At 71.8% G+C, this 99,976-nt stretch carries 82 protein-coding genes and 1 riboswitch; of the genes, 30 read left to right on the top strand and 52 right to left on the bottom strand.

The genetic code is table 11. The features are described 5' to 3' along the window. Nucleotides 1-293 precede the first annotated feature (293 nt). A complete protein-coding gene (locus IEZ01_RS21005) occupies nt 294-1,142 on the bottom strand; it encodes a sulfurtransferase (RefSeq protein ID WP_189203154.1) in 849 nt (282 codons plus the stop codon). Nucleotides 1,143-1,398: 256 nt separating this feature from the next. Between IEZ01_RS21005 and IEZ01_RS21000 the strand changes: the two genes are divergently transcribed. Further along, nucleotides 1,399-2,169 carry a VOC family protein gene (locus IEZ01_RS21000; RefSeq protein ID WP_019890004.1) on the top strand — a complete coding sequence of 257 codons (771 nt, stop codon included), beginning with the start codon at nt 1,399-1,401 and terminating at the stop codon, nt 2,167-2,169. Between the two features lie 32 nt (nt 2,170-2,201). Here the strand turns inward: IEZ01_RS21000 and IEZ01_RS20995 are convergent, their stop codons facing one another. The 4 genes from IEZ01_RS20995 to IEZ01_RS20980 all read right to left on the bottom strand — a co-directional run bounded on the left by IEZ01_RS20995 (nt 2,202) and on the right by IEZ01_RS20980 (nt 7,818). Beyond that, entirely contained in the window at nt 2,202-2,852 is a 651-nt protein-coding gene (locus IEZ01_RS20995; RefSeq protein ID WP_019890003.1) for a thymidine kinase, read from the bottom strand. 61 nt (nt 2,853-2,913) lie between these two features. After that, nucleotides 2,914-4,104: an alkaline phosphatase family protein gene (locus IEZ01_RS20990; RefSeq protein WP_189203152.1), complete on the bottom strand. Its 1,191-nt coding sequence runs from the start codon at nt 4,102-4,104 to the stop codon at nt 2,914-2,916. After that, on the bottom strand, nt 4,104-4,697 hold the full coding sequence (locus tag IEZ01_RS20985) for a DUF5998 family protein (RefSeq protein ID WP_019890001.1): 594 nt from the start codon (nt 4,695-4,697) through the stop codon (nt 4,104-4,106). Before IEZ01_RS20985 ends, IEZ01_RS20990 begins: the two co-directional genes overlap by 1 nt. Nucleotides 4,698-4,743: 46 nt before the next feature. Next, nucleotides 4,744-7,818 carry a bifunctional acetate--CoA ligase family protein/GNAT family N-acetyltransferase gene (locus IEZ01_RS20980; protein ID WP_019889998.1) on the bottom strand — a complete coding sequence of 1,025 codons (3,075 nt, stop codon included), beginning with the start codon at nt 7,816-7,818 and terminating at the stop codon, nt 4,744-4,746. A gap of 175 nt (nt 7,819-7,993) precedes the next feature. Between IEZ01_RS20980 and IEZ01_RS20975 the strand changes: the two genes are divergently transcribed. Next, nucleotides 7,994-8,275, top strand: coding sequence for an HPr family phosphocarrier protein (locus IEZ01_RS20975; protein WP_019889997.1), 282 nt, complete (start codon nt 7,994-7,996; stop codon nt 8,273-8,275). Nucleotides 8,276-8,455: 180 nt separating this feature from the next. Here the strand turns inward: IEZ01_RS20975 and IEZ01_RS20970 are convergent, their stop codons facing one another. From IEZ01_RS20970 to IEZ01_RS20955, 4 genes are all read right to left on the bottom strand, one after another. Continuing rightward, complete coding sequence (locus tag IEZ01_RS20970) at nt 8,456-9,130, bottom strand: GntR family transcriptional regulator (protein ID WP_019889996.1); 675 nt, start codon at nt 9,128-9,130, stop codon at nt 8,456-8,458. Nucleotides 9,131-9,328: 198 nt separating this feature from the next. Further along, a complete protein-coding gene (locus IEZ01_RS20965) occupies nt 9,329-10,096 on the bottom strand; it encodes a M23 family metallopeptidase (RefSeq protein ID WP_189203150.1) in 768 nt (255 codons plus the stop codon). Nucleotides 10,097-10,109: 13 nt separating this feature from the next. After that, nucleotides 10,110-10,267: riboswitch (cyclic di-AMP (ydaO/yuaA leader) on the bottom strand. A gap of 196 nt (nt 10,268-10,463) precedes the next feature. Beyond that, nucleotides 10,464-11,846 carry a M16 family metallopeptidase gene (locus IEZ01_RS20960; protein WP_189203190.1) on the bottom strand — a complete coding sequence of 461 codons (1,383 nt, stop codon included), beginning with the start codon at nt 11,844-11,846 and terminating at the stop codon, nt 10,464-10,466. Nucleotides 11,847-11,872: 26 nt separating this feature from the next. After that, the gene (locus IEZ01_RS20955) at nt 11,873-13,213 is read right to left on the bottom strand and encodes a M16 family metallopeptidase (protein ID WP_189203192.1); all 1,341 of its coding nucleotides are present in this window, start codon (nt 13,211-13,213) and stop codon (nt 11,873-11,875) included. Between the two features lie 187 nt (nt 13,214-13,400). Here IEZ01_RS20955 and IEZ01_RS20950 point away from each other — a divergent pair, with 187 nt between their 5' ends. Next, the gene (locus IEZ01_RS20950) at nt 13,401-15,854 is read left to right on the top strand and encodes a DNA gyrase/topoisomerase IV subunit A (RefSeq protein ID WP_189203148.1); all 2,454 of its coding nucleotides are present in this window, start codon (nt 13,401-13,403) and stop codon (nt 15,852-15,854) included. 9 nt (nt 15,855-15,863) lie between these two features. Here the strand turns inward: IEZ01_RS20950 and IEZ01_RS20945 are convergent, their stop codons facing one another. Further along, nucleotides 15,864-16,907 (bottom strand): CobW family GTP-binding protein, encoded by a 1,044-nt coding sequence (locus IEZ01_RS20945; protein WP_019889991.1) that lies wholly within the window; start codon nt 16,905-16,907, stop codon nt 15,864-15,866. A gap of 120 nt (nt 16,908-17,027) precedes the next feature. Here IEZ01_RS20945 and IEZ01_RS20940 point away from each other — a divergent pair, with 120 nt between their 5' ends. Further along, a complete protein-coding gene (locus tag IEZ01_RS20940; RefSeq protein WP_189203146.1) occupies nt 17,028-18,761 on the top strand; it encodes a sensor histidine kinase in 1,734 nt (577 codons plus the stop codon). Beyond that, complete coding sequence (locus tag IEZ01_RS20935) at nt 18,758-19,462, top strand: DUF7342 family protein (protein WP_019889989.1); 705 nt, start codon at nt 18,758-18,760, stop codon at nt 19,460-19,462. Before IEZ01_RS20940 ends, IEZ01_RS20935 begins: the two co-directional genes overlap by 4 nt. 30 nt (nt 19,463-19,492) lie before the next feature. Here IEZ01_RS20935 and IEZ01_RS20930 read toward each other — a convergent pair whose 3' ends face one another. The 3 genes from IEZ01_RS20930 to IEZ01_RS20920 form a co-directional block, all read right to left on the bottom strand. Then, nucleotides 19,493-21,157, bottom strand: coding sequence for a solute symporter family protein (locus IEZ01_RS20930; protein WP_189203144.1), 1,665 nt, complete (start codon nt 21,155-21,157; stop codon nt 19,493-19,495). After that, entirely contained in the window at nt 21,154-21,672 is a 519-nt protein-coding gene (locus IEZ01_RS20925; RefSeq protein WP_189203142.1) for a DUF485 domain-containing protein, read from the bottom strand. The genes IEZ01_RS20930 and IEZ01_RS20925 overlap by 4 nt, the downstream gene beginning before the upstream one ends. A 223-nt stretch (nt 21,673-21,895) precedes the next feature. Next, the gene (locus tag IEZ01_RS20920; RefSeq protein WP_019889986.1) at nt 21,896-24,013 is read right to left on the bottom strand and encodes a DNA gyrase/topoisomerase IV subunit B; all 2,118 of its coding nucleotides are present in this window, start codon (nt 24,011-24,013) and stop codon (nt 21,896-21,898) included. A gap of 433 nt (nt 24,014-24,446) precedes the next feature. Here IEZ01_RS20920 and IEZ01_RS20915 point away from each other — a divergent pair, with 433 nt between their 5' ends. Next, nucleotides 24,447-24,674 carry a DUF7455 domain-containing protein gene (locus IEZ01_RS20915; RefSeq protein WP_019889984.1) on the top strand — a complete coding sequence of 76 codons (228 nt, stop codon included), beginning with the start codon at nt 24,447-24,449 and terminating at the stop codon, nt 24,672-24,674. 116 nt (nt 24,675-24,790) lie between these two features. On the opposite strand, the gene IEZ01_RS20910 is transcribed toward IEZ01_RS20915, so the two are convergent. The 7 genes from IEZ01_RS20910 to IEZ01_RS20880 form a co-directional block, all read right to left on the bottom strand. Further along, nucleotides 24,791-25,615, bottom strand: a complete 825-nt coding sequence (locus IEZ01_RS20910; protein ID WP_189203140.1) for a S1 family serine peptidase — start codon at nt 25,613-25,615, stop codon at nt 24,791-24,793. A gap of 150 nt (nt 25,616-25,765) precedes the next feature. Beyond that, the gene (locus tag IEZ01_RS20905; protein WP_019889981.1) at nt 25,766-27,313 is read right to left on the bottom strand and encodes an RNA polymerase sigma factor; all 1,548 of its coding nucleotides are present in this window, start codon (nt 27,311-27,313) and stop codon (nt 25,766-25,768) included. Between the two features lie 375 nt (nt 27,314-27,688). Then, nucleotides 27,689-28,627: a FadR/GntR family transcriptional regulator gene (locus tag IEZ01_RS20900; RefSeq protein WP_280513722.1), complete on the bottom strand. Its 939-nt coding sequence runs from the start codon at nt 28,625-28,627 to the stop codon at nt 27,689-27,691. Nucleotides 28,628-28,744: 117 nt separating this feature from the next. Next, a complete protein-coding gene (locus IEZ01_RS20895) occupies nt 28,745-30,493 on the bottom strand; it encodes an ATP-binding cassette domain-containing protein (RefSeq protein WP_019889978.1) in 1,749 nt (582 codons plus the stop codon). Nucleotides 30,494-30,613: 120 nt separating this feature from the next. Beyond that, complete coding sequence (locus tag IEZ01_RS20890) at nt 30,614-31,384, bottom strand: NUDIX hydrolase (RefSeq protein WP_019889977.1); 771 nt, start codon at nt 31,382-31,384, stop codon at nt 30,614-30,616. A gap of 95 nt (nt 31,385-31,479) precedes the next feature. Further along, the gene (locus IEZ01_RS20885) at nt 31,480-33,558 is read right to left on the bottom strand and encodes a glycogen debranching N-terminal domain-containing protein (protein WP_189203138.1); all 2,079 of its coding nucleotides are present in this window, start codon (nt 33,556-33,558) and stop codon (nt 31,480-31,482) included. A 115-nt stretch (nt 33,559-33,673) separates the two neighbouring features. After that, complete coding sequence (locus IEZ01_RS20880) at nt 33,674-34,978, bottom strand: DUF4192 domain-containing protein (RefSeq protein WP_019889975.1); 1,305 nt, start codon at nt 34,976-34,978, stop codon at nt 33,674-33,676. A 112-nt stretch (nt 34,979-35,090) separates the two neighbouring features. Between IEZ01_RS20880 and IEZ01_RS20875 the strand changes: the two genes are divergently transcribed. Together IEZ01_RS20875 and IEZ01_RS20870 are read left to right on the top strand one after the other, a co-directional pair. After that, nucleotides 35,091-37,283, top strand: a complete 2,193-nt coding sequence (locus IEZ01_RS20875) for a RecQ family ATP-dependent DNA helicase (protein WP_019889973.1) — start codon at nt 35,091-35,093, stop codon at nt 37,281-37,283. A gap of 217 nt (nt 37,284-37,500) precedes the next feature. After that, nucleotides 37,501-38,130 (top strand): hypothetical protein, encoded by a 630-nt coding sequence (locus tag IEZ01_RS20870; protein WP_019889972.1) that lies wholly within the window; start codon nt 37,501-37,503, stop codon nt 38,128-38,130. Between the two features lie 122 nt (nt 38,131-38,252). Here IEZ01_RS20870 and IEZ01_RS20865 read toward each other — a convergent pair whose 3' ends face one another. From IEZ01_RS20865 to abc-f, 5 genes are all read right to left on the bottom strand, one after another. Further along, nucleotides 38,253-38,864 carry a hypothetical protein gene (locus IEZ01_RS20865; protein WP_028798067.1) on the bottom strand — a complete coding sequence of 204 codons (612 nt, stop codon included), beginning with the start codon at nt 38,862-38,864 and terminating at the stop codon, nt 38,253-38,255. 106 nt (nt 38,865-38,970) lie between these two features. Then, nucleotides 38,971-39,681 (bottom strand): ribonuclease HII, encoded by a 711-nt coding sequence (gene rnhB / locus IEZ01_RS20860; protein ID WP_028798066.1) that lies wholly within the window; start codon nt 39,679-39,681, stop codon nt 38,971-38,973. A 503-nt stretch (nt 39,682-40,184) separates the two neighbouring features. After that, nucleotides 40,185-41,096, bottom strand: a complete 912-nt coding sequence (locus IEZ01_RS20855; protein ID WP_189203136.1) for an ADP-ribosylglycohydrolase family protein — start codon at nt 41,094-41,096, stop codon at nt 40,185-40,187. A 12-nt stretch (nt 41,097-41,108) separates the two neighbouring features. After that, nucleotides 41,109-41,768, bottom strand: a complete 660-nt coding sequence (locus IEZ01_RS20850; protein ID WP_019889968.1) for a histidine phosphatase family protein — start codon at nt 41,766-41,768, stop codon at nt 41,109-41,111. 33 nt (nt 41,769-41,801) lie between these two features. Continuing rightward, entirely contained in the window at nt 41,802-43,442 is a 1,641-nt protein-coding gene (abc-f, locus tag IEZ01_RS20845; protein WP_373287649.1) for a ribosomal protection-like ABC-F family protein, read from the bottom strand. A 72-nt stretch (nt 43,443-43,514) separates the two neighbouring features. Here abc-f and IEZ01_RS20840 point away from each other — a divergent pair, with 72 nt between their 5' ends. Further along, nucleotides 43,515-44,150 (top strand): TetR/AcrR family transcriptional regulator, encoded by a 636-nt coding sequence (locus tag IEZ01_RS20840; RefSeq protein WP_189203132.1) that lies wholly within the window; start codon nt 43,515-43,517, stop codon nt 44,148-44,150. Here IEZ01_RS20840 and IEZ01_RS20835 read toward each other — a convergent pair whose 3' ends face one another. Next, nucleotides 44,151-44,756 (bottom strand): YdbC family protein, encoded by a 606-nt coding sequence (locus IEZ01_RS20835; RefSeq protein WP_028798065.1) that lies wholly within the window; start codon nt 44,754-44,756, stop codon nt 44,151-44,153. A gap of 76 nt (nt 44,757-44,832) precedes the next feature. Between IEZ01_RS20835 and IEZ01_RS20830 the strand changes: the two genes are divergently transcribed. Next, on the top strand, nt 44,833-45,423 hold the full coding sequence (locus IEZ01_RS20830; RefSeq protein ID WP_267907281.1) for a TerD family protein: 591 nt from the start codon (nt 44,833-44,835) through the stop codon (nt 45,421-45,423). Nucleotides 45,424-45,502: 79 nt separating this feature from the next. Here IEZ01_RS20830 and IEZ01_RS20825 read toward each other — a convergent pair whose 3' ends face one another. Both IEZ01_RS20825 and nrdR read right to left on the bottom strand, forming a co-directional pair. Continuing rightward, on the bottom strand, nt 45,503-48,388 hold the full coding sequence (locus IEZ01_RS20825) for a vitamin B12-dependent ribonucleotide reductase (RefSeq protein ID WP_019889962.1): 2,886 nt from the start codon (nt 48,386-48,388) through the stop codon (nt 45,503-45,505). Between the two features lie 152 nt (nt 48,389-48,540). Next, nucleotides 48,541-49,050, bottom strand: a complete 510-nt coding sequence (gene nrdR, locus IEZ01_RS20820) for a transcriptional regulator NrdR (RefSeq protein WP_019889961.1) — start codon at nt 49,048-49,050, stop codon at nt 48,541-48,543. 477 nt (nt 49,051-49,527) lie between these two features. Between nrdR and lexA the strand changes: the two genes are divergently transcribed. Continuing rightward, nucleotides 49,528-50,313, top strand: a complete 786-nt coding sequence (gene lexA / locus IEZ01_RS20815; RefSeq protein ID WP_019889960.1) for a transcriptional repressor LexA — start codon at nt 49,528-49,530, stop codon at nt 50,311-50,313. Between the two features lie 115 nt (nt 50,314-50,428). On the opposite strand, the gene IEZ01_RS20810 is transcribed toward lexA, so the two are convergent. The 5 genes from IEZ01_RS20810 to IEZ01_RS20790 all read right to left on the bottom strand — a co-directional run bounded on the left by IEZ01_RS20810 (nt 50,429) and on the right by IEZ01_RS20790 (nt 58,545). Further along, nucleotides 50,429-52,399: an ATP-dependent DNA helicase gene (locus IEZ01_RS20810; RefSeq protein ID WP_189203127.1), complete on the bottom strand. Its 1,971-nt coding sequence runs from the start codon at nt 52,397-52,399 to the stop codon at nt 50,429-50,431. A gap of 55 nt (nt 52,400-52,454) precedes the next feature. Next, nucleotides 52,455-54,263: an IucA/IucC family protein gene (locus IEZ01_RS20805; RefSeq protein WP_189203125.1), complete on the bottom strand. Its 1,809-nt coding sequence runs from the start codon at nt 54,261-54,263 to the stop codon at nt 52,455-52,457. Nucleotides 54,264-54,327: 64 nt separating this feature from the next. Further along, nucleotides 54,328-55,080: a GNAT family N-acetyltransferase gene (locus IEZ01_RS20800; protein WP_019889957.1), complete on the bottom strand. Its 753-nt coding sequence runs from the start codon at nt 55,078-55,080 to the stop codon at nt 54,328-54,330. 49 nt (nt 55,081-55,129) lie between these two features. Further along, nucleotides 55,130-57,085 carry an IucA/IucC family protein gene (locus IEZ01_RS20795; RefSeq protein ID WP_189203123.1) on the bottom strand — a complete coding sequence of 652 codons (1,956 nt, stop codon included), beginning with the start codon at nt 57,083-57,085 and terminating at the stop codon, nt 55,130-55,132. A 38-nt stretch (nt 57,086-57,123) separates the two neighbouring features. Next, on the bottom strand, nt 57,124-58,545 hold the full coding sequence (locus IEZ01_RS20790; protein ID WP_373287647.1) for a diaminobutyrate--2-oxoglutarate transaminase family protein: 1,422 nt from the start codon (nt 58,543-58,545) through the stop codon (nt 57,124-57,126). Between the two features lie 371 nt (nt 58,546-58,916). On the opposite strand from IEZ01_RS20790, the gene IEZ01_RS20785 reads away from it, so the two are divergent. Continuing rightward, a complete protein-coding gene (locus IEZ01_RS20785) occupies nt 58,917-60,092 on the top strand; it encodes a trypsin-like serine peptidase (RefSeq protein ID WP_019889954.1) in 1,176 nt (391 codons plus the stop codon). Between the two features lie 230 nt (nt 60,093-60,322). Further along, the gene (locus IEZ01_RS20780) at nt 60,323-61,492 is read left to right on the top strand and encodes a trypsin-like serine peptidase (protein WP_189203121.1); all 1,170 of its coding nucleotides are present in this window, start codon (nt 60,323-60,325) and stop codon (nt 61,490-61,492) included. A gap of 108 nt (nt 61,493-61,600) precedes the next feature. Here IEZ01_RS20780 and hflX read toward each other — a convergent pair whose 3' ends face one another. The 6 genes from hflX to miaA all read right to left on the bottom strand — a co-directional run bounded on the left by hflX (nt 61,601) and on the right by miaA (nt 69,628). Further along, complete coding sequence (gene hflX, locus IEZ01_RS20775) at nt 61,601-63,094, bottom strand: GTPase HflX (protein ID WP_019889952.1); 1,494 nt, start codon at nt 63,092-63,094, stop codon at nt 61,601-61,603. Nucleotides 63,095-63,215: 121 nt separating this feature from the next. Beyond that, nucleotides 63,216-64,727: a M1 family metallopeptidase gene (locus IEZ01_RS20770; protein WP_189203119.1), complete on the bottom strand. Its 1,512-nt coding sequence runs from the start codon at nt 64,725-64,727 to the stop codon at nt 63,216-63,218. A gap of 107 nt (nt 64,728-64,834) precedes the next feature. Next, nucleotides 64,835-66,982 (bottom strand): RelA/SpoT family protein, encoded by a 2,148-nt coding sequence (locus tag IEZ01_RS20765; protein ID WP_189203117.1) that lies wholly within the window; start codon nt 66,980-66,982, stop codon nt 64,835-64,837. Between the two features lie 140 nt (nt 66,983-67,122). Next, nucleotides 67,123-68,025, bottom strand: a complete 903-nt coding sequence (gene dapF / locus IEZ01_RS20760) for a diaminopimelate epimerase (RefSeq protein WP_019889949.1) — start codon at nt 68,023-68,025, stop codon at nt 67,123-67,125. A gap of 106 nt (nt 68,026-68,131) precedes the next feature. Then, the gene (locus IEZ01_RS20755; protein WP_028798064.1) at nt 68,132-68,584 is read right to left on the bottom strand and encodes a hypothetical protein; all 453 of its coding nucleotides are present in this window, start codon (nt 68,582-68,584) and stop codon (nt 68,132-68,134) included. A 105-nt stretch (nt 68,585-68,689) separates the two neighbouring features. After that, the gene (gene miaA, locus IEZ01_RS20750) at nt 68,690-69,628 is read right to left on the bottom strand and encodes a tRNA (adenosine(37)-N6)-dimethylallyltransferase MiaA (protein WP_189203115.1); all 939 of its coding nucleotides are present in this window, start codon (nt 69,626-69,628) and stop codon (nt 68,690-68,692) included. Nucleotides 69,629-69,811: 183 nt separating this feature from the next. Here miaA and IEZ01_RS20745 point away from each other — a divergent pair, with 183 nt between their 5' ends. Further along, nucleotides 69,812-70,075: a hypothetical protein gene (locus IEZ01_RS20745; protein ID WP_189203113.1), complete on the top strand. Its 264-nt coding sequence runs from the start codon at nt 69,812-69,814 to the stop codon at nt 70,073-70,075. 47 nt (nt 70,076-70,122) lie between these two features. Next, the gene (locus IEZ01_RS20740; protein ID WP_019889945.1) at nt 70,123-70,380 is read left to right on the top strand and encodes an antitoxin; all 258 of its coding nucleotides are present in this window, start codon (nt 70,123-70,125) and stop codon (nt 70,378-70,380) included. Nucleotides 70,381-70,493: 113 nt separating this feature from the next. Here the strand turns inward: IEZ01_RS20740 and IEZ01_RS20735 are convergent, their stop codons facing one another. The 3 genes from IEZ01_RS20735 to IEZ01_RS20725 all read right to left on the bottom strand — a co-directional run bounded on the left by IEZ01_RS20735 (nt 70,494) and on the right by IEZ01_RS20725 (nt 73,746). Then, nucleotides 70,494-71,228: a class III extradiol dioxygenase subunit B-like domain-containing protein gene (locus IEZ01_RS20735; protein ID WP_019889943.1), complete on the bottom strand. Its 735-nt coding sequence runs from the start codon at nt 71,226-71,228 to the stop codon at nt 70,494-70,496. A 316-nt stretch (nt 71,229-71,544) separates the two neighbouring features. After that, nucleotides 71,545-73,059 (bottom strand): tRNA (N6-isopentenyl adenosine(37)-C2)-methylthiotransferase MiaB, encoded by a 1,515-nt coding sequence (gene miaB, locus IEZ01_RS20730; protein ID WP_028798063.1) that lies wholly within the window; start codon nt 73,057-73,059, stop codon nt 71,545-71,547. Between the two features lie 45 nt (nt 73,060-73,104). Then, entirely contained in the window at nt 73,105-73,746 is a 642-nt protein-coding gene (locus IEZ01_RS20725; RefSeq protein ID WP_189203112.1) for a maleylpyruvate isomerase family mycothiol-dependent enzyme, read from the bottom strand. Nucleotides 73,747-73,817: 71 nt separating this feature from the next. Here IEZ01_RS20725 and IEZ01_RS20720 point away from each other — a divergent pair, with 71 nt between their 5' ends. Next, nucleotides 73,818-74,732: a LysR family transcriptional regulator gene (locus tag IEZ01_RS20720; RefSeq protein WP_019889940.1), complete on the top strand. Its 915-nt coding sequence runs from the start codon at nt 73,818-73,820 to the stop codon at nt 74,730-74,732. 297 nt (nt 74,733-75,029) lie between these two features. Further along, nucleotides 75,030-76,025 (top strand): TAXI family TRAP transporter solute-binding subunit, encoded by a 996-nt coding sequence (locus IEZ01_RS20715; protein ID WP_189203110.1) that lies wholly within the window; start codon nt 75,030-75,032, stop codon nt 76,023-76,025. A 29-nt stretch (nt 76,026-76,054) separates the two neighbouring features. On the opposite strand, the gene IEZ01_RS20710 is transcribed toward IEZ01_RS20715, so the two are convergent. Both IEZ01_RS20710 and IEZ01_RS20705 read right to left on the bottom strand, forming a co-directional pair. After that, entirely contained in the window at nt 76,055-77,452 is a 1,398-nt protein-coding gene (locus IEZ01_RS20710; protein ID WP_019889938.1) for a sensor histidine kinase, read from the bottom strand. A gap of 17 nt (nt 77,453-77,469) precedes the next feature. Continuing rightward, the gene (locus IEZ01_RS20705; RefSeq protein WP_019889935.1) at nt 77,470-78,171 is read right to left on the bottom strand and encodes a response regulator transcription factor; all 702 of its coding nucleotides are present in this window, start codon (nt 78,169-78,171) and stop codon (nt 77,470-77,472) included. 284 nt (nt 78,172-78,455) lie between these two features. Between IEZ01_RS20705 and IEZ01_RS20700 the strand changes: the two genes are divergently transcribed. The 8 genes from IEZ01_RS20700 to IEZ01_RS20670 all read left to right on the top strand — a co-directional run bounded on the left by IEZ01_RS20700 (nt 78,456) and on the right by IEZ01_RS20670 (nt 84,827). Then, complete coding sequence (locus IEZ01_RS20700; protein ID WP_028798062.1) at nt 78,456-79,238, top strand: amino acid ABC transporter ATP-binding protein; 783 nt, start codon at nt 78,456-78,458, stop codon at nt 79,236-79,238. Nucleotides 79,239-79,308: 70 nt separating this feature from the next. Then, nucleotides 79,309-80,232 carry a glutamate ABC transporter substrate-binding protein gene (locus IEZ01_RS20695; RefSeq protein WP_028798061.1) on the top strand — a complete coding sequence of 308 codons (924 nt, stop codon included), beginning with the start codon at nt 79,309-79,311 and terminating at the stop codon, nt 80,230-80,232. A gap of 100 nt (nt 80,233-80,332) precedes the next feature. After that, nucleotides 80,333-80,980: an amino acid ABC transporter permease gene (locus IEZ01_RS20690; protein WP_019889932.1), complete on the top strand. Its 648-nt coding sequence runs from the start codon at nt 80,333-80,335 to the stop codon at nt 80,978-80,980. Then, complete coding sequence (locus tag IEZ01_RS20685; protein ID WP_019889931.1) at nt 80,977-81,897, top strand: amino acid ABC transporter permease; 921 nt, start codon at nt 80,977-80,979, stop codon at nt 81,895-81,897. The genes IEZ01_RS20690 and IEZ01_RS20685 overlap by 4 nt, the downstream gene beginning before the upstream one ends. Nucleotides 81,898-82,060: 163 nt before the next feature. After that, entirely contained in the window at nt 82,061-83,677 is a 1,617-nt protein-coding gene (locus tag IEZ01_RS20680) for an FAD-dependent monooxygenase (RefSeq protein ID WP_189203108.1), read from the top strand. A 32-nt stretch (nt 83,678-83,709) separates the two neighbouring features. After that, nucleotides 83,710-83,796: a putative leader peptide gene (locus IEZ01_RS36070; RefSeq protein WP_311605579.1), complete on the top strand. Its 87-nt coding sequence runs from the start codon at nt 83,710-83,712 to the stop codon at nt 83,794-83,796. 84 nt (nt 83,797-83,880) lie between these two features. Then, nucleotides 83,881-84,411 (top strand): cupin domain-containing protein, encoded by a 531-nt coding sequence (locus tag IEZ01_RS20675; RefSeq protein ID WP_189203105.1) that lies wholly within the window; start codon nt 83,881-83,883, stop codon nt 84,409-84,411. Next, the gene (locus IEZ01_RS20670; RefSeq protein ID WP_019889928.1) at nt 84,408-84,827 is read left to right on the top strand and encodes a rhodanese-like domain-containing protein; all 420 of its coding nucleotides are present in this window, start codon (nt 84,408-84,410) and stop codon (nt 84,825-84,827) included. The genes IEZ01_RS20675 and IEZ01_RS20670 overlap by 4 nt, the downstream gene beginning before the upstream one ends. Before the next feature lie 209 nt (nt 84,828-85,036). Here the strand turns inward: IEZ01_RS20670 and recX are convergent, their stop codons facing one another. Together recX and recA are read right to left on the bottom strand one after the other, a co-directional pair. Further along, nucleotides 85,037-85,603: a recombination regulator RecX gene (gene recX / locus IEZ01_RS20665; protein ID WP_019889927.1), complete on the bottom strand. Its 567-nt coding sequence runs from the start codon at nt 85,601-85,603 to the stop codon at nt 85,037-85,039. 3 nt (nt 85,604-85,606) lie between these two features. After that, entirely contained in the window at nt 85,607-86,737 is a 1,131-nt protein-coding gene (gene recA / locus IEZ01_RS20660; protein ID WP_019889926.1) for a recombinase RecA, read from the bottom strand. 878 nt (nt 86,738-87,615) lie between these two features. On the opposite strand from recA, the gene IEZ01_RS20655 reads away from it, so the two are divergent. Beyond that, the gene (locus IEZ01_RS20655; RefSeq protein ID WP_229833105.1) at nt 87,616-88,449 is read left to right on the top strand and encodes a hypothetical protein; all 834 of its coding nucleotides are present in this window, start codon (nt 87,616-87,618) and stop codon (nt 88,447-88,449) included. 77 nt (nt 88,450-88,526) lie between these two features. On the opposite strand, the gene IEZ01_RS20650 is transcribed toward IEZ01_RS20655, so the two are convergent. Both IEZ01_RS20650 and IEZ01_RS20645 read right to left on the bottom strand, forming a co-directional pair. Then, entirely contained in the window at nt 88,527-89,663 is a 1,137-nt protein-coding gene (locus IEZ01_RS20650; protein WP_040875691.1) for an AI-2E family transporter, read from the bottom strand. A gap of 392 nt (nt 89,664-90,055) precedes the next feature. After that, on the bottom strand, nt 90,056-90,250 hold the full coding sequence (locus IEZ01_RS20645) for a DUF3046 domain-containing protein (RefSeq protein ID WP_189203103.1): 195 nt from the start codon (nt 90,248-90,250) through the stop codon (nt 90,056-90,058). 79 nt (nt 90,251-90,329) lie between these two features. On the opposite strand from IEZ01_RS20645, the gene IEZ01_RS20640 reads away from it, so the two are divergent. Further along, the gene (locus tag IEZ01_RS20640) at nt 90,330-91,235 is read left to right on the top strand and encodes a hypothetical protein (RefSeq protein WP_028798058.1); all 906 of its coding nucleotides are present in this window, start codon (nt 90,330-90,332) and stop codon (nt 91,233-91,235) included. A gap of 41 nt (nt 91,236-91,276) precedes the next feature. Here the strand turns inward: IEZ01_RS20640 and IEZ01_RS20635 are convergent, their stop codons facing one another. The 3 genes from IEZ01_RS20635 to IEZ01_RS20625 all read right to left on the bottom strand — a co-directional run bounded on the left by IEZ01_RS20635 (nt 91,277) and on the right by IEZ01_RS20625 (nt 93,264). Then, nucleotides 91,277-91,585: an AzlD domain-containing protein gene (locus IEZ01_RS20635; RefSeq protein ID WP_189203101.1), complete on the bottom strand. Its 309-nt coding sequence runs from the start codon at nt 91,583-91,585 to the stop codon at nt 91,277-91,279. Next, nucleotides 91,582-92,343, bottom strand: coding sequence for an AzlC family ABC transporter permease (locus tag IEZ01_RS20630; RefSeq protein WP_028798057.1), 762 nt, complete (start codon nt 92,341-92,343; stop codon nt 91,582-91,584). The genes IEZ01_RS20635 and IEZ01_RS20630 overlap by 4 nt, the downstream gene beginning before the upstream one ends. 99 nt (nt 92,344-92,442) lie before the next feature. Continuing rightward, nucleotides 92,443-93,264: an AraC family transcriptional regulator gene (locus tag IEZ01_RS20625; protein WP_019889917.1), complete on the bottom strand. Its 822-nt coding sequence runs from the start codon at nt 93,262-93,264 to the stop codon at nt 92,443-92,445. Nucleotides 93,265-93,354: 90 nt separating this feature from the next. Between IEZ01_RS20625 and IEZ01_RS20620 the strand changes: the two genes are divergently transcribed. From IEZ01_RS20620 to IEZ01_RS20610, 3 genes are read left to right on the top strand one after another with little or no spacing between them, the layout of a single operon-like run. Continuing rightward, nucleotides 93,355-97,974, top strand: a complete 4,620-nt coding sequence (locus IEZ01_RS20620) for an ATP-dependent helicase (protein ID WP_019889916.1) — start codon at nt 93,355-93,357, stop codon at nt 97,972-97,974. 48 nt (nt 97,975-98,022) lie between these two features. After that, complete coding sequence (locus IEZ01_RS20615) at nt 98,023-98,853, top strand: Fpg/Nei family DNA glycosylase (RefSeq protein WP_189203099.1); 831 nt, start codon at nt 98,023-98,025, stop codon at nt 98,851-98,853. A 32-nt stretch (nt 98,854-98,885) separates the two neighbouring features. Next, a complete protein-coding gene (locus IEZ01_RS20610) occupies nt 98,886-99,650 on the top strand; it encodes an SDR family NAD(P)-dependent oxidoreductase (RefSeq protein WP_019889913.1) in 765 nt (254 codons plus the stop codon). On the opposite strand, the gene IEZ01_RS35100 is transcribed toward IEZ01_RS20610, so the two are convergent. Continuing rightward, nucleotides 99,598-99,870 carry a hypothetical protein gene (locus tag IEZ01_RS35100; protein ID WP_078513425.1) on the bottom strand — a complete coding sequence of 91 codons (273 nt, stop codon included), beginning with the start codon at nt 99,868-99,870 and terminating at the stop codon, nt 99,598-99,600. The two genes, IEZ01_RS20610 and IEZ01_RS35100, sit on opposite strands and share 53 nt — an antisense overlap. Nucleotides 99,871-99,976 lie beyond the last annotated feature (106 nt).

Raw genomic sequence — 99,976 nt, 5'->3', positions numbered from 1 at the left:
GTTTCGGAGACCGTCCCGCCTTCAGGGCACGCACCCCTCTTCCGACGCTCCGGCGCCGAGAAACCGGGCGCCGCGCCTCGCGCGTCGAGCCGCGGGCCCGCGGCCCTCGAGGGTCGCGCGCCGCGCCCTCGGCGCCGCCCACCTCACGTCCCACGCGCGCCCGTACGGGGCGCCGCTCCGGCGCCCGGAGCACGCAGCCTCCCCCGCCCTCCGGCCGCCTCACGCAGCGCCGGCCGACCCCCGCCGCCGGCGGGCAGCCCGTCCCAGGCCGCCGGCCGGCGCCGCGCCGCCTCCTACTGCGGGTCCGGGCCCGTCGCCACCGGGCGGGATTCGTCCTGGGTCCATTCCGACCAGGAGCCCGCGTACAGCGCCGCCGGGATGCCTGCCACCGCCAGGGCCAGGACCTCATGCGCGCCGGAGACGCCTGAGCCGCAGTAGACGCCGACCTCGGTGTCCGGGGTGGCGCCCAGGGCGCGGAAGCGGGCGGTCAGGTCCTGTGGAGACAGGAAGCGGCCGTCGGGGGACACGTTCTCCGTCGTCGGGGCCGAGACCGCTCCGGGGATGTGGCCGCCGACGCGGTCGAGAGGCTCGACATCGCCGCGGTAGCGCTCCCCCGCGCGGGCGTCGAGCAGCAGACCCGAACGGGCCAGCGCCGCCGCCGCCTCGGCGTCGAGCAGTCCGGCGCCCGGGACGGGCTTGAAGTCGCCCTCCACGGGGCGAGGGATGTCCGTCGACAGCGGGCCGGACCAGGCCGCGAGGCCGCCGTCCAGGACGCGTACGTCCTGGTGGCCGGTCCAGCGCAGCAGCCACCAGGCCCGCGCCGCCGCCCACCCCTGGCCGCCGTCGTAGACGACGACCGGCACGTCCGCGCGTACCCCGGCCCGGCGCATCACCGCGCCAAAGGCGTCCACGTCCGGCAGCGGATGGCGGCCACCGGTGCCGGGGGCCCCGGCGAGTTCGGCGTCCAGGTCGACGAAGACCGCGCCGGGGATGTGTCCGGCCTCGTACGCCGCACGCCCGTCGAACGGCGCGGCGCCGGCCGCCTTCGCCGTGCTGAGCTGCCAGCGGATGTCGAGCAGGACCGGCGGCCGCGCCCCGGCCGACTCGCTGAGGAGTTCGTCTGCGGTGATGATGGGGTTCATGGGTGCCATCCTCGCGCAGTGAGGGACCGCGCCGGCCGAGGCGTCAACACCATCACCGACACCGTCACCGACGCAAAATCGGATGGATCTTGTCATTACGGGCAGCAACTCCGCTGGATCGCGCCAAAAGCGGCGCGGCCGGGGAGCGGTTGGCACCGGGTGGTGGAAGCATCTGCTCGGGACGCGCGCCGTGCCGAACGACGGCGCGGTCCGGTCCCCCCGCACGGCCACCACGATGGTCCGAGGAGAGTGACGAATGACCGAGGCGACTCGGCGCGCGCCCGGCACCCCCTGCTGGGTGAGCCTGATGGTGCACGGACTAGAGGCGACCCAGAACTTCTACGCGCAGCTCTTCGGGTGGGAGTTCCGCCCCGGGCCGCAGCAGCTGGGCCCGTACGTCCGCGCGCTCCTCGACGGCCGGGAGGTCGCCGGGATCGGTCAGCTGCCACCGGACCGGCATCTGCCGGTGGCCTGGACGCCGTATCTGGCCTCGGACGACGCCGACAAGACGACGGAGGCGATCCGGGCCTGCGGCGGCACGGTCGCGGTCGGCCCGCTGGACGCGGGGGAGGCCGGCCGGATGGCGATCTGCTCCGACCCGACGGGTGCGGTGTTCGGGGTGTGGCAGGCGGCCGAGCACACCGGCACGGCGGTGGCGGGCCTGCCCGGCACGCCGGTCTGGAACGAGCTGCTGACGCACGACACCTCGATGGTCTCCACCTTCTACGAGACCGTCTTCGGGCACGAGGCCGAGGCGGTCGTCTCGGCCGACTTCGACTATGTGACCCTGCACGTCAAGGGCCGCCCGGTGGCCGCCCTGCACGGCGTGGGCCAGGCCGTGCCGCACGACCGGGGCGCCCACTGGATGACGTACTTCGAGGTGACCGACCCGGACGCGACCGTCACGCTCGTCGAGGAGCTGGGCGGTCAGGTGCTGAAGCCGCCCCGGGAGGGCACCGGCGGCCGCGTCGCCACGGTGGCGGACCCGGAGGGCGCGGTGTTCACGATCGTACGGTCGCTTCCCTGAGGGCTCCGAAGACCCCCGCCGTCCGCGGCCGGTCAGGCCGGGGTGACCGGCAGGACGTCCGGGGAGAGCGCGCCCGCGTGGGCGGCGGCGCTGGTCATGCGGCGGCGGTGGTGGCGCCGGCACAGCACCTCGTAGCCGACCTCCTCCGCGGGCCGGTTGACGTCGCCGACGACGACCTGCTCGCCCTCGACGACCATCTCGCCGCCGACCGTACGGGCGTTGTGCGTGGCGCGCGCCCCGCACCAGCACATGGCCTCCACCTGGAGCGTCTCGATCCGGTCCGCCAGCTCGATCAGCCGCTGCGAGCCCGGGAAGAGCTTGGTGCGGAAGTCGGTGGTGATGCCGAAGGCGAAGACGTCGAGCCCCAGGTCGTCCACGACCCGCGCCAGCTGGTCCACCTGACGCGGGGCGAGGAACTGCGCCTCGTCCACGATCACGTAGTCGACCTTGCCGCCCTTCGACATGCGGTCGACCAGGTAGCCGTAGAGATCCATCCCCTCGGCCGCCTCGACGGCGTCGGTGACCAGGCCGAGGCGGGAGGAGAGCTTGCCCTCGCCGGCGCGGTCGTCACGGGTGAAGATCATGCCCTGCAGGCCGCGCGCGGAGCGGTTGTGCTCGATCTGAAGAGCGAGGGTGCTCTTTCCGCAGTCCATCGTTCCGGAGAAGAACACCAGCTCGGGCATGGGAAGGTGACGGCCTTTCGGGTCTGGTCGGGTGGAGTGTGCGAGTGGAGCGTTCGCGGTGTCAGGAGCGTACTTCGAGCAGCGGGACGAGCTGCTCGGCGGGCGTCATGGAGCCGTGGTTGCCGACCATCTGCGACTCGTTCGGCTCGTTGACGGAGGCGATGATGACCACGTCGTCGCAGGCCGCGGCGACCACGTCGCCGATCCGGCCGTGGACGCGCTCGTCGACCTCCGCGCCGAACCAGCCGAGGGAGATGGCCTCCTCGCGGCTCGCCACCCAGAACTGCTCGCCGAGCACCTCACGCCAGCAGGTCAGGACGTCGGCCTCGGCCCCGGGGACGGCGTAGACGTGCCGGGCCCGGCCCTCGCCGCCCAGCAGGGCGACCCCCGCGCGCAGCTCCCAGTCCTCGTCGAAGTCGATACGGGACTGCTCGTCGAAGGGGATGTCGACCATGCCGTGGTCGGCGGTGACGTAGAGCGCGGAGCGCGGCGGGAGCTGTTCGGCGAGCCGCTGGACGAGCCGGTCGACGTGCATCAGCTGGCCGCGCCAGGCGTCCGAGTCGACGCCGAAGCGGTGTCCCGCGCCGTCGAGTTCGCTGTAGTACGTGTAGACCAGCGAGCGGTCGGCGGCGGCGAGCTGCTCGGCGGAGGCGTCCATCCGCTCCTCGCCCGCGAGCCTGCCGTGAAACGTTCCGCCACTCAGCGCGATCTTGGTGAGCGGGGTGTCCCGGAAGGCCGGGGAGGAGACCTGCGCGGTGTGCACACCCGCGTCGTGGGCCAGCTGGAAGACGGTCGGGTACGGCTGCCAGACCTTCGGGGACGTCCAGGGCCGCCAGCGGAGCTGGTTCATGAGCTCCCCGGTGTCGGGGTTGCGCACGGTGTAGCCGGGCAGGCCGTGGGCGCCGGGATGGCGGCCGGTGCCGACGGAGGCCAGCGAGGTCGCGGTGGTGGCCGGGAAGCCGGCGGTGATGGGCCGGCCGGTGCCGCCGCGCGAGCTCCCGAGGAGGGAGGTGAGGTACGGCGCCTCGTCGGGGTGCGCCTTGATCTGGTCCCAGCCGAGACCGTCGATCAGGAAGACGCAGTTGCGGTCGGCGGCGGTCAGCTCGGCGATCCGTGAGCCGCCGAGAGTGACGCCCTGGCCGGCGACGAGCGTCGGCAGCAGACCGGCGAGGGATCCGCCGGCGTACTCCGGGACGGGTGCCGTGCGGATGTCGAGGGGCTCGGGGTCCTGCCAGGCAGCGGGCTGCGCCATCAGCGGCCGGCTGCCGTCGCCGCGGTGGCCTCGGAGAGCGCCTGCGCGAAGGCGAGCGTCTGGCGCACGGTGTCGGGGCCGTCACCGGCCTCGCTGACCCGCAGGCTGAGGTCGTCGGCGGTGGAGTTGCCGGTGTAGCCGTGGTCGGCGTCGCAGTTCGGGTCGCCGCAGGCGGCGGGCTCCAGGTCGATACGGGAGACGGCGCCCCAGCCGATGGTGAGGACGACCTCGCGGGGAAGGGTGCCGGGGGTGTACGACTCCGGGTTGGCGACGACCCGGCTGACCACGACGGAGGAGATCCGGTCGAGCTTGACCGACTCGGTGGAGGTCGTGGCGTACGGCGTCGGGGAGGAGGTGTCCGCGTTCTGCTCGTCGGTGTGGCTGACGACGAAGCGGTTGGCCGTCAGGACGAGGACCGTGACGTGGCGGCGGACCTCGTTGGCGTCGAAGGTGGTCTCCTGGTGCACCAGGTACGAGGCGATCGGCTCGCCGCCGACGGCGGCCTCCACCGCCTCGGCCACGAGGGCCGGGTAATAGCCGCTGCGCTCGATCGCCGCGCGCAGCCCCTGGGTCGTCGTACCGGTCTTCGCCATGGACTCCATCCTACGGGGCTGCGGGGCCTCGGCTGCCCTCGCTGCGTCAGTAGCTGGGCAGCGTCCTCGGTCCGAGGTCGGTACGGGCGGGGGGCGGGGCGAGCCGTACGGTCGCGCCGAGCACGGACAGCCCCTGGGGCGCGACGACCACCGGTTCGAGGCCGATGGCGACGATCTCCGGGTGGTCGTCGACCAGCCGGGAGACGCGCAGCAGCAGCTCTTCGAGGGCGGCGGTGTCGACGGGCGCGGAGCCGCGCCAGCCGAAGAGGAGCGGGGCGGTCCGCAGGGAGCGGATCTGTTCGGCGACGTCCCGGTCGGTGGCCGGGACGAGCCGGTGGGCGGTGTCCCCGAGCAGCTCGGAGGGGGCGCCGGCGAGCCCGAAGGAGAGGACGGAGCCGACGGCCGGGTCGATGGCGGCGCGTACGACGGTGTCGACGCCGCGCGGGACCATGGCCTGGACGACGGGCTGGAGCTCCTCGGCCTTGCCGAGGGTGTCGGTCAGCTCGGCGTATGCGGTGCGCAGTTGCTCCTCGGTGGCGAGGTCGAGCCGTACGCCGCCGAGGTCGGGCCGGTGCCGCAGGTGCGGCGCGGTCGTCTTGAGCGCGACGGGGAAGCCGAGCCGGGCCGCGGCGGTGACGGCGGTGTCCGGGGTGGGCGCGGGGAGGGTGGGCAGCACGTGGATGCCGTAGCGCCGCAGCAGCTCGTGGGCGGCCTCGGCGGTGAGGGTGACGCCCCGCTCGTCCGGCGCGCTGCCGAGCGCCCGCTGGATCTGGCCGGCGGCCCCGGCCTCGTCGATCCCCTCGTACTCCGGCACCCGCCCGGGCTCGGCGACCTGCCGCCGCCACTGCCCGTACCGCACGGCCTCGGCAAGCGCCCGCACGGCCCGCTCGGCGGCGGGGTAGGCGGGGATCCGGCTGTCCCGGGGCGGGGTGGGGGGCGTGGAGTCCGGGCCGGGTGGAGGGGAGGCCGGTCCGGGGCCGGGCGACGGCGAAACCGTACCCAGGGGCGGCGAGACCGCCTCCGCGTCCGGCGACGCTGAGCCTTCGGCCGGAGCGGCGGCGAGTGTTCCGGGCGTCACCGGGGTCGTATGGCCGGTGGACGGGGTGCCGCCCGGCGGTCCGGGCTCGCGCCGGACGGTGTCTGCGGAACCGGCTGACGGCTGGGTGTCGGCGGGAGCGGTGGCCGGTGAGCCGGGCGCGGCCGGGGTTCCGGTCGGTGCGGGAATCGGGGGCGAGGCTGCCGCGCCCGGTGCCGTGCTGGTCGCCGCCGCCAGGGCCTCCGCCAGTTCGCCCATCTCCACGTGGACCACCAGCACCGGCTTGGCCGGGGACGTCGCGGCGGCGGCGCGGAGCGCCGTGGCGAGGACCTCGCCGTCGCCGGACTCGGTGACGCCGTTGTCTCCGACCCATGGGATCGCCGTGACGACCACCGCGTCGCAGGCCTCGTCCGCCAGCGCCTGGGCGAGCGCCGCGCGGAAGTCGTCGGGGGTCGCCGCGGTCGTGAGGTCGCGGGGGCGCAGCGGGCGCAGGCCCTCGGTGAGGCAGGCGTCGTACGTCAGCAGGCCGAGGGACTCGGAGTTGCCGAGGATGGCGACGCGCGGGCCGGCCGGCAGGGGCTGGCCCGCGAGGAGGAGGCCCGCGTCGACGAGTTCGGTGACCGTGTCGACGCGGATGACGCCCGCCTGCCGCAGCAGCGCCGCGACGGTGGTGTGCGGGATGCGGGTGGTCGGTACGGCGTGCCCGGGCGGTTCGCTGCCGCTGTGCCGGGCGCCCTTGACGACGACGACCGGCTTCACCGCGGCCGTCCGCCGCGCCAGCCGGGTGAACTTCCGCGGGTTGCCGATGGATTCGAGGTAGAGCAGGACGACATCGGTGTCCGGGTCGTCGTACCAGTGCTGGAGCAGATCGTTGCCCGAGACGTCGGCGCGGTTGCCGGAGGAGATGAACGTGGACAGTCCCGCGCCGCGCCGGTGGAGTCCGGCGAGCAGGGCGATGCCGATCGCGCCCGACTGGGTGAAGAGCCCGATCCGGCCCGGGGCCGGACTCTCGGGCGCGAGCGACGCGTTGAGGCGGACACCGGGCGCGGTGTTGATGATCCCGAAGGCGTTGGGGCCGATGATCCGCATGCCGTACGAGCGGGCCTGCCGGACGAGTTCGCGCTGCCGTTCGCGGCCTTCGGCGCCGCTTTCGGCGTAGCCGGCGGAGAGGACGACCAGGCCCCGGACGCCGTGTTCCCCGCAGTCGGCGACGGCCTGCGGGACCCGTTCGGCTGGTACGGCGACGACGGCCAGGTCGACCGGGTCACCGATGTCGGCGACCGAGCGGAAGGCGGGGACGCCGTCGAGTTCGGTGCCGCCGGCGGGCAGCGCCGCGTTCACCGCGTATGTCCGGCCGGTGTACCCGGCGGCGAGGAGGTTGCGCAGGACCGTGCGGCCGACCCCGCCGGGCGCGCGGCCGGCGCCGATGACCGCGACCGAGCCCGGGTTGAGGAGCCGCTGGACGGAGCGGGCCTCGGCGCGCTGTTCGCGGGCGCGCTGCACGGCGAGCGAGCGGTCGGTGGGCTCCAGGTCGAGGTGGAGGCGTACGGCGCCGTCCTCGAAGCTGCGTTTCTGGGTGTAGCCGGCGTCCGTGAACACCTTGATCATCTTCTGGTTGGCGGGCAGCACCTCGGCCGCGAACCGCCGGATGTCCCGCTCGCGCGCCACCGCCGCGATGTGTTCGAGGAGGGCCGAGGCCACTCCCCTGCCCTGGTGCGCGTCCTGGACGAGGAAGGCGACCTCGGCCTCGTCGGCGGGGGCGCCGGCGGGCATGCCGCGCTCGTCGATCCGGTCGTAGCGGACGGTCGCGATGAACTCGCCGCCGACCGTTGCGGCGAGGCCCACCCGGTCCACGAAGTCATGGTGGGTGAAGCGGTGCACGTCCTTGGCGGAGAGCCGGGGGTAGGGCGCGAAGAAGCGGTAGTACTTCGACTCGTCGGAGACCTGCTCGTAGAAGCTGACCAGCCGTTCCGCGTCGTCGGCGGTGATCGGCCGGATCCGCGCGGTGCCGCCGTCGCGCAGCACCACATCGGCTTCCCAGTGGTCGGGGTAGGCGTGCTCCGGCTGGTCCGACGGGGTCTGCATGGGCCCAGCGTACGGTGGAGGAACCGGTCGGGACACCGGTCGCGGAGCCTTCCTGGGCCGTGCAGGGTAGGGAGCACCGCGCCGAGTTCCGGTCCGTTCCGGCGGTCGGCGGGAGCACCCCGCAGCACATGAGAGACTGGTCTAGACAACCCGCTGAGACTCGAAGGGCAACACCATGGCTGAGCGCCGCGTCAACGTCGGCTGGGCCGAGGGCCTGCACGCCCGCCCCGCCTCCATCTTCGTCCGTGCCGCCACGGCCTCCGGCGTCCCCGTGACGATCGCCAAGGCCGACGGCAACCCGGTCAACGCCGCCTCGATGCTCGCGGTGCTCGGCCTGGGCGCACAGGGCGGCGAGGAGATCCTGCTCGCGTCGGACGCCGAGGGCGCGGAGGTCGCGCTGGACCGTCTGGCGAAGCTGGTCGCCGAGGGCCTGGACGAGCTCCCCGAGACCGTCTGACCCTTCGAGTAGCGCAGAGTCGTACGGGCACCCGTACGGCATGAATTCAGGTCGAGCCGCACCGCCGATTCAATTCGGCAGTGCGGCTCGATGCTTTTTCCGGACGCTTTTCACACCCGAGCCCGAGCGCCGGAAATCAGCTCCCCCCACCTTTGCATTTCTTTGTATACGGCCCCGCTGTTAACTCCGGGCGCTCGCGATGTTTACTACGTGTTGCGAGGTCCTCACACGGGCCAGGCGCGGGCGGTGCAGCGGCAGCGACCGCTCGGCGTGCGCCGCGGTGAGCGACCGGGCCCGCTCCGCGTCGCCGCGGGCCACCGCGTCCACGATCGCCCCGTGCTCCGCCCACGCCTCGACCGGCTCGGCCGGGAGATCGACCGCGTACATCCAGGCGATCTTGTGCCGCAGCTGGGTGAGCAGCGCGGTCAGCCCGGGGCTGCCGGAGGCCTGCGCGAGCGTCTCGTGGAACCAGCTGCCCAGCGAGCGCAGGTCCTCGCCCTGGCCGCGCCGGGCCCGCTCCTGCCCGAGTCTGACCAGGCCCCGCAGCACCTTGAGATGAGCCTCCGTGCGGCGCTGGGCGGCGCGGGCGGCGCCCATGGGCTCCAGCAGCAGACGCATCTCCAGCAGGTCGGCGGCCTCCTGTTCGGTGGGCTCGGCGACACAGGCGCCGACGTGCCGGCGGCTGACGACGAACCCCTCGGACTCCAGGGTGCGCAGCGCCTCGCGGACCGGGACGCGGGAGACTCCGTAGCGGCGCGCGAGCTGCTCCTCGGTCAGCCGGCTTCCGCGCTCGTGGACACCGGAGACGATGTCGTCACGGATCGCCGTGCATACCGAATGCGCGGGAATGCGCATGTTCAACCTCCGCTTTGATCCGCGCGAAACCCATCCCATTGACGTCTGTTCGGTGACTCTATTGCAGCGGACCGGAATTTCCGATGCCCGGCCGGAATTCATGGATATCTTTTGGCCGGAACGGGCAGAGCAGACGGCACGAAAGGCCCCGGCTCGACGGCGAGCCGGGGCCTTCGGGACGCAAGAGGGCGTCGGGCGTCAGACGTTGACGCCCTTGGAGCGCAGATACGCGACGGGGTCGATGTCGGAGCCGTACTCCGCACTGGTGCGGGCCTCGAAGTGGAGGTGCGGGCCGGTGGAGTTGCCGCTCGAGCCGGAGAGGCCGAGCTGCTCGCCAGGCATCACGGACTGGCCGACCGAGACGCTGACCGAGGAGAGGTGGCCGTACTGGGTGTACGTGCCGTCGTTCATCTTGAGCACGACGTTGTTGCCGTACGCACCGCCCCAGCCGGCCTCGACGACGGTGCCGGCGCCGACGGCGACGACGGTGGAGCCGGAGGCGGCGCGGAAGTCGACGCCGGAGTGGCTGCCCGAGGACCAGAAGGAGCCGCCGGTCTTGTAGCCGGTGGTGACGAAGGAGCCGACGACCGGGAGGCGGTAGGAGTTCAGGCGCTTGCGCTCGGCCTCGCGGGCGGCCCGCTCCTTGGCCTCGCGGATCTCCTTGGCGCGGGCCTCGGCCTTGCGCTTCGCCTCGGCCTCGGCCTTCGCCTTGGCGGCGGCCTCGAAGGCCTCCTGCTCCTGGGCGGCGGCCTGGGCGTCGATGCGGTCGGCCAGCGAGTCGGCGGCGACGGCCTGGGTGAGGCCGGCGTCCCCGACGGGACGGTCCGTGTCGGCGGCGAGCGCCGGGGAAGCGAGAGATCCGATGACGCCGGTGGTGGCGAGCGCCGCGACGGAGGCGGCCTGCGCGCTCTTACGGGTCAGACGGCTCGGGGCACGGTGCTTCCCGGTGGCACGGGTGAACGCCATGAAGTGGCTGGTCCTTTCCTTCCTTCTCGCCTACCGGGTTAGCTGACGGGTTCGGAGCAGGAAGGTCTCCTACGGTCCCCCTCTGGCGAGGCGGTCCGATTCACCCCAGGGACTGACTGGGTCCCCGGCTCCCCAGGCTCGCGCCTGACGGGGACTCGGCGATGGCTGTCCGATGCCGCGGGTGCGGCACGTGCAACTGGCGGACAGCGCCCACGACGCTAAGCGGACCGTCTTTCAATCACCAAACGGTCACGCCCTTTTGTAGTGCACGCCACAGGGCAGACAGGCAGCGTCGCCAACAAAGCGGACAAAGAGGAGGACCCCGACGTACCGTGACGTCGGGGTCCTCCTCGAAGGACAAACCCAATCAGCCTGTGACCACGGTCACTTCACCGATGCCGAGCGCCCGCACCGGCTCGGCGATCTGCGAGGCGTCACCGACGAGGACCGTCACCAGACGGTCCACCGGGAAGGCGTTGACGACGGCCGCCGTGGCCTCCACCGTCCCGGTCTCCGCCAGCCGCGCGTACAACTGCGCCTGGTAGTCGTCCGGCAGGTGCTGCTCGACCTGGTCGGCCAGCGTGGCCGCGACCGAGGCGGCCGTCTCGTACTTGAGCGGGGCCACGCCCACGAGGTTCTGCACGGCCACGTCACGCTCGGCGTCGGTGAGCCCGCCGGCCGCCAGGGTGCGCAGCACCTTCCACAGATCCTCCAGCGCGGGGCCGGTGTTGGGGGTGTCGACCGAGCCGCTGATGGCGAGCATCGCCGCGCCCGTCACCCCGCCCGCGGTGGCCGGGTCCGCCGAGCGGAGCACCTGGCCGAAGGCCCGTACACCGTAGGTGTACCCCTTCTCCTCACGCAGGACCCGGTCCAGACGGGACGTCAGCGTGCCGCCGAGGCAGTACGTCCCGAGGACTTGGGCCGCCCAGACGCGGTCGTGCCGGTCGGCGCCGATCCGGCCGATCAGCAGCTGGGTCTGGACCGCTCCGGGACGGTCCACGACGATCACACGGCCGGTGTCGTCGGCAGTGATCGGCGGCATGGGGCGCGGCTCGGCGGTGTTGCCGGTCCAGGCGCCGAGCGTGTCGGCGAGGACCGCGTCCACGTCGGTGTCCGAGAGGTCGCCGACGATGACCGCGGTCGCCGTGGCGGGGCGGACATGGGCCTCGTAGAAGGCCCGTACGGCCGCCGCGTCGATGGCGGCGACGGTCTCCTCGGTGCCCTGGCGCGGCCGGGACATGCGCGAGGCGGCCGGGAAGAGCTCCTTGGAGAGCTCCTTGGCCGCCCGGCGGGCCGGGTTGGCCGTCTCGTGCGGGATCTCGTCCAAGCGGTTGCGGACCAGCCGCTCGACCTCGGTGTCGAGGAAGGCGGGCGCGCGCAGCGCCTCGGCGAGCAGGCCGAGCGCCTTCGGCAGCCGGGAGACCGGGACTTCGAGGGAGACCCGGACACCGGGGTGGTCGGCGTGCGCGTCGAGTGTGGCGCCGCAGCGCTCCAGCTCGGCGGCGAACTCCTCGGCGGTGTGCTTGTCGGTGCCCTCCGACAGCGCGCGCGCCATGATCGTGGCGACACCGTCCAGGCCCTTGGGCTCGGCGTCCAGGGGTGCGTCGAGCACGATCTCGACGGCCACCACCTGCTGGCCGGGGCGGTGGCAGCGCAGCACGGTCAGGCCGTTGTCGAGGCGGCCGCGCTCGGGAGCCGGGAAGGCCCAGGGCGTGGCCGTGCCCGGCCGGGGCTGCGGGTGGAGCGTCATGTTGGTCAACGACGCGGCAGTGTCGCTCACTGGTCCGCCCCCTCTTCCTGGTCGTTCTCGTTCTGCTCGGCGGTGACGGGTTCGTAGACCAGCACGGCCCTGTTGTCGGGGCGCAGCCGGGCCTTGGCGACCGCCCGCACCTCCTCCGCGGTGACCTCGAGGACCCGCTGGACGGCGGTCAGGGCCAGCTGCGGGTCGCCGAACAGGACCGCGAACCGGCACAGTTCGTCGGCGCGGCCCGCGACCGTACCGAGCCGGTCCAGCCACTCTCGCTCCAGCTGTGCCTGGGCGCGCTCCATCTCCTCGGCGGTGGGCCCCTCGGCGGCGAACCGGGCGAGCTCCTCGTCGACCGCGGCCTCGATCTCCGGGACCTCGACACCGCCGGATGTCTTCACGTCCAGCCAGCCCAGGGAGGGCGCCCCGGCCAGCCGCAGCAGCCCGAAGCCGGCCGCGACGGCCGTGCGGTCGCGGCGTACGAGACGGTTGTGCAGCCGGGAGGACTCGCCGCCGCCGAGGACGGTGAGCGCCAGGTCGGCGGCGTCGCACTCGCGCGTGCCGTCGTGCGGCAGGCGGTAGGCGGCCATCAGGGCGCGGGCCGGGACCTCCTCCTCGACGACCTCGCGCAGCTGCTCGCCGATGGTCTCGGGCAGGGAGCCGTCGCGCGGCGGCTGCTTGCCGTCGTGGGCGGGGATCGAGCCGAAGTACTTCTCGATCCAGGCGAGGGTCTGCTGCGGGTCGATGTCTCCGACGACGGAGAGGACCGCGTTGTTCGGCGCGTAGTACGTACGGAAGAAGTTCCGGGCGTCCTCGAGCGTGGCCGCGTCCAGGTCGGCCATGGAACCGATGGGGGTGTGGTGGTACGGGTGGCCCTCGGGGTACGCCAGGGCGGTCAGCTTCTCGAAGGCGGTGCCGTAGGGCACGTTGTCGTAACGCTGGCGGCGCTCGTTCTTGACCACGTCGCGCTGGTTCTCCATGGACTCGTCGTCCAGGGCGGCCAGCAGCGACCCCATGCGGTCGGCCTCCAGCCAGAGCGCCAGCTCCAGCTGGTGGGCGGGCATCGTCTCGAAGTAGTTGGTGCGCTCGAAGCTCGTCGTGCCGTTGAGCGAGCCGCCTGCGCCCTGCACCAGCTCGAAGTGGCCGTTGCCCTTCACCTGGGCCGAGCCCTGGAACATCAGGTGCTCGAAGAGGTGGGCGAGGCCCGTGCGGCCCTCGACCTCGTGGCGGGAGCCGACGTCGTACCAGAGGCAGACCGCGGCGACCGGGGTCAGGTGGTCCTCGGAGAGCACCACGCGCAGGCCGTTGGCCAGCCGGTGCTCGGTTGCTGTCAGGCCGCCGGAGCCGGCCTGGGCTGTGGCCGTGTGACCCATGGGCATGTACGTCCCTTCGATCGCGATCTGGAAAAGTGCTGCCACTGTATGCAAGCGCACCGACACCTGGCGAAGTTCCCAGGGCTTCCCGCAGTCCCTCGTCCGGGTCGCGGTCGGCGATGTCAGTGCGACGGTCCACAATGGTCCGCGTCAGATCAACCTTGTTGGTGAAGGAGCCGCAGCCGCGATGGCCCGCCGCAGCACGAAGACCGCGCCGCCCGACGACTTCGAGGAGAGGATCCTCGACATCGACGTCGTCGACGAAATGCAGGGCTCCTTCCTCGAGTACGCGTACTCGGTGATCTACTCCCGGGCCCTGCCGGACGCGCGCGACGGCATGAAGCCGGTGCACCGGCGGATCGTCTACCAGATGAACGAGATGGGGCTGCGCCCGGAGCGCGGCTTCGTGAAGTGTGCCCGTGTCGTCGGCGAGGTCATGGGCAAGCTGCACCCCCACGGCGACGCGTCGATCTACGACGCGCTGGTGCGCATGGCACAGCCGTTCTCCATGCGGCTGCCGCTGGTCGACGGCCACGGCAACTTCGGCTCGCTCGGCAACGACGACCCGCCGGCCGCCATGCGATACACCGAGTGCCGGATGGCCGACGCGACGTCCCTGATGACGGAGTCGATCGACGAGGACACGGTCGACTTCGCGCCGAACTACGACGGGCAGGAGCAGGAGCCCGCGGTCCTGCCCGCCGCGTATCCGAACCTGCTGGTCAACGGCGCGTCCGGAATCGCGGTCGGCATGGCGACCAACATGCCGCCGCACAATCTGGGCGAGGTGATCGCGGCCGCCCGGCATCTGATCCGCCACCCGGGCGCCGACCTCGAGACCCTGATGCGGTACGTGCCCGGCCCCGACCTGCCGACCGGCGGCCGGATCGTCGGACTCTCCGGGATCAAGGACGCGTACGAGAACGGCCGTGGCACGTTCAAGATCCGCGCCACCGCGACCGTGGAGACCGTGACGGCCCGCCGCAAGGGCATCGTCGTCACCGAACTGCCCTTCACCGTCGGCCCCGAGAAGGTCATCGCCAAGATCAAGGACCTGGTCTCGGCGAAGAAGCTCCAGGGCATCGCCGACGTGAAGGACCTCACGGACCGCGCGCACGGCCTGCGCCTGGTGATCGAGGTCAAGAACGGCTTCGTGCCGGAGGCCGTCCTGGAGCAGCTCTACAAGCTGACGCCGATGGAGGAGTCCTTCGGTATCAACAACGTGGCGCTGGTGGACGGGCAGCCCCTGACCCTGGGCCTCAAGGAGCTCCTGGAGGTCTATCTCGACCACCGCTTCGAGGTGGTCCGGCGGCGCAGCGAGTTCCGCCGCGGCAAGAAGCGCGACCGGCTGCACCTGGTCGACGGCCTGCTCATCGCCCTGCTCGACATCGACGAGGTCATCCGGCTGATCCGGTCCAGCGACAATTCGGCGCAGGCCCGCGAGCGGCTGATGGAGCGCTTCTCGCTGAGCGAGACGCAGACGGTGTACATCCTGGACACGCCGCTGCGCCGGCTCACCAAGTTCGACCGGATCGAGCTGGAGAGCGAGCGCGACCGGCTCAACGGCGAGATCGACGAGCTGACCGGGATCCTGGAGTCGGACGCCGAGCTGCGCAAGCTGGTCTCGGCCGAACTGGCCGCGGTGGCGAAGAAGTTCGGCACCGACCGGCGTACGGTCCTGCTGGAGTCGGCGGGCGCGCCGGTCGCGGCGGCCTCCCTGGAGGTCGCGGACGACCCGTGCCGTGTGCTGCTCTCCTCGACCGGTCTGCTGGCCCGTACGGCGACGGCGGAGCTGCCGGCCGCCGACGACGGCAAGCGCGCGAAGCACGACGTGATCGTCTCGGCGGTGCCGGCGACCCAGCGCGGTGACGTGGGCGCGGTGACCTCCACCGGGCGGCTGCTGCGGCTGTCGGTGATCGATCTGCCGCAGCTGCCCGACACCCACGCGGCGCCGAACCTCTCGGGCGGGGCGCCGCTCGCGGAGTTCCTGACGCTGGAGAAGGACGAGACGGTCGTCTGCCTCACGACGCTGGACGAGTCGTCGCCGGGCCTGGCGATCGGCACGCTCCAGGGCGTGGTCAAGCGGGTGGTGCCGGACTATCCGCCGAACAAGGACGAGCTGGAGGTCATCGCCCTCAAGGAGGGCGACCGGATCGTCGGCGCGACCGAGCTGCGCACGGGCGAGGAGGACCTGGTCTTCATCACCTCCGACGCCCAGCTGCTGCGCTTCCAGGCCTCGCAGGTGCGTCCGCAGGGACGCGCCGCGGGCGGTATGGCGGGCATCAAGCTGTCGGCGGGCGCCGAGGTGATTTCGTTCACGGCCGTGGATCCGGCGGCGGACGCGGTGGTGTTCACGGTCGCGGGGTCCACGGGGACGCTGGACGCCTCGGCGGGTACGTCGGCGAAGCTGACCCCGTTCGACCAGTACCCCCGCAAGGGGCGGGCCACCGGCGGCGTACGCTGCCAGCGGTTCCTCAAGGGCGAGGACGTCCTCGTCCTGGCCTGGGCGGGGGCCGCGCCGGCCCGGGCCGCGCAGCGCGGCGGCGCCCCGGCGCAGCTGCCGGAGACCGACCCCCGCCGGGACGGCTCGGGCACGCCGCTGCCGGGCCCGGTCTCGGTCCTGGCGGGCCCGGCCTCGTAGCACCCGCCGCTACTGCGGCTCCTGCTCCGTCTGCGGCACGTACCGCAGGACGCCCCACATGCTGTGCTCGTCGGGGGCGTCCTGCGGGCCGCCGACGCGGCAGGCGGCGAGCTGCTCCCGCAGGGCTCGGCCGTCGACGGCGGAGCCGATGAGCACGAGCTGGGTGCGGCGCTCCTCGCCGGCCGGCCACGGGGCGGGGTAGAAGCGCAGGAAGCGGCCGACGGCGTGGACCGTGTAGCGGTTGTCCGGGTCGGCCGCGCCGAAGTCGACGAAGCCCTTGATGCGGTAGAGCCCCTCGGGGCGGGCGTCGAGGAAGTCCATCAGGCGCCGTGGGTGCAGGGGCACGTCGGCGTCGAGGGAGACGGTCTCGTAGGCCGCGTGGGGGTGGGCGTGGTGCTCGTCCTCCTCGGCGCGGAGGTCGTCGAAGGAGAGCTGGCCCTCGATCTCGCCGTCGGGCACCACCCGGTCGAAGAGGACCTCGGGGTCGACCCGGCCATGGGCGGCCCGGAGCACCACGGCGCGGTCGGTCAGCCCGGCGACGATGTCGTGGACGGCGGTGAGCTCCTCCTGCGCGACGCGGTCGGTTTTGTTCAGGACGACCAGGTCGGCGATCTTCAGATGCCGGTCGGTCTCGGGGTGCCGCTCACGGGTGGCGTGGAACTCGGCGGCGTCCACGACCTGCACCAGTCCGCCGTACACGATCCGCTCGTTCTCGCTGGCCAGGACCATGCGGACGAGTTCCTGGGGTTCGGCGAGCCCGCTCGCCTCGATCACGATGACGTCGAGGCTGGCGGCGGGACGGGTGAGCTTCTCCAGGTACTCGTCAAGTTCGCTCGCGTCGACCGCGCAGCACAGGCAGCCGTTGCCGAGCGAGACGGTCGAGCCGACCTGTCCGGCGACGGACATGGCGTCGATGCCGATCGAACCGAAGTCGTTGACCATGACACCGATACGGGTGCCGCGGGCGCTGCGCAGCAGATGGTTGAGCAGTGTGGTCTTGCCGGACCCCAGAAATCCCGCGAGGACGACGACGGGAATCTGCTGCGTGCTCAAAGCGGGGCCTCTCTCGGTCCGTGGTGCCTGCGGCCTGTCGGCGTCCCAGGATAGGGGCGGCCTGGGCGGTCGCCGGGCGGTGATTTCGAACCGGGGGCGGCGCCACGTACCGTCGTACGCATGCGTTCCGCACCGCCGTCCACAGCGCGCGTGCCCGGGCGGCGCCGACGGTTCGGCTGGCCGCAGCGGGTCTTCTCGCAGGTCCTGCTGATGCAGCTGGCCATCGTCACCGGTGTCACCGTGCTGGCCACGGGCCTGTTCCTGGCTCCGCTCAGCGCCCAGCTCGACGACCAGGCGATGCGCCGGGCGCTCGCCATCGCGGAGACGACCGCCTCCCCGGAGGTCGCCGCCGAACTCCAGGGCTCGCCGCCGTCCGCGGACGGGCCGGTGCAGGCCGAGGCGGAGCGGATCCGCACGGCGACCGGCGCCGAGTATGTGGTGATCATGGACCGGTACGGCGTGCGCTGGTCGCACACGGACGCCGCGCAGATCGGCCGGGTCGTGTCGACCGATCCGAGTGAGGCGCTCGCGGGCCAGGACGTCATGGAGATCGACAGCGGCACGCTGGGGCGTTCGGCCCGCGGCAAGGTGCCCTTGCGGGACGGCGACGGGCAGATCATCGGGGCGGTGTCGGTCGGTATCGAGTACGACAGCGTGCGCGACCGGCTCATGGGCGCGATCCCCGGGCTGCTCGCGTACGCCGGCGGCGCCCTGGCGGTCGGTGCGCTCGCCGCCTATCTGATCTCCCGCCGTCTCCAGCGGCAGACGCATGACCTGGCCTTCTCCGACATCTCCGCGCTGCTCGCGGAGCGTGAGGCGATGCTGCACGGCATCCGCGAGGGCGTGGTCGCGCTCGACCGCGCGGGGCGGATCCGACTGATGAACGACGAGGCGCAGCGGCTGCTCGGGCTCGGCCCGGAGGCCAACGGCCGCCCCCTTGAGGAGGCCCTCGGTCCGGGCCGGACGACCGAGGTCCTGGCCGGCCGGGTCACCGGTGAGGATCTGGTGGCCGTACGCGGCCAGCGGGTGCTGATCGCCAACCGGATGCCGACGGACGACGGCGGCGCGGTGGCGACCCTGCGCGACCGGACCGAGCTGGAGCAGCTCGGGCGTGAGCTGGACTCCACCCGGGGTCTGATCGACGCCCTCCGCGCCCAGGACCACGAGCACGCCAACCGGATGCATACGCTGCTCGGTCTGCTGGAGCTGGAGATGCACCAGGAGGCCGTGGAATTCGTGACCGAGGTGGTCGGTGTGCACCGTGCGACGGCTGAGCAGGTGACCGAGAAGGTGCACGACCCGCTGCTGGCCGCGCTGCTGGTCGGCAAGGCGACGGTGGCGGCGGAGCGGGGCGTCTCGCTGCGGATCGCTCCCGGCAGTCTGCTGCCCGACCGGCTGGTCGACCCGCGTGAGCTGGTGACCGTGGTGGGCAATCTCGTGGACAACGCGGTCGACGCGGCGGCCGGTTCGACGGACGCGCGCGTCGAGGTGGGGCTGCGGGCCGAGGGGCGTACGGCGCTGCTGCGGGTGGCGGACAGCGGGCCGGGGGTGCCGCCCGCCGACCGTGAGGCGATCTTCACCGAGGGCTGGTCGACGAAGGAGGTGCCCGCCCACGGCAAGCGCGGCCTGGGCCTTGCGCTGGTGCGGCGGCTGGCCGAGCGGCAGGGCGGGAGCGTACGGGTCGACGAGGCCGCGGACGGCGGAGCGGAGTTCACGGTCGTCCTGCCGGAGGCACTGACCGGGATCCCGGAGGCCGGGGCGGGGACCGACGAGCCGGTGACGCCGGGCGCGGTGGCGCAGCCGGGCGGGGACCCGGTGGGCGAGCGGGCGGCCGACGGGCGGGTGGTCTCATGAACGACCGGCCGATCGGCGTGCTGGTGGTCGACGACGACGTACGGGTCGCGGCGATCAACGCGGCCTACGTCGCCAAGGTGGCCGGGTTCCGGGTCGTCGCCCAGGCCCACTCGGCCGCCGAGGCGCTCGCCCGGATCGAGGAGCTCCCGGTCGACCTGGTCCTCCTGGACCACTACCTGCCGGACGAGAACGGCCTGGCGGTCGTACGTGAGTTGCGCCGCCTGGGCCACCAGACCGATGTGATCATGGTGACGGCGGCGCGGGACGTGGCCACCGTCCAGGCGGCGATGCGCCACGGGGCGCTGCAGTACCTGGTGAAACCCTTCTCCTTCGCCGGTCTGCGCACCAAGCTGGAGGCGTACGCGCTGCTGCGCCGCACCCTGGAGGGCGGCGGGGAGGCGGAACAGGCCCAGGTGGACCGGATCTTCGGCGCCCTGTCGGCGGGCTCCTCCGAACCGGACCTGCCCAAGGGCCACTCCCCCACCACCGCGGAGCTCGTACGGCAGGTGCTGCTCGCCGCGGACGGGCCGCTCTCCGCCCAGGAGATCGCCGAGCGGGCGGGGGTGAGCCGGCAGACCGCCCAGCGTTATCTGAAGCTCCTGGAGCGGGCGGGACGGGTGCGTCTGTCGCTGAAGTACGGCGAGACGGGCCGCCCCGAGCACCGGTACGCCTGGGCCACGAGCGGCGAGCCCTCTCGCTAGACCCGTCCCACCAGAGCCTCCCGTCGCCCCTCAGACCGCTCCCGCGCCGGTCAGCGCCCGGACCTCCGTCTCGGCGTGCCGCGCCTCGTCCGGCGCCTCCGGGGAGGTGACCGTGCCGAGCCAGCCGGCCAGGAAGCCCAGCGGGATGGAGACGAGCCCCGGGTTCTGCAGCGGGAAGAGCTGGAAGTCCACGCCCGGGAAGAGCGCCTCGGGGCTGCCCGAGACGACCGGCGAGAGCACCACAAGCACCATGGCCGGGACCAGCCCGCCGTACACCGACCACACCGCTCCGCGGGTGGTGAAGTTCCGCCAAAACAGCGAGTAGAGCAGTACCGGAAGGTTGGCGGACGCGGCGACGGCGAAGGCGAGGCCCACCAGGAAGGCCACGTTGAGATCGCGGGCGAGCAGTCCGAGCCCGATCGCGGCCGCGCCGATTCCGACCGCGGCGATCCTGGCCACCGCGACCTCGCTGTACCGCTTCGGCCCCGTCTTCCGCCCCTGCCGCCTCCGTCCGCGCCACCGCGTACGCCCGGACCCGTCCGCGCTCCCGCTCCCGCGGCGGCCGCTGAAGGAGGCGTACAGATCGTGGGCGACGGAGGCCGACGAGGCCAGCGTGATCCCCGCGACGACGGCCAGGATCGTCGCGAAGGCGATCGCCGCGACGATCGCGAAGAGCACCGCGCCGCCGGTGGAGCCGGCGCCTCCGCCGAGGTCCAGGGCGAGCAGCGGTACGGCCGTGTTGCCGGCCGCGTTGGAGGCGCGGACGGCGTCGGTACCGACCACCGCGGCCGCGCCGAAGCCGAGCACGATCGTCATCAGGTAGAAGCCGCCGATGAGACCGATGGCCCAGACGACCGAGCGGCGGGCGGCCCGCGCGGTCGGCACGGTGTAGAAGCGCGACAGGATGTGCGGCAGGCCGGCCGTACCGAGGACGAGGGCCAGGCCGAGGCTGATGAAGTCGAGCCGCGCGGTCCAGTCGCCGCCGTAGCGCAGACCGGGGGCGAGGAACTCCAGGCCGTGGCCGCTGCGTTCGGCCGCGGTGGTGAGCAGCTGGTTGATGTCGCCGTGGAAGCGCAGCAGGACGAGGACGGTGAGCGCGACGGTGCCGGCCATGAGCAGCACGGCCTTGATGATCTGGATCCAGGTGGTGGCTCGCATCCCTCCCAACGACACATAGACGACCATCAGCGCACCGACGCCGATGACGGTCCACGAGCGCGCGGCCTCGCTCGTACCGCCGAGCAGCAGCGCGACCAGGCTGCCGGCTCCCACCATCTGCGCCACCAGATAGAGAACGGAGACGGTGACCGAGGAAGTTCCCGCAGCGATCCGGACGGGCCGCTCGGCCATCCGGGCCGCGACGACGTCGGCCAGGGTGAACCGGCCGCAGTTGCGGACGAGTTCGGCGACGAGGAAGAGGACGACCAGCCAGGCCACCAGGAAGCCGACGGAGTAGAGCAGTCCGTCGTAGCCGAAGAGGGCGATGAGCCCGGAGATGCCGAGGAAGGATGCGGCGGACATGTAGTCGCCGGCGATCGCGAAACCGTTCTCCATGGGCGAGAAGAGGCGGCCGCCGGCGTAGAACTCCTCGGCGGAGCCCTGGCGTCTGCGGCTGACCCATGTGGTGATGGCGAGTGTGACCGCGACGAACGCGCTGAACAGCAGTAGGGCGAGGGTCTGGTGGTCGCCCGTCAACGCCCGCTCCCCCGCGCCGCTTCCCGGCTGAGTCCTTGGGTGCGTTCCCGGGTGCGTTCCTGGTCGAACACGCTCCAGCGCAGCTCGAGCGCGGCACGGTCCCTGCGGAGCCGGGCGTGGCGTGCGTAGGCCCAGGTCAGCAGGAAGGTGGTGAGGAACTGCCCGAGCCCGGCCAGCATCGCCACATTGACCGCCCCGGCGACGGGGCGGGCCATCAGCCCCGGCGCGACCGTGGCCGCGACGACATAGGCCAGGTACCAGAGGAGGAAGACGAGGGTGGCCGGGACGACGAACATCCGGTAGCGGGCGCGGACTTCCTGGAAGGCGGCGCTGCGGTGCACCTCCAGATAGATGTCCCGGGTGCCACGTGCGGCCGGTGAGGGCTCGGGCGGTGGTACGAGGGCGTACGCGGCCGCGCCCGTACCGTCCAGCTCTCCCCATCCGGAGGCAAGTGCGTCGTACCACGGGTCCTCGATCCGGAGCCCCGCAGCGTCGCGTCCTTCCTGCTTCTCCACCGGTCAACTCCCCTTGCTCGGCGAACCGTTTCAGCCGCGTGCCAAGCATGGACAGAGCGGGAAGATCCCGGACTCTTCTCTTCTCGCTCTTCACCCCATCAGGTGATGGGGCACGGGGTGGCGGGACGAGCCCGTGCCGATAGGCATACCGGACGGCCCAGGGGTGGAGCCTGGGGCTCCACCCCTGGGCGGACGGGCGGCGGTGACGGCGTCGGCGCGGCGCTCAGGCGTCGATGCGGGAGCGGTCCAGGGTCGCGGCCGAGCTGGTGATGAACTCCTTGCGCGGCGCCACGTCGTTGCCCATCAGCAGATCGAAGATCTGCTCGGCGGACTCCAGGTCGCCGATGTTGATCCGCCGCAGCGTGCGATGGCGCGGGTCCATCGTGGTCTCGGCGAGCTGGTCGGCGTCCATCTCTCCGAGGCCCTTGTAGCGCTGGATGGAGTCCTTGTAGCGGATCCCCTTGCGCTGGTACTCCAGGAGCGTCTGGCGTAGCTCGTTGTCGGAGTACGTGTACACGTACTTGTCCTGGCCCTTCTTGGGCTGGATGAGCTCGATGCGGTGCAGCGGCGGCACGGCGGCGAAGACCCGCCCCGCCTCCACCATCGGCCTCATGTAGCGCTGGAAGAGCGTGAGCAGCAGGCAGCGGATGTGCGCGCCGTCGACATCGGCGTCCACGAGGAGCACGATCTTGCCGTACCGGGCGGCGTCGAGGTCGAACGTGCGGCCCGAACCGGCTCCTATGACCTGGATGATCGCGCCGCACTCGGCGTTCTTGAGCATGTCCGAGACGGACGACTTCTGAACGTTGAGGATCTTGCCGCGGATCGGGAGCAGCGCCTGGAACTCGCTGTTGCGGGCGAGCTTGGCGGTGCCGAGCGCGGAGTCACCCTCGACGATGAAGAGCTCACTGCGCTCCACGTCGTCACTGCGGCAGTCGGCGAGCTTGGCCGGCAGGGAGGACGACTCCAGCGCTGTCTTCCTGCGCTGGGCCTCCTTGTGCTGGCGGGCGGCGATGCGGGTCCGGGCCGCGGCGACGGCCTTCTCCAGCACGGCGCGGGCCTGCGCCTTGGCGTCACGCTTGGTGGAGGTGAGGAACGCCTTGAGCTCCTTGGCGACCACGTTGGCGACGATGCGGTTGGCCGCGGAGGTGCCGAGGACCTCCTTCGTCTGGCCCTCGAACTGCGGCTCGGCGAGCCGTACGGTCACGACGGCGGTCAGGCCCTCCAGGGCGTCGTCCTTGACGATGTCGTCCTCGGCGACGCGCAGCATCTTGGCCGAGCGCAGGACCTCGTTCATCGTCTTGGTGACGGAGCGCTCGAAGCCGGTCACATGCGTGCCGCCCTTGGGGGTGGCGATGATGTTCACGAAGGACTTGACCGCGGTGTCGTACCCCGTGCCCCAGCGCAGGGCGATGTCGACGCCGAGCTCGCGGGTGACCTCGGTGGGCGTCATGTGGCCGCGCTCGTCGAGGACCGGGACGGTCTCCTTGAACGTTCCCTGACCGGTCAGCCGCAGGACGTCGCAGACGGCCTTGTCCTGGGCGAGGTAGTCGCAGAACTCGCTGATGCCGCCGTCGAAGCGGAAGGTCTCCTCGGTCACCCCCTCGCTCTCCACGCCGCGCTCGTCGCGGACGACGATGGTCAGGCCGGGGACGAGGAAGGCGGTCTGACGGGCGCGCTGGTAGAGCGTCTCCAGGGAGAGCTTGGCGTCCTTGAGGAAGATCTGCCGGTCGGCCCAGTACCGCACGCGCGTGCCCGTGCGGGTCTTGGGCACGCGCTTGCCCTTGAGCAGGCCGTTCGCCGGGTCGAAGGGGCTGTCGGGACCCTGCTCGGTGAAGATGCCGGGCACACCGCGGCGGAAGCTGATCGAGTGGGTGGCGCTGCTGCGGTCGACCTCGACGTCGAGCCGCGCGGACAGCGCGTTCACCACGGAGGCGCCGACACCGTGCAGACCGCCGGAAGCGGCGTAGGAGCCACCGCCGAACTTTCCGCCCGCGTGCAACTTGGTCATGACGACCTCGACACCCGACAGGCCGGTCTTGGGCTCGACGTCGACGGGGATGCCGCGGCCGTTGTCCCGGACCTCCACCGAGCCGTCGTCGTGCAGGATCACCTCGATGTGGTCGCAGTATCCACCGAGCGCCTCGTCGACCGAGTTGTCGATGATTTCCCAGAGGCAGTGCATGAGGCCACGGCTGTCGGTGGACCCGATGTACATTCCGGGACGCTTGCGAACCGCCTCGAGCCCCTCGAGGACGAGCAGGTGCCGCGCGGTGTAGTTGGAACCGTCACGGTCTGCGGTCAGCAGCGCACTGGACGGCACGGACGTTTCGGCGGTCACGCGGTTCGCTCCTCGCTGAATTTGAAATCTGGCCCGATGGGTAAAGGCCCCGGCGTCGGTCGCCGGTCAGAGGGTACCGAGGCCTGGTAGAGCGGTTGTCACGCCACCCTCGTGATTTCTCATGCTAGACCAGCGTCGCATGAGTGTTCGATCCCTCGATGGGGTGACGTGAACATCACGTTCCCTTCGACGCATGAACCATTTAGGCTCCGGGCACGTCCTCATGAACAACCGGCAACCCGCCGGGGAGGGCGCAACCGAGACAAGCAACGCGAAACCGTAAAGCGAAGCAATACGGCTCATTCGCCGCCAACCGGCAGCAGACAGCCACCTCGGGAAGAAGTTTCGAGGAAAAGCCACGAGCGGGAACGTTTTCGGCCTGGTTGGATGTTGACCCTGGTACGACAGCTCGTCGAGCTAGAGAAGAGGCGACGTGACTACTGTTCTGACCCCCGCGAGCCCGCTGACGGCCGCTGACCGCTGCGACCGCTGCGGCGCCCAGGCGTATCTGCGCGTCGTCCTGACAAGCGGCGGTGAACTGCTCTTCTGCGCCCACCACGGACGCAAGTTCGAGCCGGAACTCAAGAAGATCGCCGCGGAAATACAGGATGAGACGGACCGGCTCACCGTGCCGGTCACCACAGTCGAAGAGGAACGCTGACACCTCGCATCCACGACGAGCCATGGGCTGGTCCAGGACCGGCCGACGGGCGGTCGCCTCTGCCGATCAGAGGCGACCGCCCGTTCTCGTAGCTCCGCATCCGTCCGCACCGCGCGTCATCGGGTGCCGACGGGGAGCAGCACTCCGGAGATCCTGGTGTACACACCCGGGCTCTCAGCCTGCCCGCAGCCACTGCCCCAGGACACCAGTCCGATGAGCTTGCCGCGGGCCACCAGTGGCCCCCCGCTGTCCCCCTGACAGGCATCCCTGCCTCCCCTTGGGTCGCCCGCACACAGCATCGTGGCCGCCTCGTACGTACCGTCCGCGCCGCCTGGGTACGCCCGCTCGCACGCGGCGTCCGCGAGCACACCGACCGTGGCCGCCCGCAGCGATGTCGCGTAGGTGCCGATGCCCGTGGTGTCGCCCCAGCCGTAGACCGAGGCGCTCGTGCCGGCCGTGTAGGCCCGGTCGCCCTTCGGCGCGATCTTGATCACATGGTCGGCCGGCAGCCGCGTCGCCAGCGTGAGGACGGCCAGGTCGCCCCTGTTGGTCGCCGGGTCGTACGAGGGGTTGGTCCAGGCCGACGTCACCCGGATCTCCTGCCCGCCCATACCGACCAGCGCCGAGCGCCCGGCGATGACCCGGAGGTCGCCGAGCTCGCCCGGTGGCGTACCGAGCACGTCCCGGCCCAGGCAGTGCGCGGCGGTGAGCACCTTGTCCGGCGCGACGACCACCCCGCCGCAGAACTGGCCCGCCCGCATACCCCCGAACCGGTCACGGCTGGAGAGGGCCACCACCCACGGCGAGTCGTCGATCAGAACCGGCTGCCCACCGATGATCACGCTGTCGGTGGACGCCCGCGCACCTGAGGCCAGAGGCCAGGCCGCCACCGAGAGCATGCCCAGGAGCCCGGCCACAATTCCGGCGATGGGACGACGCATGGAGCCTCCTGACTCTCCGATGTACTCGGTTCACCCAGCGTCGACCAGATGGCGGCATCCCGCACCCCCACACGCGCGTGCACACACCGGAGCCCGGCTCCCCACCTGGGGGAACCGGGCTCCGGTGTCGATACGGCGATCGGGTCTCGATCAGTCGAGGTAGTCGCGCAGCACCTGCGAACGCGAGGGGTGACGCAGCTTCGACATCGTCTTCGACTCGATCTGGCGGATCCGCTCACGCGTGACGCCGTAGACCTTGCCGATCTCGTCCAGGGTCTTCGGCTGGCCGTCGGTGAGACCGAAGCGCATGGAGACGACGCCGGCCTCACGCTCGGAGAGCGTGTCGAGCACGGAGTGCAGCTGCTCCTGGAGGAGCGTGAAGCTCACCGCGTCGGCCGGGACGACCGCCTCGGAGTCCTCGATGAGGTCACCGAACTCGCTGTCGCCGTCCTCGCCCAGCGGGGTGTGCAGCGAGATGGGCTCACGGCCGTACTTCTGGACCTCGATGACCTTCTCGGGGGTCATGTCGAGCTCCTTGGCCAGCTCCTCCGGGGTGGGCTCGCGGCCCAGGTCCTGGAGCATCTGGCGCTGGACGCGCGCGAGCTTGTTGATGACCTCGACCATGTGCACCGGGATACGGATGGTGCGGGCCTGGTCGGCCATGGCGCGGGTGATCGCCTGACGGATCCACCAGGTGGCGTACGTGGAGAACTTGTAGCCCTTGGTGTAGTCGAACTTTTCGACCGCGCGGATCAGACCGAGGTTGCCCTCCTGGATCAGGTCCAGGAAGAGCATGCCGCGGCCGGTGTAGCGCTTGGCCAGCGAGACCACGAGGCGGAGGTTGGCCTCCAGCAGGTGGTTCTTGGCCCGGCGGCCGTCCTCGGCGATGATCTCGAGCTCGCGCTTGAGCTTCGGCGCCAGCTTGTCGGAGTTCGCCAGCTTGTCCTCGGCGAACAGACCGGCCTCGATGCGCTTGGCGAGCTCGACCTCCTGCTCGGCGTTGAGCAGGGGGACCTTGCCGATCTGCTTCAGGTAGTCCTTGACCGGGTCGGCCGTGGCACCGGCGACGGCGACCTGCTGCGCCGGCGCGTCGTCCTCGTCCTCGTCGGAAAGGACGAAGCCCTTGTTCTCGCCCTCGGCCTCTTCGTCGTCCTTGCCGGGCTGGACGTCGTCGATCAGCTCTTCGCCCTCGAGAACTTCGTCGGCGTCCTTCTTGGCGGCGGTCTTCTTGGCCGTCGTCTTCTTCGCGGCGGCCTTCTTGGCCGTCGTCTTCTTGGCCGCGACCTTCTTGGCAGCCGCCTTGGGGGCAGTGGCTCCGGTCTCGTCGACCGGAATGTCCGCGCTCTCGGCCGCCGGAGCCGCCGTCGAGGCCGCGACACTCTTCGTCACGGTCGTCTTGGCGGTGACGGTCTTGGTGGCGGTGCGCTTGGCCGGGCTCTTCGCAGCGACGCTCTTGCGGGCGCGCTTCGGCGACTCCGCTGCACTGACCATCAGCGTCACACCCTCTTCCTCGAGGATCTGGTTGAGGCTGCGCAGAACATTCTTCCACTGGGTTGGCGGAATCTGGTCAGCCTCGAAGGCCCGACGCACGTCATCGCCGGCGATCTGCCCATCAGCCTTTCCCCGCTCGATGAGCGCCATCACAGACTCGGACTCGGCGATCTCCGGCGGGAGCGTACGGGATGTGCTGGCCGACACGAACAACCTCTCGGAACGATGGAAACGGCTTCCGGCCCCGCCCATGATCGGGCCGGAGCCGACGACCGCCGGCTGGGAATGTGCCGACGGCGCGGGCTGAACCTCAGAGCTGCACAGCGCCTCCTACGGCGGCTGTATTCCCTCCTCGGCTGTCACCTCTTAGGTCATCGCACTGTTTCGAGGAGTGTTACGCCCAATCCGCGTGGCCCGAGTCACACCCCATATACGACGAACCTGCCAGACCAGGATCAAATGGAGCTATCGGTGCCGCCCGACCCGGATGGGACGCCCTTCCCGGCACCTCCTCGGGCGCCCTTCCGGGTCCGGCGGCACGCGCCGTGCTCGACTCCGTACACCTGGCCGCGGCCCGGGGTGTCAGTTGCCGCGCGGGGCGGGCACGACCCGCTCCACCTCGGGGTGGACGGTCAGCAGCTGGCGCATGGCCGTCTCGGCGGCGAGCGCGTCCCCCGCCGCGAGGGCGTCGACGATACGGGCGTGCTGGACGAGGCACGCCTCTCCGGGACGGTCGCAGCTGGTCGCGGGGGCTCCGGAGACCTGGAGCGCAGCGGCGACGATGCCCGAGAGGTGCTCCAGCATGCGGTTGCCGGCGAGCTGGATGAGGAGGGAGTGGAACTCGGTGTCGGCCCGGGAGAAGGTGATGCCGTCCCCCTGGGAGAGGGCGTGGCCCATGATCTCGACCATGTCGCCGAGGCGCTGCTGGATGTCGTCCCGGCCGTGACCGACGGCGAGCCGGGCGGCCAGCGGCTCGATCATCCAGCGGAGCTCGTTGAGCTCGCGGCGCTGGTCGTCGCGCTGCGGCCCGAAGGCGCGCCATTCGATGATGTCGGGGTCGAGCAGGTTCCAGTCGCTGACGGGGCGGACCCGGGTGCCGACGTTGGGTCGCGCGCTGACCAGGCCCTTGGCCTCCAGGACGCGCAGGGACTCACGGACGACGGTGCGGGAGACCTCGAAGCGCTGACCGATCTCCTCGGGGACGAGTGGCCGGTCGGCGCCGAGATCGCCGGAAACGATCATCTGACCCAGCTGCTGGACGAGTTGGCCGTGCAGCCCTCGGCCGCGACTGCCCGCCGCCCTGCGGCCGACCCGGCCCAACTCCGTTTCGGTCGGCTCCCAGGACGGCGGGCCGACGCGGTCGGCGCCGGGGGCCTCCCCGTAGGAGTAGCGGTCGAGGTCGCCCGCGCCGGCGAGGCCGGACTCGGAGGGGCGAGCGGTCATCATGGAATGCGCAAGGGTACTCACGCATCCTTTGTCGGCGCGCCTCTCGCGGCCCTTGAGGTCTTTGGTGAAAAGCACACGAAAGGGTGATCGGCACCCCCTACACAATTGACGCTTTATCGGAAGGAACCGGGCATTCTGCGGGGAGTTGCGAACGAGACCCGTCCGATATGGGGCTTCCCGCCCCCGATCTGCTCACCAACGGGCCCTGCGGCGCAGGCCGGTGAGCACATAGGCGCCGAGCAGGGCGGCCAGCGAGAGGGACAGCGCCGCCCCGACCGGCTGGGCGATCACCCGCAGCCCACCCATGAGCCAGCGGTCGACCGCCTGCGGCCAGTCGAGCCAGACGAGTTCTCGCAGCCGTCCGGGGAGCCCCGCGACGGAGCGCAGGGACGTTCCTTCGAGCGCCTTGCGCAGCAGCGGTACGACGACCACCGGTACGGCGAGGACGGCGGCCACGCCCGCGGCGGCCACCCTGAAGACCCCGGCGGCCAGCAGTCCCGCCCAGGCGCAGCCGACAGTGAGCCCGAGCCAACTGGCACAGAGCGCGGGCCAGTTCCGTGGTACGGGGATCAGGTCGCCGCCGTAGACCATGCGCAGGGCCTCCAGGTCGACGACCACCACGGCCACCGCGATGAGCAGGGCGCAGGCGCCCGTCACCGCGAGCTTGGCGAGGAGGAGCCCCAGGCGGCGCGGGACGGCGCCACGGCCCGAGAAGAGGGTCGGGTAGCGGTACTCGTCCCCGAACGAGAAGGCGCCGAGCAGGCCGGCACCGAGGGCGGCGGGTGGCAGCGGCGAAAATCCTGGCCAGCCGGCGAGGGCCGCGGGCAGCGGATTACGGCCGTCGCGCGCGAGGAGCACGGCGAGCAGCGCGGAGCAGACCAGGACGGCCGCGACGACCAGCGGGGTGGTGGGAACGCCGGTGAGCCTGCGGATTTCGTACCGGAGCGGCTGCAGAGGGGTGCGCGGGGGGCGCGGTGCGGGCAGGAGGTCGTCCGGGGCGGCTTGGGAGGCTGCGGGAGCCGGCGGTCCCTCTGTGCTCTGCGTGCCGCTTGGAGTCTCCGGGGTCTGTGTTGCGTCGATGGTCTCGTCGGCGAGTTGGTGGAGGAGGACGCCGTGCCGGAAGGCGGCCTCACCGATCTCGGCACGGTCGCCCCCGTAGACCGAGAGCCGGTTGCCGCCCTCCGCGACGACCTCGACCGAGCGGCGGGCGGCGCGGGCCTCGCGGGTGAGGACGGCGGCGAGCCGGGCCGCGTGCGGGGTACGGACGGCGACGCGGGGGCGCAGCCGGGTGCGGGCGAATTCGGTCGCGTCCTGGTCGGCGACGAGGCGGCCGGCGTCGAGGACGACGACGCGATCGGCGATGCGGGCGGCTTCCTTGGGGTCTGCGGTGGTGCAGAGGACGGTGCCGCCGCGTTCGGCATGGGTGAGGAGGAGTTCACGGACCAGGGCGGCGTCCGGTGCGGCCAGTCCGGCGGTGGGCTCGTCCAGCAGGAGGGTGTGGGGGTCGGCCAACAGGGCGGCGGCAAGGCCCAGTCGGCGCTCCATTCCGCGTGAGAGGGTGCCGAGCCGCTGGCCTTCTAGGCCGGTCAGGTCCACGGCCTGGAGCAGGTCGTCGGCCCGTGCGGCGGGCACTCCGGTCGCGGCGCAGAGCAGCCGCAACTGGCCGCGCAGCGTACGGGAGGGGTGGCCCGGTACGTCCCCGAGCAGCACGCCGACCTCACGGGCGGGGTGGGCGATCCGGTGGAGGGGACGGCCGCGGAAGTAGGTAATGCCGCGGCCGGGCTCCAGCTGGAGCATCAGCCGCAGGGCGGTGGTCTTGCCCGCGCCCGGGGGGCCGAGCAGTGCCGTGACGTGGCCGGGGCGGGCTTCGAAGGTGAGGTCGTCCACCGCGGGCGGGCGGTCTCGACGGGGGGCGCTGGTGAGTCCGACGACCTGGAGCATCGCTTCTCCCGCGGTGGTTGAGACCGCTCTGCGGCGGGGCGCGTACCGCAGCAAGATAACGCGACATTTCAGACTTTTGACGCAAGGTTGGCTTCGGCGGGGCCGTCGCGCGAGAGCCGGTCAGACCTCCGGACGCAGCATCGGAGGGTTCAGGAGCGTCGCCGTTCCGGCACGGAAGAGCTGAGCCGGACGGCCCCCCTGACGGGTGGTCGTGCCCCCGGCCGGTACGAGGAAGCCCGGCGTACCGGTCACCTTGCGGTGGAAGTTGCGCGGATCGAGGGCGACGCCCCAGACGGCTTCGTACACCCGCCGCAGCTCGCCGACGGTGAACTCGGGCGGGCAGAACGCGGTGGCGAGGGAGGAGTACTCGATCTTCGATCGGGCCCGTTCCACACCGTCGGCGAGGATCTGCGCGTGGTCGAAGGCGAGCGGCGCCGGCTGCTCGTCGTCGCGGGCGAAGCCGCCTTCCTGGTCGAGCAGGGCCTCGACCGGCGCCCACCGGGCTCCCTTGGCGTCCCCGCCCGCGCGGGGCGCGGGAAGGTCGGGGGCGAGGACGAGGTGGGCGACACTGACCACCCGCATACGGGGGTCGCGCTTGGGGTCGCCGTAGGTCGCCAGCTGTTCCAGGTGCGCGCCGTTGCCCGGCAGCGGAACCCCCGCGACCGGATCGTGCGCGGACAGCCCGGTCTCCTCGGCCAGCTCCCGGGCGGCCGCCGCACTCAAGTCCTCGTCGGCGCGGACGAAGCCTCCAGGCAGCGCCCATCGCCCTTGGAACGGCGGCTCTCCCCGGCGTACGACCAATGCGCACAGCGCATGGCGACGCACGGTGAGCACGACCAGATCGACGGTGACGGCGAAAGGCGGGAAAGCCGACGGGTCGTAGGGAGACATGCCCGTGATCATAGTCGTCTGCCTGACGATAAACACGTCTCTCGCGGTCACCGGCTGCTCCTTCTTCCGGCCGGGCGCCAGTGGTTCGTACCCGCTCACACGCCCAGCTGGAGGCCGTCGGCAGCCTCCTCGACCATGCCGAGCCCGAGCCGGCTGACCCGTACCGCGAAGGGCTCGCCCGCGACGCGCAGTCCTGACAGCTGTACGGCGCCGAGAGGGGCGCTGCTGAACGGGTGCAGGGCGACCGTGCGGCCGGGCGCGTCGGGCCGCACCCCGGCCACGGCGACGAGGAGCTGGACCCCGGCGGCGGCGCCGACGGCCGCCGGACGGCAGGCCGCCGGATGCGGCACGGGCGCGCTGCCGGCGGTGCGCTGCTCCCCCGCGTACATCTCGGGCAGCCGGTGCCCGAACGACTCGGCTGCGTCGAGCACGCCTCGCAGGACGGAGACCGCCTCCTTCTCGTATCCGGCGGCGGCCAGGCCGGTGACGGCGACCGCGCTCTCGTGGACGCGGACCGCGCCCGCGCGGTGGCCGAAAGGGTTGTGACCGGGCTCCTTGGCGCCGAGGCTGCGCAGTCCCCAGCCGGAGTCCAGCGGGGGGGTGCCGAGCAGCCTGGCCAGCTGCTCGGTCTGCGACTTGTCGAGGAGCCCGGGTGCCGTCCGGCCGCCGCCGAGCAGTCCGGTGTCGAGAAGATGCGCGGCGCCGCCGCCCAGCTGAGGTACCGGGCGGCCGTCGGGTGCGCGGGCGGCGGCGGGCCGCCCGCCGGAACGGTCGTCGAGCCAGAACGCCTCGCGGAAACGGTGGCGCAGAGCCGCCGCCCACTCCCGCCAGCCGTCGGCTCCGGGGCGTCCACAGGCCTCCAGCAGGTCGGCGCCAAGGACAGCGGCACGATGGGCATGCGCCTGGGTCTCGGCCCGTGCCGGGCCGGCTGGGGCGGGGTCCGGCAGGAGGCCGTCGTCCCCGGCCGCGCTCCGGAGCCAGTCGAGGCAGCGTTCGGCCGCGGGAAGCAGCTCAGCCACGTCCTGCTCGGGCAGGCCCCAGCGCCGCGCCTCGGCCAGGACCACGGGGAAGGCGAGCGTGGCTTCGATACCTGTGCAGCGGGGCGGCAGGTGGGGCCCGGCGTCCCGTAGAGGGCCGGGGATGCGTCCCGAGTCGGGCCCGGTACCGGCGAGTTGGATGCGGGCGAGGGTACGGAGCGTCGACGCCGCGAGCCGGGTTCCGAGCGGCAGGGCCATCCGCGCGGCCCACAGGGATTCGGCGGTGGCGGGACCGCAGCGCCAGGGGACCCCGGCGGCCGGGTAGACGTCAGCCGGGTGTGCGGGGTCGCGGAGCAGGAGGGCACGCAGATCGTCGACGGAGGCGCGCAGGAGGGGGCCGATCCGGGGGTCGTCCCCTTCGGCGGCGGCTTCGGCGATCGGGTGGGCGCCGGCCTGTCCGGCCGGACGGGCGGGGCGGTCCGTGCGGACCCGCAGCTCGATGGTGCGGCTCCCTCCGGGAGCGAGGTCGATCTCCCAGCGCAGCAGTCCGGCCGCCGCGAGGGCGTCGGTGGGCGGCGGGTCGGCGGCGACGATCGCGTACCGCCCGCCCGGCCCGGACCAGCGCATCCCGGCGTCGTGGACGCTGGGGGGCAGTTCGGGTCCGGGGCGGCCGGAGGCCACTGCGGCGAGATCGGCCAGATCAGTGCCGAGGGAGAGCTCGACCGGCAGCCGCAGCGGCCGCCCCGCGGAACTGCGCAGGGTGATCCGCTCGGTGCCTTCGGCGTCCCGCGTGCGCTCGACGGCGACGGCCGGGTCGGGGCCGGTGTCGCCGGGGATGCGAGCCACGGCCACGAACCGGGCCCGGTCGGCTCCGGCCATTCCCCCTTGCAGGGCGAGGGGTTCACGCCCGGCGATGCGCAACTGACAGCGGGCGAGCAGCCGGCGCCCCGACCGGTACACGCCGTGCAGTCCCTGGCCGGTGAGCTGGCCGTCGCGGGCGCTGACGGTGAGGCCGGGCAGTGCGACACAGACGAGGGCGTCGTGCACGGAGGGCAGCTCGCCCGGTCGGAGGGCACCGGGCGGCGGCGCCACGTGGGTGCCGCCCGGGGTGGCCGGGGGGACCGGGGAGGAGGCTGGGCCCGGGACACCGAGGGGCGTGGGGCTGCCGGTACCGGACGGGGGAACGGTGGGGGCCATGGGTCGTGTGCTGTGCCTTCTGTGCGCTCCGGACAGCCGCTGAAGGTACGGCGGCACGGGTCGTACGACTCCGCCACCCAGCTGAACGCCGACACGCGTGACCTGGTCACGGCCGTCATCGGCCACTCCTGGATCCGCGCTGTCCCCTGCGCCGGGGCGCGCCGCCGCGGCACTGGGCCGGGGGCGTCCCGGGCCGGGTTGTGGCGCGGGTGTGCGGCTTCCTCGTGGCCGGTGGGCGCGGCGCGCGAGGCCGGGTCGGCCGGGTGGCGCTCGGGTGACTCTTGGCGGCGGTGCGTGCCCTGCGCTCGCCGCGCAGGCAGCTGCGCAGCGCCTCCGGATCCAGCCCTTCGTTGCAGGCCTGGTGCAGCAGCCTGGCGAAGAGGTAGTCCGGGTCGGCCTCCAACGCCAGGGAGAGGGCGACGCGGGCGCTGGGCTCGTCGCCGGTCGACCAGGCCACCCAGCCCGCGAGGGTGAGCGGCGCGGCGGCGTGCTCGGCGTAGGGGCCGACGCAGCGGCGCGAGAGCGCCCGCCACAGCCGCAGCGCCCGCTCCGCTTCGGGCCCTTCCATCCACTCGGCGGCCCGGTCGCGGGTGTCCCGGTCCTGGAGGCCGAGGACGACCGTCGCGGCCTCGTCGTTGCGGATCAGTCCGTCGTCGGTGGCGTCCGACTCGCTCCTGCTGGTGCCGGGCGCCACCGCGGCCAGCCGCTTCATCAGCCGTCGCGCCGTCCTCAGGGTCTGCGCGCGGACCTCCTCGCGGGCGTTGCCTGTCAGGATCCCGGGTACGACGGTGGCGGCCGCCCGGTCCAGCGCCTGCCGCTGCTCCTCGGCCCGCGGCCCCGTCCAGGGCTTCAGCCGCGCCTCCAGGTCGCGCAGTGAGCCGCGCACCTGAATGCCGGCGTACGCGGCGGCGGCCGCCATCACCGACGTGCCCTGGAGAGCGAGCGGGGAGCCGTCGGGCGGGCAGCAGCGCACATCGGGGCAGCAGTAGGACCAGTACCGCCCGCCGGAGATGCAGAGGGCTTCGTACACGGGCACGTCGAGGGCTCCGCAGGCGGTGCGCAGGCGTTGAGCGAGGGGGCGCAGCCGTTCCATCACCTGGCGTCCCGTCTCGCCGTCGGCGGGGTCCTGGCAGAGGAATGCGACGATGCCGTCGGGGCGGGCGCCGCGCTTCTCGCTGCCTTCGATCAGACACTCGGCGACCTGCTGCGCGACGGGTGACCACTCCCGTGGCGAGCGTGGAATGCCGAGCCTCAGCCGTCCGCCGAAGCGGCCGCGGTCGCCGTGGAGCGCGACGAGGACGATCGAGTCGGTGGGTTGGAAGCCGAGGACGTAGGGGAGCGCGTCGGCCAGCTCGGCGGGGCCGCGCAGGGTGATCTGCTGGTCGTCGGACGGTCCGGTGGATGCGTGGTGCTTGTTCATGGTCGAGACGGTCCCGCAGCGACCGCCAACTCCGCGACCCCTGTGGATAACGTTGTCCACAGGCTTGGCGGCTCGTTCGCGCAATGTCAGACCTATCGGGTTGCATGGAGGCATGACCCACGCTCCGCACCCAGACACCGTCGAAGACCGCGCCGCTCTTCGCGCCGCCGCCGACGCCGTACTCGCCCGCCTCGTCTCGGACGCCGGCGGGACGGCGCGGCTGCGCGAGGACCAGTGGCGTGCGATCGAGGCGCTCGTCGCCGACAAGCGAAGAGCGCTGGTCGTGCAGCGGACCGGCTGGGGCAAGTCCGCGGTGTACTTCGTGGCGACCTCGCTGCTGCGTGAGCGCGGCAGCGGTCCGACCGTGATCGTGTCGCCGCTGCTGGCGCTGATGCGCAACCAGGTGGAGGCCGCGGCACGGGCCGGTATCCGGGCGCGCACGATCAACTCGTCCAACACGGAGGAGTGGGAGACCGTGCAGGCCGAGGTGGCCGCCGGGGAGGTGGACGTGCTGCTGGTGAGTCCCGAGCGGCTCAACAACCCGGACTTCCGCGACCAGGTGCTGCCGGCGCTGGCCGCGGCGACGGGCCTGCTGGTGGTGGACGAGGCGCACTGCATCTCGGACTGGGGCCATGACTTCCGCCCCGACTACCGCCGGCTGCGGACCATGCTCGCCGACCTGCCGGCCGGTGTCCCGGTCCTCGCCACCACCGCGACGGCCAACGCCCGGGTGACGGCGGACGTCGCCGAGCAGCTGGGGACGGGCGCGGGCACGGACGCCCTCGTCCTGCGCGGCCCGCTGGACCGGGAGAGCCTGAGCCTCGGAGTCCTTCGGCTGCCCGACGCCGCGCATCGGCTGGCCTGGCTGGCCGACCACCTCGAGGAACTGCCGGGCTCGGGCATCATCTACACCCTCACCGTCGCGGCGGCCGAGGAGGTCACGGCATATCTGCGGCACTGCGGGCACACGGTCACCTCGTACACGGGCCGGACGGAGAACGCCGACCGGCAGCAGGCGGAGGACGATCTGCTGGCCAACCGCGTCAAGGCACTGGTCGCGACCTCGGCCCTGGGTATGGGGTTCGACAAGCCGGACCTCGGGTTCGTCGTCCATCTCGGCTCGCCGTCCTCCCCCATCGCCTACTACCAGCAGGTGGGCCGCGCGGGGCGTGGCGTGGAGCATGCCGAGGTGCTGCTGCTGCCGGGCAAGGAGGACGAGGCGATCTGGCAGTACTTCGCGTCGGTGGCCTTCCCGCCCGAGGAGCAGGTGCGCCGGACGCTCGACGTGCTGGCGCAGGCGGAGCGGCCGCTCTCGCTGCCCGCGCTGGAGCCGCTGGTCGAGCTGCGGCGCACACGGCTGGAGACGATGCTCAAAGTCCTCGACGTGGATGGCGCGGTGCACCGGGTGAAGGGCGGCTGGACGAGCACGGGCCGGCCGTGGGTGTACGACGCGGAGCGGTACGCCTGGGTGGCCCGGCAGCGCGCGGCCGAGCAGCAGGCGATGCGTGAGTACGCGTCGGCGACGGGCTGTCGGATGGAGTTCCTGCGTCGTCAGCTGGACGACGAGGAGGCAGCACCGTGCGGGCGCTGCGACAACTGCTCGGCGCCGAGGTTCGACGCCAAGGTGTCCGACGCGGCGCTGGACGCCGCCAAGGGCGAGCTCGGGCGGCCCGGTGTGGAGGTGGAGCCGCGCAAGATGTGGCCGACGGGGCTGACCGCCGTCGGCGTGGACCTCAAGGGCCGGATCCCCGCCGGGGAGCAGTCGTTCACCGGCCGGGCGCTGGGGCGGCTGTCCGACATCGGCTGGGGGAACCGACTGCGTCCCATGCTCGCGCCCCAGGCTGCGGACGGTCCGGTTCCGGACGACGTGGTGCAGGCCGTGGTGAGCGTTCTCGCCGACTGGGCGAAGGGGCCCGGGGGTTGGGCTTCGGGGGCGGCGGATGCGCCGGGTCGGCCGGTTGGCGTGGTCACGGTCGCCTCGAACAGCAGGCCGCGGCTGGTCGACTCGCTCGGCCGAAGGATCGCCGAGATCGGCCGCATGCCGCTCCTGGGTGCCGTCGAGTACACGCCTGAGGCCGCGGACCTGCGGATCTCGCGTACCAACAGCGCGCAAAGGGTGCTGGGGCTGCACCGTGCGCTGACCGTTCCGCCGTCGCTGGCCGAGCAGTTGGCGGCGGCCGGGGGTCCTGTGCTGCTGGTCGACGATCTTTCGGACAGCGGCTGGACGCTCGCCGTGGCGTCCCGGCTGCTGCGCCGGGCCGGAGCAGAAGGGGTATTTCCGCTGGTGCTCGCGGTTCAGGGATGACGTGAGGCTTGGTCAGGTGCCCTGGTGGGCAGGGATATGAGTGTCATTCCGGCCCAATCCAGTCAGCGTCCGCAATTGCTCGTTGCCGCCCGCGCACGCGACCGCAAGAATTGGATGCGCCCCCCGCACGGCCCGTTCGCGGTCCGGAAGGGCTGTGCCGGTGCGCGCCCTCACTCGACCCTGCCCGCACTGTGGGCGCGTATGCGAAGGGAGGACCGTGACCTTCGGATTCGCTCCGTCCGCAGCCACCTCGATCGCCGCATCGGCAGGCTCCGCCAGCCGCCTCGCCAGGATGCTCGAACCCGCCGAGTGGACGGCGGCCGGGATTCCGCTGCTGCGCAATCCCCGGGAGGTCGTCGCGGGCCTGCACTCCCGGCACCGGCCGTCGCCCGCCACCGCTGTCGTGGCGGTCCTCGACCATGAGGAACGGCTGGCCGCCAGTGCCTCCTTCACCCGCCGCTCCACCCCGGCGGACGGCTGGGAGTTCCGCAACGCGTTGCTGGCCCAGCTGCGCCGGGTCATTCCGCATGATCTTCGCCGCCGCACTCCGGTGCGCACGGCCGTCCTGCTCTACTGCCGTGAGGGCGACGAGCGTTGGACCGAGGAGGACGGGGCGTGGATGTGGGGACTGCGTGACGCCTGCACACTCCACGGCCTGCGCTGCGGCGCCTACATCACGCTGACGCGTGGCGGCTGGCAGGTCCTCGGCGAGGGCCGGGGCGGGCGGCGGCCCAGCTCGACCTCGCGCCCGACGGCTCTGGGGGATGTTCCGGTCGACCCGGAGTCGCTCGCGCCGCGTACGGCAAGCGGGGCGGCGGAGCCGCTGCGTCGCACGGCGGCCCGCTGAGCGGACGCCGTCCGGCTTCGCCGGCGCACCGGCCTGTCACAGCCCGGCCGCCCAGGTTCGGGCAGCCGGGTCACGACCATGTGCCGTGTTCCGCGCCGGGCGGGGTCTGGGAGCCGTACGGCTCAGACACCCGCACCGAGCGCGGCGTTGATGCGCTGCGGGTCGCCGCAGACGATCAGGAGCGCGGTCGCACGCTCCCTGGCGAGAGGCAGCGCCTGGGCGGCGGCACCCTCGTCGTCTCCGTTGACGGCGACCACGACCACGGGCCGGGCCGATGCCCGGCCGACGGCGGTGGCGTCGGCGAAGAAGACGTCGTCGCGGGCGTCGTGTTGGGCCCAGTAGGCGGCGTCCCCGAAGGACAGCTCGTGCGCCGCCCAGGGGTGCTGCTCACCGGTGGTGAGGACGAGGATGTCGCCCGGCGCGCGGCCCGTTTCGAGCAGCAGGTCCACCGCTTCCTCGGCGGCGTCGAGCGCACCGTCCGCCGGAGCGGGGATCAGCTGGATCTGCGGCACGGAACGATTCTCCGACCGGGAGGGCGTGGGTTGCGCGGCATCGGGCTGCGGGCGCGGCACCGGCGGCTTGGGCCTGGGCGGACCGGGGTGTCCCGGCCGCGGGGAGGCCGCGGAACGCGGACCGGGTACGGGACGGGGGGTCGGCGCGGGGCCGGCGGCCGGAGTGGCGCGGGGACCCTGGGCACTCTCGTGAATCTGAGGCTCCTCGGGGATGAGAGGCATAAATGGATGTCTATCAAACGCCGACGCAAGAAGCATCGGCGGGTGGGCACAAAAGTGCGATCCGGGCAGATGTGAGCCCGGCAGTGCCCTGTGGTTCACCGGCAGTTCAGAAGTCGAAGCCGAGCTGGCCCCCGCTTTCCAGTGCGGCCGCCTCGGCGGAGACGCGGACCTTCTTGAGGTGCCGCCACTGGGGCAGCGCGTCGAGGTACGCCCAGGAGAGCCGGTGGTGCGGGGTGGGGCCCCGCTCCTGCAGAGCCGCCTTGTGCACGGGCGAGGGATAGCCCGCGTTGACGTCGAAGCCGAAGGCGGAACACCCCTCCGAGGTGATGCCCAGTTCGGCCATCATCATGTCGCGGTGCACCTTGGCGATGACCGAGGCCGCCGCGACGGCGACGCAGGACTGGTCGCCCTTGATGACCGTACGCACCTGCCAAGGGCTGCCCAGGTAGTCGTGCTTACCGTCCAGGATCACCGCGTCGGGCCGCACGGGCAGCCCGTCGAGCGCACGGACGGCGGCCAGTCGCAGCGCAGCGGTCATACCGAGCTCGTCGATCTCCTCCGGGGACGCGTGCCCGAGGGCGAACGCAGTGACCCACTTCTCCAGCTCCCCGCAGAGCACGAGACGGCGCTTGGGGGTGATCAGCTTGGAGTCGGTGAGCCCGGCGGGCGGTCGGCGCAGTCCGGTGACCGCGGCGCACACCGTGACCGGCCCGGCCCACGCCCCTCGTCCTACTTCGTCGACCCCGGCAATGATCTTGGCGCCGGTGGTGGCTCGGAGCGAACGCTCGACGGTGTGGGTGGGTGGTTCATACGGCATGGCGCTGACAGGTTACGCCGATGGGGGCCGCCCGCGATAGCCGGATTCCCCGTACCCGGCGGAGGCCGCCGTCGGGCAACACCATGGGCCGACCGGCGACCCGCGCCCCCGGTCCGTTGGACCTTCGCCGCCGGCCTCCCGCCCTTCACTCACGCACACCCCACAGGAGTACGTCACCTTGGCCGAAACCCGTCGAAGACCAGGTCGCCGCAGGAGTACGGCTGGGGCGTCGCCACACCTCGAAAGCGCGGACGGCTCCGCCACCTGCGAAACGATCAGGCCACGGTGGCGCTGGACGCTCTGGCTGTCGCATTCGCGAAGCATGGGCGCAGCAGGCCTCGGGAGCCGCTCCAATCGTCGCGCACCCCTGCGTCAGGTGAAGTCGACAGATCGACATTGGGGCCGCAACGCACGCCGACCTCGCCTCTGGGCGTGGCCGCGCTCGTCCAGGGAGCCCTCATGAGGACCCGTCGTCGACTGGTCCGGCCACCGGGCGGCGGCGCTCAGTGGGCTGCCGCGGCCGGGAGCCAGCCGGGCAGCTCCTCGGTCGTGGCCAGCCAGTCGGTGGGCGGCGCCCCGCCTTCGGCGGCGGCCACCACACCTCCGGCGATGGCACAGGTCGTGTCGACGTCGCCGCCGACCTGCGCGGTGGTCCAGAAGGCCCGTTCGTAGTCGCCCAGAGCACGGGCCGCCGACCAGAGGGCGAACGGCACCGTGTCGTGGGCGCTGGTGCGCCGCCCGCAGCCGAGGACGGCGGCGACCGTGACCGCGTCGTCGTAGTCGAGCATGTCCCGCGCCCGCCTCAGCCCGGCCCCGACCGCGCTGCGCGGCACCAGAGCGACGACGCCGTCGAGAAGGGCGGTGGGAGTGGGCGGTCCGGCAGGGTTGGCGGCGAGCGCGGCGGCCGCCGCCACCGCCATGGATCCCACAACCGCCTCGCGGTGCTGATGTGTGGTGTAGGAGGAGATCTCGGCCTGGTGGGTGGCCTGCTCCGGGTCGTCGGCGTACCAGGCACCGAGGGGCGCGACCCGCATCGCGGCGCCGTTGCCCCACGATCCCTGCCCGTTGAAGAGGTCGGCCGCCAGCTGGCGCCAGTCCCCGCCCTCCCGGATCAGCCGGAGCATCCGGTTGACGGCCGGGCCGTAGCCGCGGTCGAAGTCATGGTGCTCGGCGAAGGAGCGCGCGAGCGCGTCCTGGTCGATCCGGCCGTGCTGCCCGAGCACGGCGAGTACGGAGCACGCCATCTCGGTGTCGTCGGTCCACTGCCAAGGGCCCGGCGGCAGCTCGCGCCGCTTGAGCAGGGGATAGTTCGAAGGTACGAAGAACTGGGAGCCCAGGGCGTCTCCCACGGCCAGTCCACGCAGGCTGGCCAGAGCGCGTTCGAAGCGCCGGTCGAGAGAGGAGTCAGCGGTCATCGCCCTGCCACTCTATCCGGTGACGCCGTACGGCTCGGGGGTTCGCCAGCGTTCGAAGGGCTGGTCCAGGACGTACCTCCCGTCCTCCCCGAGCAGAAGTGTCCTGGTCTCGGCGTTGCCCGGATTGGACAGCGACTCGAAGTCGGCCACCGTCCAATGGAACCAGCGCATGCAGAACAGCCGCATGGTGAGTCCGTGGGTGACCAGGAGGACGTTCGGCGGGTGGTCGGGCGCCTCGAAGCTGCGGTAAAGGCTCTCCAGGAACGCGCCGACCCGGTCGTAGACATCCGCGCCGGACTCTCCCTGCGCGAACCGGTAGAAGAAGTGCCCGTAGGCGTCGCGGTAGGCCTTCTGCAGCCGTACGTCGTCCCTGTCCTGCCAGTTTCCCCAGTCCTGCTCCCTCAGTCGCGGCTCCTCTCTCACGCGCACCAGGTCCGGGTCGAGCCGGAAGGCGCGGAAGGTTTGATGGGTGCGGCGGTACGGCGACACATAGACGCTGACGCGTTCGTTGCCGAACAGCTCCCGCAGCCGCTCCCCCGTCTCCTCCGCCTGCCGCCATCCGGTCTCGGTGAGCCGCAAGGCGTGGTCGGGCTCCCGTTCGTACACCGTGTCATCGGCATTGCCCTCGGACTCTCCGTGCCGGACGAGGACGATGCGCCGCGGTCGTGCCATATGAAAACCCTAGAGGGGGCGCCGTACGCCGACTCAGTCGAGGAGGCGCCCGGAGTCCATCCGGCGTATGCGGCCGGTGAACCGGCGGCGCAGCTGCCGGTCGTGGGAGACGACGACCAGCGCGCCGGCCCACTGCTCCAGGGCCTCTTCCAGTTCCTCGACCAGCCCGAGTGCGAGGTGGTTGGCGGGCTCGTCGAGCAGGAGCAGGTCGGCGGGGCGGGCGAGGAGGCGGGCGAGCGCCAGGCGACGGCGCTGCCCCGCGGAGAGCGATCCGACCGGCACGCCGAGGTCTGCTGGCCGGAACAGTCCGTACGACAGCAGCAGCGCCGCCTGCTCGTCCTCGGTCAGCGCGAGCCCCTTGCCGAAGGCGGCGAGGACCCGCTGCTCAGGACGGTGCACCGGTATCTCCTGGGCGAGGAAGCCGATCCGCCCTCTGCGGACGACCTGTCCGGCGTCCGGCTCGAGCAGCCCCGTGACGGTCCGCAGGAGCGTGGACTTGCCGGCGCCGTTTCCTCCGTGGATCAGGAGCCTCTGTCCGGCGTCGACGGTGAACTCGTCGACGGCCAGCCGGTCGCCCACCCGGACGTCCGTCAAGGTCACCAGGGGCCCTTGTGTCGATCCGGAGACGGGCCGGGCGGCGAAGGCCAGGGGCTGCGGCGGCTGGTCGACGGGCTCCGCGCGGAGTCTGCGCAGCCGCTCCTGGGCGTTGCGGACCCGGCCGGAGACGGATGCCTGGACGCGTCCCCCCGCTCGGTCGTAGGCCATCTTGTTGTTGTCCTTGATCGCCCGGCCGGCGGCGACGCCATGGGCGGCGCCCCGTGCGTACTCCTCCAGCCTGGCGGTCTCCTTGCACCACTCCTCGTAGGCCTGCTCCCAGCGGCGCCGGGCCGCTGATCGCTCCTCCAGATATCCGGCGTAGCCACCGCCGTATCTGACGACCGTGCGGCGGTCGGCGTCGACTTCGAGCACGGCGGTGGCGACTCGCTCCAGGAAGACGCGATCGTGCGAGACGGCGACGACCGTGCCGGGGTGGGAGAGCAGGGCGTCCTCCAGCCAGTCGAGCGCCCGCTCGTCCAGGTGGTTGGTCGGCTCGTCCAGGAGCATGACCTCAGGCGCGGCGGCTATCAGGCAGGCGATGCCGAGCCGGGCCTGCTCGCCCCCGGACAGACTGCCGAGTGTGCGCCGGCGGTCGATGTGCGCGAGGCCGAGAGCGTGTAGCGCCTTGTCGATACGGGCGTCGGCCTCGTACCCACCGCGCAGCTCGAATGCGGTGAGGAGGTCCCCGTAGGCGGCGAGCGAGGATTCGTCCGCTTCTCCCAGGGCCGCCTCGCACTCCCGCAGGCGAGCTTCCATGGACCGCAGTTCGGCGAGTGCGGCGTCGATCGCGTCATCGACGGTGTGATGCGGGGGCAGGTCCGGCGTCTGCGTGAGAATCCCCGCTCCGCGCTCGGCGACGGTGATCACCTCGCCTTCGTCGGGCCGTTCACGGCCGGCGAGCAGATGAAGGAGTGTGGACTTTCCCGCGCCGTTCTCGCCGACGACGCCGACCCGCTCGCCGGGGCGCACGGTGAGCGAGACGTCGTCGAGGAGCAGGCGGTCGCCGCGGGACACGGTGACGGAGCGCAAGGAGATCTGGGTGGGCAAGAGGCGCCTCCATAGGCCAGCAACAGGCAACGTAAATGCAACCCGAGTCGCATTACGAAGAGTGTGGCACACTCGGACGCACTAACGCAACGGGAGTAGCAATTGAATGAGTCGACCGAGCAGAAGCCGGACGCGGCGCCTGGCACACGCCGACCCGGCGGCCGCACCGCGCGCACCAGGGCGGCTGTCCGCGACGCGGTCCTGACCGGTCTGGCCGCGCACGGCTACCCGGGCCTGACCGTCGAATACGTGGCCGAGCACTCGGGCGTGCACAAGACCACGCTCTACCGCCGCTGGGGCGGGCTCGAAGGACTGGTCGCCGACGCCCTCGCCCTGGCCGGCGAGGACAGCTGGTCGCCGCCGGACACCGGCAGCCTGGAGGGAGACCTGCGCGCGCTGGCCCACGAGGTGAGTGACGCGTTCGCCGACCCGGGCGCCGCGGCCGCGCCGACAGCCTTCGTCGGCGCCGCCTTCCAGTCACCGCGTGCGGCCGAAGCCCTGCACGCCTTCTACGTCGAACGGTTCTCGCGCTGCGAAGTCGTGGTGACCCGCGCGGTCGAGCGCGGGGACGCGCCGGCCGGCACCGACGCCGCCGCGGTGGTACGAGCGGTCTCCGCGCCCCTGTTCCTGCGGCTCTTCATCACGCGCGAGCCGGTGGACGGAGCCGTCGCCGATCAGGCGGCCCAGGCGACCCTCGCGGCGGTACGCGCCGGCGCGTTCACCGCGCCGACGCAGTGATCACACGATCCAGGACGGTTCGAGCTCCACGACGTCACCGGTCAGCGCCGCCACATCGGCCTCGGTCTGCGCCCGCAGCGCGAGCCTCTCCACCCGCTCCGTGCGGTACTTGCCGTGCTCGGCGGCCGATCGCCACATCGACAGCACCAGGAATTCGTGCCCCGGAGCTTCCCCGAAGACACCACGCAGCATTCCGGGCGAGCCGGCCATCGCCGGGTTCCACACCTTCTCCTGCATCAGGGCGAAATGCTCGACCCGGTCCTCATGGATCCGGCAGTGCGCGACCCGCACCACATCGGCGTCGGTGAACCGCGGCTCGAAGCCGGTCTTCACGTCGAAGCGGTGGTCGAAGAGCTTGGCCTCGATGGCCTTGTACGTGCCCGTCTGCGCGGCAGCCAGCCGGTCGTGCGAGCGTGCCATGAACGAGTCGTAGAACGCCCGGCTCTCCCAGAAGGCGAAGACATGGGCGACATCGGGGCGGCTCCGGCTCCACCCGCCGCCCTGTCCCCGGAATCCCGGCTCACCCAGCAGCCCCGCCCACTTCCGCTGCCCCCGCTCGAACCCCCGACGGTCCGTCACATGGCAGCGAATCCACTTGACCAGCACCGCGCCATCGTACGGCCACAGAGCGACACCGGTCACACCACGGACAGGACCACGCCTGTCAGGGCCGCGTGACACGATGAGCAACACACCCGTCAGTCACGGGCAGTTGGCAGGACGGCACGGAGAGGGGATTGCGGTGAACGGTCTCAACAAGGGGGTCGGCAAGGTCGAGGTGACGCTCAAGTGGGACCCGAGCCCTCTCGGCGCTCCGGCCCACGACCTCGACATCATCGCGGGTGTCTACACGGCGGACGACCCGTACGGTCAGCCGGCCTATCTGGTCCACTTCGACAGCCGCTCACCGGACGGCACGATCACACTCAACCGGGACAGCCGCACGGGCCAGGGCTTCGGCTACGACGAGGCGATGACCTTCGAACTGGACCGCCTCGCACCGACGTACACGCGCGTGGTGGTGGGCGTCCCCATACAGCAGGGCGGCGGACGACGGACGTTCGGCGACATCGCCAACGCCGGATTCCGTATCCGCGAGGGGCACGTGGACCTCGCGCAGGAGGACTTCACCCCGTACTCCGACGCCACCGCGGTGACGGTGGTGGAGTTCTCCCGGGACGGCACCGGAGGCTGGGAGTACCGCCTGGTCGGCCGGGGCTTCGACACCGATCCCCAGTCCTTCACGACGTTGATGGGCGCGCAGCACGCCTGAGCGGCTCCGCCCACGCGCGCGTGAAAGCGGGGCGGCGGGCGACTGCGCCCACCGCCCCGCTTCAGGACCGTCTACGTGCTCAGCTGCAACCGCTGGTCGAGCCGCAGCCCTCGCAGATGTAGCAGGAGCCGGCGCGCTGCATCTTCGTACCGCAGGAGAAGCACAGTGGCGCGTCCGCGCTGATGCCGAGCTGCATCTCGACGAGCTCCGCCGAGGTGTGCGCCTGCTTCGGGGCCGGGATCTCCGCCTTCGGCGGGGCGACCATCTTCAGGGTCTCCTGCTCACGGGGAGCGGACTGGGCCAGGCCCTCGACGTCCATGTCCTCGTCGGCCGGCTCGTAGGAACCGGTCTCCAGGTGCCGCTGACGCTCCTCGGCCGAGTGGATGCCGAGCGCCGAGCGGGTCTCGAAGGGCAGGAAGTCCAGCGCCAGGCGGCGGAAGATGTAGTCGACGATCGACTGCGCCATCCGCACGTCCGGGTCGTCCGTCATACCGGCCGGCTCGAACCGCATGTTGGTGAACTTGGAGACGTACGTCTCCAGGGGCACGCCGTACTGCAGACCGACGGAGACGGCGATGGAGAAGGCGTCCATCATGCCGGCGAGGGTGGAACCCTGCTTGGACATCTTCAGGAAGACCTCACCGAGACCGTCGTCCGGGTAGGAGTTGGCGGTCATGTAACCCTCGGCGCCACCGACCGTGAAGGAGGTGGTGATCCCCGGGCGGCCCTTCGGCAGGCGCTTGCGGACCGGGCGGTACTCGACGACCTTCTCGACCGCCGCGCGGATGGTCTCCTCGGTCTTCGCGGTGACCTCGACCTTCTCCGCCTCCTTCTTCTTGGCGGAGAGCGGCTGGCCGACCTTGCAGTTGTCGCGGTAGATCGCGAGCGCCTTGACGCCCATCTTCCAGGCCTCGAAGTAGATCTCCTCGACCTCTTCGACGGTCGCCGACTCCGGCATGTTGACCGTCTTGGAGAGCGCGCCGGAGATCCAGGGCTGGATCGCGGCCATCATGCGGACGTGGCCCATCGCGGAGATGGAGCGCTCGCCCATGGCGCAGTCGAAGACCTCGTAGTGCTCGGTCTTCAGGCCCGGGGCGTCGATGACATTGCCGTGCTCGGCGATGTGGGCGACGATCGCCTCGATCTGCTCCTCCTGGTAACCCAGGCGGCGCAGGGCCTGCGGGACGGTGCCGTTGACGATCTGCATCGAGCCGCCGCCGACCAGCTTCTTGAACTTGACCAGGGCGAGGTCGGGCTCGAGGCCGGTGGTGTCGCAGGACATCGCCAGACCGATGGTGCCCGTCGGGGCGATGACGGACGCCTGGGAGTTGCGGAAGCCGTTCTTCGCGCCGAGGCGGACCACGTCCTGCCAGGCCTCCGTGGCGGCGGCCCAGATCGGCGTGTCGAGGTCGTCCATGCGGACGGCCGCGGCGTTGGCGTCGGCGTGCTGCTTCATGACGCGCTGGTGCGGCTCGGCGTTACGGGCGTAGCCGTCGTACGGGCCGACGACCGCCGCGAGCTCGGCCGAGCGCTTGTACGACGTACCGGTCATCAGGGAGGTGATGGCGCCGGCGAGCGCACGGCCGCCGTCGGAGTCGTAGGCGTGGCCGGTCGCCATCAGCAGGGCGCCGAGGTTGGCGTAGCCGATGCCGAGCTGGCGGAAGGCGCGGGTGTTCTCGCCGATCTTCTGGGTCGGGAAGTCGGCGAAGCAGATGGAGATGTCCATCGCGGTGATGACGAGCTCGACGACCTTGGCGAAGCGCTCGACGTCGAAGGACTGGTTGCCCTTGCCGTCGTCCTTGAGGAACTTCATCAGGTTCAGCGAGGCGAGGTTGCAGGACGTGTTGTCCAGGTGCATGTACTCGCTGCACGGGTTCGAGCCGTTGATCCGGCCGGACTCGGGGCAGGTGTGCCAGTGGTTGATCGTGTCGTCGTACTGGATGCCCGGGTCGGCGCAGGCCCAGGCGGCCTCGGCCATCTTGCGGAAGAGGGACTTGGCGTCGACCTCCTCGATGACCTCGCCGGTCATGCGGGCACGCAGGCCGAACTTGCCGCCCGACTCCACGGCCTTCATGAACTCGTCGTTCACGCGGACCGAGTTGTTGGCGTTCTGGTACTGGACGGACGTGATGTCGTCGCCGCCCAGGTCCATGTCGAAGCCCGCGTCACGCAGGGCGCGGATCTTCTCCTCCTCCTTGACCTTGGTCTCGATGAAGTCCTCGATGTCGGGGTGGTCGACGTCGAGGATGACCATCTTGGCCGCGCGGCGGGTGGCGCCGCCCGACTTGATCGTTCCTGCGGACGCGTCGGCGCCCCGCATGAAGGAGACCGGGCCGGAGGCGTTGCCGCCGGAGGAGAGGAGCTCCTTGGAGGAGCGGATACGGGAGAGGTTCAGGCCGGCGCCGGAGCCGCCCTTGAAGATCATGCCCTCTTCCTTGTACCAGTCGAGGATCGACTCCATGGAGTCGTCGACGGCCAGAATGAAGCAGGCCGAGACCTGCTGCGGCTGGGGCGTGCCGACGTTGAACCAGACCGGCGAGTTGAAGCTGAAGATCTGGTGCAGGAGGGCGTAGGCCAGCTCGTGCTCGAAGATCTCCGCGTCGGCGGGCGAGGCGAAGTAGCCGTACTCCTCGCCGGCCTTCGTGTAGGTCTTCACGATCCGGTCGATGAGCTGCTTCAGACCGGTCTCGCGCTGCGGGGTGCCCACAGCGCCGCGGAAGTACTTGCTGGTGACGATGTTGACCGCGTTCACCGACCAGAAGTCGGGGAACTCCACGCCGCGCTGCTCGAAGTTGATCGAGCCGTCGCGCCAGTTGGTCATGACGACGTCACGAAGCGCCCATTCCACCTCGTCGTACGGGTGCACGCCGGGGGTGGTGTGGATGCGCTCGATACGCAGACCCTTGCTCGCCTTGGTTCCCTTGGCGCGGGAACCACGTGCCGGGCCGCTCGCCGTCTCTGTCATGCCGCCTCCCATATACGGGCAAAAACGCCCTGAAGTGCCCAGATCTTCCCGGGGCACAGTCTCTGTCTGTTGCCGTGAACACCGCGCTCAGTGCTCACGACAGGTCTTGTGCCGTCCGCGGCCGACGCCGGGCTCCTCGCCCGGCCGGTCGGTCAGTCGGCGGCAGTGGCGGGCACGGGGACCTCGGGGGTCGCGCCGCGCCCGCATTCCTCAGCGGGAGGCCGCTCGCGGAGCTCCGCGATGGCGGCCTCGAAGTCTTCGAGTGTGTCGAACGCCCGGTACACGGACGCGAAACGCAGGTACGCGACGAGGTCGAGTTCCTGAAGGGGGCCGAGTATGGCCAGCCCGACGTCGTGGGTGGTCAGTTCGGCGCTGCCGGTGGCGCGCACCGCCTCCTCGACCCGCTGGCCGAGCTTGGCGAGGGCGTCCTCGGTGACCGGCCGTCCCTGGCACGCCTTGCGCACGCCGGAGATGACCTTGGTGCGACTGAAGGGTTCGGTCACGCCGCTGCGCTTGATGACCATGAGCGACGCGGTCTCCACCGTGGTGAAACGGCGGGAGCAGTCGGGGCACTGGCGGCGGCGCCGGATCGATGTTCCGTCGTCGGTGGTGCGACTGTCGACGACACGGCTGTCGGGGTGCCTGCAGAAGGGGCAGTGCATGGCTTCCGACCCTCCTTCACAGCACGACTGAATGGCCTCGCCAGCCCCCTCAGGGGGCCCTCGAAGCAGCCACAAGCATAGGCGATGACCTAGGACCCGGCAGACCAGGGACCACAACTTCTGGGCGGCCGAATCAATCCAACCACTAGATCTTGGGTTGGGTCGCCGTTTCGGCACCTCGCGCGTGTCGCGCGCCCGGTTCGCGGACGACCGGCCACGAGGGTACGGGACGTGCGCGCCGCGACGGATTCCGGGGCCTCGGATGCCACACTGGAGGGGCACCCTCCACATGTCGCGCCGGCGGTGAAGGGTACCGTTTGGACCGAATTACCACTGGACGCCTGGGCCCGCGTATACACCCAGCCGAACAGACGCGTAAGACAATCTGCGATTTTTCACTCGAACGTGTGTTTGGCGCAACCTTTCGAAAGCCACTACCGTTGTCCAGCTAGGGAGAACATCTCGAGAGGGGCCGACGTGACCACCACCGCAGACAGTGCCATCATCACTGCCCAGGACCGCTCCCAGAGCCGACTCGAGCCGGTGCATGCCATGAATGACGCAGCCACGAACCCGGAGGGCCCCAAGCCCACGCGCGCGCTGCCCGGCCGACCTCCAGGCATCCGCGCCGACAGCTCGGGCCTCACGGACCGGCAACGGAGGGTGATCGAAGTCATCCGGGACTCCGTGCAGCGGCGCGGATACCCGCCGTCGATGCGCGAGATCGGCCAGGCGGTGGGGCTCTCGAGCACGTCCTCGGTGGCACACCAGCTGATGGCACTGGAGCGCAAGGGCTTCCTCCGCCGTGACCCGCACCGTCCGCGGGCCTACGAGGTACGAGGCTCCGACCAGCCCAGCACCCAGCCCACGGACACGACCGGCAAGCCCGCCGCCTCGTACGTCCCGCTGGTCGGCCGGATCGCGGCCGGTGGCCCGATCCTCGCCGAGGAGTCGGTCGAGGACGTCTTCCCGCTCCCCCGCCAGCTGGTCGGTGACGGAGAGCTGTTCGTCCTCAAGGTCGTCGGAGACTCGATGATCGAGGCCGCGATCTGCGACGGCGACTGGGTGACCGTCCGCCGCCAGCCCGTCGCCGAGAACGGCGACATCGTCGCCGCCATGCTCGACGGAGAGGCCACGGTGAAGCGCTTCAAGCGCGAGGACGGCCACGTCTGGCTGCTGCCGCACAACGCGGCGTACCAGCCGATCCCCGGTGACGAAGCGACCATCCTGGGCAAGGTCGTGGCGGTGCTGCGGCGGGTGTGACCTCCCCGCCGGCTCTGACCGGGCCCCGGGACCCACTGCGCCGGTCCCGGGGCCCTGCTGTGTCCTTGCGTCGCCATACGCGCCGTGTCCCCCTCGCGGCGCGATACACCCCGTCCTACCTTCCGTCCGCCTTCGCCGCCGCGTCGATCGCGGACAGGGAGCGGCGGACCTGATTACGGTCCGTGGTGTACCAGAAGTCGGGCAGCGAAGCCTTGAGGTAGCTGCCGTACCGCGCGGTGGCGAGCCGCGGGTCCAGGACAGCGACCACTCCACGGTCGCCGGTGGCACGCACCAGACGGCCGGCGCCCTGCGCCATCAGCAGGGCGGCGTGGGTCGCGGCGACCGCCATGAAGCCGTTTCCGCCGCCTTCCTCCACCGCCTTCTGGCGGGCGCTCATCAGCGGGTCGTCGGGGCGGGGGAACGGAATCCGGTCCATGACGACGAGCTGGCAGTTCGGGCCGGGCACGTCCACGCCCTGCCAGAGGGAGAGCGTGCCGAAGAGGCAGGTCTCCGGGTCCCCGGAGAACTTCTTGATCAGCTCGCCCAGGGTGTCCTCGCCCTGGAGCAGGATCGGCAGATCCAGTCGGCCGCGGAGCTCCTCGGCGGCGGCCTGGGCGGCGCGCATGGACGAGAACAGGCCGAGCGTACGGCCGCCGGCCGCCTCCATCAGTTCGGACAGCTCGTCCATCATGTCGCCGCGGCTGCCTTCCCGGCCGGGCGTCGCGAGATGACGGGCGACGTACAGGATCCCCTGCTTCGGGTAGTCGAACGGGGAGCCGACGTCGAGCCCCTTCCACACCGGCAGATCGTCACCCTCGGTGCCTTCCGGGGCAAGTCCCAGGGAGGCGCCCACTCCGTTGAAATCGCCGCCGAGCTTGAGGGTCGCCGAGGTGAGAACCACGGACCGCTCGGCGAAGAGCTTCTCGCGCAGCAGCCCGGACACCGAGAGCGGAGCGACGCGGAGCGAGGCGCCGAAGCGGTCGTGGCGCTCGTACCAGACGACGTCGTACTCGGAGCCGTTGACGATGCGCTCCGCCACGCCGTGGATGGTCTCCACGGAAGCGAGGGCCTGCTTGCGGACGGCGTCCTCGTCCTGGACGGACTTGTCGCGCGTCGAGCCGAGGGCCGAGATGACGTTGCGGGCCGCGTCGCGCAGGGCCGTCAGGGCGTATCCAAGGTCCTCAGGGATCTTTTCGAGCCGGCCGGGAAGCGCCAGCTCCATCAGCCGTTCGAAGGCTTCGGCCGCGGTCTGCAGCTCGTCGGCGGTCTTCTCGTTGACGAGCTTGGCGGCGCGGCGGACCGCGCGGTTGACCTGGCCGGGAGTGAGCTCACCGGTGGCCACGCCGGTGACCCGGGAGACCAGCTCATGCGCCTCGTCGACGATCAGGACCTCGTGCTGCGGCAGCACCGGGGCGCCCTCGATGGCGTCGATGGCGAGCAGGGCGTGGTTCGTGACCACCACGTCGGCCAGCTTGGCGCGCTCACGGGCCGCCTCGGCGAAGCACTCGGCACCGTAGGCGCATTTGCTCGCCCCGAGGCACTCCCGGGACGAGACGGAGACCTGGGCCCAGGCCCGGTCGGAGACGCCGGGGGTGAGATCGTCCCGGTCCCCCGTCTCGGTCTCGTCGGCCCAGTCCCGCATGCGCAGCAGATCCTGGCCGAGCTTGCTGGTGGGCGCGGCCGCCTCGAACGGGTCGAAGAGACCGTCCTCCTCGTCCTGGGGCACACCCTCATGGAGGCGATGCAGGCAGAGGTAGTTCGAACGGCCCTTGAGCATCGCGAACTGCGGCCGCCGGCGCAGCTGCGGGTGGAGCGCGTCGACCGTGCGGGGCAGGTCGCGCTCGACCAGCTGGCGCTGGAGGGCCAGGGTCGCCGTGGCGACCACCACCCGCTCCCCGTGGGCCAGTGCGGGCACCAGATAGCCGAGGGACTTTCCGGTGCCGGTGCCGGCCTGGACGAGGAGGTGGGAGCCGTCGTCGATGGCATCGGCGACGGCGGTGGCCATGGTGACCTGGCCAGGCCGTTCCACACCGCCGACTGCGTCGACGGCGGCGTGGAGGAGCTCGGGGAGGGATGGCTTCGTCATAGCCCGTCCAGCCTACGGCGCACCACTGACAGTGGGATCACGGTCGGCGTAGTGATCACGCCAACGGGTTGGGAATGGTGCCGTGCTTGGCGGCGTGGGGCCGGTCGGGGCGATCTCGGTAGCCGTCCAGGTGCAGACGGTTGCGGTTGAGACAGAGGCGTTCGATGCGGGGTGCGAGCAGGTCGAAAAGCTCGAAACGCTCCTTGAGCTCGGGGAATCTGGCGTGGTGGCGCAGGATCTCGGCGCGCACGAGTGACCAGAATTCGTCCTCTCGGACGCCGAGCTGGTCCTCACACAGGGGTGCGAGGTAGCGGTAGACACCGACGAAGAGCCCGGAGTGGATGAACTGGGTGAGGAAGCCGGGCTCCTCGGTGAGCAGGACCGCACGGACGTCGGCGGGCATCGTGTCGTGTTCGGGCAGCGGGTGCGCGCTCACATTGACGTCGTCGACGAAGTCCTTGATCGCCATGCGTACGGGGACGTCGTGCTCGTCGAAGACGACGACGGCGTTCTCGCCGTGCGGGGAGAAGACGGTGCCGTAGCGGTAGAGGAAGTGCAGCAGCGGGGGCAGGAGCGCGGCGAAGAGGCGCCGGAGCCAGACGGTTGGGGTGAGGCCTGAGCGTTCGACGAGCTCGGCGGTGAAGGAGCGGCCGTGCGGATCGACGTGGAGGAGGGCCGCGAGGGTACGGGCGCGCTCGCCCGCAGGGAGCCGGAGGGGTTCCCGCCAGATGGCGCCGAGCAGTTCCTTGTACTGGTACGGGACTTCGGGGAGCCGGTCGTAGAGCGGGTGCTCGACGGTGACGGAGGCGACCTCGCCGAGGAGGATCACCCCGCACTCGTCACGGAGGAAGGGATCCGCGTCGCGCAGGCCGTGGACCCAGGAGGTGACGGCAGGGGCGGCGAGTGTGCGTTCCGTCGGAAGTCCCCGCCAAACAAGGGTGTTGAGGATCGAGAGGGGCAGCTTGACCGTGTGCCGGTCGGGTCTGGTGGTGTTGAGGAAGGTGCGGATGGACTGCTGCGGGAGCCGGAGGTCTGCGTCGGCGGAGAGCGGGACGATCTCGCCCTGGGCGATCGCGGGGGCGTAGAGAGGGAGCAGGACCTCGTCCCACTGCCACGGGTGGACGGGCAGGAGGAGGTAGGTGTCGGGGTCGAGTCCCCGGTCGCGCAGCTCGGCGCGGAAGCTCTGGTGCACGTCGAGGTCGAGTTCCCGCGCGTAGAGGTCGTCAGGGGCGTCGAGCCCCGTGACGCCCCGGTACTGCGCGAGTGTGGTGCTGACGGCGATCCACGGGAGCCGGGTGGGGTGGCGGGCTTCCGGTGCCCAGTGAGCGGTGTCGGTGGTGGAGAAGCCGATGCGGCCTTTGTTGAGGACGATCCAGGGGTGTCCGGTCTGGCGGCCTTCCAGCTCCGCGTAGCCGAGGTCCGCGAGCTGGGCCGCGGTGAGCGCGGTGTGGTCGAGGCGGGCGTCGGCGGCCAGCGTGGTGGTGAGTTCGCGCAGCAGGTGGCCGAGGGTGGCGCCGTCGAGCGCGAGCTGGTGCCGGGCGCGGACGAGGAATCCGAGGGGGTCGGCGTAGGGCTGCCCCTCGCAGGCGATGGAGGGGGCGTCGACGCGCCAGCTGCCGTACGCGCCCCGACGGGCGGTGAAGGTGAGGGGGGCGCTGTCGTCGAGTTCGAGCGTGTAGTGGCCGGCAGGTGCGCCCGGCTGCGGGAGAGGCTCGACGATCTCCTCGTAGGCGAACTCCCCGATCATCTTCGCGAGCAGGCGGCCGGCCGCTCGGGTCCAGTCCGCCGGGTTCAGCTCGGGCGGGGCGAACAGCGCCGGTGCGGCGTGCTGATCGGCGGAGTCATGGGCAGGGGGCTTCGGCACAGGGACTGACTCCTCGGGGTGGAACCGATTCGGGTCGAGCGGTGTATCTAAGGCAGCAGGTCGTTCACAGGACATGGCGCAGGGTGCGATCGCGGACCATCAGGGCGGCTCGTTTGTCGGGGAGTTCGACTTCCGCGGAGAAGCGGAAGCCGGCTCCGAGGAAGGCGGAGACGGAGGGGGTGTTGCGTACGTCCGGTTCGGCGATGACGCGCGTGCAGCGCGGACGGTGGTCGAGGACGAGGTCGGCGACGGCTCTGAGGAGGGTGGTGCCGATACCGCGGCCGCGGTCGGTGACGCCTCCGACGAGAAGGTGGATCCCCGTGTCGTGCGGCCGTGCGGGGTAGTGCCGGGCGAGCAGGTCGAGGTCGGCGCGGTAGATCTCGAAGTAGCTCATGGGGGTGCCGTCGAGGACGCCGAGGCAGGGGACGCTGCGTCCGTCGCCGTCGAGTTGGGCGTGCAGGTGGTCGGCGGTGACGCTCTCGGGTCCTTCCAGTTCCCAGAAGGCGGCGACGGCCGGGTCGTTCATCCAGCGGGCGACGAGGGGCAGATCCCGCTCGATGTCTACGGGGATGAGATGGAAGTCTCCGATGGGGGTGGTGGCGGGCCCCCAGGCGGCGACGGTGTCAAGGAGATCGAGCTCCGTTGCGCCGGTGTGGGGGCGGCTGTCTCCCGGCGCTCCGGGGACGACGGCTCCGCCCGCCGTGAACTGTGCGATGAGGTCGTCGGGCAGCCTCAGGTCCAGGGTGTCCTCCGCTTCCCCGCCCGGGCGGGGGTGGGGGCCTGTGCCGGTGTCGGTGCTCGCGTCGGTGGGAGGCACGGGGGCGCTCTCCTCTCAGCGGTTCGGGCGGGCGGGCTCTGTCAGGCGGTCAGGGGTGGAGGGGGTTGGCGATGGTGACGTAGACGGACTGGGTGTCGACGGGGCCGACGAGTTCGTCGAGGCCGTGGAGGCGGGTGAGGAGGTTGGCCTTGCAGCGCAGGGTCGGGGAATCCAGCAGGTGACCGGGGAGGGGGGAGTCGAGTGACGCGGCCGAGGTGAGGAACTGCCGCAGGGCGGCCAGCAGGACGCGTTCGTCGGCGAGGCGTTGGGCTCCGAAGGCACCGATCAAGCCGAGGACGTTGTTGATGCCGACGTAGTAGGCGAAGCGTTCGTCGGTGACGTCGTCGGAGACGAAGGTGTCGCTGGTGGTGCTGATGCCGGGGAGCCGCTTTTCCAGGGCGGTGCGGTGGGACTCGCGGAAGTAGTAGCCCTGGTTGTCGCGGTAGCGGCCGCCGATGGGCCAGCCGTCGGCGTCGAGGAGCACCAGGGTGTTCTGCTGGTGGGCTTCGAGGGCGATGCCGGCCGTGCCGTCGAGCCAGAGAATCGGGCGGACGACCTGGTCGAGGTAGCGCAGGAACCACTCGGCGGCGACGGCTCCCACCGGGCGTCCCGTGCGGGCGGCGAGGTTCACCACCGTGTCGGCGAGGCGGGAGCGCATGGTGGGGTTTCCGGGCCAGGGGCGCGGGGCGGTGAGTCCGGCGATGCAGACGGCGTCGTCGGTCGGCCCGAAGGGGTTGTGGCGGAGCATGACGTCGAGGCCGGGAACGGGTTCGCCGTCCGGGGTGTCGACGGCGAGCCAGGCGGGGTCGCGGACGATGTCGAAGCCGGGGTGGGCGGCCTGCCACTCTTCGGAGAGGCCGGTACGGAGCAGCCGGTGGACCTCGACTCCACGGTGGAGTTCCTTGCGGAGGTTCTCCCGCCGGGAGTTGGTGATGCGAACGCCGAGCGAGAGCTTCAGCATCGCCGGGGCTCCGGGGCGGTGCACGGTGCGGACGGAGGAGGTGGGGTGCCAGGGGTCGCCGTACGGGCCGAGGTCGTGAAGGAGGCCGGCGTCGAGGAGGGAGGCGACGGCCGGGCGGTGCCGTAGTTCGCGGGCCTGCCAGGGGTGGAGGGGCAGCGGCACGGTGTGGTCGGGCAGCGTGAGGCCCTGGGCGAGGCGGGTGGTGAGCCGGCCTGCGGGGAGGGGGCGGCCCTGTTCCGTCCAGGCGGAGTCGCTGACGAGGGCGCTGCGGTCGACGGCGATCCAGTGCAGGGGGAAGCAGCCGTACAACTCGGGTGAGTAGATGCGTGCTTCGGCGTCGGAGAGGCCTTCGCGGCTCTTCGGGGTCGGGTGGAGGGGGTGCCCGAGGAGCAGGGACTGCTCGGCGGTGAGAAAGAGGTCCGCGTCGGGTGCCGGGGCGGGGTCGCGGCGGCGTTCGGTGATGAAGTCGGCGGTGCGGCGGGCCGAGTCGGCGACGCGGCCGACGAGTTCGGTGCCTTCGGGACGGCCGGACTCGCGGCCGATGAGGGCGGCGACCGTGACGGCGTCGGCCGGCGGCGCTCCATGCGGGCTGCCGTCGAGGACGGGCGCGCCGAAGCGGTGGTGGCCGGTGGGTGACCAGTAGCGGACGGGGACGAGGAGGGCGGTGCCGCTGGCATCGAGCGGGATGCGGAGGGTGGTGCCCGAGGGGGCGGGGAGGTCGTTCTCCCTGACCCAGCAACGCAACAGGCTTTCGGTGGTGGCGCCGTCGGCGGCCCGGTGGGGGTCCGGGTGGTCGAGCGGGTCGGCGGTCGGCTCGGGGGTGTCGGCCCGTGCCGGCTGCTCGGCGGGAGGGACGGATCCGGCGGCGGGCGCGGTGGGCCGTGTCCGGGGGCCGGAGGGGTCGGTCGTGGAGAGGGGGAGGGTGTCGTACGGGCCCGTCAGCTGGCGGGGGACGGTCACCGCTTCGACGGTGGCGGCCGGCACCCGGGGGGCGGTGGGTGCGGGGTGGCCGTCGGTGTGGGGGGTTTCGGAGGTGGCGTTCACGGGGGGACTTCCTTGTGATGGGTCCGGTCGGTCCGGGGTCAGTGGGACGGTCCGGTGCCGTACCGGTGGTGGTGCGCGGTGCGCTCGGCGGCGGCCAGGGCGTCGGCGAAGCGGTCGAGGACGGCCGTGACCTGTTCGTCGGTGACGGTGAGCGGCGGGAGGAGGCGTACGACGGCGTTGTGGCGGCCACCGAGTTCGACGATCAGGCCGCGGTCGAGGCAGGCCCGTTGTACGGCGGCGGCGAGGGCCGGGGCGGGCGGCGGCACGACGGCGTCGGGGGCGGTGGAGTCGGGGTCGACGAGTTCGACGCCGATCATCAGGCCGCGGCCGCGTACGTCCCCGATACCGGGGTGGGCGGCGGCGAGCCCCTGGAGTCGCCCCATGATCCGGGCGCCGAGGGTGGCGGCGCGTTCGGCGAGCCGGTTCTCGCGGACGTGGGCGAGGGTGGCGGCGCCGGCGGCCATGGCGAGCTGGTTGCCGCGGAAGGTGCCGGCGTGGGCGCCGGGCTGCCAGGCGTCCAGGGAGGAGCGGTAGACGATCACGGCGAGAGGGAGGGAACCGCCGATGGCTTTGGACAGGACCATCACATCGGGGACGACCCCGCTGTGTTCGACGGCCCAGAAGGCGCCGGTGCGGCCGACGCCGGTCTGCACCTCGTCGGCGATGAGCGGGATGGAGCGGGCTTCGGTGATCTTCCGCATCCTGCGCATCCATGCGTCGGGGGCGGGGATCACGCCGCCTTCGCCCTGGACGGGTTCGACGATCATCCCGGCGGGGGTGGTGACTCCGCCCTTGGGGTCGTCGAGGAGGTTCTCGGTCCATCGGGCGGCGAGTTCGGCGCCTCGTTCCCCGCCGACGCCGAAGGGGCAGCGGTAGCCGTGCGGGTAGGGCAGCCGGGTGACGCGTACGTCCGGGGCGCCGCCGGAGGCGTCCAGGGCTCCGGCGGTCATGCCGTGGTAGGCGCCGGTGAAGGCGAGGAGTCCGCTGCGGCCGGTGGCGGTGCGGACCAGTTTCAGGGCCGCCTCGACGGCGTCGGTGCCCGCCGGGCCGCAGAACTGGATGCGTGCGTCGTCGGCGAGTTGCCGGGGCAAAGTGTGAAACAGCTCTGTGGTGAAGGCGTCCTTGACGGGGGTGGCGAGGTCGAGGACATGGAGGGGGGCGCCGGAGTCGAGGACCTTCTTGATGGCTTCGAGGACGACGGGATGGTTGTGACCGAGGGCCAGCGTGCCCGCTCCGGAGAGGCAGTCCAGATAGCGGCGGCCGTCGGCTCCCTCGATCGTCAGGCCCCGCGCCCGTACCGGAACGATCGGTAGCGAGCGCGCGTAGGTACGGGCGGCCGACTCGCGCAGCGACTGGCGGCGCAGGATGCCCTCGTGGGCGGTCCGGTCCTGGGCGATGCCCTCGCGCAGGGGCGTCGTGGTGGGGGGAAGTGCCGCTGGAGCTGGTTCGGTCACGGCCACGGCGTGGTGTCCTCCCGCTGTGAGGCTGCGAGGGCAAACGGTGCCAAAGGGCGCCCTCGCGATAACAGTTGTGTTGCACATCGGTGCGTTGCCCGTCCCCCGCACGGCGGGGCAGCAGGCTGCCCGTGTGTCCCCGCCCGTACCAACGACGGTGAAAGCCCGGGATCACGGGGTGCCGGAAGATCGTTGAGCGGTCCCCGTCACGGCCTGATCACGGTCGGAACCGCGGACCTGCCGCGTGCCGTCCCCATCGGCACCGGCATAGTGGGGGCCGCACTCCGGTGCCGAGTTGAGAGGTGCTGAGCGGTTCCGCTGCTCACCACCGCGTTTCACAAGTGCATTTGCAGACGTACTCCCAGGGGGATCACCACATGCGACCCATTCGCCCACTGCTGGCGGCGGCTTCCGTCGCCGCCGCGCTGGCGCTGACGGCCACGGGCTGCGGTCCGAGCGAGGACATCGCGGGAGACAAGCCCAGCGCCACCGCGAGCCAGCCGTCCGACGGAAAGATCACGATCCCGGACGATCTGAAGGAGCGGCTCAAGGAGCACGGGATCGACCCGGACAAGTGGAGAAACGGCGAGTGGAAGAACTGGGACAAGGACAAATGGCTGCGTGAGGCCAAGGACTTCGTCAACCCGATCATCGAGGACCTCTGGGACCCGGACCGGATGCGGGACGCGCAGCAGCCCGAGCGGCCGGTCGAGGAGGAGGACATCTCCGGTGACAAGGGGGTGACCGACCCGACGCCCCGCCCGGTCAAGGCCAAGAGCGTCAAGACGCCGTACCACGAGAGCGCGCCGGAGGCCGGGAAGGTCTTCTTCGACGGGCCGCAGGGCTCTATGGTCTGCTCGGCGACGGTGGTGAAGGACCCGGCGAACCCGGGCAAGTCCAACATGGTCTGGACGGCCGGTCACTGCGTGCACGCCGGCAAGAGCGGCGGTTGGTACCGCAACATCGCCTTCGTGCCCTCGTACAACGACAGCGGCAAGCCGACCTCCGAGCTGGAGAAGGCCGGCCGTGAGGAGATCGCTCCGTACGGTGTGTGGTGGGGCGACTGGGCCCAGACGTCCGAGCAGTGGATCTCGCAGGGCGCCGCGACCGGCGGCCAGGGCGCTCCGTACGACTTCGCGGTGATCCATGTGACGCCGGAGAAGGGCGGCAACGGCAAGTCACTGGAGGAGACGGTCGGTTCGGCGCTTCCGGTCGAGTTCAACGCCCCGGCCGCGCCCAAGGTCTCGAAGATCACGGCCACCGGCTACCCGGCGGCGCCGCCGTTCGACGGCCAGAAGATGTTCCAGTGCGCGGACAAGGCGGGCCGTCTGTCGCTGAAGGCCGACCAGCCGACGATGTACCGCATCGGCTGCACCATGACCGGTGGTTCCTCCGGTGGTGGCTGGGTCGCGCAGGGCAAGGACGGCAAGCCCGCGCTGGTCTCCAACACCTCCATCGGCCCGGTGACGTCCGGCTGGCTGGCCGGTCCGCGGCTGGGCACGGAGGCCAAGGGCATCTTCGACGAGGTCAGCAAGAAGTTCGCGGGTCGCTGACCCCCGACGCAGGCACCTGACCTTCAGCCCATCATCGCACCCGACACATCGTCAGGCTCGACACACCATGAGGCCCGGTGTGCGGGGCGGGCGGCGACTCGCCGCCCGCCCCGTGCGGCCTGGCCGGTTTCATTCGGCATACTGTGCCCGCTCACATGACGTGCCCACGGCAAGCGCTGCCGGGGCTGATGCGTCATGCAATTTCACGTACATCAGGGGGAATCGTTTTCATGCGTTCCATACGTCCGATACCGGCTGTCGCCGGCCTGGCCGCGGTGCTCGCACTGACGGCCACCGCCTGCGGCCCGACCGAGGACACGGCCGCGTCCAAGCCGGCCGCGTCCAGCCCCGCTGCCGCCGACGGCGGCGGCCAGGGCGGCGACAAGCTCCCCGGCGAGCTGGCGGACAAGCTCAAGCAGCACGGCGTCGATCCGGAGAAGTGGAAGAACGGCGAGTGGAAGAACTGGGACAAGGAGACCTGGCTCCGTGAGGCCCAGGACTTCGTCAACCCGGTGATCGAGGGCCTGTGGGACACCGAGCGGATGCAGTCCGCGAAGAGCCCCGATCCGACGATCGCCGCGACGGCCGGCACCGCCGGGGCCACCGACCCCACGCCGCGCCCGGTGCGGGCCCAGCGGGAGAAGACCCCCTACACCCGTAACGCCGCCCCCGTCGGCAAGATCTTCTTCGACTCGCCGCAGGGCTCGATGGTCTGCTCCGGCACGGTCGTGACGGACCCGCGCCGGCCGGGCAAGTCCAACCTCGTCTGGACCGCGGGCCACTGTGTGCACGCCGGGCAGCGCGGCGGCTGGTACCGCAACATCGTCTTCGTCCCCGCGTACAACAACCTGGGCAAGTCGGCGGCGCAGCTGCGCAACGCCAAGCAGCACGAGATCGCGCCGTACGGCACGTACTGGGCCGACTGGTCGGTGACGTCCGGCGAGTGGATCAACCGCGGTGGCACCAACGCCGCCTGGCCGTACGACTACGCCGTCCTGCACGTGAAGCCGGAGCGGGGCTCGAAGTCCCTTGAGGAGACCGTCGGCGTCGCGCTGCCGATCGACTTCTCCGCGCCGACGGTCCAGCGGGCGGGCACCATGGGAGCCTGGGGTTACCCGGCGGCCCCGCCGTACAACGGTCTGATCATGCACAAGTGCATCGACCGGCCCGGCCGGCTCACCCTGGCGCTGGGCACGCCGACGATGTACCGCATCGGCTGCACCATGACCGGTGGCTCCTCCGGCGGCGGCTGGATCCGCACGATGTCCAACGGCAAGCCCGCCCTGGTGTCCAACACCTCGATCGGCCCGGCCGGCAGCAACGGCTGGCTGGCCGGCCCTCAGCTGGGACGCGGCGCCAAGGCCGCCCACGAGATGGTGAGCAAGAAGTTCGCCCGCTAGCACACCGGTAGCCGGTCGCCCCTGGCGACGAGGCACCGCGGACGGACCGAAGGCCCGCCCCTCGTCAGGAGGGGGCGGGCCTTCGGCCGTTGTCCGTCGCGTACGACGTCAGTGCGCGGCGGGTACGTACGGCGCGAGGAACGCGGACAGCTCCTCGTGCACCCGTGCCTTGAGCAGCGTGCCCTCGGGGGTGTGCTCCTCGGCGAGCACCTCACCCTCGGCGTGCACCCGGGAGACCAGGCCACCCTGGGTGTACGGCACCAGCGCCTCGATCTCGACCTGCGGCCGCGGCAGTTCGTCGTCGATCAGGGCGAGCAGCTCGTCGATGCCCGCGCCCGTGCGCGCCGAGACCGCGATCGCGTGCCGCTCGATGCGCAGCAGGCGCTGCAGCACGAGCGGGTCGGCCGCGTCGGCCTTGTTGATCACCACGATCTCCGGCACGTCCGTCGCGCCGACGTCCCGGATCACCTCTCGCACGGCGGCCAGCTGCTCCTCCGGCGCCGGGTGCGCTCCGTCCACCACGTGCAGGATGAGATCGGACTCGCCGACCTCCTCCATCGTGGAGCGGAACGCCTCGACGAGGTGGTGCGGCAGATGCCGTACGAACCCGACGGTGTCGGCCAGGGTGTAGATCCGGCCGCTGGGCGTCTCGGCCCGGCGCACGGTCGGGTCGAGGGTGGCGAACAGTGCGTTCTCCACCAGCACACCCGCGCCGGTCAGGCGGTTCAGCAGGGACGACTTGCCGGCGTTGGTGTAGCCGGCGATCGCGACCGACGGCACCTTGTTGCGCCGGCGTTCCTGCCGCTTGATGTCACGGCCGGTCTTCATCTCCGCGATCTCACGGCGCATCTTCGCCATCTTCTCGCGGATCCGTCGCCGGTCCGTCTCGATCTTGGTCTCACCGGGACCACGGGTGGCCATACCGCCACCGCCGCCGCCACCCATCTGACGGGAGAGCGACTGACCCCAGCCTCGCAGCCGCGGCAGCATGTACTGCATCTGCGCGAGCGCGACCTGCGCCTTGCCCTCTCGGGACTTGGCGTGCTGGGCGAAGATGTCGAGGATGAGGGCGGTCCGGTCGACCACCTTCACCTTGACGACGTCTTCGAGGGCGATGAGCTGGCCGGGGCTGAGCTCACCGTCGCAGACGACGGTGTCGGCGCCGGTCTCCACGACGATGTCGCGGAGCTCCCGGGCCTTGCCCGAGCCGATGAACGTGGCCGGGTCCGGCTTGTCGCGGCGCTGGATCACGCCGTCGAGCACCAGCGCACCCGCCGTCTCGGCGAGTGCCGCGAGCTCCGCGAGCGAATTCTCCGCGTCCTGAACCGTCCCCGAGGTCCAGACACCCACCAGCACGACGCGCTCCAGGCGCAGCTGCCGGTACTCGACCTCGGTGACGTCTTCGAGCTCGGTGGAGAGGCCCGCCACGCGCCGTAGCGCCGCGCGCTCGGAGCGGTCGAACTGGTCGCCGTCCCGCTCTCCGTCGATCTCGAAGCTCCAGGCGACGTCCTCTTCCATCAGGGCGTCGGCCCGAAGGCTCTCGGTGCGGCTCGTCTCCGCGAAGCTCTGCTCGTCCTGGGAAGGGGATGAAGAGGAGGTCATTGGATCCTTACGTCGATACGTCGATGTCGTTACGCCGGTCACAACGCGTGGTGGCCCGCAAAGATTCCCGGGCCCGGCCGCGCCGCCGACCTGACGATGGTGACATGGTCGGGCCGGCCCGTCATCCGGGTTTCGGGGCGCTCACGGCGCGGCTGCGCCAGTCCGGGTGCCCCGGCATCGGCGGGGTCTTCTTCGCGTACAGCCAGCCGGCGAAGAACGACGTGAGGTCCTTGCCGGAGATCTCCTCGGCAAGGCCGGTGAAGTCGGCGGTGGTCGCCGTGCCGTCCCGGTGGTCGCTCACCCAGCGACGCTCCAGCTCCTCGAAGGCGGCCTTGCCGATCTTCTGGCGCAGGGCGTAGAGGATGAGGGCGCTTCCGTCGTAGACGACGGGACGGAAGAGGCTGATCTTGTCTCCGGGGGCGGGCGGGGTGGGCGCTGCCGGGGGGCCGCCGGCGGCGCGCCAGGTGTCCGACATCGTGTACGCCGCGCGCATCCGGGTCTCCAGCGGCTTCTGCGCCTTCTCCTCCGCGTACAGCGCCTCGTACCAGGTGGCGTGTCCTTCGTTCAGCCACAGGTCGGACCAGGTACGGGGGGAGACGCTGTTGCCGAACCACTGGTGGGCGAGCTCGTGCACCATGACCGAGTCGACGTACCACTCGGGGTAGGCGGCGCGGACGAACAGGGACCGCTCGAAGAGCGAGAGGGTCTGGGTCTCGAGCTCGAATCCGGTCTCCGCGTCGGCGGCGAGGATGCCGTAGGTCTCGAAGGGGTACGGGCCGACCTTGGCCTCCATCCACGCCAGCTGGCCGGGGGTCTTCTTCAGCCAGGGCTCCATGAGCGTCCGGTCGGCGGTGCGGACGACGTCCCGTACGGGCAGCCCGTGCGGGCCCGTACGGTGGACGACGGTGGAGCGGCCGATGGAGACCTGGGCGAGCTCGGTGGCCATCGGGTGGAGGGTGCGGTACTCCCAGGTGGTGACGGCGGCCTGGCCCCCGGCCACCCGGGGCAGCGGCAGGGGGCGGGTGCGGGCGACTCGGAGCCCGTTGGCGACGACGGTGAGGTCGCTGGGGGCGGTGACCCGGAAGGTGAAGTGGGCCTTGTCGGCGGGGTGGTCGTTGCCAGGGAAGACGCGGTGGGCGGCGTCGGCCTGGTTGGCCATGACGAGGCCGTCGCCGGTCTTCACCCAGCCTCCGGTGCCCTGCGCGCCGGACGGGTCGCTGGTGTGCGCGACGGCGATGTGCAGGGGCTGGCCCGCCTCGGCCGCGGTTGCGGGGGTGACGACGAGGTCCTCGCCCTTGGTTGTGAACTCGGCCGCGCGGCCGTTGACCATGACCGAGCGGACCGTGCCGTGGGTGAAGTCGAGGTTGACGCGTTCGAGGCGGTCGGTGGCGCGCGCCTCGATCTTCGTCAGCGCGTCGAGCGGCTTGGTGTTGTCACCGCCGTAGCGGAAGGTGATGTCGTACGTGAGGACGTCGTATCCGGGGTTGCCCAGGTGCGGGAAGAGCGGGTCGCCGATGCCGAGCGGTGTGGGGGCGGGCAGGGTCGCGGCGACGAGTCCTGCCGAGGCGGCGACCAGGACGGCGCCGCGCAGGCGCCTGGCGGCACGGGAGCCGGGTCGTGGGGAGAGCAGCATGAGCAACCGCTACCAGGGGACCCTGCCCGCGCATCGCAGACGCGCTCCGTTCCCACCCGAAGGGGTCATGTGCCACCCGAGCGGGTCGCGGCCGCCTGCCACGCGTTTCAGCCGGTCGCCGCGGGGTACTGGGCGCGGCTGACGTCGTAGACCCCCGGCACCTCCCGCATGGCCCGCATGAGGGCGGGCAGCTCGGCCGCATCGGGGAGGTGCAGGGTGTATGTGTGGCGTACGCGCTGTTCCAGGGGCGGTTCGACGGTGGCGAAGACGACCGCGGCGCCTGCGGTGGCGATGGCTTCGGTGAGGTCGGCGAGGAGCCGGGGCCGGCCGAAGGACTCGGCGACGAGGGTGACCCGGCAGTCGGGGGCATCGCCCCAGCGCACGGTGACCGGTGCGCGGCCGAGCGTGGTCATGCGGGTGACGCCGGGACACTCCTCGCGGTGGACGGTGACCATCCCGCCGCGGACGGCGAAGCCGGTGATCGGGTCGGGGGGTACGGGGGTGCAGCAGCCGGCGAGCCGGACGGTGACGCCCGGCAGGTCGGCGACCGCGCCCGCGGTGGAACGCGGGGCGGCCGTGACGGCGGCGAAGGGCCGGGGGGCGGCGTCGGGGGTCCCGGGCCCTTCCGGGTGGGCGTCCAGCCAGCCCCTGATGGCGATGCGCGCGGCGGGCGTACGGGCGTGCTTGAGCCACTCGGGGGAGGGTCCGGAGGCGGTGTCCCCGGCGAGCAGCAGCTGGACGGTGTCACCGTCGCCGAGGACGGTGCTCAGGGTCGCCAGGCGGCCGTTGACGCGGGCGCCGACGCAGGCGTGGGCGGCCGCGCCGTGCTGGGCGTACGCGGCGTCCACGCAGGTCGCCCCGGCTGGCAGCCCGAGGGTGCCGCCGTCGGCGAGGAAGACGGTGATCTCGCGGTCCTGGGCCAGGTCGGCGCGGAGTGAGGTCCAGAAGGTGTCCGGGTCCGGGGCGTTCTGCTGCCAGTCGAGGAGGCGGGAGAGCCAGCCGGGGCGGGTGGGGTCGGCGCGCTCGCCGTCGTCGGCGGGTTCGGTGGCGTCGGCCGGGCCGGCCTCCGCCGGGGCCGAGCCGGCGAGGGCGGGGGCGGGGCCGGCGGCTTCGGCCGGGGTGTGGGCGTACGGGTTGCCGAGGGCGATGACGCCGGCTTCGGCGACCTTGTGCATCTGGTGCGTACGGATGAGGACTTCGGCGACCGAGCCGTCCGGTGCGGCGACGGCGGTGTGCAGCGACTGGTAGAGGTTGAACTTGGGTGCCGCGATGAAGTCCTTGAACTCCGAGATCAGCGGGGTGAAGCAGGTGTGCAGCTCGCCGAGGACCGCGTAGCAGTCGGCGTCCTCGGCGACCAGCACGAGGAGGCGTCCGAAGTCGGTGCCGCGGAGCTCGCCGCGTTTGAGCAGGCTGCGGTGGACGGAGACGAAGTGGCGGGGTCTGACGAGGACTTCGGCGCTGATGCCGGCCTCGCGCAGGACGGTGGAGACCTGCTCGGCCACGGCCGCCAGGGCCTCGCCGGCTCCTGAGTTCCCGGCGATGAGGGCACGGGTTTTCTCGTACTCCTCGGGGTGGAGGATGGCGAAGACCAGGTCCTCCAGCTCGGTCTTGAGGGCCTGCACGCCGAGCCGTTCGGCGAGGGGGATGAGGACGTCGCGGGTGACCTTGGCGATACGTGCCTGCTTCTCGGGGCGCATCACCCCGAGGGTGCGCATGTTGTGCAGCCGGTCGGCGAGTTTGATCGACATGACGCGGACGTCGTTGCCGGTGGCGACGAGCATCTTGCGGAAGGTCTCGGGCTCGGCGGCGGCGCCGTAGTCGACCTTCTCCAGTTTGGTGACGCCGTCGACGAGGTAGCAGACCTCTTCGCCGAACTGGTCCCGTACCTGATCGAGCGTCACCTCCGTGTCCTCGACGGTGTCGTGGAGCAGGGAGGCGGTCAAGGTCGTGGTCTCCGCGCCGAGTTCGGCGAGGATCAGGGTCACAGCGAGCGGATGAGTGATGTACGGCTCGCCGCTCTTGCGGAACTGACCGCGGTGCGAGGTCTCCGCGAGGACGTACGCGCGGTGCAGCACGGCCAGATCGGCGTCGGGGTGGTGGGCGCGGTGGGCTTCGGCGACATGGCCGATGGCGTCGGGCAGCCGGTCCCTGGTCGTGGGGCCGAGCAGAGCGGCACGGCCCAGTCTGCGAAGGTCGATCCTGGGGCGGCCGCGCCTGCGGCTGGGAGCATCGGGGTTGGTGGCCTCTGCGCTCATGGGGCACCTCCGGCGGCGTCGACCGGCGGTGGGCGGGCAAGGCATGTCCGCCGGGCCGGTGCTTGATGCTACCGACCCCACCACGTGGCGCAGTCACGCTCTCGCCCAGCGTGAAACGGATCACCCATTCGAGGGAAGCGTCAGGCCGTGGCCGTTACGTTTCCGGCGGTGCCTCCCACCAGCCAGTCCGGGTCGACCGTACCCTCCGCGACGATCACCGCGGGGCCGGTCATCTCGACCGCGCCGTCCGGGTGCTCGGTGATCAGCAGCGTGCCGCCGAGGACGTCGACGGTGTACGTGACGGGGGCCCCGGTCTCGGCGGGGTCGGCGCCGTCCCGGCGGGCGGTGGCGACGGCGACCGCGCACGCGCCCGTGCCGCAGGAGCGGGTCTCGGCGGCGCCGCGCTCGTGCACCCGCATGGCGACGTGGCGGGGGCCGCGGTCCACGACGAACTCGATGTTGACACCGTCGGGGTAGACCTCGGCGGGGCTGTACGGAGGCTCGGCGTGCAGGTCGCCCGCGTGGTCGAGGCTGTCGACGAACGCCACGGCGTGGGGGTTGCCCATGTTGACGTTGCGGGCGGGCCAGCTGCGGTCGCCGACGGTCACGGTGACACCGGCCTCGGGGAGGAGGGCGCGGCCCATGGAGACGGTGACGGAGCCGTCCTTGTCGAGATGGACTCGCTTGACGCCGCCGCGGGTGGCGACGGCCACCTCGCCGGCGGTGATCAGCCCGGCGTGCTCCAGGTAGCGGGCGAAGACCCGCACGCCGTTGCCGCACATCTCGGCGACGGATCCGTCGGCGTTGCGGTAGTCCATGAACCACTCGGCCTCGTCGGCCATGGCGCGCGCCTCGGGGTGCGCGGCGGAGCGCACGACGTGCAGCACTCCGTCGCCGCCGATCCCGGCGCGGCGGTCGCAGAGCCGGGCGACGACGGCCGCGGGCAGGTCGATGCCGTTGTCCGGGTCGGGGACGATCACGAAGTCGTTCTCGGTGCCGTGGCCCTTGAGGAAGGCGATCGGCGAAGTCTGCGCGCTGGTCACGAGTGCAATCGTACGGGGCGGGTACGACAGCGCACCGTACAGAGGCCGCTCGGGGGCGGGCGGCCGGGCGGCACGGAGCCGCTGCGGGTGGCCACGGCTGGGACGGTCAGCGGAGGCGGGCCACGCGCCAGATCGCGAGGGCGACGAGGCCGCAGCTCACCGCGGCGTACAGCGCGAGCACCCGCCAGTTCGGGCGCTCGCCGGAGCCCTGGGCGGGCATCCCGGGCCAGGTGTGGCCGACGCGGCGGGCGGCCATCATGCCCCAGCCGGCGGCGCAGCCGCTGATCAGCAGGCCGAGCATGGCGACGACGGCGCCGCCGTCACCGGAGCCGAAGGCCAGGGGGAAGGCGAACATCAGCGAGCCGAGCGCGGCAAGACCGACGATCGGGGCGAGCTGCCAGATCCGCAGGCGGCGCTGCGGGCGCAGCTCGACCTCCACCTCGTCCGGAGTCATCTCCGGGGGCCCGTCCTGGTCCTCGTCGGGACCATCGGGGCTCAAGCGCGGTACGTCGTCCTGCGCTTGCCGTTGCTGTTCTCTGTCGCGAGGGCCGGCCTCCATCGCCACGCGCCCTCCCAACTCGGACTCCACGGTGATCGATGCTCGATGATGGCACGCCGCCGGGCGCCTCAATGACGGGCAGAGCGTCCCGATGCCATCACGTGATCAGGCTGTAACCGCTCGTTCGACCAACGCCAGCGCCCGACCGGGGAGTTCCGCCCGGTCCTGGAGGGCTCCGCTGAGCCAGTGCACGCGCGTGTCGCGGCGGAACCACGAGTCCTGGCGGCGGGCGAACCGCTTGGTCGCGCGGACGGTCTCGGCGCGCGCCTCGTCCTCGGTGCACTCCCCCGCGAGCGCCGCGAGCACCTGCTGGTAGCCGAGGGCGCGGGCGGCGGTACGGCCCTCGCGAAGCCCCTGGGTCTCGAGGGCCCGGACCTCGTCGACGAGTCCGGCCTCCCACATCCGGTCCACGCGCGCGGTGATCCGTTCGTCGAGTTCGGGGCGGGCGACGTCGACGCCGATCTGCACGGTGTCGTACACGGAGTCGGGGCCGGGAAGGTTGGCGGTGAACGGCTTGCCGGTGAGCTCGATCACTTCGAGCGCGCGGACGATGCGCCGGCCGTTGCTGGGCAGGATCGCCCGGGCGGCTTCGGGGTCGGCGGCGGCGAGCCTGGCGTGCAGGACGCCGGAGCCGCGCTCGTCCAGCTCGGCCTCCAGGCGGGCGCGGACGGCAGGGTCGGTGCCGGGGAATTCGAGGGCGTCGATGGCGCCGCGCACGTAGAGGCCGGAGCCGCCGACGAGGACGGGGGTGCGACCCTCGGCGAGCAGCCGGTCGATCTCGGCGCGGGCGAGACGCTGGTATTCGGCGACGCTGGCGGCCTCGGTGACGTCCCAGATGTCGAGGAGGTGGTGCGGGATGCCGCCGCGCTCATCGAGCGTCAGCTTGGCGGTGCCGATGTCCATCCCCCGGTAGAGCTGCATCGAGTCGGCGTTGACGACTTCGCCGCCGAGTTGCTGGGCGAGGTAGACACCCAGATCGGACTTTCCGGCCGCTGTGGGACCGACGACGGCGATGACCCGCGGGGCGGGAGCTGCAGTTCTCACCGCACCAGTCTCGCAAACCTCCGGGGGCCTCCCCGAACGAGCGACGTGACGGGGCGGATCCGAGGTCGTTGCCAGTTGCGAGGTTCCGACCGCCGGTTTTCTGGACCGGCCTCACCGGGCGACGCAATGGAGCGCCCTGGACGACGCGGAATTTCGCCCACACGAGTAACCTATGGAGTAGATATGGGCGTTTTTGCAAGGTTTCTTCGGAAGGGGAAGGACACCTCCGAGGTTTCCGAGGCGTCAACGGAGGAGGCGCTGGACGTCACTCCTGCGGACGAGCCGGAGGCGGAAGAGTCCGGTTCCGTCGCGGCCGAGGCCGCCGAGGGCGAGCCCGCCGACGGCGCCGCCGAGACCGTGGAAGCCGTCGAGGCTGTGGAGATTCCGAAGCAGCAGTCGGCTGAGGAGGCTGCGGACAACGAAGCCGGCGAAGGCGCCCGTAAGTAGTCACGTCGCAGGCGTTCCGTACGGACACATCCGAGGGAAGGTGACCCATGGGCCTCCTGGATTCTTTCAAGGCCAAACTCGCCCCGGCCAAGGACAAGGTCTCCGACCTCGCGCAGCACCACGCGCCCAAGATCGACCACGGGCTGGAGAAGGCCGCGAAGCTCGTCGACGAGAAGACCAAGGGCAAGTACCACGACAAGATCCACTCGGGTACCGGCAAGGCCAAGGAGGCCCTTGACCGGATCGCCCACAAGGACAGCGGCGGCCACAAGGGCGACGGCACCACCCCGCCGCCGGCCGCCTGACGCCCCGGGCGTCACCTGAAGGTCCCTCCGCACGGCGGACGGCCGCGAAGCATGACGCTCCGCGGCCGTCCGCCGTTTCGCCGTCGCGCGGCGCGCGCCGGACCCGCCCGGTCCTAGGACCAGGAGGCCACGAAGTAGCCCACGCCGTACGGCGCGTCCTCGTACAGCAGCCGGCCGTCGAGGTCCCTGCCTTCCGCCGCGCCCGCCAGCACCTGCCAGGGGGCCCGTCCGGCCGCCTTCAGCTCGTGCGCGAGCTGTTCGTCCAGCGCCAGCAGCGCCGCGGTGTCCGCCGCGCCGAGAGCTCGCGCCACGCCCTCGTCGAAGCCGGCGGCGCGCTCGTCCAGGTATCCGGGCGCCTTGAGCGTGCGGCAGGCGCTGCCGTCCCCCATGACGAGCAGCGCGACCCGTCCGGCGGCCGCGGCCAGTTCCCGGCCGGCGGCGGCGCAGGAGGCGGAGTCCAGGCTTTCGTCGACGGCGAGACCCTCGACGGGGGCGTCGGCCCAGTCCGCGCGCGCCAGGAGCCATGCGGCTACGGCGAGGGGGGTGGGCAGGGGGCCGCGCTCGGCCTCCTGCGGCTCCTCGGAGTAGCCGCTGCCGAGCCGTACGGGAAGATCCACTCCGAAGCCGTGGAAGGAGCCCTCGGCGCCTTCCAGGTACCGCCCCTGGGCGGTGTCGTCGCCCGCCGCGACCGGGGCGACCACGACCAGCCGGTCGGGCCTGGAGGCGGCGAGCACCCCGAGGGCGTCGAGACAGGCGGTCCTTGCCTCGTCGAGCTCGGCGGCCGCGCCCGCGGCGACCTCGGGTACCAGCAGCGGCGGACAGGGGCAGACGGCGGCGGCGACAAGCATGATCCGGAGCCTACTCGGCACCGGCGCCGGACCGCCGCGTACGGCCGCCGCGCGCGGCGCCGCCGCGACCGTGGCCGTAGACCCGGGGTCGCGGGACGGGAACGGGTGGCAGCGGCACCGGGCCGGCCGCCGTAATCCTGCCGGTACGCCCGCCATCGCGGGGACGCGAACCGGTGGCACCGGTGCCGGAGCGCCGCCGTGCCCCGGCCCGTACGCCTGCCATCGCCGGACGGGAACCGGTGGTAGCAGCCCCGTGCAGCGCCGTACACGCGCGTGCCGCGCGCTTCTGTTCCCCCCGGGTGACTGCCCCGGCGGATCAGTCGACGGCGCAGCCGTTCGTGACCGCCGGCAGCGGCGCGGGGACGCCGATCTTCGGCAAGCCGAGCATGACGCCCGGGCCCTGCTGCGGGGCGGCGTTGCGCTTCTCCCAGGCGTCGCCGGCGCGGGTGCGGCGTACCGACGTCGTGGGGCCCTCGGCGAGGAGGTGGTGGGGGGCGGCGTAGGTGATCTCGACGGTCACCACGTCACCGGGGCGGACCTCCGCCTCCGGCTTGGTGAAGTGGACGAGGCGGTTGTCGGGGGCGCGCCCGGAGAGGCGGTGCGTGGTGCCGTCCTTGCGGCCCTCGCCCTCGGCGACCATGACCTCCAGGGTGCGGCCGACCTGCTTCTTGTTCTCCTCCCAGGAGATCTCCTCCTGGAGGGCGACCAGGCGCTCGTAGCGCGCCTGCACGACCTCCTTGGGGATCTGGCCGTCCATCTCCGCCGCGGGGGTGCCGGGGCGCTTGGAGTACTGGAAGGTGAAGGCGTTGGCGAAGCGGGCCTCGCGGACCGTGTGCATGGTCTGCTCGAAGTCCTCCTCGGTCTCGCCGGGGAAGCCCACGATGATGTCGGTGGAGATGGCCGCGTGCGGGATGGCGGCGCGGACCTTCTCGATAATGCCGAGGAAGCGCTCCTGGCGGTACGACCGGCGCATGGCCCTGAGCACCGTGTCCGAGCCGGACTGGAGCGGCATGTGCAGCTGCGGCATCACGTTCGGGGTCTCGGCCATCGCGGCGATCACGTCGTCGGTGAAGTCGCGCGGGTGCGGCGAGGTGAAGCGGACCCGCTCCAGGCCCTCGATCTGGCCGCAGGCACGCAGCAGCTTGCTGAACGCCTCGCGGTCGCCCAGGTCGGAGCCGTACGCGTTGACGTTCTGGCCGAGGAGGGTGATCTCCGAGACTCCCTCGGCGACCAGGGCCTCGATCTCGGCGAGGATGTCGCCGGGGCGGCGGTCCTCCTCCTTGCCGCGGAGCGCCGGGACGATGCAGAAGGTGCAGGTGTTGTTGCAGCCGACGGAGATCGAGACCCAGGCCGCGTACGCCGACTCACGGCGGGTCGGCAGCGTGGAGGGGAACGCCTCCAGGGACTCGGCGATCTCGACCTGCGCCTCCTCCTGGATGCGGGCGCGCTCCAGGAGGACCGGCAGCTTGCCGATGTTGTGCGTGCCGAAGACCACATCGACCCAGGGGGCCTTCTTGACGATGGTGTCGCGGTCCTTCTGGGCGAGGCAGCCGCCGACGGCGATCTGCATGCCGGGGCGGCGGGTCTTCATGGGCGCGAGCCGGCCGAGGTTGCCGTACAGCTTGTTGTCGGCGTTCTCGCGGACCGCGCAGGTGTTGAAGACGACGACGTCGGCGTCGCCGTCGGAGCCCTGGGGAGCGCGGACGTATCCCGCCTCCTCCAGCAGACCGGAGAGCCGCTCGGAATCGTGGACGTTCATCTGGCACCCGTAGGTGCGCACCTCGTACGTTCGCTGGACGTCCACTGCCTGGCTCCGGTCGCTGATGGTCATGGGAACAAGGGTAGGCGGTGTCCGGAGTACGTCCGGCCCGAAGGGTCAGGCCGGTGCCGGGGCGCTGACGAATCGGTCCTTCGCCGCTCCGTGGAGGCGGCCGGGGGGCAGTCTGCGGCCGAAGGCGACCAGCAGCAGGTCCTGGGCCGCGCCGGTCAGGGGCGTACCGGTCCCGAAGGACCAGTCGAGGTCGTCGGCGCGCAGGGCGACGCCGCTCAGGTCGGCGCCGAAGAAGCGGAGGCTGCGGGGGGTGACCGAGTCCAGGACGGGGCGAAGGCGTTCCTCGGGGATCCGGCGGTCGATGCCGAGCGGGACGGTGATGTCCAGGCCGTGGACGACGTCGTGGCCGAGCGCCGCCGGGAGGCCGCCCGGGGGCGTCCAGGGGTGGTGGGCGTTGTCCCCGAGCGCCGCGGCGAGTTCGGCGGGGGTGAGGGCGGCGGCGTCCCGGTGGGCGAGGCGGTCGGTCGTCCGGTGGAGGCTTCCGCGGGCCTTGACGAGCTCGGCGACGATCTTCGGCAGGGAGTGGCGGAAGCCCATGGACATGTGGGCGGCGACCTCCCGCACGCGCCACCCCGCGCAGAGGGTCGGGGCGTCCCAGTGGGCGGCGGGGAGGGTGTCGAACAGGTCCGCCAGTTCCCGGCGTTCGGCGGCGATGAGCGTGCTGAGGGGAGTCCTGGTGTCGGCCATGGCTCCAGGGTGGGCGGCCCCGGCACCATAAGTCCAAGAGATGGATCTTCTCGCTCCTAGACTCCGTGCTTATGGAACTGCGTCAGCTGCGGTACTTCGTCGCGGTGGTGGAGGAGGCCAACTTCACCCGGGCCGCCGCCCGCCTTCATGTGGCGCAGCCGGGGGTGAGCGCGCAGATCCGGCAGCTGGAGCGGGAGCTGGGGCAGGCGCTGCTGGACCGCTCCGGCGGTTCGGTGACGCCCACGGAGGTGGGCGAGGCGGTGCTGCCGTACGCACGGGCCGCGCTCGCCGCCGTGGAGGACGTCCGGGGGACGGTGGCGGAGTTCACCGGGCTTCTGCGGGGCCAGGTGACGATCGGGATGATCTCGGGCGCGGCGGCCGACGGGTTCGACGTGGCGGCGCTGCTGGCCGACTTCCACGATGCGCATCCGCGGGTCGAGATCTCGCTCACCGAGGACTCCTCGGAGCGGATGCTCGCCGCGGTCCGCCGGGGCGAGCTCGACCTCGCGGTGCTGGGCGTGGCGGGCGACACGCCGCCGCCGGACCTCGACCTTCAGGTGGTGATCGACGAGCCGCTGGTGGCCGCGGTGGCGCCGGGAGATCCGCTCCTCGCGCGCGTGACGGGTACGAGCCTGCCTCTGGCGGCGCTGCACGACCGCCCGCTGATCAGCCTGCCCCGGGGCACGGGCGTACGCGGCGTGCTCGACCGGGCCTTCGCCGGGCACGGCATACGGCCCCGCATCGCCTTCGAGGCGGCCACGCCCGTGGTGCTGGCACGGCTCGCGGCGCGGGGGCTGGGGGTGGCGGTGGTGCCGGACCTGCCGGCCGGGGCCGCCGAGGCGCTCGGGCTGGTGGTCCTGCGGCTGACCGACCCCGAGCCGAGGGGCAAGGTCGCGCTGGCCTGGCGACGCACCGGCCCGCCCTCCCCGGCCGCCCGTGCGCTCCTGGCCCACCTGCGCGCGGCGCTCCCGGAGCCGGCGGCGTAGGCGGCGCTGCCCTGTGGGGACCGGGCGAACGGGCCGTACGTACGGAGGGCACCAGCCGAGCCGCTCCCGGTGCGTGCGCGCACCTGGAAACCGATCTCGTCCCCCGCTCCCAACGCGCGCGTGGAGTGGAACGCCCGGCCCCCGAGCGCCGTGCCCTCGGCCACCTCCCCGCCACGCCACGCGCGTGTGGAGACCGATTCCCCTCCTCCGGCCCCACGCGCGCGGGACACGTGACGTACCTCCCGCCCACCCGTCAGGCCTGGTCTTCACTGGGAGTGAGCTGGCAGGATCGCGGCCATGCGCACCGCCCTGTCCCGAGTCAGCCGTCGCCGTGCCCTTCAGGGCTCCGCGGCCGCGCTGGTGGTGCTCGGGCTGCTGGCCTGGTGGATGTGGCCTGCGCGGCCGGTGCCGAGCGGGCAGGTCACCTTCAGTACGGGCGTACCGAGCGGGGTCTACCAGCGGTACGGCGCGCTGCTGCAGCAGGCGCTCGCCCGTCACCTGCCGAAGGTCTCCGTCCGGCTGACCGACAGCGAGGGCTCCCAGCAGAACCTCGCCCGGCTGGCCTCCGGCGAGGCCGACTTCACCGTGGCGACCGCGGACGCCGTTGCGACGTACCAGCGCAACCTCAAGCCCGGCGCGGACCGTCTGCGTGGCTGCGCTCGCCTCTACGACGACTACGTACAGCTGGTCGTGCGGAAGTCCTCGAAGGTCGAGAGGCCCGGCGATCTGCGCGGGCTGCGGGTCGGCGTCGGCCAGGAGGGCTCGGGTGTCCGGCTGATAGCGGACCGGCTGCTGACCGCCGCCGGTCTCGACCCGGCCAAGGACATCGTGCCGGTGCCGGCCGGCATCGACACGATGCCCGGAAAGCTGGAGCGCGGCGAGCTCGACGCGTTCTTCTGGTCCGGCGGCCTGCCCACCGCCGCCGTGCAGGACCTCTCCGAGCGGCTGCCGATCCGCCTCGTCGAGCTGGACGAGGCGCTGGTGGACACGCTGCACTCGGCGGGCGAGAGCACCCGCCACTACCGCTCCGCGCGGGTGCCGGCGGACGCCTACACCCGCGCCCAGGACGGCAAGCCGGTCAAGACGGTGGCGGTGGCGAACCTGCTGGTCACCACGGACCGCACCGATCCGGCGCTGGTGGAGGGCTTCACCCGTACGGTGATCCGGAGCCGCGACCGTATCGGCAGCCAGGTGCACCCGGCCCAGCTCGTGGACCTGCGCACCGCGATCTTCACCGAGCCGCTGACCCTGCACGAAGGGGCGAAGCGCTACTACCGCTCGGTCAAGCCCTGAAAGCGCTGGGAGCCCCGCTTCGCTCCGCGTCAGATGCCGTGTGGGGCCGTACGAGGCAGGGTCACCGTCACCCGCAGTCCGTGCGGCTCGTGCGGCGCGTAGGCGATGGAGGCGCCCCCGGCGGCGAGCAGGGCGCGTGAGATGGACAGCCCCAGGCCCGACCCCTTGACGTTCTGGTGGCGGTTGCTGCGCCAGAAGCGGTCGCCGATCCGGGTCAGCTCGTCCTCCGTCAGCCCGGGGCCGCGGTCGCTCACCACGACGGTGCAGGTCTCGCCGTTGGAGGCGGCCGTGACGGTGACCTCCTCCCCTTCGGGTGTGAACTTCAGGGCGTTGTCGATCACCGCGTCGAGGGCGCTGGAGAGCGCCACCGGGTCGGCCCAGGCGGTCACGGCGGCCAGTTCGCCGGTCAGTCGTACGCCCTTCTCCTCGGCCAGCGGGCGCCAGGCGGCGACGCGTTCGCAGGCCAGCGCTCCGACGTCGGTGAGCTGGAGGTCGGCGGCGGCGTGTTCGGCGAGGGCGAGGCCGAGGAGGTCGTCGAGGACCTGTGCGAGCCGTTTGCCCTCGGTGCGGACGGAGGCGATCTCCTCGTTTCCCTCGGGGAGTTCGAGGGCGAGGAGCTCGATCCGCAGCAGCAGCGCGGCGAGCGGGTTGCGCAGCTGGTGGGAGGCGTCGGCGACGAAGGCGCGCTGCTGTTCCAGGACCTCTTCGACGTTGTCGGCCATCTCGTTGAACGAGCGGGCGAGCCGGCGCAGCTCGGGCGGCCCGCCGGCGGCGGCGACCCTGGAGTTCATCCGGCCGGTGGCGATGTCGTGGGTGACCGCGTCCAGGACGCGTACGGGCCGTAGCACCCAGCCGGTGAGCCGGAAGGCGGCGCCGACGGCGAGCAGCATCGCCGCGGACTCGCCCGCCACGATCAGGAGCCAGCCGTGCAGGATCCGCGAACGCAGCTGTCCGGTGGGCGAGTCGGTGACGACGACGGCGACGACGTCCCCGTCCCGTACGACGGGGGAGGCGACGGCGAGCCGGGCGTGCGGCTGCCAGGGCCAGACCTGGGGCGGGTCGTGGCTGCGCCGGCCGGCCAGGGCCTCCCGGAACGCGCGGTACTCCTCCCCTGACCGCGGTATGGTCCAGCCCGCCGGGCCGGTGGCCATGGCACGGTGATCGCGGCAGAAGACACCGGCTCGTATGTCGTAGACGTCGTGGTAGCTGGCGAGTTCGCCCACGAGGGCGGAGCGGCGTTCGTCGATGCCGGGTTCGTTCTCGGTGACGAACTGGGCGAGCGCCGCGAAGCGGGCGGCGTCGTCGATCCGGTCGACGACGACCCGCTGCTGTTCGGCCGCGGCCAGGCTGACGGCGAGCGGGAAGCCGAGCGCGAGCAGCACACCGGCCATCAGGACGATGAGGAGCGGAAGCAGACGGGTGCGCACGCGGTGGGCTCGTGGGGTCAGGCGGCCGGGGCGACCAGGCGGTAGCCGACGCCCCGCACGGTCTCGATGAGGGCGGGCATCCGCAGCTTGGAGCGGAGCGAGGCGACGTGCACCTCGAGGGTGCGGCCGGTCCCCTCCCAGCTGGTGCGCCAGACCTCGCTGATGATCTGCTCGCGCCGGAAGACGACGCCGGGCCGCTGCGCGAGCAGCGCCAGCAGATCGAACTCCTTGCGGGTGAGCTGGACGGCCGCGCCCTCGACGCTGACCGTGCGGGTGGGCAGCTCGATGACGACGGAGCCGAGGGTCAGGGCGCTGTCGGCGGCCGCGCCGGACTCCTCGCCGCCGGCGGTGCGCCGGCTGACGGCGTGGATCCGGGCGAGGAGCTCGCCCGTGTCGTACGGCTTGACGACGTAGTCGTCGGCGCCGAGGTTGAGGCCGTGGATGCGGGAGCGTACGTCCGCACGCGCGGTCACCATGATCACCGGGGTGGTGGTGAGCTTCCGGATCCGGCCGCAGACCTGGTAGCCGTCCTGGTCGGGCAGGCCCAGGTCGAGCAGGACCACACCGAAGGGCGGCTTGTCGCCGTGTGCGGCCGGCAGGATCGCCTGGAGGGCCTCCTCACCGTTGCGGGCGTGGGTGACGGTGAAGCCGTGCTTGGCGAGCACCGCCGACAGAGCGGCGGCCACATGGTCGTCGTCCTCGACGAGCAGCAGTCTCATGGCCCCCCTCCGGTCCCCCGCGTCGGCGTCTGCACCACCGCGTGATCATCTCGTGTCTCAGTACGTACCAGGGCATGAACGCCGATGGTCGAGGGGCTAGTCAAGAGCCTGCCCGCCGGAGCGCGGTCTTGTTATGCACCCGGTACTCCGCCCCGCGCCCCCTTCACGCGGAGTGTCCGGTTGCAGCCGGATCGTTATGCTCAAGTTCCGCTCAGATGTGATGACGATGGTCGCACCCCGTGCTTAGTGTCCTCTCCAACCGAGGAGGACGGAGCAAGAAGCCGATGAGCGGAGTGTCAGTGACCAAGGGCGAGAACGCCGGGGCGGCGTCGGGCGACCTGGTCGTGCTGAGCAACGTCAACAAGCACTTCGGCGCGCTGCATGTGCTCCAGGACATCGACCTGACGATCGCCCGTGGCGAGGTCGTGGTCGTCATCGGGCCCTCCGGGTCCGGCAAGTCCACGCTGTGCCGCACGATCAACCGACTGGAGACGGTCGATTCCGGAGCGATCACGATCGACGGGAAGCCGCTGCCCCAGGAGGGCAAGGAGCTCGCCCGGCTCCGTGCCGACGTGGGCATGGTCTTCCAGTCGTTCAACCTCTTCGCGCACAAGACCGTGCTCGAGAACGTCATGCTGGGCCAGGTCAAGGTCCGCAAGACGGACAAGAAGGCCGCGGAGGAGAAGGCCCGCACCCTGCTCGACCGCGTGGGCGTCGGCTCGCAGGCCGACAAGTACCCGGCGCAGCTCTCCGGAGGTCAGCAGCAGCGCGTCGCCATCGCACGGGCGCTGGCGATGGACCCGAAGGTCATGCTCTTCGACGAGCCCACGTCGGCGCTCGACCCGGAGATGATCAACGAGGTCCTGGAAGTCATGCAGCAGCTGGCGCGTGACGGCATGACGATGGTCGTCGTCACGCACGAGATGGGCTTCGCCCGCTCCGCCGCCAATCGCGTGGTGTTCATGGCCGACGGAAAGATCGTCGAAGAGGCCACGCCCGACCAGTTCTTCAGCAGTCCTCGCAGCGACCGGGCCAAGGACTTCCTGTCGAAGATCCTGCACCACTGATCCCTGCGTCCGGCGGCTGACGACCGACGATCTACGCGACCAACGACCCACGAGTAAAGGGATGTTCACCATGAAGCTCCGCAAGACGGCCGCTGTGGCCATTGCCGTGCTCGCGCTGTCCGCGACCGCCTGTGGTGGCAAGGAGGGCTCCGCCGGCGACAAGCCGACCGGCATCAAGCCGGGCTCCTCCAACGCGCCGCAGCTGCCGAAGTACGTCGTCGCCACGGAGGTGAAGCTGGACGCCTCGGCCACCTTCAAGAAGGCCAAGGAGCGCGGCAAGCTGATCATCGGTTCCAAGGCCGACCAGCCCTACCTCGGCTTCGAGGATCAGGCCACGAAGAAGCGCTCCGGCTTCGACATCGAGATCGCCAAGATGATCGCCGCCGACCTGGGCTTCACCGAGGACCAGATCGAGTGGAAGACGGTCGACTCCAAGCTCCGCGAGACCGCGATCTCCACGGGCCAGGTCGACTACTACGTCGGTACGTACACGATCAACGACAAGCGCAAGGCGCAGGTCGGCTTCGCGGGCCCGTACTACAAGGCCGGCGCCGACCTCCTGGTCCGCAAGGACGACAACTCGATCACGGGCCCGAAGTCCGTCAAGGGCAAGAAGGTCTGCTCGATCACCGGCTCCACCCCGCTGCAGGAGATCAAGAAGCCGGAGTACGGCGCGCAGACCACCGAGCTCGCCAAGTACTCGGACTGCGTCCAGCAGCTGCTGACCAAGCAGGTCGACGCCGTCACCACCGACGACTCGATCCTCAAGGGCTACGCCGCCGCCAACTCCGGCAAGCTCAAGGTCGTCGGCGAGACGTTCACCGAGGAGCCCTACGGCGTCGGCATGAACAAGGACGACAAGGCGCTGCGCGAGGCGATCAACAAGTCGCTGGAGACGCACATCAAGGACGGCACGTACAAGAAGATCTACGAGGCGACCCTGGGCCTGTCCGGCTCCGGCTTCGTCGAGCCGCCGGCGATCGTCCGCTACTGATCACCGCCATACGGAGCGCCCCGTACGACCGTACGGGGCGCCCCTCCCCCTGCCCGTACGCCTTTGCCCGTAGGCCGCTGACCGCCGACGCGGAGTCCTCATGAACGTACTGCTCGACCATTTCCCGGAGTTCCGCGACGGGTTCATAGGAACCGTGTCGATCACCGTCGTCAGCACGGTGATCGCGCTGGTCCTCGGCATCGTCGTCGCCGGCTTCCGGGTCTCGCCCATCCCGCCGCTGCGCTTCTTCGGCGCCGCGTGGGTGACGCTTCTGCGCAACACGCCGCTGACGCTGCTCTTCCTCGTGGCGATGTTCATCGTCCCGGAGATCCTCTTCCCCGGCATGAGCGCCTTCGTGCTCGGTTCGCTCGCGCTCGGCTTCTACACCTCCGCCTTCATCTGCGAGGCGGTCCGATCCGGCATCAACACGGTGCCGCTCGGCCAGGCCGAGGCCGCCCGCTCCATAGGTATGACGTTCTCGCAGACCCTGCGCATGATCGTGCTGCCGCAGGCCACCCGGACCGTGCTGCCGCCGCTGAGTTCGATCCTCATCGCGCTCACCAAGAACTCGGCCATCGCGGGCGCGTTCAGCGTCACCGAACTCTTCGGCTGGCAGACGCTGATGAGCGAGCAGGGCTACGCGATCGCCTGGATCTTCGTATGGGTGGCCGCCGCCTACCTGGTCATCACCTTCACCATCAGCGGCATCTTCCGCCTGCTGGAGCGCCGCATGGAGGTCGCCCGATGAGCGCCAGCGTTCTCTACGACGCCCCCGGGCCCAAGGCCCGCGCCCGCAACCGCGTGCTCGCCGTGGTCGGCACCCTCGCCATCGTCGCGCTGATCGCCATCAGCGTCATGCGGCTGGAGGAGAAGGGCCACCTCGCGTACGAGATGTGGGACATCTTCAACTACGCGGGCATCCGGCAGAACATCGCCGACGCGATCCTCGCGACCCTGAAGGCGTTCGGCATCGCGGCCGTCGGCTCGCTCGTGCTCGGTGTGCTGCTGGCCGTCGGCCGGCTCTCCGACCACAAGCCGGTCCGGTGGTTCGCCACCGGCTTCATCGAGCTGTTCCGCTCCATCCCGCTCCTCATCACGATCTACGCCGTCTGGGTCGGCTTCCTGACGGACTACTCGATGTGGGCGCTGGCGATCGGCCTGTCGATCTACAACGGCTGTGTGCAGGCCGAGGTGCTGCGGGCCGGCATCAACGCGGTGCCCAAGGGGCAGCGGGAGGCCGCGTACGCGCTCGGCATGAGCAAGACGCAGGTGATGACGAACGTCCTGATGCCGCAGGCCGTCCGGGCCATGCTGCCGACGATCATCAGCCAGCTGGTGGTGACCCTCAAGGACACCTCGCTCGGCTTCATCATCCTGTACCCCGAGCTGCTCCAGACGGCCCGGCTCATCGCCTCCAACACGCAGGTCAACGGCCAGTACCCGTACGTCTCGACCATCGTGGTCATCGGCACGATCTACATCGCGATGTGCCTGGTGCTGTCGGGGCTGGCGAACTGGATCGAGAAGCGGGGGCGCCGGGCGAAGACCGGGATCTCCCCCGCGGAGGCCGAGGCCGTCGTCCTGGCCGGTGACGCCTCACAGGCGGTCGGCACGACCATCCTCGGCGGCCCCGGCAGCGACCGAGGCGGTTCCACAGGCAACTGACGGTATGTGACATCATCCGGGGGCAGTGGCAGTCGCGCCGCTGCCCCCGTCGCTTGACGCACGCACCCGCAGTGGGTTGCATACGTTCTGTGACCACGCACCGGGCTCCCGCCACACTGTTCCGTGCTTCCCGCATGACCCAATGTGCTTCAGGAGCCACTCCGTGGACCCGGTGATCGTCGTCGGCGCGGGGCCCGTCGGCCTCGCGCTCTCCCTCGCTCTGGCTGCCCAGAACGTTCCCTCCGTCGTACTGGACGAGGGCGCGGGCAAGGAGGAGACCCGCCCTGCCCGTACGGTTGTCCTGCGCGCCGACATGGCGTCCCTGGTGGAGCGGCTGGGCTGTACCACCCTGCGTGACGAGGGACTCCGGTGGGTCGGCTGGCGATCGGTGCGCCGCAAGCAACTGATGCGCCACATCGAGCTCCGTGTGACGGATGGGGACCACGACACGCTCGCGCCTGCGGCGCCGCTGCACATTCCGCAGCATGCGCTCTCCCGCGGCCTGCGGGACGCCATCGCCACCGAGGACCTGATCCAGATCGTGCCGGACAGCCGCCTCGACTCGATCGAGCAGGACGACAGGGGCGTCACCGCCCACACCCGCGGGCCGGGCGCGAACTGGTGGCGCGGCAGCCATCTGGTCGGCTGCGACGGCGCCCGCTCCACCGTCCGTAAGCTGCTCGGCATCCGCTTCCCGGGCCGGACCGCCGTGGAACGCCACGCCGTCGCGGCGCTGCGCACCGAACTCCCCTGGCCCGACGAGGCCGTGCTGCACCGTCAGCCGCCGTGGCGCGGCGCGGGTGAGGAGATCACCGCCCGCCCGCTGCCGGACGGCGCCTGGCGGATCGACTGGCTGCTGCCGGCGCGCGGCGAACTGGTCACCCCCGACGCGCTGGTCTCCCGGATCCGCGACACCCTGGCCGGCTGGTGCGGTGAGACACCTCCGTACGAGCTGATCGACACCGGGGTCCACACACTGCACCACCGGCTCGCCCGGCGCTGGCGCGACGGGCGGGTCCTCCTCGCCGGCGACGCGGCCCACCTGCTCGGCGCGGTCGGCACGCAGGGCCTGGACGAAGGGCTGCGGGACATCGACAACCTGGCCTGGAAGCTGGCCCACATCTGGCACCACGGCCCCTCGGACACCCTCCTGGACAGCTACCAGACCGAACGGCGCACCGCCGTCGCCTCCCGGCTGCGCGCCGCCGACCAGTCACTGCCGGTCCTGCGCGGCGGTGGCGGCCTGCGGACGTATCTGCCGGGCAGCGCCCGGGGCCATGACGCCCTGCTGACCGACGGCCATCTGGGTCGCGGCCCACTCGGCGCGCCCCCCGCGTACCCGCACTCCCCCCTGGCGCCTCCGTACGCCGACGGGCAGACCCCGGTGGGTACGCCGACGGGCGCGCCGGTGGACGACGTCCTGGTCACGGCACCGGACGGCACGACCGTACGGCTCCGGGACCGGCTGGGGCGGGGGCGGCTGCTGGTCGTCCTGGTCGCGCCGGGGACCGGGGTGTGGGAGCGGCGGCACTGGATGAGCGCCGGGCTGATGCCGCGGCTGGCCTCGGCGGTCTCCGCGCTGCCGGCGAAGGCGGAGCTGCTGGTGACCGAGGCGTACCCGGGCGCGCCCGCGCACACGGTGCTGCTGGTACGGCCGGACGGCCATCTGGCTGCGGCATTCGAGGGGGTGCGCCCCGCCGAACTGCACGAAGCCGCCGACGCGGTGCGCGGCGGTGTGCAGGTGTCCACCGACAGCGACCGTACGGCGGACGTCAATTGACCGTCGCTGATGGTCGTGGTCTACTCGCGACCATGACCGACACCGATGTGCGCCTGTGGCGGAGGGTCCATATGGACCTGGTCCGCTATGCGGGCTGCGTGTGTCGACCGTCCTGCTGAATTCGCCTCCCTTTTCTTTCTCCGTACGCGCTGCCGCGCCTTGGCGCGCCGCGCGCGTCCGAGCGAACTCCAGGACGGTTTCCCATGTCCCAGTCTCTTTCCCCATCTGTCGTACGCCCGCTGGCGCCGACCGCCGCGGAACTCCTCGACTTCGTCCGCCGTACCGCCGCCGACACCGCGCTGATCGCCTCACTCCCCCTCGACCCCGAGGGCCGTACGTGGCTACGGCTCGACGGCCCCGGCGGCAGCGAGGCCTGGCTCATCGGCTGGCCTCCCGGCACCGGAACCGGCTGGCACGACCATGCCGAGTCGCTCGGCGCCTTCGCCACCGCCCGTGGCACGCTGAAGGAGAACTCCCTGGCCGTGCGGCTGCCCGCCGACGGCTGGAAGACCCTTGAACTTCATGAAGGCGTCGACCGGGAACGGGCGTTGACAGCCGGCGAGGGCCGCGCCTTCGGGCAGCACCATGTGCACGAGGTGCTGAACGAGTCGACCGAGGAGCACGCCGTGTCGGTGCACGTGTACCACCCCCCGCTGCCGTTGATCCGGCGCTACAGCCGGTCGGGCGCGGTGCTCAATCTTCAGCAGGTCGAGGGGCCGGAGGACTGGAGTTGAGCTCCTTCCACGCGACGCCGGCGACGCGCACCTCGGTCGACGAACTCCTTGAGGCCACGCGCCGCGGTCTCGACCGGATCTCGGCGCGGGACGCCTTCGCGGCGTTCGAGGCCGGGGACGTCCTGCTCGTGGACACCCGCTACCAGGCGCAGCGGGAACGCGACGGGGTCATCCCGGGCGCGGTCCTCGTCGAGCGCAACGAGTTGGAGTGGCGTCTCGACCCGCGGGGCAGCCACCGGCTGCCGCAGGCGACCAGCCACGATCTGCGGGTGGTGGTGCTGTGCAACGAGGGGTACGCGTCCTCGTTCGCGGCGGCCTCCCTGCGGCAGTTGGGGCTGCGTCGGGCGACCGACCTGATCGGCGGCTTCCAGGCCTGGAAGGAGGCGGGGCTGCCGGTGCGGGAATCGGGGGCCTGAGGCGGCCGTGACCCTCGGGCCAGGGCGCCCGGAGGTAGGGCTGCCGGTGCGGGAATCGGGGGCCTGAGGCAGCAGTGCCACGCCGGCTGGGGCGCCCGGAGGCGGGGCGGCCGGTGCGGGGACCGGGGGCCTGAGGCGGCTGTGCCCCTTCGGGCCAGGGCGCCCGGACGCCGGGGTGGGAGGGCGCTCGCCCAGGCCCTCCCCGGGGGTCAGAAGGGCTCGTCCAGGCCCTCGGTGTCCTCGCCCTCTTCCTCCAGTGCCTGGCGGACCACCCGCAGGGCCATGCCCTCCGGGTATCCCTTGCGGGCGAGCATGCCGGCGAGTCTGCGGAGTCTGCGGTCCCGTTCGAGCCCGCGGGTCGCCCGGAGCTTCCGGGCGACCAGGTCGCGGGCCCGCTCCTCCTCCTGTTCGGAGTCGAGCCGGTCCACGGCCTCCTGGATGAGGGCGGGGTCCACGCCCTTGGTACGCAGCTCCCGCGCGAGCGCGCGCCGGGCGAGGCCCCGGCCGTGGTGGCGGGACTCCACCCAGGCCCCCGCGAAGGCCGCGTCGTCGATCAGACCGACGTCCTCGAAGCGGGAGAGGATCTCCTCGGCGACCTCGTCCGGGATCTCCCGCTTGCGCAGCGCGTCCGCGAGCTGCTTGCGGGTCCTCGGGGTCCCGGTGAGCAGGCGCAGGCAGATCGCCCGCGCCCGCTCAGCGGGATCCTGGGGCGACAGCTCCTTCTCGGCCCTCGACGAGTCGGCGCTGTCGCCCGGCCATTCGGTGCGGCCGGTCACGGGCTAGCCCTTGGCCGTGGTGGCCTTGGTCGCCTTGGTGGCCTTGGCCGCCGGGGCCGGGACGGACTTCCCCGCCTCGTCGGTGGCGCCGGCTTCCGTCGCCGCGTCCGCGCCCGGCTCGGCCGCGGGGGCCTCCGGCCGGACTCCGACGCCCAGCTTCTCCTTGATCTTCTTCTCGATCTCGTTGGCGAGATCGGGGTTGTCCTTCAGGAAGTTACGGGCGTTCTCCTTGCCCTGACCCAGCTGGTCGCCCTCGTACGTGTACCAGGCGCCGGCCTTGCGGACGAAGCCGTGCTCCACGCCCATGTCGATCAGGCCGCCCTCACGGCTGATGCCCTGGCCGTAGAGGATGTCGAACTCGGCCTGCTTGAAGGGCGGCGCGACCTTGTTCTTGACGACCTTGACGCGGGTGCGGTTGCCGACCGCCTCGGTGCCGTCCTTGAGGGTCTCGATCCGGCGGATGTCGAGGCGCACGGAGGCGTAGAACTTCAGCGCGCGGCCACCGGTCGTCGTCTCCGGCGAGCCGAACATCACACCGATCTTCTCGCGCAGCTGGTTGATGAAGATCGCCGTGGTCTTCGACTGGTTCAGCGCGCTGGTGATCTTCCGCAGGGCCTGGCTCATCAGGCGGGCCTGGAGACCCACGTGCGAGTCGCCCATCTCGCCCTCGATCTCGGCGCGCGGGACGAGCGCGGCGACGGAGTCGATGACGATGAGGTCGAGCGCGCCGGAGCGGACCAGCATGTCGACGATCTCCAGCGCCTGCTCGCCGTTGTCCGGCTGGGACAGGATGAGATTGTCGATGTCCACGCCGAGCTTCTTGGCGTACTCGGGGTCGAGGGCGTGCTCGGCGTCCACGAACGCGACCTGGCCACCGGCCTTCTGCGCGTTGGCGACGGCGTGCAGGGTCAGGGTCGTCTTACCGGAGGACTCCGGGCCGTAGATCTCCACCACACGACCGCGCGGCAGGCCACCGACGCCGAGCGCGACGTCGAGCGCGGTCGAGCCGGTCGAGATGACCTCGATGGGTTCCTTGGACCGCTCGCCCATGCGCATGACTGCGCCCTTGCCGAATTGCCGTTCAATCTGTGCGAGCGCGGCGTCGAGCGCCTTCTCGCGGTCGGTTCCTGCCATGGGTTCCACCCGATTTGCTTGAGTCGATCGCTTCACGTGAAAGACGCTAACCCCTGCCACTGACAATGGGCCCCGGCGTCCCTCCGACCTGTGGACAACTCCGTCGACAACTCCCTACCGACAGCTTGCCCCACGCCAGGCCACCCCCGGGAAACACACCGGGCCTGGAACCCCATAAGAATAGATGTTCGATTTCGGTGTCAAGCGCGCCGCCCCGCAGACCGCGACGGCGCTGTGGCTTAGCGACATCGGCCCCGCCCGCTGCCACCACCGTGCCGGCTCTGGCCGGGCCTCCGCCTTCGGTCAGCCCCTCGATGAGATCACCGGAGCACCTGCGGTCCACCCGGGCCATGACGCACGCACACCGCCGACTGGCCGAGGGCGATCACCAGGTGACGAGCCTCGGGCAGCGGGTATCCGCCCAGTGGTTCTCCAACGACGTCCGAGCGGACACCACACGATGCGGCACGATGCGGACGCATGACCCTCCCATCGCGTTTCACCATGCCGGGCCAGGTCCGGGCCGTGGGCACGTCCGATCCCTCCGGGCCATTGACTGTGACCGGCTACGGTACGAATCCGCTGACGACCGTCATCACGAGGGTCGACCTTTCAGGCAAGGTGGCGTGGCAGCGGACCTACCCCGGGACGGGCAGGCCACAATCCCGGCTGTCTACGGACGGCACGCTGTGGATCGCCTGCCCGGACCGCGACGGTCGACTCCTTGAAGGCGTTCTGCCGGACGGATCCACTGGACCACCGCCCGCCCGGAGTGCCGCCCCGATGAGGAGATCGGCGCGTTCGTCCTCCTCGATGACGGGTTCGTCATTTCCTGGGTCAGCAGCTCCCGCCTGGTACGCGGAGACCGAAGCGGGCCCATGTCTGTACCGGAGCCGCGCGTGGCCCGGTGCACGCGAGAGGGCGAGTGCCTCTGGACCGTACCGATCACGCTCGGTGCGGTGTCGTTCCCGGGTGTGGTGGAGATGGGAGACCGGACCGGATGGGAGATCGGGCCGCGTAGGCCATGGGTCCCGGAGGAGATCGGCGTAGACCACTGGGAGCCACTGCTCGTGTCGGCCGACCGGATCGCAGCCAGCTTCACCGATACTCGGGGCGGCATCGGGAGGACGTTCTTCCTTGACCAGGACAACGGCGAGACCGTATCGGCCACCGCTCCCGCTCCCACGGGCCGAAAGGCGATAGCTGGCCCTGGCCAGTTCCTGATCGGATCGCAGGGCTACGGCGCGTTCACGACCGGCCGCTTCGGCCGGGACGGCGCCGAAACCGGGCGCTGGGCCAGCCACATGGCCATGCTCGTCGACAGGGATGGCGGCGTCAGCGGCCCCGAGCTCGAAAACCACCTGCCTTCGAGGTCACGTTTCCGGCGGCTCGCACCGGACAACAACCTCGTGGACGGGCCGGCGCTGACGGGCTACTACACGTCCCACCCCGCGATGGACCGCGAGGGTACCGCGGTCTTCTGGCGAGACGGCAAGCTACTCGCCGTGGACACGGACCTCGCCGGACACGAACTGTTCGCCATGGATGAGAGCCGAGCGGTCATCGGTCGTGCGCTACTGCTGAGCGAAGGCAGAGTCGTCGTCTCCCTGGACAACGAGATCCTGGTCTTCCGTACACCACTGGGCCCCCTGGCCGTGCGGGGAAGCAAACCTCCAGGGCAATCCTCTCGTGAGCTGAAACTGCCTGCGTGACGCCTGGAGATGCCGGCTCCTGGCCTGCACACAGGATCTCTCCATGTCACAGGTACGACGGCGCGGCTTCGAGAGGGTCAGGCGTCGTGCGCGGGCGGCGCCTGGTCCTTCTTGGCGTTCAGGGCGCGCTGGACCCGCGCCAGGACCATCTCGCCGTACCGCCGGTGGCCGTGAACCCGTGGGTCGTCCGTCACCGCGTACCGCTTCACGTAGGCCCCCAGGAAGGCCTGGAGCGTGGCGACGGCGGGGATCGCGATCAGCGCGCCGACCGCCCCGAGCAGGGCCGTTCCGGCGATGACCGAGCCGAACGCCACAGCGGGGTGGATGTCGACGGTCTTCGAGGTCAGCTTCGGCTGGAGGACATAGTTCTCGAACTGCTGGTAGATCACGACGAAGGCGAGCACGTACACCGCGTACCAGGGGTCCTCGGTGAAGGCGATCAGCATGGGCAGCGCGCCCGCAAGGTACGTGCCGATGGTGGGCAGGAACTGGGAGACGAGCCCGACCCAGACGGCGAGCGCGGGGGCGTACGGCACGTCGAGGATCTGCAGGAGGATGTAGTGCGCCACCCCGGAGATCAGCGCCATCAGCCCGCGTGAGTAGAGGTAGCCGCCCGTCTTGTCGACGGCGATCTCCCACGCCCGCAGCACCTCGGCCTGGCGGGCAGGCGGCAGTACGGAGCACAGCGCCCGCCGCAGCCGGGGCCCGTCCGCGGCGAAGTAGAACGAGAACAGGAAGATCGTCAGCAGCTTGAACAGCCCGCCAAGGACGGTGGCGGAGACGTCGAGGACACCGGTGGCGCTGTTCTGGACGTACTTGCGCAGCCAGTCCGAGCGCAACAGGCTGTCCTGGACCTCGACCCGGGACAACTCGGTGTTGAAGGTGTGGTTGCTCCAGCTGATCAGCGAGTCGAGGTACTTGGGGAACTCCTCGACCATCCCCACGATCTGTCCGGCCAGCATCGAGCCGAGCAGGACGACGAAGCCGACCGCCACCACCATGATCGTGAAGAAGACCAGGAACGTGGCCAGGCCGCGGCGCATCCCACGGGCCGCCATGCGGCCCACGGCCGGCTCTATCGCGAGCGCCAGGAAGAAGGCGATCAGGATGTTGATCAGCAGGCCGATGAGCTGGTGGAAGGCCCAGCTGCCAAGCTGGAAGCAGGCGTAGAGGGCGAGGGCGAGAACCAGCGCGCGGGGCAGCCATCTGGGCATCCGCGCGGACGGGGCGGCGGGGGCCGCGGGGGCGCCATCCGGCCGGCGGGGTCCGGCGTCCAGGCCGCCGGTGACGGGCTCGGGGCCGTCCGCCTGGGGCGCCGTCACCACGGCGGGATCGGTGGGGGTCGTCTCGGTGCGCTTCTCGGTCTCGTCAGTCGGGGCCACCGAGCCAGTCTCGCGCACGGCACCGACAACCGGCCGGGGCCCCCGCAGGTCACGGCCGGCGACCAGACCGTGCGCGGTCAGCCGACGGGCCAGGGGCGGGCCGCGGACCGGCGTCGGCATCGGCGTCGGCGTCGGCGTCGGCGTCGGCGTCAGTCAGCGGATCCCGGCGTCTGCCGAGTCCGCCGGGTCCACCGGGTCCACCGGGTCCACCGGGTCCACCGGCGTCAGTGTTTGTCGGCGGGGATGTCCACGGCCGCGCAGACCGCCCGCCACACGTCCTTGGCCTCCCAGCCGGAGTCCAGCGCTTCACGTACCGTCCGGCCACCGAGCTCGGACATGACGTGGTCACGCGCGAAGGACTCGGCGTACCCCTCACCGAAGTGGTCCGCCATCCGTTCCCAGAAAATCGTCAACCGCATGACTTCAGTATCCCGCCCCTGAGAGTGCAGCCCGGCCCGTAGGGCTTCTCCGGCGGCCGAGGCCCCCTACGGTCGGTACATGGCTGGAACTCCCCTCGCACGAGCCGAACACTTCATCTGGCTGACGGCCCGCGTGCTCGAACAGCGGCGGTTCGCTTACCACTTCCTGCGCGGCGGCGCCGACCCCGTCGAGGCCGCGCTCTCCGCCTACCTCAACGAGGACGGCGGCTACGGCCACGCCCTCGAACCCGACCTGCGCGGCCCGGTCAGCCAGCCCCTGCACACCGCGCACGCCCTGCGCGTGCTGGACTCCATCGGCCGGTGCGGCGGGCTGCGGGTGGAGCGGATCTGCCGCTACCTCACGGACGTGTCCACGCACGAGGGCGCGCTGCCCGCACTCCACCCGTCGCTGCGCGGCTATCCGCATGCGCCGTTCCTCACGGTCACGGATCACCCGAAGGGTGATCTCCTGGCGACCGGCCCGGTGGTCGGGCTCCTGCACCGCAACCAGGTGTGGCACGCCTGGCTCTTTCGGGCCACGGACTTCTGCTGGGCCGCGATCGACGCGATCGACAAGTCCCATCCGTACGAGATCCAGGCCGCCGTCGCCTTCCTGGACGGCGTCCCGGACCGGGCGCGGGCCGAGGCGGCGGCGGACCGGCTCGGACGGCTGGTGCGCGAGCAGCGGCTGGCGGTCCTCGACCCTGAGCGGCCCGGCGACTATCCGGTGGCCCCCGGCTACGCCCCGGGCGAGCGTCACTATCCGCACGACTACGCACGCGTGCCGGACTCCCTCGCCCGCCGCTGGTTCACGGACGAGGAGCTGACCCGCTCGCTCGACCACCTCGCGGCCGAGCAGCGCGAGGACGGCGGGTGGCCCGTCAACTGGCGGGAGTGGGCGCCGGGGACCGCCCTGGAGTCGCGCCCGGTCGTCACGATCGAGGCGCTGCGGACGCTCCGGGCGCACGGCCGCGCGATCGGCTGAGCCGGTGAGGCCCGTCGGCCGCCGCCTCGCCCGGGGCCGGGTCAGCCGCCGATGGCCCGTATCCCCGCGGTGACGACCACGGCGGCGCCGACGACGACCAGGAACGGCGCCCTCAGCACGAGCGCGAGGGCCGCGGCGCCGAGCCCGGCGGCGCGGGCGTCCAGGACGAGGGCGCCGTTCATGCTGAAGGTCTGCTGGGCGGTGAGTGCGGCGAGCAGGGCGGCGGGCAGCAGCGCGGCCAGCCGCTGGACGAGGGGGCGCTCCAGCGCCCCGGCCGGTACGAGCAGCCCGACAAGCTTGACGACGTAGCAGCCGACGGCGGTCAGGGCAATCGCGATCCAGATGTTCACCGGCCCGTCCTCTCATCCCCGGTCATGGCGGTCTTGTCCTCGGCGCCGGCGGTCCGGCGGCCCTGGAGCCAGAGCACGGCCGGCGCGGCGAGCGCCGCCATCAGCACCGGCACCCCGGCCGGCAGCACGGGCAGGAATCCGAGCCCCAGGACGACGGCGAGTGCGGCGACGATCCGTTCCGTGGTCGTGCGCAGCATGGGCGCGAGCAGGGCGAGGAAGACGGCGGGGCCCGCCGCGTCCAGCCCCCAGGCGGCGGTGTCGCCGATCGCCTCGGCGCCCAGCGCACCGAGCAGGGTGGTCAGGTTCCACAGGACGTACAGCGTGAGGCCGGTGACGGTGAAGCCGATCCGGGCGGCCCGCCGCGTCGGCTGGGCCAGCGAGACGGCCGTGGTCTCGTCGATGACGAAGTGCGCGGCGAGCGGCCGCATCACGCGCGGTACGGCGAGGAGCTGTGAGAGCCGAAGCCCGTAGAAGGCGTTGCGGGTGCCGAGGAAGAAGGCCCCGGCGGCGGCTGTGAAGGGGTTTCCGCCCGCCGCGAGCGCGCCGACGAGCGCGAACTGCGAGGCGCCGGTGAAGACGAGCAGGCTGAGCGCGCAGGTCTGGAGGATGCTGAGCCCGGCCCCCGCCGAGGTGACGCCGAAGGCGAAGCCGGAAAGCCCGACGGCGATGCCGACGCCGAGTGCGTCCCGCACGACGGCACGGTCGGGTTTGCCCGCCGGCTCGGTACGTATGTCTGCTGTTGCTGTCTGTTCTGACACGTCAGGGACGCTACGGCGGGTCGCCGCAGCCGGTCTTGTACGTTCTTGCGCCCGGCCCGGAAGCCGGCCGGCCGGGGCGTGTGATCACGACGGCGCCGCTCAGGCGGCGCGTTCCCGCTGGTAGGCGCCGGGCGGGACGCCGACGATGCGGGTGAAGTGACGGTTCAGATGCGGCTGGTCGGAGAAGCCGACCGCGGCGGCGACGTCCGCCGGCGCCGTGCCCGAGTCCAGCAGGTGGCGGGCCCGGCGCACGCGCGCGTCGGTCAGCCAGGTGTGCGGGGGCATGCCGTACACGTCCCGGAAGGCCCGCAGCAGCGCGAAGGGGCTGGTGCCGAGCTCGGCGGCGAGGCGTTCCAGGGTCGGCGGGTCGGCCATCCGCTCCTCCAGCAGGGCACGCGCGCGAAGCGCGTTGCGGGCCCCGGCCGAGCGGGGCATGAGCGGCTGGAGCCTGCCGCCGTGGCTGCGCAGCATCCGTGCCGTCACCAGCCGCAGCAGACTGTCCGCGGCGAGCGCGTTGCCCTCCTCGGCGGCCCGGTGCACGCCGATGACGAGCTGCGCGGCCCGCGGATCGTCCACGACCGGATCGGTGAAGCCGACCGCGCCGCGTACGGCGATGGTGTCGGCGGCGATCGACTGGATCAGGTCGACCGCCGGGTAGATCGTGCGGTAGGTCCAGCCCTCGGGGACCCCCGCGTGGCCGGTGTGCGGGGTGTCGGGATTGACGAGGGCGATCTGCCCAGGGGCCGCGTGCACGAGCGCGTCGCGGTAGTGGAAGGCCTCGACGCCCTCGGTGATCGCGGCGAAGACGAAGGTCTCGTGGGTGTGGCGGGCGAAGGCCTTGCGGACGTAGTGGGCGTGCAGCAGATCGACGCCGGGCAGCTCGGCGTACTGCCAGTACCGAGCCCTCTCCGCGGTCGCCATGCTTCCATTCTGCGCCCGCCACCCCGGCCCTCACCTGGGCGTCCACGTGCCGGACACGCGTTGTCAGTGGTCGGGTGCACGATGGGTGCCATGGCCGCTACCGCACTCGACTCGTTCTCCCCCGCGACCCGTGGCTGGTTCACGGGTGCCTTCAGCGCGCCGACCGCCGCTCAGGAGGGCGCGTGGCGGGCCATCGGGGAGGGCTCGGACGTCCTGGTCGTCGCCCCGACCGGCTCCGGCAAGACGCTGGCCGCGTTCCTCGCCGCCCTGGACCGGCTCGCGTCCGTCCCGCCGCCCGCGGAGGCGAGGAAGCGCTGCCGGGTGCTGTACGTGTCACCGCTGAAGGCCCTCGCGGTCGACGTGGAGCGCAACCTCCGCAGCCCGCTCACGGGCATCCGCCAGGAGGCGATGCGGCTCGGGCTGCCCGAGCCCGAGGTGCGGGTGGGGATCCGGTCCGGCGACACCCCCGCGGCCGAGCGCCGAGCGCTGGCCACCAGGCCGCCGGACATCCTGATCACCACCCCCGAGTCGCTGTTCCTGATGCTCACCTCCGCGACCCGGGACGCGCTGTCGGGGATCGAGACGGTGATCCTGGACGAGGTGCACGCCGTGGCGGGGACGAAGCGGGGCGCGCATCTGGCGGTGTCCCTGGAGCGTCTCGACGAGCTGCTGCCCCGACCGGCCCGCCGGATCGGCCTGTCGGCGACCGTACGGCCGGTGGACGAGGTGGCCCGCTATCTCTCCCCGCAGCGGAAGGTGGAGATCGTCCAGCCCGCCTCCGGCAAGGAGTTCGACCTGTCGGTGGTGGTTCCGGTGGAGGACCTGGGCGAGCTGGGGGGCTCACCCGCCACCGACGCCGATCCCGGGGAGAAGCCGTCGATCTGGCCTCATGTCGAGGAGCGGATCGCCGATCTCGTCCAGGCACACCGCTCGACGATCGTGTTCGCCAACTCCCGTCGCCTGGCGGAGCGGCTGTGCAACAGGCTCAACGAGATCGCCTACGAGCGGGCCGTGGGCGAGGCCATGCCGGAGGGCGCTCCGCCGGCCGAGATCATGGCCCAGTCGGGTACGGGGAAGGGCGCCCCGGCCCTGCTGGCCAGGGCGCACCACGGCTCGGTCTCCAAGGAGCAACGGGCGCTGGTCGAGGAGGACCTGAAGGCGGGCCGGCTGCCGGCCGTCGTGGCCACCTCCAGCCTGGAGCTGGGCATCGACATGGGCGCGGTGGATCTGGTGGTCCAGGTCGAGTCGCCGCCGTCGGTCGCCTCCGGGCTCCAGCGGGTGGGGCGCGCGGGCCATCAGGTGGGCGCCGTGTCCACCGGTGTCGTCTTCCCCAAGTACCGCGGTGATCTGGTGCAGGCGGCCGTGGTCACCGAGCGGATGCGCAGCGGCTCGATCGAGTCCCTGCGGGTCCCCGCCAACCCGCTGGACGTGCTGGCCCAGCAGCTGGTGGCGATGGTGGCGCTGGACACCTGGCAGGTCGACGACCTGCTGGCCCTGGTGCGCCGGGCGGCGCCGTTCGCCTCGCTGCCCGAGTCGGCGTTCACGGCCGTCCTGGACATGCTGGCGGGGCGGTATCCGTCGGACGCCTTCGCCGAGCTGCGGCCGCGTGTGGTGTGGGACCGGGTCGCCGGGACGGTCACCGGCCGCCCGGGCGCGCAGCGCCTCGCCGTCACCTCCGGCGGGACCATCCCCGACCGGGGGCTCTTCGGGGTGTTCCTGGCCGGCGCCGACCCGAAGAAGGGCGGCGGCCGGGTCGGTGAGCTCGACGAGGAGATGGTGTACGAGTCCCGGGTCGGGGACGTCTTCACGCTCGGGACGACCTCCTGGCGGATCGAGGACATCACCCGCGACCGGGTCCTCGTCTCCCCCGCCCCCGGGGTGCCAGGCCGGCTCCCGTTCTGGAAGGGCGACCAGCTGGGCCGGCCGCTCGAACTGGGGCGCGCCGTGGGCGCGTTCCTGCGGGAGGTCGGCTCGATGGCCCCGGAGGACGCCCGGCCCCGGCTCCTCGCGGCCGGACTCGACGACTGGGCGGCCGGGAACGTCCTGGCCTATCTGGACGAGCAGCGCCGCGCCTGCGGCCACATCCCCGACGACCGCACGATCCTCGTGGAGCGCTTCCGCGACGAGCTGGGCGACTGGCGGGTCGTGGTCCACTCCCCGTTCGGCGCGCAGGTACACGCGCCGTGGGCGCTGGCGCTCGGTGCCCGGCTCGCCGAGCGGTACGGCATGGACGCCCAGGTGATGCACGCGGACGACGGCATCGTGCTGCGGCTGCCCGACGCGGACCTGATGGGCCTGGACCTGCTCGACCAGGATCCGGCCGCGCCCGGCTTGGAGTACGACAGCGATCAGGCCCCCATCGGGGCGGCGGACGTCGCCTTCGACAAGGGCGACGTGAGCCAGATCGTCACCGACCAGGTGGGCGGCTCGGCGCTGTTCGCGGCCCGGTTCCGCGAGTGCGCGGCCCGCGCCCTGCTGCTGCCGCGCCGCAACCCCGGCAAGCGGACACCGCTGTGGCAGCAGCGCCAGCGCGCGGCGCAACTGCTTCAGGTGGCCAGCGAGTTCGGCTCCTTCCCGATCGTCCTGGAAGCGGTCCGCGAGTGTCTCCAGGACGTCTTCGACGTCCCCGGCCTGACCGAGCTGATGGGCGACATCGAGTCCCGTCGGGTCCGTCTGGTGGAGGTGACCACCCCGGAGCCCTCGCCGTTCGCCCGCTCGCTGCTCTTCGGCTACGTCGCCCAGTTCCTGTACGAGGGCGACTCACCGCTCGCCGAGCGGCGCGCCGCCGCCCTTTCTCTGGACTCCCGGCTCCTGGCCGAGCTGCTGGGCCAGGCGGAGCTGCGTGAGCTGCTGGACGCCGACGTCCTGACCGAGCTGGAGAGCGAACTCCAGTGGCTCACCGAAGACCGCCGGGTCAAGGACACCGAAGGTGTCGCCGATCTCCTGCGCGTCCTCGGTCCGCTCACCGACGCCGAGCTGGCCGAGCGGGGCGCGGAGGCGGGCTGGGCGGAGGCCTTGGGCACGGCCCGGCGCGCCATCCGGGTCCGCATCGCCGGGGCCCACCACTGGGCCGCCGTCGAGGACGCCGGACGGCTGCGGGACGCCCTGGGCACCGCCCTGCCGGTCGGGGTCCCGGAGGCCTTCACGGAGCCGGTGAAGGACCCCCTCGGCGACCTCCTCGCCCGGTACGCCCGTACGCACGGCCCGTTCACCTCCTCGCAGGCGGCCGCCCGGTTCGGCCTCGGCACGGCCGTCACCGACGGCGCGCTGCAGCGCCTCGCGGCCGCCGGCCGGGTGGTCCAGGGCGAGTTCCATCCCTCCGGGATGGGACAGGAGTGGTGCGACGCGGCGGTCCTGCGGCGGCTGCGCCGCCGTTCCCTCGCGGCGCTGCGCCATGAGCTCGAACCGGTCGCCCCGGCCGCGCTCGCCTCGTTCCTGCCCCAGTGGCAGCACCTGGGCAGCAGCAGTCTGCGGGGCATCGACGGCCTTGCCCGGGCCGTGGAGCAGCTCCAGGGCGCGCCGGTGCCCGCCTCCGCGCTGGAGAAGCTGATCCTGCCGTCCCGGGTGAGGGACTACTCCCCCGCGCTGCTCGACGAGCTGACCACCGCGGGCGAGGTGCTGTGGGCGGGCGCCGGCGCCCTGCCCGGCAAGGACGGCTGGGTGTCGCTGTATGTGGCCGACGCCGCGCCGCTGCTGCTGCCGCAGCCCCATCCCCTGGAGCTCACGGCGCTGCACGAATCGGTCCTGACCTCCCTGTCCGGCGGCTACGGACTGTTCTTCCGCCAGATCGCCGACCAGGTCCGCGCCACCACCCACCCCGACGCCACGGACCCACAGCTCGCCGACGCCCTCTGGGACCTGGCCTGGTCCGGGCGGCTCACCAACGACTCCCTGGCCCCGCTGCGCTCCCTCCTCGGCTCGGGGCGTACGGCGGGCTCGACCGCGCACCGCGCGCGCCGCACGGTGCCACGCGGCCGGTACGGCACGCTGACGGCGGCCGCCCGCACGGCCTCCCGCAGCGGCCCGCCGACCGTGAGCGGCCGCTGGTCACTCCTGCCCCCCGCCGAGCCGGAGCCCACCCACCGCGCCCACGCGCTGGCCCGCACGCTCCTCGACCGGCACGGTGTGGTGACCCGGGGGGCGGTCGCCGCCGAAGGCGTCGAGGGCGGCTTCTCGGCGACGTACCGGATCCTGTCCGCCTTCGAGGACAGCGGCCAGGCCCGTCGCGGCTATGTCGTGGAAGGGCTGGGCGCCGCCCAGTTCGCGATGGACGGCGCGGTCGACCGGCTGCGGGCCGCGGCCACGGCCCGCGAGCGCGGAGAGGGGACGACGGCTCCGCGCGCGGTGGTCCTGGCGGCCGCGGACCCCGCCAACGCCTACGGCGCGGCGCTGCCCTGGCCGGAGTCCCCGACCACGGCAGGGCACAAGCCGGGCCGGAAGGCGGGAGCCCTGGTCGTCCTCGTCGACGGCGAGCTGACGCTCTACATGGAACGCGGCGGCAAGACGCTGCTCTCCTGGCCGCTCGACCCGGACGACCCGGCTCTCCACGCGGCCGCCGAAGCGCTGGCCGCGGCCGCCCTGGCGGGCTCGCTCGGCACGGTCACGGTGGAGCGGATCAACGGCGAGACCGCCCTGACGTCCCCGCTCGCCCGCTCCCTGGAGACGGCCGGATTCCACGCCACCCCCAGGGGCCTGCGGCTGCGCGCCTGAAACGCCGCCGACAGGGGGCATCGAGGACGGCGCGGGCATGATGGAGACATGCCCGAGGGAGACACCGTCTGGAGGACCGCCCGCCGTCTGCACGCCGCCCTCGCCGGGGAGGTCCTCACCCGCTCCGACCTGCGCGTGCCGCGGTTCGCCACCGCCGACCTCACCGGCCGGGCGGTCCTCGACGTGACTCCGCGCGGCAAGCATCTCCTCACCCGTATCGAGGGCGGTCTGACCCTCCACTCCCATCTGCGGATGGACGGCGCCTGGCTCGTCTACGCGCCGGACGAGCGCTGGTGCGGCGGCCCCGCCCACCAGATCCGGGCGATCCTCGCCAACGCCGCCCACACCGCCGTCGGCTACCGCCTGCCGGTCCTCGAACTCCTGCGGACCGCCGACGAGTCCACGACCGTGGGCCATCTCGGCCCCGATCTGCTCGGCCCCGACTGGGACCCGCAGGAGGCCGTCCGCAGGCTCACCGCCGACCCGTCCCGCCCGCTCGGCGAGGCCCTCCTCGACCAGCGCAATCTGGCGGGGATCGGCAACGTGTACAAGTCGGAGCTGGCGTTCCTGGCCGGGGTCACGCCCTGGCTCCCGTTCGGCGAACTCCCCGCGGGCGTGCCCGAACGCCTCGTCGCGACCGCGCACCGCCTCCTGGAGGCCAACAAGGAAGGCAAGGAGCGCCGTACGACGACCGTCCGGCATCCCGCCCAGCGCCTCCATGTCTACGGCCGCGAAGGCCGCCCGTGTCTGCGCTGCGGCGCGGCGATCCGCAAGGCGGAGCAGAGCGACGACCGGGTGTCCTACTGGTGTCCCGGCTGCCAGTCGGGCCCCTCGCCCGCCCCGGCCGACGGCACCACCCAGCACCGTCCCACCAATTGACGTACCGTCAGCTACGGTCGTACGGTCCCGCCATGCCCCTGTCGGCGTACGACCTCACCGGCCGCACCGCGTTCGTCACCGGCGCCGCGAGCGGCATCGGCCGCGCGTCTGCCGTCCTGCTCGCCCGCGCGGGAGCACACGTCCACTGCGCCGACCGCGACGAGGAAGGCCTGGCCGGCACCGGGGAACTGATCGCCGAGCAGGGCGGTACGGCCCGGCTCCATCTCCTGGACGTCACCGACCGCGCCGCCCTCACCTCGGCCGTGGCAGCCGCGGGCCCGCTCCACGTCATGGCCGCGGTCGCCGGTGTGATGCACAGCAGTACGGTCCTGGAGACCCGGGACGAGGACCTCGACCGCGTCTTCGCCGTCAACTTCAAGGGCGTGCTCCACGCCTGCCAGGCCGCCGCACGCGCCATGATCGACGCTCAGATCCGCGGCTCCCTGGTCACCATGGCCTCCGGCGCGGTGGACGCGGCCAACGCCGGTCTGCTCTGTTACAGCGCGGCGAAGGCCGCCGTCGTCCAGCTCACCAAGACCCTCGCCACCGAACTGGGCCCGTACGGCATCCGCGTCAACGCGGTCGCCCCCGGCTGGATCCGCACGCCGATGACGGACCGCCACAGCGCCGAGCTCCAGCAGCGGATCGAGGAGACGATGGTCCGCGTCTCACCGCTGGGACGGGTCGGCGAGCCCGAGGACGTCGCGCACGCGGTCCTTCATCTGGCGTCGGACGCCTCATCGTTCACGACAGGTCAGATCCTGCGTCCGAACGGCGGCGTGACCATGCCCTGGTAGAGCGGCGCATGGACCGGCGCCGGGTCCAGGCGGACCGGCGCCGTCCGGGCGCGGCGGCCACATGGACCGGGAGCAGACTCAACCCCCAGCCGCCGGCCGCGATTGCGCCCTCCACGAGCCCAGAGCGCTCCGGTACGAAGGCGAGCCGCAACACCGCCCACCACCACAGCCCTCCGACCACCAGCGCGAGCGCCAGCAGCGGGACCCGTCGCCGTACCATCGCCGCCTCCTCCGGTCGACGCTAGTGCGGCGCGTTCAGCAGTCGGCAGGGCGCACCGGAGGCGCCCCGGGCGCACAAGGACGCAACGTGAGGCACGGGTTCCTAC

Source organism: Streptomyces purpureus (assembly GCF_014648195.1).
GTDB lineage: Bacteria > Actinomycetota > Actinomycetes > Streptomycetales > Streptomycetaceae > Streptomyces > Streptomyces purpureus.
The sequence above is the reverse complement of the archived record's forward strand: the minus strand, read 5'-3'. Positions and strand labels throughout refer to the sequence as shown.

What these genes read in the sequence shown, in the direction of transcription:
- IEZ01_RS36070 (WP_311605579.1), top strand. Translation starts at nt 83,710, where the DNA reads ATGACCGACACCGATGTGCGCCTGTGGCGGAGGGTCCATATGGACCTG.
- IEZ01_RS21005 (WP_189203154.1), bottom strand. Translation starts at nt 1,142, where the DNA reads ATGAACCCCATCATCACCGCAGACGAACTCCTCAGCGAGTCGGCCGGG.
- IEZ01_RS20850 (WP_019889968.1), bottom strand. Translation starts at nt 41,768, where the DNA reads ATGGCACGACCGCGGCGCATCGTCCTCGTCCGGCACGGAGAGTCCGAG.
- IEZ01_RS35100 (WP_078513425.1), bottom strand. Translation starts at nt 99,870, where the DNA reads ATGGTACGGCGACGGGTCCCGCTGCTGGCGCTCGCGCTGGTGGTCGGA.
- IEZ01_RS20935 (WP_019889989.1), top strand. Translation starts at nt 18,758, where the DNA reads ATGAACGACCGGCCGATCGGCGTGCTGGTGGTCGACGACGACGTACGG.
- IEZ01_RS20830 (WP_267907281.1), top strand. Translation starts at nt 44,833, where the DNA reads ATGAGCAACACACCCGTCAGTCACGGGCAGTTGGCAGGACGGCACGGA.
- IEZ01_RS20715 (WP_189203110.1), top strand. Translation starts at nt 75,030, where the DNA reads ATGCGCACCGCCCTGTCCCGAGTCAGCCGTCGCCGTGCCCTTCAGGGC.
- IEZ01_RS20990 (WP_189203152.1), bottom strand. Translation starts at nt 4,104, where the DNA reads ATGGCGCAGCCCGCTGCCTGGCAGGACCCCGAGCCCCTCGACATCCGC.
- IEZ01_RS20610 (WP_019889913.1), top strand. Translation starts at nt 98,886, where the DNA reads ATGCCCCTGTCGGCGTACGACCTCACCGGCCGCACCGCGTTCGTCACC.
- IEZ01_RS20780 (WP_189203121.1), top strand. Translation starts at nt 60,323, where the DNA reads ATGCGTTCCATACGTCCGATACCGGCTGTCGCCGGCCTGGCCGCGGTG.
- IEZ01_RS20725 (WP_189203112.1), bottom strand. Translation starts at nt 73,746, where the DNA reads ATGGCCGACACCAGGACTCCCCTCAGCACGCTCATCGCCGCCGAACGC.
- miaB (WP_028798063.1), bottom strand. Translation starts at nt 73,059, where the DNA reads ATGACCATCAGCGACCGGAGCCAGGCAGTGGACGTCCAGCGAACGTAC.
- IEZ01_RS20655 (WP_229833105.1), top strand. Translation starts at nt 87,616, where the DNA reads ATGTCTGTACCGGAGCCGCGCGTGGCCCGGTGCACGCGAGAGGGCGAG.
- IEZ01_RS20645 (WP_189203103.1), bottom strand. Translation starts at nt 90,250, where the DNA reads ATGCGGTTGACGATTTTCTGGGAACGGATGGCGGACCACTTCGGTGAG.
- IEZ01_RS20875 (WP_019889973.1), top strand. Translation starts at nt 35,091, where the DNA reads ATGACCCACGCTCCGCACCCAGACACCGTCGAAGACCGCGCCGCTCTT.
- IEZ01_RS20910 (WP_189203140.1), bottom strand. Translation starts at nt 25,615, where the DNA reads ATGCGTCGTCCCATCGCCGGAATTGTGGCCGGGCTCCTGGGCATGCTC.
- IEZ01_RS20980 (WP_019889998.1), bottom strand. Translation starts at nt 7,818, where the DNA reads ATGCAGACCCCGTCGGACCAGCCGGAGCACGCCTACCCCGACCACTGG.
- IEZ01_RS20825 (WP_019889962.1), bottom strand. Translation starts at nt 48,388, where the DNA reads ATGACAGAGACGGCGAGCGGCCCGGCACGTGGTTCCCGCGCCAAGGGA.
- IEZ01_RS20880 (WP_019889975.1), bottom strand. Translation starts at nt 34,978, where the DNA reads ATGAACAAGCACCACGCATCCACCGGACCGTCCGACGACCAGCAGATC.
- IEZ01_RS20770 (WP_189203119.1), bottom strand. Translation starts at nt 64,727, where the DNA reads ATGCTGCTCTCCCCACGACCCGGCTCCCGTGCCGCCAGGCGCCTGCGC.
- IEZ01_RS20625 (WP_019889917.1), bottom strand. Translation starts at nt 93,264, where the DNA reads ATGGCGACCGCGGAGAGGGCTCGGTACTGGCAGTACGCCGAGCTGCCC.
- IEZ01_RS20960 (WP_189203190.1), bottom strand. Translation starts at nt 11,846, where the DNA reads ATGACGCTCCACCCGCAGCCCCGGCCGGGCACGGCCACGCCCTGGGCC.
- IEZ01_RS20620 (WP_019889916.1), top strand. Translation starts at nt 93,355, where the DNA reads ATGGCCGCTACCGCACTCGACTCGTTCTCCCCCGCGACCCGTGGCTGG.
- IEZ01_RS20740 (WP_019889945.1), top strand. Translation starts at nt 70,123, where the DNA reads ATGGGCCTCCTGGATTCTTTCAAGGCCAAACTCGCCCCGGCCAAGGAC.
- IEZ01_RS20855 (WP_189203136.1), bottom strand. Translation starts at nt 41,096, where the DNA reads ATGACCGCTGACTCCTCTCTCGACCGGCGCTTCGAACGCGCTCTGGCC.
- IEZ01_RS20895 (WP_019889978.1), bottom strand. Translation starts at nt 30,493, where the DNA reads ATGCTCCAGGTCGTCGGACTCACCAGCGCCCCCCGTCGAGACCGCCCG.
- IEZ01_RS20700 (WP_028798062.1), top strand. Translation starts at nt 78,456, where the DNA reads ATGAGCGGAGTGTCAGTGACCAAGGGCGAGAACGCCGGGGCGGCGTCG.
- rnhB (WP_028798066.1), bottom strand. Translation starts at nt 39,681, where the DNA reads ATGCCGTATGAACCACCCACCCACACCGTCGAGCGTTCGCTCCGAGCC.
- IEZ01_RS20745 (WP_189203113.1), top strand. Translation starts at nt 69,812, where the DNA reads ATGGGCGTTTTTGCAAGGTTTCTTCGGAAGGGGAAGGACACCTCCGAG.
- nrdR (WP_019889961.1), bottom strand. Translation starts at nt 49,050, where the DNA reads ATGCACTGCCCCTTCTGCAGGCACCCCGACAGCCGTGTCGTCGACAGT.
- IEZ01_RS20995 (WP_019890003.1), bottom strand. Translation starts at nt 2,852, where the DNA reads ATGCCCGAGCTGGTGTTCTTCTCCGGAACGATGGACTGCGGAAAGAGC.
- hflX (WP_019889952.1), bottom strand. Translation starts at nt 63,094, where the DNA reads ATGACCTCCTCTTCATCCCCTTCCCAGGACGAGCAGAGCTTCGCGGAG.
- IEZ01_RS20810 (WP_189203127.1), bottom strand. Translation starts at nt 52,399, where the DNA reads ATGACGAAGCCATCCCTCCCCGAGCTCCTCCACGCCGCCGTCGACGCA.
- IEZ01_RS20965 (WP_189203150.1), bottom strand. Translation starts at nt 10,096, where the DNA reads ATGGCGTTCACCCGTGCCACCGGGAAGCACCGTGCCCCGAGCCGTCTG.
- IEZ01_RS20985 (WP_019890001.1), bottom strand. Translation starts at nt 4,697, where the DNA reads ATGGCGAAGACCGGTACGACGACCCAGGGGCTGCGCGCGGCGATCGAG.
- IEZ01_RS21000 (WP_019890004.1), top strand. Translation starts at nt 1,399, where the DNA reads ATGACCGAGGCGACTCGGCGCGCGCCCGGCACCCCCTGCTGGGTGAGC.
- IEZ01_RS20640 (WP_028798058.1), top strand. Translation starts at nt 90,330, where the DNA reads ATGGCTGGAACTCCCCTCGCACGAGCCGAACACTTCATCTGGCTGACG.
- IEZ01_RS20765 (WP_189203117.1), bottom strand. Translation starts at nt 66,982, where the DNA reads ATGAGCGCAGAGGCCACCAACCCCGATGCTCCCAGCCGCAGGCGCGGC.
- IEZ01_RS20975 (WP_019889997.1), top strand. Translation starts at nt 7,994, where the DNA reads ATGGCTGAGCGCCGCGTCAACGTCGGCTGGGCCGAGGGCCTGCACGCC.
- IEZ01_RS20695 (WP_028798061.1), top strand. Translation starts at nt 79,309, where the DNA reads ATGAAGCTCCGCAAGACGGCCGCTGTGGCCATTGCCGTGCTCGCGCTG.
- IEZ01_RS20735 (WP_019889943.1), bottom strand. Translation starts at nt 71,228, where the DNA reads ATGCTTGTCGCCGCCGCCGTCTGCCCCTGTCCGCCGCTGCTGGTACCC.
- IEZ01_RS20615 (WP_189203099.1), top strand. Translation starts at nt 98,023, where the DNA reads ATGCCCGAGGGAGACACCGTCTGGAGGACCGCCCGCCGTCTGCACGCC.
- IEZ01_RS20950 (WP_189203148.1), top strand. Translation starts at nt 13,401, where the DNA reads ATGGCCCGCCGCAGCACGAAGACCGCGCCGCCCGACGACTTCGAGGAG.
- IEZ01_RS20890 (WP_019889977.1), bottom strand. Translation starts at nt 31,384, where the DNA reads ATGTCTCCCTACGACCCGTCGGCTTTCCCGCCTTTCGCCGTCACCGTC.
- IEZ01_RS20885 (WP_189203138.1), bottom strand. Translation starts at nt 33,558, where the DNA reads ATGGCCCCCACCGTTCCCCCGTCCGGTACCGGCAGCCCCACGCCCCTC.
- IEZ01_RS20755 (WP_028798064.1), bottom strand. Translation starts at nt 68,584, where the DNA reads ATGGAGGCCGGCCCTCGCGACAGAGAACAGCAACGGCAAGCGCAGGAC.
- IEZ01_RS20705 (WP_019889935.1), bottom strand. Translation starts at nt 78,171, where the DNA reads ATGAGACTGCTGCTCGTCGAGGACGACGACCATGTGGCCGCCGCTCTG.
- IEZ01_RS20970 (WP_019889996.1), bottom strand. Translation starts at nt 9,130, where the DNA reads ATGCGCATTCCCGCGCATTCGGTATGCACGGCGATCCGTGACGACATC.
- IEZ01_RS20690 (WP_019889932.1), top strand. Translation starts at nt 80,333, where the DNA reads ATGAACGTACTGCTCGACCATTTCCCGGAGTTCCGCGACGGGTTCATA.
- IEZ01_RS20650 (WP_040875691.1), bottom strand. Translation starts at nt 89,663, where the DNA reads ATGCCCAGATGGCTGCCCCGCGCGCTGGTTCTCGCCCTCGCCCTCTAC.
- IEZ01_RS20720 (WP_019889940.1), top strand. Translation starts at nt 73,818, where the DNA reads ATGGAACTGCGTCAGCTGCGGTACTTCGTCGCGGTGGTGGAGGAGGCC.
- IEZ01_RS20785 (WP_019889954.1), top strand. Translation starts at nt 58,917, where the DNA reads ATGCGACCCATTCGCCCACTGCTGGCGGCGGCTTCCGTCGCCGCCGCG.
- IEZ01_RS20685 (WP_019889931.1), top strand. Translation starts at nt 80,977, where the DNA reads ATGAGCGCCAGCGTTCTCTACGACGCCCCCGGGCCCAAGGCCCGCGCC.
- IEZ01_RS20940 (WP_189203146.1), top strand. Translation starts at nt 17,028, where the DNA reads ATGCGTTCCGCACCGCCGTCCACAGCGCGCGTGCCCGGGCGGCGCCGA.
- recA (WP_019889926.1), bottom strand. Translation starts at nt 86,737, where the DNA reads ATGGCAGGAACCGACCGCGAGAAGGCGCTCGACGCCGCGCTCGCACAG.
- IEZ01_RS20675 (WP_189203105.1), top strand. Translation starts at nt 83,881, where the DNA reads ATGTCCCAGTCTCTTTCCCCATCTGTCGTACGCCCGCTGGCGCCGACC.
- IEZ01_RS20865 (WP_028798067.1), bottom strand. Translation starts at nt 38,864, where the DNA reads ATGCCTCTCATCCCCGAGGAGCCTCAGATTCACGAGAGTGCCCAGGGT.
- IEZ01_RS20955 (WP_189203192.1), bottom strand. Translation starts at nt 13,213, where the DNA reads ATGGGTCACACGGCCACAGCCCAGGCCGGCTCCGGCGGCCTGACAGCA.